Origin of the sequence: Xanthocytophaga flava, assembly GCF_030068545.1 — a bacterium.
GTDB lineage: Bacteria > Bacteroidota > Bacteroidia > Cytophagales > 172606-1 > Xanthocytophaga > Xanthocytophaga flava.
In genome coordinates, this window is sequence record NZ_JASJOR010000008.1 from 1 (window position 1) to 115,343 (window position 115,343).

General features: G+C 38.2%; 88 protein-coding genes and 1 tRNA gene (1 of these 89 running past the window's edge). 41 read left to right on the forward strand and 48 right to left on the reverse strand.

What is annotated here, in order from left to right; genetic code table 11:
- The first annotated feature begins 192 nt into the window (after positions 1 to 192).
- The 3 genes from QNI15_RS13345 to QNI15_RS13355 all read left to right on the forward strand — a co-directional run bounded on the left by QNI15_RS13345 (position 193) and on the right by QNI15_RS13355 (position 3,591).
- Complete coding sequence (locus QNI15_RS13345) at positions 193 to 663, forward strand: helix-turn-helix domain-containing protein (protein ID WP_314032120.1); 471 nt, start codon at positions 193 to 195, stop codon at positions 661 to 663.
- Between the two features lie 130 nt (positions 664 to 793).
- Complete coding sequence (locus tag QNI15_RS13350; protein WP_314003745.1) at positions 794 to 1,753, forward strand: aldo/keto reductase; 960 nt, start codon at positions 794 to 796, stop codon at positions 1,751 to 1,753.
- 581 nt (positions 1,754 to 2,334) lie between these two features.
- Positions 2,335 to 3,591 (forward strand): hypothetical protein, encoded by a 1,257-nt coding sequence (locus QNI15_RS13355; protein ID WP_314032121.1) that lies wholly within the window; start codon positions 2,335 to 2,337, stop codon positions 3,589 to 3,591.
- A gap of 130 nt (positions 3,592 to 3,721) precedes the next feature.
- Here the strand turns inward: QNI15_RS13355 and QNI15_RS13360 are convergent, their stop codons facing one another.
- The 3 genes from QNI15_RS13360 to QNI15_RS13370 all read right to left on the reverse strand — a co-directional run bounded on the left by QNI15_RS13360 (position 3,722) and on the right by QNI15_RS13370 (position 9,166).
- Positions 3,722 to 7,084: a T9SS type A sorting domain-containing protein gene (locus QNI15_RS13360; protein WP_314032122.1), complete on the reverse strand. Its 3,363-nt coding sequence runs from the start codon at positions 7,082 to 7,084 to the stop codon at positions 3,722 to 3,724.
- A gap of 358 nt (positions 7,085 to 7,442) precedes the next feature.
- On the reverse strand, positions 7,443 to 8,360 hold the full coding sequence (locus QNI15_RS13365; RefSeq protein WP_314003751.1) for a helix-turn-helix domain-containing protein: 918 nt from the start codon (positions 8,358 to 8,360) through the stop codon (positions 7,443 to 7,445).
- Between the two features lie 11 nt (positions 8,361 to 8,371).
- Positions 8,372 to 9,166: an SDR family NAD(P)-dependent oxidoreductase gene (locus tag QNI15_RS13370; protein ID WP_314032123.1), complete on the reverse strand. Its 795-nt coding sequence runs from the start codon at positions 9,164 to 9,166 to the stop codon at positions 8,372 to 8,374.
- 212 nt (positions 9,167 to 9,378) lie between these two features.
- Here QNI15_RS13370 and QNI15_RS13375 point away from each other — a divergent pair, with 212 nt between their 5' ends.
- From QNI15_RS13375 to QNI15_RS13390, 4 genes are all read left to right on the forward strand, one after another.
- Positions 9,379 to 9,561 carry a hypothetical protein gene (locus QNI15_RS13375; protein ID WP_314032124.1) on the forward strand — a complete coding sequence of 61 codons (183 nt, stop codon included), beginning with the start codon at positions 9,379 to 9,381 and terminating at the stop codon, positions 9,559 to 9,561.
- Between the two features lie 127 nt (positions 9,562 to 9,688).
- On the forward strand, positions 9,689 to 9,826 hold the full coding sequence (locus tag QNI15_RS13380) for a hypothetical protein (protein ID WP_314032126.1): 138 nt from the start codon (positions 9,689 to 9,691) through the stop codon (positions 9,824 to 9,826).
- A 283-nt stretch (positions 9,827 to 10,109) separates the two neighbouring features.
- The gene (locus QNI15_RS13385) at positions 10,110 to 11,171 is read left to right on the forward strand and encodes an acyltransferase family protein (RefSeq protein ID WP_314032127.1); all 1,062 of its coding nucleotides are present in this window, start codon (positions 10,110 to 10,112) and stop codon (positions 11,169 to 11,171) included.
- Positions 11,172 to 11,401: 230 nt separating this feature from the next.
- Positions 11,402 to 12,241: a hypothetical protein gene (locus tag QNI15_RS13390; protein ID WP_314032129.1), complete on the forward strand. Its 840-nt coding sequence runs from the start codon at positions 11,402 to 11,404 to the stop codon at positions 12,239 to 12,241.
- Positions 12,242 to 12,752: 511 nt separating this feature from the next.
- Here the strand turns inward: QNI15_RS13390 and QNI15_RS13395 are convergent.
- A complete protein-coding gene (locus tag QNI15_RS13395; RefSeq protein ID WP_313992414.1) occupies positions 12,753 to 13,121 on the reverse strand; it encodes a winged helix-turn-helix transcriptional regulator in 369 nt (122 codons plus the stop codon).
- Between the two features lie 208 nt (positions 13,122 to 13,329).
- Between QNI15_RS13395 and QNI15_RS13400 the strand changes: the two genes are divergently transcribed.
- Together QNI15_RS13400 and QNI15_RS13405 are read left to right on the forward strand one after the other, a co-directional pair.
- On the forward strand, positions 13,330 to 13,932 hold the full coding sequence (locus QNI15_RS13400) for an FMN-dependent NADH-azoreductase (protein ID WP_314032131.1): 603 nt from the start codon (positions 13,330 to 13,332) through the stop codon (positions 13,930 to 13,932).
- Positions 13,933 to 14,222: 290 nt separating this feature from the next.
- Positions 14,223 to 15,278: a GTP pyrophosphokinase gene (locus QNI15_RS13405; RefSeq protein WP_314032133.1), complete on the forward strand. Its 1,056-nt coding sequence runs from the start codon at positions 14,223 to 14,225 to the stop codon at positions 15,276 to 15,278.
- A 138-nt stretch (positions 15,279 to 15,416) separates the two neighbouring features.
- Here QNI15_RS13405 and QNI15_RS13410 read toward each other — a convergent pair whose 3' ends face one another.
- A complete protein-coding gene (locus QNI15_RS13410) occupies positions 15,417 to 17,456 on the reverse strand; it encodes a beta-L-arabinofuranosidase domain-containing protein (protein ID WP_314032135.1) in 2,040 nt (679 codons plus the stop codon).
- Between the two features lie 502 nt (positions 17,457 to 17,958).
- On the opposite strand from QNI15_RS13410, the gene QNI15_RS13415 reads away from it, so the two are divergent.
- Positions 17,959 to 18,846: a hypothetical protein gene (locus tag QNI15_RS13415; RefSeq protein ID WP_314032137.1), complete on the forward strand. Its 888-nt coding sequence runs from the start codon at positions 17,959 to 17,961 to the stop codon at positions 18,844 to 18,846.
- Positions 18,847 to 19,018: 172 nt separating this feature from the next.
- Here QNI15_RS13415 and QNI15_RS13420 read toward each other — a convergent pair whose 3' ends face one another.
- Entirely contained in the window at positions 19,019 to 19,990 is a 972-nt protein-coding gene (locus QNI15_RS13420) for an NmrA/HSCARG family protein (RefSeq protein ID WP_314032139.1), read from the reverse strand.
- A gap of 117 nt (positions 19,991 to 20,107) precedes the next feature.
- On the opposite strand from QNI15_RS13420, the gene QNI15_RS13425 reads away from it, so the two are divergent.
- Entirely contained in the window at positions 20,108 to 20,488 is a 381-nt protein-coding gene (locus tag QNI15_RS13425) for a winged helix-turn-helix transcriptional regulator (protein ID WP_313979907.1), read from the forward strand.
- 88 nt (positions 20,489 to 20,576) lie between these two features.
- On the opposite strand, the gene QNI15_RS13430 is transcribed toward QNI15_RS13425, so the two are convergent.
- Together QNI15_RS13430 and QNI15_RS13435 are read right to left on the reverse strand one after the other, a co-directional pair.
- Positions 20,577 to 21,266 carry a LytR/AlgR family response regulator transcription factor gene (locus QNI15_RS13430; RefSeq protein ID WP_314032140.1) on the reverse strand — a complete coding sequence of 230 codons (690 nt, stop codon included), beginning with the start codon at positions 21,264 to 21,266 and terminating at the stop codon, positions 20,577 to 20,579.
- Positions 21,263 to 22,312 carry a sensor histidine kinase gene (locus QNI15_RS13435; RefSeq protein ID WP_313992433.1) on the reverse strand — a complete coding sequence of 350 codons (1,050 nt, stop codon included), beginning with the start codon at positions 22,310 to 22,312 and terminating at the stop codon, positions 21,263 to 21,265. Before QNI15_RS13435 ends, QNI15_RS13430 begins: the two co-directional genes overlap by 4 nt.
- Positions 22,313 to 22,469: 157 nt before the next feature.
- Here QNI15_RS13435 and QNI15_RS13440 point away from each other — a divergent pair, with 157 nt between their 5' ends.
- From QNI15_RS13440 to QNI15_RS13450, 3 genes are all read left to right on the forward strand, one after another.
- Entirely contained in the window at positions 22,470 to 23,084 is a 615-nt protein-coding gene (locus QNI15_RS13440; RefSeq protein WP_313992436.1) for a hypothetical protein, read from the forward strand.
- 120 nt (positions 23,085 to 23,204) lie between these two features.
- Positions 23,205 to 23,735 (forward strand): hypothetical protein, encoded by a 531-nt coding sequence (locus QNI15_RS13445; protein ID WP_313992438.1) that lies wholly within the window; start codon positions 23,205 to 23,207, stop codon positions 23,733 to 23,735.
- A 576-nt stretch (positions 23,736 to 24,311) separates the two neighbouring features.
- Positions 24,312 to 24,761, forward strand: coding sequence for a PEP-utilizing enzyme (locus QNI15_RS13450; RefSeq protein WP_313992441.1), 450 nt, complete (start codon positions 24,312 to 24,314; stop codon positions 24,759 to 24,761).
- A gap of 347 nt (positions 24,762 to 25,108) precedes the next feature.
- Here QNI15_RS13450 and QNI15_RS13455 read toward each other — a convergent pair whose 3' ends face one another.
- Both QNI15_RS13455 and QNI15_RS13460 read right to left on the reverse strand, forming a co-directional pair.
- On the reverse strand, positions 25,109 to 25,912 hold the full coding sequence (locus tag QNI15_RS13455) for a helix-turn-helix domain-containing protein (RefSeq protein ID WP_313992444.1): 804 nt from the start codon (positions 25,910 to 25,912) through the stop codon (positions 25,109 to 25,111).
- A gap of 31 nt (positions 25,913 to 25,943) precedes the next feature.
- Positions 25,944 to 26,906, reverse strand: a complete 963-nt coding sequence (locus QNI15_RS13460; RefSeq protein WP_313992447.1) for an SDR family oxidoreductase — start codon at positions 26,904 to 26,906, stop codon at positions 25,944 to 25,946.
- An 833-nt stretch (positions 26,907 to 27,739) separates the two neighbouring features.
- On the opposite strand from QNI15_RS13460, the gene QNI15_RS13465 reads away from it, so the two are divergent.
- Positions 27,740 to 28,264: a hypothetical protein gene (locus QNI15_RS13465; RefSeq protein ID WP_313992451.1), complete on the forward strand. Its 525-nt coding sequence runs from the start codon at positions 27,740 to 27,742 to the stop codon at positions 28,262 to 28,264.
- 10 nt (positions 28,265 to 28,274) lie between these two features.
- Here the strand turns inward: QNI15_RS13465 and QNI15_RS13470 are convergent, their stop codons facing one another.
- The 4 genes from QNI15_RS13470 to QNI15_RS13485 all read right to left on the reverse strand — a co-directional run bounded on the left by QNI15_RS13470 (position 28,275) and on the right by QNI15_RS13485 (position 33,636).
- Entirely contained in the window at positions 28,275 to 29,225 is a 951-nt protein-coding gene (locus QNI15_RS13470) for a hypothetical protein (RefSeq protein ID WP_313992454.1), read from the reverse strand.
- Positions 29,226 to 29,695: 470 nt separating this feature from the next.
- Complete coding sequence (locus tag QNI15_RS13475; RefSeq protein ID WP_314032142.1) at positions 29,696 to 30,085, reverse strand: DUF1398 domain-containing protein; 390 nt, start codon at positions 30,083 to 30,085, stop codon at positions 29,696 to 29,698.
- Between the two features lie 78 nt (positions 30,086 to 30,163).
- Positions 30,164 to 30,928: a helix-turn-helix domain-containing protein gene (locus tag QNI15_RS13480; RefSeq protein ID WP_314032143.1), complete on the reverse strand. Its 765-nt coding sequence runs from the start codon at positions 30,926 to 30,928 to the stop codon at positions 30,164 to 30,166.
- 248 nt (positions 30,929 to 31,176) lie between these two features.
- Entirely contained in the window at positions 31,177 to 33,636 is a 2,460-nt protein-coding gene (locus QNI15_RS13485) for a TonB-dependent receptor plug domain-containing protein (RefSeq protein ID WP_314032144.1), read from the reverse strand.
- Positions 33,637 to 34,765: 1,129 nt separating this feature from the next.
- On the opposite strand from QNI15_RS13485, the gene QNI15_RS13490 reads away from it, so the two are divergent.
- Both QNI15_RS13490 and QNI15_RS13495 read left to right on the forward strand, forming a co-directional pair.
- Positions 34,766 to 35,287 carry a hypothetical protein gene (locus tag QNI15_RS13490; RefSeq protein ID WP_314032146.1) on the forward strand — a complete coding sequence of 174 codons (522 nt, stop codon included), beginning with the start codon at positions 34,766 to 34,768 and terminating at the stop codon, positions 35,285 to 35,287.
- Positions 35,288 to 35,451: 164 nt separating this feature from the next.
- A complete protein-coding gene (locus tag QNI15_RS13495) occupies positions 35,452 to 36,369 on the forward strand; it encodes an energy transducer TonB (protein WP_314032148.1) in 918 nt (305 codons plus the stop codon).
- A 275-nt stretch (positions 36,370 to 36,644) separates the two neighbouring features.
- On the opposite strand, the gene QNI15_RS13500 is transcribed toward QNI15_RS13495, so the two are convergent.
- Both QNI15_RS13500 and QNI15_RS13505 read right to left on the reverse strand, forming a co-directional pair.
- Positions 36,645 to 37,109 carry a DUF3805 domain-containing protein gene (locus tag QNI15_RS13500; RefSeq protein ID WP_314032150.1) on the reverse strand — a complete coding sequence of 155 codons (465 nt, stop codon included), beginning with the start codon at positions 37,107 to 37,109 and terminating at the stop codon, positions 36,645 to 36,647.
- Positions 37,110 to 37,670: 561 nt separating this feature from the next.
- Positions 37,671 to 38,516, reverse strand: a complete 846-nt coding sequence (locus QNI15_RS13505; protein ID WP_314032151.1) for a chromate resistance protein ChrB domain-containing protein — start codon at positions 38,514 to 38,516, stop codon at positions 37,671 to 37,673.
- Positions 38,517 to 38,846: 330 nt separating this feature from the next.
- Between QNI15_RS13505 and QNI15_RS13510 the strand changes: the two genes are divergently transcribed.
- The 5 genes from QNI15_RS13510 to QNI15_RS13530 all read left to right on the forward strand — a co-directional run bounded on the left by QNI15_RS13510 (position 38,847) and on the right by QNI15_RS13530 (position 47,188).
- Positions 38,847 to 39,098: a helix-turn-helix transcriptional regulator gene (locus QNI15_RS13510; protein ID WP_314032289.1), complete on the forward strand. Its 252-nt coding sequence runs from the start codon at positions 38,847 to 38,849 to the stop codon at positions 39,096 to 39,098.
- An 853-nt stretch (positions 39,099 to 39,951) separates the two neighbouring features.
- Positions 39,952 to 42,408, forward strand: coding sequence for a glycoside hydrolase family 95 protein (locus QNI15_RS13515; RefSeq protein WP_314032153.1), 2,457 nt, complete (start codon positions 39,952 to 39,954; stop codon positions 42,406 to 42,408).
- A 148-nt stretch (positions 42,409 to 42,556) separates the two neighbouring features.
- The gene (locus QNI15_RS13520; RefSeq protein WP_314032154.1) at positions 42,557 to 44,533 is read left to right on the forward strand and encodes an alpha-L-arabinofuranosidase C-terminal domain-containing protein; all 1,977 of its coding nucleotides are present in this window, start codon (positions 42,557 to 42,559) and stop codon (positions 44,531 to 44,533) included.
- A 16-nt stretch (positions 44,534 to 44,549) separates the two neighbouring features.
- The gene (locus QNI15_RS13525) at positions 44,550 to 46,115 is read left to right on the forward strand and encodes a glycoside hydrolase family 43 protein (RefSeq protein WP_390902192.1); all 1,566 of its coding nucleotides are present in this window, start codon (positions 44,550 to 44,552) and stop codon (positions 46,113 to 46,115) included.
- 197 nt (positions 46,116 to 46,312) lie between these two features.
- Positions 46,313 to 47,188 (forward strand): retropepsin-like aspartic protease, encoded by an 876-nt coding sequence (locus QNI15_RS13530; RefSeq protein ID WP_314032156.1) that lies wholly within the window; start codon positions 46,313 to 46,315, stop codon positions 47,186 to 47,188.
- Between the two features lie 86 nt (positions 47,189 to 47,274).
- Here QNI15_RS13530 and QNI15_RS13535 read toward each other — a convergent pair whose 3' ends face one another.
- Both QNI15_RS13535 and QNI15_RS13540 read right to left on the reverse strand, forming a co-directional pair.
- Entirely contained in the window at positions 47,275 to 47,796 is a 522-nt protein-coding gene (locus QNI15_RS13535) for a hypothetical protein (RefSeq protein WP_313992490.1), read from the reverse strand.
- Between the two features lie 24 nt (positions 47,797 to 47,820).
- Entirely contained in the window at positions 47,821 to 48,690 is an 870-nt protein-coding gene (locus QNI15_RS13540; RefSeq protein WP_313992493.1) for a tetratricopeptide repeat protein, read from the reverse strand.
- Positions 48,691 to 49,338: 648 nt separating this feature from the next.
- Here QNI15_RS13540 and QNI15_RS13545 point away from each other — a divergent pair.
- Positions 49,339 to 50,031: a hypothetical protein gene (locus QNI15_RS13545; RefSeq protein WP_314032157.1), complete on the forward strand. Its 693-nt coding sequence runs from the start codon at positions 49,339 to 49,341 to the stop codon at positions 50,029 to 50,031.
- A gap of 62 nt (positions 50,032 to 50,093) precedes the next feature.
- On the opposite strand, the gene QNI15_RS13550 is transcribed toward QNI15_RS13545, so the two are convergent.
- Positions 50,094 to 51,074, reverse strand: a complete 981-nt coding sequence (locus QNI15_RS13550) for a GlxA family transcriptional regulator (RefSeq protein WP_313992498.1) — start codon at positions 51,072 to 51,074, stop codon at positions 50,094 to 50,096.
- A gap of 185 nt (positions 51,075 to 51,259) precedes the next feature.
- On the opposite strand from QNI15_RS13550, the gene QNI15_RS13555 reads away from it, so the two are divergent.
- The 3 genes from QNI15_RS13555 to QNI15_RS13565 all read left to right on the forward strand — a co-directional run bounded on the left by QNI15_RS13555 (position 51,260) and on the right by QNI15_RS13565 (position 53,463).
- Positions 51,260 to 51,730 (forward strand): SRPBCC family protein, encoded by a 471-nt coding sequence (locus tag QNI15_RS13555; RefSeq protein ID WP_313992500.1) that lies wholly within the window; start codon positions 51,260 to 51,262, stop codon positions 51,728 to 51,730.
- Between the two features lie 47 nt (positions 51,731 to 51,777).
- Positions 51,778 to 52,155 (forward strand): SnoaL-like domain-containing protein, encoded by a 378-nt coding sequence (locus tag QNI15_RS13560; protein ID WP_314032159.1) that lies wholly within the window; start codon positions 51,778 to 51,780, stop codon positions 52,153 to 52,155.
- A 318-nt stretch (positions 52,156 to 52,473) separates the two neighbouring features.
- A complete protein-coding gene (locus tag QNI15_RS13565; RefSeq protein WP_314032161.1) occupies positions 52,474 to 53,463 on the forward strand; it encodes a HEAT repeat domain-containing protein in 990 nt (329 codons plus the stop codon).
- 413 nt (positions 53,464 to 53,876) lie between these two features.
- On the opposite strand, the gene QNI15_RS13570 is transcribed toward QNI15_RS13565, so the two are convergent.
- Both QNI15_RS13570 and QNI15_RS13575 read right to left on the reverse strand, forming a co-directional pair.
- Positions 53,877 to 54,251, reverse strand: coding sequence for an NTF2 fold immunity protein (locus tag QNI15_RS13570; protein WP_313992509.1), 375 nt, complete (start codon positions 54,249 to 54,251; stop codon positions 53,877 to 53,879).
- Between the two features lie 58 nt (positions 54,252 to 54,309).
- The gene (locus tag QNI15_RS13575; protein WP_314032163.1) at positions 54,310 to 54,765 is read right to left on the reverse strand and encodes a hypothetical protein; all 456 of its coding nucleotides are present in this window, start codon (positions 54,763 to 54,765) and stop codon (positions 54,310 to 54,312) included.
- Between the two features lie 536 nt (positions 54,766 to 55,301).
- Here QNI15_RS13575 and QNI15_RS13580 point away from each other — a divergent pair.
- A complete protein-coding gene (locus QNI15_RS13580) occupies positions 55,302 to 57,989 on the forward strand; it encodes a T9SS type A sorting domain-containing protein (RefSeq protein ID WP_314032164.1) in 2,688 nt (895 codons plus the stop codon).
- Between the two features lie 50 nt (positions 57,990 to 58,039).
- Here the strand turns inward: QNI15_RS13580 and QNI15_RS13585 are convergent, their stop codons facing one another.
- Positions 58,040 to 59,464 carry an FAD-binding oxidoreductase gene (locus QNI15_RS13585; protein WP_314032166.1) on the reverse strand — a complete coding sequence of 475 codons (1,425 nt, stop codon included), beginning with the start codon at positions 59,462 to 59,464 and terminating at the stop codon, positions 58,040 to 58,042.
- A 227-nt stretch (positions 59,465 to 59,691) separates the two neighbouring features.
- On the opposite strand from QNI15_RS13585, the gene QNI15_RS13590 reads away from it, so the two are divergent.
- Positions 59,692 to 60,039, forward strand: a complete 348-nt coding sequence (locus QNI15_RS13590) for a superinfection immunity protein (protein WP_313992520.1) — start codon at positions 59,692 to 59,694, stop codon at positions 60,037 to 60,039.
- A gap of 128 nt (positions 60,040 to 60,167) precedes the next feature.
- Positions 60,168 to 60,236, forward strand: a tRNA-OTHER gene (locus tag QNI15_RS13595).
- 186 nt (positions 60,237 to 60,422) lie between these two features.
- Here the strand turns inward: QNI15_RS13595 and QNI15_RS13600 are convergent.
- From QNI15_RS13600 to QNI15_RS13610, 3 genes are all read right to left on the reverse strand, one after another.
- Positions 60,423 to 61,277 (reverse strand): sigma-70 family RNA polymerase sigma factor, encoded by an 855-nt coding sequence (locus tag QNI15_RS13600; protein ID WP_313992523.1) that lies wholly within the window; start codon positions 61,275 to 61,277, stop codon positions 60,423 to 60,425.
- 95 nt (positions 61,278 to 61,372) lie between these two features.
- Positions 61,373 to 61,843 carry a carboxymuconolactone decarboxylase family protein gene (locus QNI15_RS13605; protein ID WP_313980060.1) on the reverse strand — a complete coding sequence of 157 codons (471 nt, stop codon included), beginning with the start codon at positions 61,841 to 61,843 and terminating at the stop codon, positions 61,373 to 61,375.
- 119 nt (positions 61,844 to 61,962) lie between these two features.
- Complete coding sequence (locus tag QNI15_RS13610) at positions 61,963 to 62,844, reverse strand: DUF3667 domain-containing protein (RefSeq protein WP_313992528.1); 882 nt, start codon at positions 62,842 to 62,844, stop codon at positions 61,963 to 61,965.
- A 152-nt stretch (positions 62,845 to 62,996) separates the two neighbouring features.
- Between QNI15_RS13610 and QNI15_RS13615 the strand changes: the two genes are divergently transcribed.
- The 4 genes from QNI15_RS13615 to QNI15_RS13630 all read left to right on the forward strand — a co-directional run bounded on the left by QNI15_RS13615 (position 62,997) and on the right by QNI15_RS13630 (position 66,323).
- Positions 62,997 to 63,338 (forward strand): hypothetical protein, encoded by a 342-nt coding sequence (locus QNI15_RS13615; protein WP_313992530.1) that lies wholly within the window; start codon positions 62,997 to 62,999, stop codon positions 63,336 to 63,338.
- A 268-nt stretch (positions 63,339 to 63,606) separates the two neighbouring features.
- Positions 63,607 to 64,305 carry a DUF2306 domain-containing protein gene (locus QNI15_RS13620; protein ID WP_313992533.1) on the forward strand — a complete coding sequence of 233 codons (699 nt, stop codon included), beginning with the start codon at positions 63,607 to 63,609 and terminating at the stop codon, positions 64,303 to 64,305.
- Positions 64,306 to 64,372: 67 nt separating this feature from the next.
- The gene (locus QNI15_RS13625; RefSeq protein WP_313992537.1) at positions 64,373 to 65,242 is read left to right on the forward strand and encodes a hypothetical protein; all 870 of its coding nucleotides are present in this window, start codon (positions 64,373 to 64,375) and stop codon (positions 65,240 to 65,242) included.
- A gap of 226 nt (positions 65,243 to 65,468) precedes the next feature.
- On the forward strand, positions 65,469 to 66,323 hold the full coding sequence (locus QNI15_RS13630; RefSeq protein ID WP_314032168.1) for a hypothetical protein: 855 nt from the start codon (positions 65,469 to 65,471) through the stop codon (positions 66,321 to 66,323).
- Positions 66,324 to 66,390: 67 nt separating this feature from the next.
- Here QNI15_RS13630 and QNI15_RS13635 read toward each other — a convergent pair whose 3' ends face one another.
- The 5 genes from QNI15_RS13635 to QNI15_RS13655 all read right to left on the reverse strand — a co-directional run bounded on the left by QNI15_RS13635 (position 66,391) and on the right by QNI15_RS13655 (position 77,123).
- Positions 66,391 to 69,327: a TonB-dependent receptor gene (locus QNI15_RS13635; RefSeq protein ID WP_314032170.1), complete on the reverse strand. Its 2,937-nt coding sequence runs from the start codon at positions 69,325 to 69,327 to the stop codon at positions 66,391 to 66,393.
- Positions 69,328 to 69,651: 324 nt separating this feature from the next.
- Positions 69,652 to 71,523, reverse strand: a complete 1,872-nt coding sequence (locus QNI15_RS13640) for an alpha-amylase family protein (protein WP_314032172.1) — start codon at positions 71,521 to 71,523, stop codon at positions 69,652 to 69,654.
- Between the two features lie 15 nt (positions 71,524 to 71,538).
- Complete coding sequence (locus tag QNI15_RS13645; RefSeq protein ID WP_314032173.1) at positions 71,539 to 73,482, reverse strand: ATP-binding protein; 1,944 nt, start codon at positions 73,480 to 73,482, stop codon at positions 71,539 to 71,541.
- 172 nt (positions 73,483 to 73,654) lie between these two features.
- Complete coding sequence (locus tag QNI15_RS13650; RefSeq protein ID WP_313992549.1) at positions 73,655 to 75,262, reverse strand: mucoidy inhibitor MuiA family protein; 1,608 nt, start codon at positions 75,260 to 75,262, stop codon at positions 73,655 to 73,657.
- A 310-nt stretch (positions 75,263 to 75,572) separates the two neighbouring features.
- A complete protein-coding gene (locus QNI15_RS13655) occupies positions 75,573 to 77,123 on the reverse strand; it encodes an acyl-CoA carboxylase subunit beta (protein ID WP_313980082.1) in 1,551 nt (516 codons plus the stop codon).
- A gap of 198 nt (positions 77,124 to 77,321) precedes the next feature.
- Between QNI15_RS13655 and QNI15_RS13660 the strand changes: the two genes are divergently transcribed.
- The gene (locus QNI15_RS13660; protein ID WP_313992552.1) at positions 77,322 to 78,254 is read left to right on the forward strand and encodes a Ppx/GppA phosphatase family protein; all 933 of its coding nucleotides are present in this window, start codon (positions 77,322 to 77,324) and stop codon (positions 78,252 to 78,254) included.
- Positions 78,255 to 78,305: 51 nt separating this feature from the next.
- Here QNI15_RS13660 and QNI15_RS13665 read toward each other — a convergent pair whose 3' ends face one another.
- The 4 genes from QNI15_RS13665 to QNI15_RS13680 form a co-directional block, all read right to left on the reverse strand.
- Positions 78,306 to 78,980: a DUF2071 domain-containing protein gene (locus tag QNI15_RS13665; protein WP_313992554.1), complete on the reverse strand. Its 675-nt coding sequence runs from the start codon at positions 78,978 to 78,980 to the stop codon at positions 78,306 to 78,308.
- Positions 78,981 to 79,001: 21 nt separating this feature from the next.
- Entirely contained in the window at positions 79,002 to 79,838 is an 837-nt protein-coding gene (locus QNI15_RS13670) for a DCC1-like thiol-disulfide oxidoreductase family protein (RefSeq protein WP_313992556.1), read from the reverse strand.
- Between the two features lie 59 nt (positions 79,839 to 79,897).
- A complete protein-coding gene (locus QNI15_RS13675; RefSeq protein ID WP_313992559.1) occupies positions 79,898 to 80,284 on the reverse strand; it encodes a hypothetical protein in 387 nt (128 codons plus the stop codon).
- Positions 80,285 to 80,359: 75 nt separating this feature from the next.
- On the reverse strand, positions 80,360 to 80,866 hold the full coding sequence (locus QNI15_RS13680; protein WP_313980094.1) for a GbsR/MarR family transcriptional regulator: 507 nt from the start codon (positions 80,864 to 80,866) through the stop codon (positions 80,360 to 80,362).
- A 202-nt stretch (positions 80,867 to 81,068) separates the two neighbouring features.
- Here QNI15_RS13680 and QNI15_RS13685 point away from each other — a divergent pair, with 202 nt between their 5' ends.
- The 5 genes from QNI15_RS13685 (at position 81,069) to ffh (ending at position 88,351) form a co-directional block, all read left to right on the forward strand.
- Entirely contained in the window at positions 81,069 to 82,160 is a 1,092-nt protein-coding gene (locus QNI15_RS13685) for a hypothetical protein (RefSeq protein ID WP_313992561.1), read from the forward strand.
- A gap of 78 nt (positions 82,161 to 82,238) precedes the next feature.
- On the forward strand, positions 82,239 to 83,501 hold the full coding sequence (locus QNI15_RS13690; RefSeq protein ID WP_313992563.1) for an NAD(P)/FAD-dependent oxidoreductase: 1,263 nt from the start codon (positions 82,239 to 82,241) through the stop codon (positions 83,499 to 83,501).
- A gap of 106 nt (positions 83,502 to 83,607) precedes the next feature.
- Positions 83,608 to 84,936 carry an amidohydrolase gene (locus QNI15_RS13695; RefSeq protein ID WP_314032174.1) on the forward strand — a complete coding sequence of 443 codons (1,329 nt, stop codon included), beginning with the start codon at positions 83,608 to 83,610 and terminating at the stop codon, positions 84,934 to 84,936.
- Positions 84,937 to 85,276: 340 nt separating this feature from the next.
- The gene (locus QNI15_RS13700) at positions 85,277 to 86,770 is read left to right on the forward strand and encodes a sensor histidine kinase (protein ID WP_313992569.1); all 1,494 of its coding nucleotides are present in this window, start codon (positions 85,277 to 85,279) and stop codon (positions 86,768 to 86,770) included.
- A 258-nt stretch (positions 86,771 to 87,028) separates the two neighbouring features.
- Positions 87,029 to 88,351 carry a signal recognition particle protein gene (gene ffh / locus QNI15_RS13705; RefSeq protein WP_313992571.1) on the forward strand — a complete coding sequence of 441 codons (1,323 nt, stop codon included), beginning with the start codon at positions 87,029 to 87,031 and terminating at the stop codon, positions 88,349 to 88,351.
- Between the two features lie 193 nt (positions 88,352 to 88,544).
- Here ffh and QNI15_RS13710 read toward each other — a convergent pair whose 3' ends face one another.
- The 4 genes from QNI15_RS13710 to porV form a co-directional block, all read right to left on the reverse strand.
- On the reverse strand, positions 88,545 to 88,958 hold the full coding sequence (locus tag QNI15_RS13710; protein WP_313980110.1) for a hypothetical protein: 414 nt from the start codon (positions 88,956 to 88,958) through the stop codon (positions 88,545 to 88,547).
- Positions 88,959 to 89,427: 469 nt separating this feature from the next.
- Positions 89,428 to 92,208: a tail fiber domain-containing protein gene (locus tag QNI15_RS13715; RefSeq protein WP_314032176.1), complete on the reverse strand. Its 2,781-nt coding sequence runs from the start codon at positions 92,206 to 92,208 to the stop codon at positions 89,428 to 89,430.
- Between the two features lie 126 nt (positions 92,209 to 92,334).
- Positions 92,335 to 92,796 (reverse strand): T9SS type A sorting domain-containing protein, encoded by a 462-nt coding sequence (locus QNI15_RS13720; RefSeq protein WP_313992576.1) that lies wholly within the window; start codon positions 92,794 to 92,796, stop codon positions 92,335 to 92,337.
- 42 nt (positions 92,797 to 92,838) lie between these two features.
- Positions 92,839 to 94,134: a type IX secretion system outer membrane channel protein PorV gene (porV, locus tag QNI15_RS13725; RefSeq protein WP_313992579.1), complete on the reverse strand. Its 1,296-nt coding sequence runs from the start codon at positions 94,132 to 94,134 to the stop codon at positions 92,839 to 92,841.
- A 519-nt stretch (positions 94,135 to 94,653) separates the two neighbouring features.
- Between porV and QNI15_RS13730 the strand changes: the two genes are divergently transcribed.
- On the forward strand, positions 94,654 to 94,980 hold the full coding sequence (locus QNI15_RS13730) for a hypothetical protein (RefSeq protein WP_313980121.1): 327 nt from the start codon (positions 94,654 to 94,656) through the stop codon (positions 94,978 to 94,980).
- A gap of 82 nt (positions 94,981 to 95,062) precedes the next feature.
- On the opposite strand, the gene QNI15_RS13735 is transcribed toward QNI15_RS13730, so the two are convergent.
- The 3 genes from QNI15_RS13735 to QNI15_RS13745 are packed head-to-tail and all read right to left on the reverse strand — an operon-like array spanning position 95,063 to position 99,055.
- Positions 95,063 to 96,640, reverse strand: a complete 1,578-nt coding sequence (locus QNI15_RS13735) for an MFS transporter (protein WP_313992581.1) — start codon at positions 96,638 to 96,640, stop codon at positions 95,063 to 95,065.
- 8 nt (positions 96,641 to 96,648) lie between these two features.
- Positions 96,649 to 97,707 (reverse strand): HlyD family secretion protein, encoded by a 1,059-nt coding sequence (locus QNI15_RS13740; RefSeq protein WP_313992583.1) that lies wholly within the window; start codon positions 97,705 to 97,707, stop codon positions 96,649 to 96,651.
- Between the two features lie 4 nt (positions 97,708 to 97,711).
- Positions 97,712 to 99,055 (reverse strand): TolC family protein, encoded by a 1,344-nt coding sequence (locus tag QNI15_RS13745; protein WP_313992586.1) that lies wholly within the window; start codon positions 99,053 to 99,055, stop codon positions 97,712 to 97,714.
- 238 nt (positions 99,056 to 99,293) lie between these two features.
- Here QNI15_RS13745 and QNI15_RS13750 point away from each other — a divergent pair, with 238 nt between their 5' ends.
- Positions 99,294 to 100,100 carry a helix-turn-helix transcriptional regulator gene (locus tag QNI15_RS13750; protein WP_313992588.1) on the forward strand — a complete coding sequence of 269 codons (807 nt, stop codon included), beginning with the start codon at positions 99,294 to 99,296 and terminating at the stop codon, positions 100,098 to 100,100.
- A gap of 1 nt (position 100,101) precedes the next feature.
- Here QNI15_RS13750 and QNI15_RS13755 read toward each other — a convergent pair whose 3' ends face one another.
- The 7 genes from QNI15_RS13755 to QNI15_RS13785 all read right to left on the reverse strand — a co-directional run.
- Positions 100,102 to 102,519, reverse strand: coding sequence for an ABC transporter permease (locus QNI15_RS13755; RefSeq protein WP_313992590.1), 2,418 nt, complete (start codon positions 102,517 to 102,519; stop codon positions 100,102 to 100,104).
- Positions 102,520 to 102,585: 66 nt separating this feature from the next.
- Positions 102,586 to 103,137, reverse strand: a complete 552-nt coding sequence (locus tag QNI15_RS13760) for a rhodanese-like domain-containing protein (protein ID WP_313992592.1) — start codon at positions 103,135 to 103,137, stop codon at positions 102,586 to 102,588.
- Positions 103,138 to 103,163: 26 nt separating this feature from the next.
- Positions 103,164 to 105,575, reverse strand: a complete 2,412-nt coding sequence (locus tag QNI15_RS13765) for an FtsX-like permease family protein (RefSeq protein WP_313992595.1) — start codon at positions 105,573 to 105,575, stop codon at positions 103,164 to 103,166.
- A gap of 74 nt (positions 105,576 to 105,649) precedes the next feature.
- Positions 105,650 to 108,136 (reverse strand): ABC transporter permease, encoded by a 2,487-nt coding sequence (locus tag QNI15_RS13770; protein WP_313992597.1) that lies wholly within the window; start codon positions 108,134 to 108,136, stop codon positions 105,650 to 105,652.
- 43 nt (positions 108,137 to 108,179) lie between these two features.
- The gene (locus QNI15_RS13775) at positions 108,180 to 110,570 is read right to left on the reverse strand and encodes an ABC transporter permease (protein WP_314032177.1); all 2,391 of its coding nucleotides are present in this window, start codon (positions 110,568 to 110,570) and stop codon (positions 108,180 to 108,182) included.
- Between the two features lie 51 nt (positions 110,571 to 110,621).
- Complete coding sequence (locus QNI15_RS13780; RefSeq protein ID WP_314032179.1) at positions 110,622 to 113,072, reverse strand: ABC transporter permease; 2,451 nt, start codon at positions 113,070 to 113,072, stop codon at positions 110,622 to 110,624.
- Between the two features lie 87 nt (positions 113,073 to 113,159).
- Positions 113,160 to 115,343, reverse strand: partial view of an ABC transporter permease gene (locus QNI15_RS13785; protein WP_314032180.1) — the 3' portion only. Its footprint extends 207 nt past the window's final position; only the last 2,184 of its 2,391 coding nucleotides appear in the window; its start codon lies off the right edge, out of view; its stop codon occupies positions 113,160 to 113,162.

A 115,343-nucleotide genomic window follows, 5' to 3' on the forward strand; every position in this document is an offset into this window, starting at 1 on the left:
CGGCAAAAAGAAGAGTTGTCTTACAACTCAGAGAACTTATAACCACTATCATGATCACACTGGCGGGTGGAGATCCCAACAAAGTCTTTAAAACGTAAGGGGTCGGAATTTCTTCCGACCACCACTGATGGAAACCCTGCCTTTCGGCTTACTGAACAACAGAGGGTAAAAATTACCGGAATCTTTGAAAGCATGATAGCCGAACAGGCTACCAATTATGTATACAAGGCTGATTTGCTACGTAATTATATCCAACTGATTGTGCATGAAGCTTTGCGTATGCAACCAGAGGATTTTTCTATCCACTATCGAAATGCTTCTACACGTATTACTAATCAGTTTCTGGATCTGCTGGAGCGACAGTTTCCTATAGAAAGTATAACTTCACCCTTAATGCTAAAGACTGCCCAGGACTATGCGAACCAGCTAGCTGTACATGTAAACTACCTGAATCGTGCTGTCAAGGAAGAAACCGGAAAATCAACCACTACCCATATAGCAGACCGTGTCACCACTGAGGCTACAGTCTTGCTGCAGCATACAGACTGGAGTGTAGCGGAGATTGCCTATGCGCTGGGATTTGAATATCCTAATTACTTCAGCAATTTCTTCAAGAAGATGACTGGTAATATCCCAAAAGCCTACCGCTCCCGTCAGTTTTGAAATTTATACTTTTCCGTTTGAATCGTTTACCTCGCCAAGAGAGGTTGTTTATACTTTTGTATCACTGGTTTTCATTGTAGAAGATGAGAATTCAGGACATATCAATAATGTAAAAACAACCGATCAGACAATGGAAAAACGTAAATTAGGTAATGCCGGACTGGAAGTGTCAGCTATAGGACTGGGCTGTATGGGTATGAGTTTTGGATATGGCAATGTTGTAGACAGAAACGAAATGATCAAGCTAATACACTATGCCATTGAAAAAGGAATCAACTTTTTTGATACCGCAGAAATGTATGGTCCTTATGTTAATGAAGAATTGGTAGGAGAAGCCCTGGCTCCCTTTCGAGACCAGGTAATCATTGCTACAAAGTTTGGATTCGAGTTCGATCCCCAAACCCACGAAAACAAAGGCATGAACAGTAGCCCGGAGCATATCCGCAAGGTAGTGGAAGGATCATTGAAACGCCTGAAAACGGATGTGATTGATCTGTATTACCAGCACCGTGTAGATCACAATGTACCCATAGAAGAGGTGGCAGGTGCAGTTAAAGAACTGATTCAGGAAGGTAAGGTAAAATACTTTGGTTTGTCCGAGGCAGATGCAGACAGCATTCGCAGAGCCCATGCTGTGCAACCCGTAACAGCATTACAAAGTGCCTATTCGCTTTGGGTACGTGGGGTAGAAAATGTAATTCTACCAACTTTAGAAGAGCTCGGTATTGGCTTTGTGCCTTATGGTCCGCTGGGTCATGGATATCTGACTGGTACTATTGATGCCAGTACCCAATTTAATAGCAACGATATCCGAAGCCGGCATCCGAACTTTTCAGAAGAAACCCGGAAAAACAACCAGCAACTTGTTACATTACTAACTGCATTTGCTGAAAAGAAAGAAATCACACCTGCTCAGTTGGCATTAGCTTGGGTATTACATCAGAAACCATCAATGGTTCCTATTCCTGGAACGACAAAACTACACCGTTTGGACGAAAACCTGGGAGCTGTGGATGTAAAATTGTCAGCTGAAGACTTAGCTGAAGTCAGGCGGATCCTAACCTCTGTTAATGTTGTAGTTCCATATTAAAGGGACAAAATCTCAAATTGACGAAGTGTCAGAAAAACCATTTTTAAAAAACACATCATATTGCTAAACAACTCGCGGCAATATGATGTGTTTTTGGTTTTTATATGGCAAAATGTGTATAGTAATATAACCGATTAGTATTTCATTATACAGACAGATTATCCCCTTGTGAAGTTGAAGTAATAGCAGATAATGAAGTTTTACCAATGACAGATTTCAGTTAGTAAGCCATAATCTGCAGTGTTTTTGTGTATTTCAGCGACTATCTTGTCTAAATATCCAATATATATGAAACCTTAAACTGATAAAATGCAATTAATTGATTATCTGGAAAAATTATACTGATGTATAAAATAATTACCTTTTTCTTAGGGGTAATTCTCTTTTAGCCTGTTATACACATGAAATTGTTTCATTCCTGACAAATACTTTTATCTGCTTTGTTAGAAACGATAAACAAATCACTGCGCAACAGAGATGAAGATCCTGGCTACAAATAAATAAAGTACAATTTTACTTGTTTGCAGTCAGTCCATACTTGTTTTAACGCTTAGACCAGCTTGTTAAATCTGAGAATCCTTATGCAATTCACTTTTCGTTTACGGAAATGCGTTTCCGTTTTGCTATTGTTTTGCCCATTCTTATCTGTCTATGCCCAATGCACCTATACTTCTGTGGCAGGTGGAGGGAACTGGAGTGATCCAGCTACCTGGACTATTACAGGAAGTGGATGCAGTACAACTCCTTCATCTACAAGTACAGTGATTATAGATTCACATGTCATCCTCGATCAGAATTTTGCAGTTTTATCTGCTGGTTCCAGGCATGGATCGATTACTATTAATACGGGTGCTTCGCTGCAAGAAAGCTCTACTGCTCAGACATTAATATTTGGAGACGGTACAGGCTCTCAGCGGCAGCGATTAGAAGCAAATGGTTTATTAAATGTCTCAAATGTGGTTTTTGATAAGTCGGATGCTTTATTTACTGTACATTCGACTATTAAGTGTAATCTTACTGTTAATAACCAATCTACTATTACCATAGCAGGCACTCAACTTACCGTTGAAGGAAATTATAACTTTATCAACGGTAATATAGCCTCGGCAGGCAATGGTAAACTTCTTATTGTCGGTTGTGTTACAGGTTCCAATGGATTTTTGAATAGTTCTATCATTGCACCGCTGATTGTATGTGTTTTGAATCAGCCTACTACCTGTGGTACAGGTACTTGTAATGGAGATGTTCCTCTTAACAATGATCAGAATTGTATGCTGATGATGCCCGTTGACTGGTTATCATTTACCACTACCTATAATGAAGAAAAGAAATATGTTGTCTTGCAATGGGAAACTGCCAGTGAAGAAAACAACGCCTATTTTATGATCGAGTATTCAGAAGACGGAATAAATTTTACCTCTATTGGGCAGGTAATGGGTGCTGGAAGCTCAACAGAGAAACACACCTACTCATACATGGATTCAAAGCCTTCTTATGGTACACACTATTATCGTATACGTCAGGTAGATGATACCAATATCTCCTCTTACTCGAAAGTAAATACTATCCGCATTTTTGCTGATAATGCCAGTCTGCATATAGTTTCTAATGGAAATGGCAGCTATGCATTACAAATTTATGGTGCTGGAAATATTAACCAGATACAAGTGTTTGATCTTTTAGGACGTATCATTTATTCCGATCAGAGCCAGGCACTGGCAGAATCGTCATATGTAGAGAGAAATATACCGCTGGCTTTCAGCAGTGCAGTGTATACAGTCAGTGTAGTGACAGATAAAGGGGCATTTTTCCGGAAAGTTGCTGTTTGGAATGAATAGCATAGTCTAACTATCTGAAAGGTTTGTATCTTGCTCTTATATTCTGTTTGTATGATTGCAACTATATGACTTTATATTCATCATACAAACAGAATACAGAGAAAGTGTTTTCCAATCCGGAAATGCTGATTTACAACTTCACAACTCTTTCAGTATACTGATATGTAGTATCTTGTATCTGAATCAAATATACTCCTGATGCAATATCTTTCATAGGAATTTGTGTAGTTGAAGAGCCTGATGTGAGTACAAAGTCCTGGCTTTTTAATACTATACCTTGTATAGTTTGAACTTTAATCCTTATTTTAGATTGAGTACTGAAATAGAATTGAATTTTTAGTTCATCCGTGCAAGGATTAGGAGATAAGATCACAAAAGGGGTTGTTCGATTTTGAACAACTACAATCCGGCTATACTCATATTGGTGATTGAAGTCTACTTGTTTAAGGCGGTAATAATTGACTTCAGTCAGAGGTAAGGAATCCAAAAAGTTATAATGATTTAGCTGCTGACTGGTTCCTGTGCCCTCAACCTTACCAATCGCTTGAAAGACCTTCCCATCCGGACTGCGTTCAATCTGAAAGTATTCATTGTTTTTTTCAGATGCAGTTATCCATTGCAACAGATTGCCCTGTGGTGTTTTTTGTGCTGTGAATTCAATCAAATCAACAGGCAAAGCTATATATACATTGGTACTTAGTCTGCTGCTACAATTGGTTGATTTAGTGGCGTCGGTTACATTTACAAACAAAGAGGCTGCACTTGACAATGCCCCCGTTGATAAGTTAACAGTTGATCCATTAACCGTTGAAGTCACCGGAGATCCGACATTGGCATTGGTACCATCATCTTTTTTTAACTGGTAAATAAAGCCATTGGTTGTATTACCAACAGATACAGTGGCAGAACTACCAGGCGTTACAGAAGGAGAGAAAGTTACAGTGTTATTGGTTGGAGGATTGGGATTAACGGTAATGGCCGTAGATGTTGACAAGGTATTTGTACACGATGTAATTGGAATTTTCAGGGCCTGTACCAGAATTGTCTGATTAGAGGTAAATGTAAAAGAGTTAAAGGTAATGGTACCTCCTGTGCCTAAAAGAGATGTGCTTAGATTGGCAGTGTTTGTGCCGTTTCGAAGTGTATAAATAACCCCTGATTCGGAGTTTGTTATTTGTATCTGGGCACTGGTACTGGAGCATATTTGATTGGTAATGGCTGTTACGGTTCTGTCAACAGGTGCTTGACAGTTTACTGTAACGCCAGTAGATACCGGGCCTTCGTTTTTTCCAAGTTCTGTAGCTGTAGCTGTCAGAATTCCACCTGCATATAAATCATAATTGGCTGCACTTAATCCAGCCAAAGTCCAGGTTCCGCCAGCTAATACCACAGTCGAGCCCAATAATACACCATCTATGTATACATTGATTATCGTTCCTGTTGGTGAACCAGAAGTGCCACTTACAGAAGTACCTCCTTCTGTGTAAGTGCCCGTAATCGTAGGAATCAAGGTGGTATTGGCCTGTACAGTCACTGTATTAGAAATTGGGCTTACTGTTTTGCCACTTGCCAGTGCTGTGGCGGTAAGCATGTTTGTTGCCACCAAGGCAGGAGATAATCCGGTTAAGGTCCATGTTCCCGTAGCTGACACAGTAGTTGTGCCCACACTTACTCCATTTTTATAAACTGTAATTACAGTTCCTGCTGCCTCAGTAGAGGTTCCTGATACAGAGGTAGCACCTGCGGCAATTGGACCTTTAACCACAGGAGCTACTGTGGCTGTACCAGTGGTAACAGTTACTGAGGAGGAGGATGCAGATATACATTGGTTTGTGGAAATTGCCTGTGCTGTAATAGATTGCCCTAATACAGGTGTTAAACCACTGATTGTCCAGGTTCCTGCTATTGTTGCAGTGGTTGATCCAATTTGATAGCCGTTGCTGTATAAATACACTTTAGCACTGGCCGCAGAAGTGCCACTCACAGAAGCAGTAGAGGGGGTAATTGGGGTAGTACTTATAGATGGGGTTGCTGTAGCCGTAGCTGAACCAACGCAAACAAAAACAGGAACAGATTCACATTTACCTGTTTCTTGTGCTGTAATCCAATAACCTTCAGAATTCATACAGTTGGGACCTCCACCTGTACAGTTTGAAGTTCCACCAGCACAATTGTAGAGGAAGGCATTTGAAGCATCTGTAGTAAGAGTCTGAAATAATCCGGAAGACTTATAAATACGAATAGTTGTGCCTGTAGGGGCTCCGACCGGGCCATTTCCGCCAATACCTTTGTTGCTTTGACAAGAGATAGTAGGAGGGCTGCTACAGGTTGAACCAACAATAACAGCGGATGATTGTAAAGATATAGATTTGCCGGGAGCTGTGGCTGCTGCTGTCACAGATGCATTGGAAGCTAGTGCACTTAAACCGGAAAGAGTCCAGCTGCCAGCTGTCACGGTTGTGGTTCCTACCGAGACTCCATTTACATAGACTGTGATAACAGTTCCATTGGCTTCTGTGGAAGTTCCTGACACAGCAGTTGCACCCGATGCAATGGGACCATTTACTACAGGTGCAACAGAGCGCTGAGGCGGAAACGAGCCCCCTGACCCAATAGAACTCAATGAAGTAGGTACTGCTCCTTGAATCACGGCAGACCATATAGACTCAGCATTTCCTCCATACGCATTATCATCCACACCTCCTATATCTGAGATAGGCCCTGCCAGCGCACTTTGTGTACTGATAACCGTGTTAGCAACCATCCGAACAGAGGTAGAAGGTGTGAAGCTGGGAATGTTGGTTGTAATAACTGAAAACGGAATATAAAAATCATAAAAATAATCCGGGTTAGAGCAATTTGTTGTGATCGCAATTGCTTTCTGAGCATATTGGGCATAAGGGAGCGTTGTTAGAAGAGTAGGAGTGGCAAGCCCATCTGCATTATACAGGCGGACACCAAAGTTGGTTACCAACTCAATCTCAACTTCAAATCCCGGATTTCCACTTACATAATTAGGGTCAGCATTGGGACCTGTGTTCCCAAACTTATTATCTGTATCAATCAGGATACTATATCCTTTGGAATTGGGTGCATATCCACCCAGGCGAAAGCGAAACATAAGATTGTTTGCCGCAGATAGATAAGTGCCAATTGGATCAATACCAGGCGTATCTACAAAATCTGTAAAACCACAGTTGGGTCCGTTAGCCAGATCGGAGGTTGGTTCAGTACCTGGAACAGCTAAGGGCTTAAATGGAATTTCACTTTCCCCAAGGTCATTAGCTGAAAATCCTGCATTGTTGGCCGAAATATATCCATCTCCATTGGGATCTAAGACGGCTTGTCCAGCTGCATTAGCGGCTTTAACAATTAATCCAGGCGTTTGTGCCTGTAAACAGGCTGGAAGCTGAATGATGTATAGAAAAAAAAAGAAAAAAATGAACTTCTTTGCAGATTTCTTTGCAAAGGTATTTTGTAGGAATTTTATCATAAAACAAATGGTACATTTTGTGTAATCAATTGATATATAATAGTTCTACATGGTTGTGTAAATATATAATAATATTATATATGTTCTATATTGGATATAAAATTATAATATATTGTATTTGTGGGTGTTGTCTTAGTTTCTTGCTTGTTTGGGGAGTTGTCTATGCATTTGTAAGCAGAAAAAGCACTTAACTACCTGATTAGAGGAAGTATTATCTTTTCAGTTAGTTAGGTATACAACGAATCAAGGCTGAAGTATCGTTAAAATCAGCTTTCTTAGAATTTGTTTGAAAAAATAGTGTTAAGTAAGGAGGGATAGCCTGGCTAGACCAGATAATCTATACTATAAGGAATATGTGTTACTGAAATGTCTGTCTAAATTCAGAAGGAGAGAGGTTTGTCTTGTTTTTAAATAGCTTGCTAAATGATTGTGGGTATTCAAAACCAAGTTCATAAGCAATCTCATTCACTGAGAAGTCTGTAGTTGAGAGAAGTTCTTTGGCTTTGTCAATCAATCGTTCGTGGATATGTTGCTGTACATTGTTTCCCGTTAGTTGACGGAGCATATCGCCCAGGTAGTTGGGAGAAATATTCATGGCATCTGCAAAATATTTGACTGAAGGCAGTCCTTTGTCTGTCATTTTATTGTCAAAGTACTCGTTCAGGAGCTTTTCAAACTTTCCCAGTAATGTGTGGTTGGTGGCCTTTCTGACAATAAACTGTCTGTTATAATAGCGATTGCAGTAGGTGAGTAGTAATTCGATGTTAGAAATCACTACATCCTGGCTAAAATTGTCTATAGGTAAGGTATATTCTCTTTCAATCTGATGAAAGATAGCTATAATAGATTTTTCTTCCTCTTCCGAAAGTATCAGTGCTTCATTAACTGCATATTCAAAAAAGCCATAATCCTTTATTTTCTGTGCCAGGGGATAGGTTCGTAAAAAATCCGGATGGATGTTGAGCAACCACCCAGATCTTGCCAGAACCTCTCCAGGTTCCAGGATATTTACCTGTTTTGGAGCAAAAAAGGACATTACACCTTCATCAAAGTCATACATGGTTTGTCCGTATTGCAATTTGCCAGGACAATTCCTTTTCAGGGTGATTTGGTAATAACCAAAAATCAGACGTAAGCGGGAATCCAATGCTTGCTGCTCTATATCTTCGAACCGGACAATGCTGAACAAGGGATGCTTCGGCTTGTCTATCCTCATTAATTGATGGCTTTGGGTTATACTGTCGATATGTATGGTTTCTATGGGCTCTTTTTTCATCACACACTACATTACAGGTTCATTTTCTTTCTTTTTGTATTGGCAAAGGTTCTGGCAATGGTAGCATTGGGTATCAGGCTTATTAGTTTTATAGTCAGTGCATTGATACGTCCTGAAACATGGAATGATTTCTTCTTTTCCCACGCCTGTATCATTTCGGTTGCTACCTGTTCTGCTGTTTGTGTGTATGCATTTTCAGTTAATGTTTTACCCCAACTATTGTTATTGGCTGGCGTATTCATAAAATTGGTTGTTGTAAAACCTGGACTAAACAGCATTACCTGTACATGATAGGGTTTGCATTCTTCAGTAAGAGCCTCGGTAAATGAGCGCACAAATGCCTTTGAGGCTGCATAGGCTGCCATGTAAGGGCTTGGAAAAAACGAAGCCAACGATCCTACATTAATAATTCCTCCGCTTTTGTTCGTCACCATATCTGGCAGAAACAAACGGCATAAAGCTACCAATGAGACATTGTTAAGTTCCAGCATATCCAGTTCGGATTGTAAGTTATTGTGTACAAACTCCCCACTGGAACCAATGCCTGCGTTATTGATTAGTAAATTTACGAATAAGTTTTTCTTTTTGCTTTCTGCATACACAAAGTTGGCCGCATCGGATTTACTCAGGTCTGCCACAATGTAATGAGCTGTAATGCCATTTTTAGCTGTTATTTCTTCACAAAGTTGTTTGAGTGCCTGTTCATTACGGGCTACTAACACCAAGTTGTGTTTCTTAGCTGCCAGTTGGTGTGCCAGAGCCTTTCCGATTCCGCTTGAGGCTCCTGTTAATAATGTTACTTGCATGAGACTGTTAGGTATTTGTACATGACAAAATTCCGAAAGTCTCTTATAAAAAATCTATCCGGATTACGGATACTTGTGTTTAAAATGGAGATATTGTTGTTTGAGTAAACTTTGCTGTATGGGTATGGATTTTTGATGAAGGAGGCCTAGAAAATATCTTTCTAAAAACAGATTTTTTTACTTCTCTAACTAGTAATCTATGGCTTTAGGTAATGAAGATCCATATCCTGACCCGTGAACTGATTGACATATACAATGATATTATTAATATACGAAGCTTGAATGAATTAGCTGACATCTTTTCTATACAAGCGCAATGGATAGCCGATGATCCTATGAAATTTACACTGGAATGGCCTGGCTCATATACAGGAAGCATTACCCAACAATGTTGAAAAAATGGAGGTTCTGATCCATAACCAGAATACCTCACGTATTGTTATAAACTTTACAAACAGACAGGAAGCTCATACCCGATCATTGATGTCAGAGTTTGGGTAGGAGAAAGAAACAGAACAAGATATGAATGCAACAGGTTTTTATGAGGATATCCTGACAAGAGAGGATGGAAAATGGAAGTTTCTGGAAAGAAAGTTTACCTTGATCTATTTTGCTAATGTACCTGTAAATGGTCAGGTTACCAGCTATAAGAAACCTTGAAAAAATCTTTCTTCAGTATTCCTAAAAGGTACCTATTCTTGTTTTCAGGATACATGTGATAATATCCAAAGCCTTTCTATTTAGTTGCTGGTTTCTACATGCTCTATAACAAAAATATTAATTCTTGCAAAGGTTTTGTGTTGTAGTTTTTTATTGCTGTTAGCAATAAATTCTAAATAGACAATACGTCAAAATTTACATATGGTGTATTTAGTATATAGATTTGTTTTATCAAAGTCGTTTCTTGTATCTTGCCACTTTTTAATAGATAAAATAAAGAGGTATGATCAAACGATATACAGAACTAGATTCTTTACGTGGTATTGCAGCTATATTGGTTGTTTTTTTTCATTTTACAAGAGATAGAGACGAAGCATTATTAGGTTTTAAACTTGGCGTGACAGGAGTAGATTTATTCTTTCTTATATCAGGCTTTGTTATTTTTATGAGTATTAATAACATTTCGACTGCCAAAGAATTTATTGTAAACAGGTTTTCGCGATTATATCCTACTTATTGGAGTTGTGTTAGTTTTACTGCTATTTTAGTTTCTTTATCTCCAAGTATATATGCAACAAAAGGGGTAGGAGCTTTCTCTATGGTGAGATATTTGGGTAACATGACTATGTTTCAATACTATTTGAGAATGCCAAATCTTGATGGTCCTTACTGGACAATGATCATAGAAATGGTATTTTACTTAACGATTCTTCTGTTATTTGTAACAAAACAGTTGAAGAATATTGAGATTTGGGGTGTAGTAGGAATTATATTAGCATGTGTATTAGATTATTGTGAGGATCATTATACCACTTTATATAAAATGGTGGTATTTGTATATCCGCTAATCCACTTCTGGCCTTTGTTTTTTTCAGGAATATTATTTTTTAAGATTATGACTGAGAGAACTGCATATGTTAGACGCTATGTGATGGTGTGTATCTGTTTTCTTCTACAAAGAAAATTATATGCGATAATAGGACATAGTGCTGTGTTTATTTCAAAGATAGAGTATATTGTTTGTTTATTGTGTTACTTTTTGCTTTTTATTCTCTTTGTTAATAAAAAACTTAACTTCATTGTTAATAAAGTAACATTGTATTTGGGGACAATTTCTTATGCTCTTTACTTATGTCACGAATACCTTTCTTATAATCTTTTAATTCCCTATCTAACAAAAAATATTGGCTTGAATTTTTGGATTGCGGCTTTCATATGTTTGACTGTGACTATTTTTGTAGCCAGTCTAATTACATTCTATATAGAAGAGCCCTTTAGAAAGAGAATAAAGAAATTATTCGCTTCTTCATCTTCGAAGAAAGTTCAAGCATATTTTATAGTATAGGAGAAGGACATTAATAAACAACATATTGGTATTTTTTTATTTGACGCTCCTCTGATTTTTGAATTTTTTAATGAATTTATTCTTTCTGTAATAGAAAGATAAAGACCATCTGATAACTTGGATGAATCAAATGTATAATAGCAATTAGATGCTACCATATATAGTAAAACAGGATCTTTCTTCCGAATCTTCCATATAGGTTACAACATTAGTAAATAACCACCCAACACATGAAATATAATCTGCATATAAGATACTTACAAGGTGAAACTGTTGAAGTATGGAATGAAATAATTGCTTTGAAAGAAAGAGTATTTACGCCGCCTTTTCAAGAAGACGTTTTGCAGGTAGTAAATACAATGGTAGACCGCATAGTATACAATCTGGAATTGATTTATACAGAGTTATTGGCAAAAGGCTATGTGTTTGATACACAAGGTGTATTTAACTATTATGAGAAATATCATGGAAAACCTGTGTTTTTTCGAAAGTCAAACACCGATAAAATAGATCTTATTGTCGATTTTCTTACTAAGCTGGAGCCGTTTGGTGCTCATCCTCTTATCTTAGCAGAACTTTATAAAAAGGTTGATATCATTGATTTTCGGGGACACTTTCCGGACTTGAAAAGCTATTTTTCATTAGACCCTTTATATCTATATCCCATAGAAGAAATAATCGAATGGGTGGTAAGGTATGATACCAACTTTGATTCTATAAAGGATACAAATTATATTGTTTTCTCTCCGGATGAAAGTATTAAAGCTGATGGGTATGGTGAAACAAACTATGGTATTACTATATCTGATAAGATGGTGGCAGATGGCGATTTGGTTGATTATGGGATAGACATAACATTTGTAGAATACTTGCGTCAGGCATTTCGGTGGGCAGGGTTTTCTAATTTAGAATATATTGCCAAACCGAAAAAAGAACCTTCCACACAAATATACTACTGGAGAGGCCAGCCTCCAGAAGATCCCAATAAATGGGATGTTAGCAAAGAAATAATTGATTACCAGATTATAGATATTGCAGTTGAAATCGCAGGCAAGACATTGCTTATTTAATAATACTTTTGCATCACTAGATTAGTAAATGAATATCTCAGAGTATGAATTATCCTGTTAAAGATCTGGTTGTTTTTTCTAAATTGGGGATAGGGTTAGTCATCTGACTAATTCTATTCTAATTGAGATAAATTAAAAATGTTGTATTGAATGAATAATCGTTATGGAAAAATCTTAACGAACTTTCCATTATCAACCCCAGTCAGTTTAGTAATTTAGTCCTTCAAATAAATGGGTTGTATTAAATTAACGTAAGTTCTGGATTACATGCAAGATAACTATTTGATTATCAGAGGTACGCCGATGAGAACGGGTAAAAAATGCTTTATACTTTGAAAATAATAGAGTCTGGGGCTAGAAAAGGCACAAAATAACTTCTTTTGATTCTATCCATGTAATAATACATCGAAAATAATGAAAGGATAATATGTTTATTACCAGTTACTTACCTATTAAATGAAATGGCTTTTCTAATCCAGAATTTACGTTAAATTAATAAAATACCCATTTATTATCGCATGCTTTGTTTGATCTTTTCCCGATGCTGGCCTCCCCAGTCGCTTAGTTCACGCAAGACATTTTTTAAGGTCTTGCTGTAATCGGTTGCTTCATAAACGATGGTAACTGGTGTGGTTGGATATACATTGCGTTTAATAAAATCATTCAGTTCCAGATCTTTCAGTTCATCGGCTAAGACCTTTGGAGATATACCCGTAACGGCATTCTGTATTTCGTTGAACCGCTTGGGGGATTGCACCAAGTTAAGGATAATAGCCAGCTTCCATTTGCCATTAAGGACATACAAAGCATCAAGTATATTATTGAGTGAACCGGCACATTCTTCTTTGCCAGGAATTGTATTTTGGATCATCGTTGCCATACCCAAAGATACGCACTTTCCTGAAAGTAAGCGCTTACCTTTGGGTAAGTACTATCCTTTGAATAGCTGTTCCCACTATTTTTGTCTGCACAACTGCAAAACAGATATGCTGCTTAGGTAACACGTGCTGATTTTAATTTACTGGTTGTACTATCAGAAATCAGTGCTTTTGTCTGGCAGAAGTAGGTAACATTTAATCAAAATTTTTATGAAACGTATCCTTCATTTAATTTCAAGTATTCAGGGCAATAAGTCTCACAGCTTGGAACTGGGCAATGCCATTATCGAAAAGGTCATTGAAAAGTATCCAGGTAGTACTGTAAAAGAAGTCAATCTGGTTGACCTGGATATTCCGCATTTAAGTCCAGCTACTTTGCAATCCTTATTTAGTCCAGGAGACAAGCTAACAGCAGAAGACAAAGAGTTAATCCAATTTTCCAATGAGGCAGTCAATCAGTTAATGGCATCTGACATTATTGTCATTGGTGCCCCACTCTATAACTTTACCATTCACACATCCCTAAAATCCTGGATTGACCATATCACACGGCCTGGAATTACTTTTGGGTATACCGAAAATGGCCCTGTTGGTATGGTCACTGGCAAAAAGGTATATGTTGCGATGTCTTCAGGTGGCATTTATTCCGAAGGGCCGGGTAAAAACAACGATTTTGTAGCACCATACCTGAAAGCCTTCTTCGGGTTTCTGGGCATGACAGACCTGACAGTTTTCCGGGCAGAAGGTCTCAAAGTTCCGGGTGTGATGGAACATGCCATGGAAAAAGGGATCGCAAGCATTCATATTGATTAATGCGGTCAATGGTTTTCATTTCTGGTTATAGTGATACAGACAATTGTCACATTGGCCATTTCCATATAGCAACACCTTCAGGTAATTAGCTTGAAGGTGTTGTTTGTGTTTTCTTACCTTGACAACCTTGACTGCTTTTGTAGTGATTTTTTTAATACAACATACGATGAATTTATGATGGGTTTTTGACAGGTTTTTAGTAAGATTGAGGCACTGCATCCAGACAATACAGAGTTAGATGCCCTAAAAGTACGTTTTGTCTGGAACAGCATACTTATGACATATATCTTATGGTAGAACATATAACCCAGCTTTTAGAAGACTACGACCAAAACAAAAGCATCTATGAATCGTTTGAATCCGATGTGAAGAGAATATTGGAGACTTTATTTATCTCAGAAGATTTCCAGCCTTGCCCTCATTTGATTACATCGCGTGTAAAAGCAAAAAACAGTCTGCATAATAAACTTAAACTCAAGGGTGAGAAATACAAACAGATCGGTGATATTAAGGATATTGTAGGAATGCGCATTATTACATATTTGCAGGACGATATTGACAAAATTGCCCAGAAGATTGAAGAGGAATTTGACATAGATAGAGAGAATTCTCCTGATAAATCGGCACAGGTAGAAGAAACACTGGATCGGTTTGGGTACAAAAGCAGGCATTTTGTGGCAAGTTTAAGTGCTAGCCGATTGCAGGAACCTCATCTGAGTAAGTACAAAGGCTTGCAGTTTGAACTACAGATCCGGACCATTCTGCAGCATTCCTGGGCGACTATGGAACATGATATCTATAAGGGAAGGCAAATTGCTCCTTCTGCCAAACGGACTTTTTATCGTATTGCTGCTTTGCTTGAACTCGCTGATATTGAATTTGTCAAGCTAAAAGAAGAAATCCAACAGTATCAGAACCATATTGCTACCAAATTAAAGTTGAATCAGACTACAGGAGATATCCCTGTCAATCTGGCTTCATTGGAGGTCTTTATCAAGGAAAACGATGCTATTGCTCAGATTATCGGATATGCCATGGAGCGAAATGGATTTCATTTGTTTGGTGAAGAAGCTACTGTAATTGACGATATGGATATTTTTAACCTAAAGGTACTGGGCTTTACTACACTGGCTCCTTTGGAGAAATTTATAGAAGAGAACGTGGACGAAATAAAGCAGCTATTTGCTGACTATACAGATCCCCAGCGTCCAACCACAATGCCTGTCGGGCCATGGCAGTATCGCCTGAGCAAGACAGGTAGGGAAGATGATCGGCATTTTTCGTTTAAGAGATGTTGGAGGCTATTACTCGAAATTATTCAGGTTCTAAAATTTAGAAAAAAATAACAGTCTCTCATTCGTGTCCTGTCAGGAGGATAGAGAGAGGTATTCCCAGAACCAAGAGGATAAGAACGCGTTTCACCATAATGCTTCCTTATCTTCTTGATAACATTGCGTATTTGCTGCTTTCACAATGACATGGAATTACTTAGCAGTAACCGGAAACTGCGAAATTCGCAAAACACTACATCCATATGGAATCAGGGTAATTTCCTCTTCCGGTCCTGTCTCCAGCCCGTAAATAACGCTAAAAGGAATTGGACCTGTCATGTCATTGTAGATTCCCCACGAAGGAATTTTCTTCCCTTTGGTACGGATCAAGACCGGAGCATTGTCCAGATTCCACGGATACACAGGCATTTGCTCTTTTAGTTCAACGCGAAATGCCTGTTCCAATTCTTTGTCGTCCATTGCCAGCAGAGCATAATTCCAGTCTGATTTGGGTCTCACTTCATAGTAAGTGTCCCCATACACCTCCGGATCTTTGGTATTGGTTACTATATTCCACTGCTCTTCAATCCGTAAGGCATACGTTAACGGTCCCCGCTCTACAGAGATTGAGTTTTCATGCCAGCGATTTCGGAATACATGCATTGGTAATGTTAATTCCAGTACATCACCTGATTTCCATTCCCGTGAGATCACCACAATCTGATTGCCATCCGCCTCCTGGAGAGGTTTTCCATTTACAAAAATAGTAGCACGTTTGCACCATTGTGGAATTCGCACATGGAAAGGAAAAGATACTGCCTTTGTTTTCTTGTCCAGTGTAAGTTTGAACTGAATGTTTTCACGAAATGGATACTGTGTCTGTTCCTGTATAGTTACCTGTGTACCTTCTCCGACATACGCCTTTACTTCACTGGGGGCATACACAAGCGCTGCCAGCCCTTTATCTGCTGTAGCATACCATAGGTTTTGGGTAAATTTAGGCCAGCCCTGGTGCATATTTGACGTACAACAGGCAAATCCTGTCAGCAGACCATAACATACATCGGTTCCCTGGTGATTGCCATCTTCCGCAAAGTTACGTATATGCCGGGTTACCATTACCTGGTTGGCCTGCTGGAAATACTGGCGGTTCATGTAGTCATCGGTAGCTTGAGTAGGTAAGGCATTAAAGGCGACTTTTTCCAACTGATCAGCATAGCTGACCTGTCCGGTAACAGGTAGTATACTTTCCAGCGAAAACATCATTTCAACTGCTGAACAAAGCTCTGAACCTTGTGTAGGGTTGTTACCATGCAGGGTTTCATCCCCGCCATAAAGTCCATGTGCCAGTCCATTGTATTTTCGAAGGTCGGCAAAACCTTTTGTTACAGACTCTGCATACTTTTGTTCGGGATGCTGCTGGTAATAAATGAGAGGTTCTTTCATGCCTTGTGCCAGATTAACACAATGGATACTGCTTTGCTGGCTTAACAGATTTCCTTCCAGAAAAGCAGTGGTATAGTCAAACGTTTGTTTGTGCATGAGATCTGCCAGTTCCAGCAGAAAGCTTTCGCCAGTAAGATTATACAGCCAGTAGACCACCATAAGATTATCACCAGCCCGATAGCGGGCCCAGAATGTCCAGCGATCCAGCGGCTGTGAAGGTAGTTGTTTCAACTGATACCTGAAATAACGGGTCAGCAAGTCAAGCACCCGTCTATCACTAGTTGCCGAATAGTATTGCTTTAAAATTTTTAGTACCACCATTCGGGGCCACCAGTCCAGGCTGTTGTCACGTTGGATACCTGGTTCGTAAGGATAGTCTTTGGCAGGTCCGAAATTGCCATCTTCACGTTGTGACTGTATGGCCCATTCCACCCAGGGTTTGGTTTTGCTGATTAGTTCTTTATCATTGAGAATATAGGCCAGAGGCAATAGCCCATCAATCCAGTAAGGACCTCTTTCCCATTGATCTCCATCACCACCAAGCCACCCATTACGATGACTCATCACCAGTGGATATAGTTTGTCCAATTGTCCTGTTGCTCCATTTTTCTGTCTGAGAAGCATCTCCTTCAGCCACCCTTCGGCATGGATGGCTCCCAATGGTAATTCCAGATAGGGGTTAGGACGTAAAGGAGATCGGTTTTGGATATAGGATTTGACTACAGTCACCTTTTGTTGTGCCATTAACTGGAGGTTTGTTAAAATCAACAAACTCGCAAAAAACAATACATAACGGATTGAATGCATGATTGTATAAATATGAAAAACAGAAACAAGGATTCATCACATAGGTGTTCTACTAGATAATAGTAGTTATGGAAATTTCACTATTGTATACAATGGTATCACCCTTTTGAAATATAGTGGTATTTGTATGAGCAAGTAGATCGTTCACTGAAGATTCATCCAAAGAAAAAATAGTTGCTAAAAGTAAGAAAATCAGTTATAAACCAATAGAAAACTTCTTTATGGAGATTATAAAGATAAATATGGGGTTTCATATCCAGGATACCTGGCAGAGATAAAAGAGTATGGACTTAAAAACAACTGATACAGATCAATAATGCTTTCTTTAAAATAAAGGGTATTTAAGATTATCCGATTAAGTCAGTCATCATCTTCTAAAAGCGAATTAGAGCTTTAATGGCTATACAATAACTAGTTTGAGCAAGGTATCAATGTGAAAAAACTTTTATCTTGGCAGTAATATCCTACTATAATTTGTACTCTGAAAGGATTGAACTTTCTTATGAACCTTAGTGATTATACGTTCTCCTTACCCCCTCGCAAAGTACCTCTTTCTCGTAGTGTTGTTACTCTAGTAGGATTTCCAGTCATACAACTATTTATATGGGGCTGGATATGTCTTTGTCTGGTTTCTATCCGGAATAGCCTTCCGGGTAACATAGTATATAACCCATCGGGAGCTGACCGGATTGACGGTAAAGATTTTTACAATTATAAATATGCCTATACCAATGGCGCACTAACCACTATTTCTAACAGTAATATAAAAAATAAGGATACAGCTTATGCACTTTATTACACCTTCCAAGCCAATAATCAGCACTTTACAGGGGTGTTCTTTACAGAAAGAGATAAACAACTACCACAAATAGGAGACAAATTGAAAATTTATTATAGGATGGACAATCCTGTTGTTTCTTATGTGGTTGGTATACAAACTAGCTCAGTCAATCAGGAAGGGATTTTCGTTAGTTTTCTTATGCTGCTTGTAGGCATTGGAGGACTTGCCATTTATACTTGGGTGAATAGTAAGGAAAATTACCTGATGAAATATGGGCATCTTACAGTAGGTAAGTTTAATCAGCAGACTGAAGACAAGAATAGCGATGGGGAAGTAAGTTATCGTGTGCAGTATAAGTTTATGGCCTTCGATAACCAATACTATTATTCTGAAGAAAATCGCTCTTTGCCTGCTTATGAAGAAGATGTAGTTATACTTTACAACGAAGGACACCCAAAAGATAATCTGATTCTTAAGGTCCATAAGCTATATGAACAATATGATGAGAACTTTCAGCCACTGCCTGCTTCCTGGGACGAAGTATTTTATCACAGTGTGATTCCTGCTGGTGTAATTATCAGTCAGCTATTTTTATTTATTTCCCATTGATATGAGGTTTAATTCATTTGGCTTATATGCTTTCTCTCAACTTCAAAATGAACCAAACTCATGATGGCTTTGATCATGAAGGTTATGATATAATTAAAAAAGAAAAGGTGAATTTTGAAATAAGATGAGAAGTTGTCTCTCAAAATACACCTTTCTGCATTCCAGAATTATATTATCCGAATGAAAGTTTTTGCCCTTGCCAGCCTGTAGTGTGCAGAAATTGTTCCCAACTTAGGGTATCGGGGTTTATCTGGCGACTCCATAACCAGTCGCGATCTTTGCCAAAATACCCATATTCGACTGCATACTCTGCCATTCCCAAAATCTCATTCACTAAGAGTTCATTTGAGCTAAATTCTGGGAAATAATAAAGGAAGTTCTCCCGTGTGAAAGCTGAGACATAGACAGCCTTCTTACCTATAACCCGAATAAATGTATCAACCATCTCCCGTGGCGAAATGCTTTCTCCAATTACCGGTAAAGATGCTCCCGCATAGCGATTAGGATTCGAAAAGATCTCCAGAACTGCAGGTCCTGTAGCCGTAAGGGGATCTACAAAGGGTGCGCTGAAATCCTCTGGTAAGTAAATTGGAAATACAAGGGTATCGCCCTTTATAACTGGAGTGTAAAATTCTGGTAAATTGGTGTAAAAGAAAGCCATGTAGATAAACGAGCTTGTGATGGGAAGCGTGCGGATATATTGCTCAATATTGGCCTTGTCTGTAAAATGAGGGGCAAACTTCTTTCCCGCTGTAATCTTATCTACATTTTCCAAGCTACTGAAGATAAGGTGTTGAACCCCTGCTTCAACGGCTGCATCTGCTAACTCTTTGCCTAACGCAAACTCATGAGTGGCTGGGGGCGCAATACCTGGTGTCATCATGAAAACGCCGTCTGAGCCTCGGAATGCTTCCACATACTCTTTTTTGTATCCCAGATCAAGAGGTAATCGCACAAGCTCAGCTCCTTGTTGGACCAGACTAAGCGCCACTGGTGAGTCAACCCGACGGGTAATGCCACGCACACGATAACGCCCGCTTTGTAACAAAGTACGTGCAGCGCTGAGGCCCTGCTTGCCCAAAACTCCCACAATAGTAATTAGTGGTTTATCTTTTGTTTCGTTGTTGGTTACTTTAAATGCCATTCTTTCGGTATGTCTTTAGATGAAAAATACGAACTATAAAAATTATAGTTGCAAAACTATTTTTAGTGATTTACATTCGCAATAACTATCCAAATGGATAGGTGTAACATTGGTAGTATGAAAACAGAATGTATTGGTGATTATGTAAAGCTGGAAGGAGAGATTTATCCTTGTACAATCAGTCTGGCGATGGATTTAATGGGTGGAAAATGGAAAGCTGTTATCTTGTACCATTTAAAAGACGAGGAAAAAAGATACAACGAACTCCGAAAAGAAATGCCCTCCGTTACTGAAATGACGTTGAGCCTGCAGTTAAAACAGCTGGAGAATGACGGATTGGTTTCACGAAAAGTATATGGAAAGAAACCACCCATTAAAGTCATTTACAGCTTAACCGATTTTGGCAAAACTGTTATTCCTGTTTTAGAAGCGATTACAGCCTGGGGCAATCAGGTTGTACGGGAGAAAGGCGAATTTGTCTCCGCCGGGCAGGTGTAAATTGGTGTAGCCTAACATGGACCATCTCACATTTTAAGAAAAAGGATCAGATTTTCTTAAGAGAACCTAGATAGACTCAGGCTTCATCTTATCGATTGGTAAGTAAACTCAGTAAGAGTTGTTTTCTTTCTCTGGCTATTGGTAGGGAAGTATTATTAACCATGGCTGTAAGTCCATTGATAGAAGCAATGTATTTACTCTGTACAAGGTAGGAGCGGTGAATCTGGATGAATTTTTCGGCGGGCAAGGTCTCCTGCAAACTTTTCAGGGTTTTGTGTACAATCATATGTCGGTTATCTCTGAAATATACCTGTACATAGTTCTGCAGGCTCTTCACATATGTAATCTCATCAATGTGTACCCTGTGGTCAACTCCATCTTCCCGGAAAAATATAAACTGAGAATCCTGGGGGTACATCAACTCATATAAGCGCTTTGCTTTATGAACAGCCTTTGTAAAATCTTCCAGAAAAATAGGCTTTAGCAGATACTCAATCGCATTTACTTTGTACCCTTTCAGGGCATATTCCGGATAGGCGGTTGTGAAAATAATCATAGTAGAATCATTGTTTACCAGTTCTGCGAATTGAATACCTTTGATTCTTGGCATTTCAATGTCCAGAAATATCAGGTCTACTTCTTTGTTTTTTATCAGATCCATAGCTTGAAAAGGATTGGCATAGTCACCTACACATTCCAGAAAATCAAATGCTTTGATAAATTCAAGTAATCCTTCTCTGGCAATCCGTTCGTCATCAATTACAATACATCGTATCATAGCTTTTCTTTACCGATTTGTTTTTCTAATGTAAGCTTTAGTCGTACTGAAAATAGTTCATTGTCCTCATTTATCATCAACTGGTATCGATCCGGATAGGCCAGTGTCAACCTTTCTTCTACATGCTTTAATCCTATACCTCGGGACTTTGCTTTTGCTACATTTTCATCAAAGGTATTGGTTATCTCAAAAGTCAGATTTCCCTGCAAATCTACCGTACAGTATTCTTTGATAAAATAGTCATTTGCCTGATTGGGCAATACATGCTTGAATGCATTTTCAACAAAGGTGGCTAATACAAAGGGTACTATATACAACTCATTTTCCGGAATGTGCCATTCACAGGATATTTGCAGTTCTTCTGCATGTCTGTTTTTTTCCAGATCAAAGTACTCTTTCAGAAATGTAATTTCCTGATCCAGTGGAATTAGCTTTTTTTGTGACTCGTACACGTAATAGCGTAGTATTTTACTGTATTGAGAGAGAAGGAGCAATGCTTCGTTTTGATCCTTTCGGATCAGAAACTGCAGGTTGTTCAGAATATTAAATGTAAAGTGTGGACTAAGCTGGTTGCGCAGCAGCTTTATTTCCATTTCCAATGATTTTCTTTGCAATACCTCCAGTTCTTTCTCCCGTTCGAGGTACTGCTTGTATTTTTCAAATGAGTAATTCAGTCCGGAAACCATCGCACTGAAGGTAAACAAACCAAAAATCACAGCCACCCGGTCATTAGTAACTTCTTTTAATGTGCTTTCGGGAGCGGTGAGTGTCAGAATGAGATAGCCTTCAACAGATAGAGCAATAGTGACTACCAGACAGGATATTCCCAAAACACCAAGGAATGGAAGCGTATTCAGGTTTGCTAAAAAATGTTGAGCCCATTTCCCTGAAATATAGCTCAGGTATACCCGTAATGTAAGAATTACACACGTTGAGTAACTAAATGCAGTAACGAATGATATTTCCTGATTGGCAAAAAGCTGGAGCAGGATGGCCAGAAAAAGGAACATCCAGAAAAAAACTGTTGCTTTATCTTTAAATTCCATAGGTGAATGAAGAAGGTATGGACTGATGCAAAGTAGCACATATCTTTTAAGATAGCCTCTACGGTTTGTCAACAAATACAGACTGTTGGTCAAAAGCCAAACCGTGCATCCAGGGTGATCCTATACCTTTGAGCCATTAACCAAAAAACAAAGCTTTATGAAAACTAATTATGTAATTGGATGGATTCTCCTGCTGACATCATTTGGACTAACTTCAACGGGAGCTTATGCACAAGAAAGTAAGCATGGTCTTGTGCTTAACATCGGACTTAGCAATGGATACAATCTGACATCCGGAAATAGTGCTGTAAAGAACTATTATAGTATTGGGGGCAGAATAAATCTGATCTTTAATGATAAGTGGTTTGTTGGCTATACTCAAAACGGAAGTATTGCTCCTGGAAATCTGGTAGAGAATGCTGATTTTAAAAAGTCAAGAATCCATGAGTATGCCTTATCCGGAGGGAGAAAGTGGAACCTGGGTTCTCAAACGTATCTGAGAAGTAATCTAAATGCCGGAATCAGTGAATTTAAAGTAAAAACGGGTTCGGGAAGTATATGGGATGATGATTTTTCTACCTCATCTGCTACTTCCTACCTGGCAGGAGCCGAAACTGCAATTGGCTTCCGGTTGAATAAATATCTGGCAATTGAGGCGGGTATGTATTACCGCAGGTATTTTAAAAATGATCAATCAAGCCTTGCTACCAGAGATTTAAACAGTCTGGGTGTAACACTATCATTGGCAGGTAGTCTCGGTCTAAGCAAATAAGTAGCTCCTATCATTGAAAGTAAGGCAAGGGGAATAGTAACACATACCTGTTGAAAATATCATATTTCATTAACCCCAAACATAGTGTCAATCTATTACCTTTGCCTGAAATCAAAACATATGATACGTCAAATCTCTTTATCACTACTGATTGTCGCCGCTCTATCTGCTGGCTGTCAGAATCAGAAATCAGACACTTCAACAACAGAGTCCTCAACATCTGACTCTTCAGCCACTGTAAGCCCGGAACCAACAAATTCTGGTAAGCTCGAAACACGTCTCGGAACGGCAGGAAAATCATTTACAAAAGATTCTGTTCTGTTATCCTTCACTGTAATCAATCATACAGATAGTGCACAGCGTTTTTGCAAATGGGAAACACCTTTTGAACCTCGTTTGGGTAAGTACCTTGAGGTAATACATGAAAATGGAACTGAGGCTATATTCAAAGGAGCGATGGCCAGACGAGTAATGCCACCGCCTGCTGAAACCTATATCGAAGTGGCACCACACGATAGTGTCCGTACCGTATTTAATCTGCCAGATAATTATGCAATCACAACCGGACAATACACAGTCAAATATAGCGGTGGGGGTGTAAGTGGCCTTGATGCAGGAAACGAAATTAAAATCAAGATAAGCAATCCCTAACGGATTCATGTAATATTAGGTCAGCCTGGATTTGGGAAGGAAGATTTAAGAATCAGCGTTTATACTTTTTGAAAAGAGTATAAACGCTGATTTTGTATTATTCAGATTAATTAGGAGAATCTCTGAAATTTGGGATGATTTTATCTTAAACAAGCACAGATAAGACACTTACCAACAGTAATATGCTTGTTATAAAATGAGGAAATATCAACTACCTAATAGTACTGGATGCAAAACAGATACCCTGATTTTTATCTGGAAAGCTTTTTCGGGGAATCAACTCCTGATTCTTTGCATAGATGAAACTAATGTCCCCAAATGCAGCTAGTAGGAGATCTGTTGCCTTATAGACTTTTGAAGAATAGTCTTCTATTACTTTGAGGAGAGGAACTTCTATTTCCTTTGCTTACCTAGATTGATACATACTGCATTCCTTAAACTGTAATTTTTCTCTAAACCTGAGCTACATCTGGAATCTATTTGGGTTACCTGGTGGCTAAGGTGCTGTATGTACTCAAAAAATCAATCTGATTATTTATCTGGGAGTTAGGATTAAAATTCAGATAACAGGTAAGAGTGATAGTATATTACCAGTTGATTAATCAGCGAAAAGCGGAATACAAAACCTATGAAAAGCTCACCCCGTCACGTGTGATGACTTTGGACGGGGAAATCATTACAGGTAAGTACAAGCGGGACAATCTGCTGGATAGAGCTCTTGTCGGTCTGGCGGTTTCTTCAGGTACAATAGAAGGGCGGGCACGTGTGGTCTCAGCGATAGAAGAGGCTAACCTGGAAGAGGGGGATATATTGGTAACCACTTTTACAGATCCCAGCTGGACACCGTTGTTCGTATCTATAAAAGGCCTCGTTACTGAGGTCGGCGGACTGATGACGCATGGCGCCGTCATAGCAAGAGAATATGGCCTACCCGCAGTAAGCGGAGTAGAGAATGCTACCAAACGTATGAAAGACGGTCAGCGCATTCGGGTGCATGGTACAGAAGGGTATATAGAACTTTTGTGAGAAAGAGAATGTAAATGGTAGTTCTGATTTTTTACTTCTCATAACCTAATAAGATTTGGTAAAAAGAAAAATAGTGTTTGTTTCCTGATTTAATGTTGGTTTAAATAACTATATCACCTATATTTTCTGATCTTTGCTTATATCTGTTGATCAACTTTATTCTTCCAAATAATTAAAGATGTAGCCGGAGATTATAGAGCATTAAGATGCTCAGGCAGGATTCGAACCTGCAGGTACTACCCGAATTTATATCCCGTTTGTATGGTAGTACAGTTTACGGCAACATTCTTAAGGATACCATTCCATTTCTGAACAGTTTAAATTGAGCAGTTTAAACATAAGTAGTTTTATCTAATAGAAGCAGAATGTTGAAGTAATTCTGTAGGTCTGATACCAAACTGTTTTCTGAAGGCAAAAGAGAAGTGTGAAAAGTCTTCGAAACCTAGGTCATAATAAATATCACTTGGCTTGGCACCTTCGGTCTTGATACGGAAATATGCTTCTTCCAAGCGTTTGCGGGTAAGCCAAGTGCCAGGAGTACTTCCAAAAATTTTCTGGAAATCTCTTTTAAACGTAGACAAGCTTCTGCCTGTCATATAAGCAAACCGGTCCAAGCTCACATTAAAACGAAAATTACGGTTCATAAACTCTTCCATATCAATCTTGTCAGGTATCGCAAAGTTAAAAAGGATGTCTTTCAGTTCTGGTGTGGTTTTTAATAAGATTAGAAGCAGTTCTTCCCGTTTTACATCTTCAAAGCCTTTTTCTATTTCCTCCTGTTGTGTGTAATAAGGCTCAAGAGACTTTATATAACTTTGAAGTAGGGTACTATCAGGTAAGAACAAGAGTGAATTGGTATTTTGAGTGGAATATACATCAATGGGATGCCGCTCAAGAAAATTCACCAGAAAAGGCTTGTCCAGGGTAATGACCACTTTTCTAAATACACCGTTGTTTTTGTGTTTGGTGTACCGAATGAGATGATTTTTCCGGGCGATTAGTGGATCGCCCGGCTGTATGGTATAGGTATTTTGTCCATCATAGGCAATCATCGATCCATCGAGTAGATACAAGAAGAAATGCTCGCTAATAAACTGCTCAGGAGAAATCTCCGGACCCAGATGACAGGAGTGTATTTTATTGGAATTCAAGGGTTTATATCATTATCTTTGGTAAAGGTACTCAATTCATCATACTGTCCACACTAGCCAGTATAGCTTCTTCCTTACTGCGAGGTTTCCAGTCTAGGATATCTTTGGCTTTCTGAGTGGAAAGTGTAATATAAAAATTCTGATCTGTATTGGGAAATGAAGCTATTTTTCCAGCATACTCCGGGCGTTCCTTACGGATTAGCTCGGCAACATCATAAAAGCTCATCACTCCCTCAGAAGCGGCCAGAAACCGTTGTCCTGCAGCTTGTGGATGTTCCATAGCCATGATATGGATATCTGCTACATCCCGAACATCTACCACACCAAAGGTAAAGGAAGGACTGGAAGTAACTAAACCTCCAATGATGCTTTTAATAACACCATCCAGCGAAGCAGAAGAGATGCCTCCGAGTATAGGTCCGAAAATACCGACAGGATTAATGACCGACAATTCCATTGCACCTCCTTCTCTCGCCATAAAATCCCATGCTGCTTTTTCGGCCACAGTTTTGGATTTGATATAAGCCATGAGCGGAACATTTGGATCTGTCCAGTCTTCTTCTGTAAAAACATGGCCTGGGGTATTCGTACTATAGCCAATAGCCGCAAAAGACGAAGTAAGCACTACACGCTTTACACCTGCATCTCGGGAAGCTCTTAGGACACGTAACGAACCTTCACGGGCAGGGATAATGAGTTCTTTTTCATCTTTAGGTTCTTGTGTTACAAACGGAGAAGCCACATGCAGTACATAATCACATCCCTTTGCTGCCTCACTCCATCCGATGTCATATAAAAGGTCTGCTTCATAAATGGATAAATTTTCAAAAGACTCGATACCGCTAGTCCTAAGAGCTTTTTCCAGTTCTTCTTTTTTATTGAGGCTACGTATGGTAGTTTTTACAGTGTACCCCTGTTGCAATAATTGTAACATTGTATGAATGGCTACAAATCCTGTTCCGCCAGTTACTAAAACTGTTTTGTTGGTTTTCATAAGGTAACGTTTGTTGTACACTACAAACTTCCTAATTCTAAACGAAAAAGATTGTGTTTAAAAGTTCAATTTTAGTGTGTTTAAAAGGTCATTGGTAATGTGTTGACTTTCCTTCATAGATCTTTGAAATGTTAAAGTCTGAGGATTATTATACCATTCGTTGAGTTCTGTTCAGATTATGACACTGTGCATTGTTCTATGCAAACGGCAATAGGAAAAAATTATCTTTAGTATCTGTGTAAAAATAATTTTTGTCCGAAATGCACCGCAAATTTATCGGTGCATTGAATAAACCGCAGAAAGGTTTTCGCATAGAATACATCGCAAGTTTTATGTTTGACCTGAATTAACTGCAAAAATTTTTGTGCGTATAATTTAAGTCAACAACTTATTTTGCTTAGAAGTATGCACATTATAAAATAATTTCAAAACATAACTTCTCAAAATTCTCTACTTTTATCCGCCTTTTCAGCTTAGTTGAACTAGTATTAAAAATAACTGCAAGCCCACAAAGTAATCTGATGACAAACAACACACCTGTTAAAAAAATAGAGCTGATAGATGGTTTTATTTGAGTTGTGGAAAAGCCAAAAAGCATATTTGATCCTAGGCCTGGTGAGATTTAAAATCCAGATAATGATGAATAATAAATAATATGCCTGCTTCTTTCAGTAAAAGGGAGGTGAAAGATACTGTTTCTAAGTTTATCTATTCAAACAAAGATTAGATCCAACCTTGATGATTGTTTTTGATATTACTTAACTGCGAATTTTGCTTTTGCCTTGCAACTCTTTTCTCCTATCTTGTGTCCTTGTGAAAAATTCATCTTCACTATGTATATTAAAGGACTTATACTATTGTTACTTGTACTTGCATTAGCCAACTGCCGAAGTGATTGTCCACCAGATGAAGAACCTGTGATGAAGGCAACGTTGCATTGGTATGATACTGCCACCCAGGAGTACAGAGGTATGGGTTACTACAAGCGGATTTATGGACTGGGAGGGAATGGGAATGTAGTAGTGAGTGATAACTATGCGTATTTGCCTTTATCACTTCATGCAGATAGTGTGATGTATATTTTTGAACCCATCGATGGACCAAACGATACTTTGATTCTGTGTTATAGACGCGATTTTGGCCCCTATGAAACAAATGAAGAACGCTGTGGCTATGGTGCTGACTTTTCCGGAGGATCGTATGTGTATGGCAGCAAAGAACTAAAAAGTGGTTTGACTGATAGTCGTTACAGTGGCATTAGCCGAACTACCTTTGAGTCTGGGGATGCCCAATATCGTGGACGAATCGGGACGCATTCAGAGGTTCGGAATATTTATGAAGTGGAATTGTATAGATAGAAAGGGAGAGTCATATCTTTCCCAACAGGGCTGCGACTATGCCACAGAGGGCTTTTACAAGCAATAATCCGTCAATAATAATCAGATAATATAAAATGGATCGGCGTTGGTGAAGGCCGTATACAGTCCAGAGAAGAGCCAGAAACGGAATCAGGTTTAATAACACCCGCATCCCTGGAAAGTGCCGTATATAGGCAACTATCAGAAAAGAAGCCAGTACCAGTACTGTTAAAGGAATCAGGATATAGAATAGGGTAGTTCGTAGTCCATATTGTACTACAAAAGTTTTCAACTGGTGGTTTGCATCGGATGCATAGTCTTTGATATCAAACATGATGCAGGTAAGAGAAATAAACAACCAGTTTTTGCAAAAAAGCCAAACCCACATACCATTGATAGGATAGAAGGTATTGTATTCAATCTGGTAAAATAATACAGGAGAAACTGTGACCAGGCCAGCCCATACCCATCCAATGATAAAGGGTTTGATCCAGCCTTGTTGTCGGATATGTGGCCGATGTCCAAATATGGGAAGCCATCCATAATATAATGCTGCCAGCAGAACGACTCCTGCTGCCAAACCCAGGGTGGAAAGGGATAACCGAAACAGGTTAGTCCAATGGCAAACCAACAGATAAATACCAATCCCAATCCCTAGTACGCTACACAGAAGTTGACTGAAACGAACCCACTGCTGATATTGGACATACCAGTTGGATCGGACGTTACGTATATAGGGAGGGGTGCTGGTTATACAAATAGCGTTTCCCTGATAGGCATAAGTATAGTAGACAAGGGTGATCAGAAAGATACATGAATAGTAGGCCAGAGGATTTAAGGGTAGCTCAAGTTGCATGTTGGCTTCTATGGAGAGGGCAACCGCATACAGTGCGTAATGGTAGTTGCCAAAAAAAATGAGGTGAATGATACTTTGTCCTATTGATCGCTGTGTTGTTAACATTTTTGGGAGTGGTGTAGCCACTTACTTCTGTTACTGTATACTCTATGGTGCCGAGGGATAATCCATTAGGCGTCTAATGTATATACATTTTTCGTTCTAAGCAGGTTTTGGACCATAAAACATTCTCATCCTATCGTATTTTTCTCATTTTCGGTATTAAAGAACTGAATGATTCATGTCTGAAATGGGACAGTTGACAGGTTTATATTTTGTAGTATGTATGTTAAATACTTTGCTTCCAAAGTTATGTGAATGTAGTTATTGAGACTTCCCAACGCTTTTACACACAGTATGTGGAACCTTCCAGCTAGTTTCTTTCCTGATTGCTTTCAACAAGCAAACCATAAAAGGAATAGTATGATTATATGTCATACTATTCCTTTTATAGGATTTAACCAGTAGTATGACTTTCTCTGAAAAAATGGTAAATACCTTGTTCTGATTGCTGAACTAACCTACCTTCACTTTCTTTATTCAGGGATTGTCTCTACCACTATTTCATTTTCTTTGGTATCATAATATGTACAAGTCATCGTATCAAGGCATACAAACCATTTCTCAATTCCTGTTTCTGCGCAAATTTTGCAGAATGTATAGTAATCTGAATGTCCCTGCTGATGTAGTTTCAGTTCATAGCTGAATTTCACTTTATCTGTTGTTGAGGAAATAGGTAGTTTATCATACATGGGATTGGATTGGGTTTGATACCCTTCTTTTCCAAAATAGGTGGTATGGCTATCTAATACCCAGGTTTCAAAAGCTGTTACACCTAATTGTTTGATTTCCCGAATATAGATAGGGAAGTCGGCTCCACTTTTTACTTTGGCATGTGCAGATTTAACTTGTTCGACTGTAAACATGGTCTCTTTGTTTTATTGATTGAACATGTTACAAAGGTCAGGCAAAGAAGAATCCTAAAATTGTAAAAAATCGTTTTTCTAGAGTGCTCTTCTGAAATTTTCAGGAGTAGTTCCGGTAAATTGCCGAAAGTCTTTGATAAAATGTGCCTGATCAAAGAATAGATGAAAATAGCCAATCTCTGTGAGCGACTTGGCATTGTTTAACGATTCAATAACCGCATTGAAGCGGACTATTGACGCAAACTTCTTAGGTGTGGTACCGACTTCTTTTCTAAAGCGTTTTTCAAACGGACTTTGGCTGATACAGAGTTGTGTGTTGAGATCTGAAATCTTTATGGCTCCTTGGTTTTGGTAAATAAGCTTTACTGCTTCCAGAACTAGTCTGTCAGGCTGAATGTCTTTAAGTTGTGATAACAGAAACTGTTCAACTATCTGTATACGTTGTGTATCTGTATGTGCTAATACCAGCTTTTCTTCTGTTTCTGTAATGGCATACCGATTGAATATAACATTAAGTGGCACACTTTGATGAAACAGTTCGTGGGCTGGACAATGAGTAAATGCACTAAGGCCAAGTTCTGTAAAATAGACAAGGATAGTACCAATATCAGAAGTGTTTCTGAATAGTTTGAAACTATTCATCAGCCCTGTAATACCTGATGGATTCAGATTAGTTTCGGTTTCGCTTTCTATAGAAAATAATTGTCCCTTGTACTGAAATCCGATAACCAGACTAGTAGAAGGAAAGATTTTGTAAGTACTTTCCAAGGTGTTTTCAGACACGACAAAGTGTTTTATGTAAGGTTTGAGTCTGTCTGTTGGTATGACCTTGTCAAATTTCATGAGTGTGCTAAAAGCTGATGGATGCAGATGCTAAAGATACAGGATTTTTATACGTCATGGTTTTTATCTGAAACAGAATGTTTACAGATCTGAGTATAGACTAGTGGAAAAATTTCGTTAGCGGGGTGTTGCTGAAATAGCAAGACTGCAAAGCAAGCAGTGTATTAGCAGCAAATAAAAACACCCTGAAACATGTTTGACTTTTATGTCAGATTTGTTTCAGGGTGCTACATTAGTACAGAGGAGACTTAAAATTCACAGGCAAGTTTTACGCCATAGAATCGTGGTTCCTGTGTGTATTTGATTTTGGAAGGATTGACATCTGTGTACCCTGAATCATAGAAATATCTGCGGGCATGATTGGTATATAGCAGATTGTTGGCAAACGCACTCAGTTGAATATTTTCAGTTAGTTTATATTCTACTGACAGATTCACTCTCAAATCCGTTTTATAGATATTATTTTTACGTACCTCTGCCACATAAGCTCTTACCTGATCTGCAAACTGTGCACTTACATTGCTAACAGCCGTCTGGTAAGCAGATAATCCGTCGTTTGAACCTGCAAAGTTCCACAATACACGAGTATCCAGATGCAGTACCAGTTTTTGGTTTAGTAGATTATACGTTACAAACAGCTTAGAGATATTCTGTGCGTAGTTATTTAAGTGCTTTTCTGTTCCTTTAATATAAATAGTATCTTTAGTATTATCATCTTTGGTATAGATAACACGTTGATTATAATCGGCATAGCTTATACCACTACTTGTCTGGCCTGGAGCTAGTTTCCAGTCAATAAGATTTACCAGGGCATGGTTAATACCTGCTGAGAGGTTTTTAGTTTTGTAGGTTACTGTAATCTCAGCACCTGCCGTTTTTGCTTTTCCTACCTTTACCACTCCAGCTGCGCTGCTTGACCATCCCAGTACTTCTGTTACATTGTAGTATGCGTTGGCTTCGGTAACTAAATTCGGGCTATGTACATAGGTATATAATACTTCGGCTGCCTGCAATTTTTCGGCTTCCGATACACGTCCGTGGCGATGTTCTACCAGCATCTGTGCAGCTGTATTCATACGGGTAGACTGCAATCCTACCAGTCGTAATGTATGTTTATCAAAGTCCATTAATAAGGCAACGCGAGGGGAAAGCAACCAGTCAGAGTATGTGTCTTTATCCGTTCTGGCTGACATAAGTAAGCTTATTTTTTTGCTGAATGCATAGCTTCCTTCTCCATAGAAGGATACCGTATTGGTAGTCCATCCCTTGCCTACATACACACCCTGAGATGCCAGAATCTGGTTGCCGGTTACGGAAGTTACGCCTGTATTGGCCACAGCTAATACGCTGGCATCACTCAGAATCTCTTTCTGATCACCCAGACGGATGTCAGACGCAGATTTTAACCAAGGAGCTGCCCATTTATTGTTGGTTACTTCTGTACCTACTGCTCCCTGAAATTTATTTTCCTTGTCTTTATAGGTAAGTACAACCTTGCCAGTCATTTGTCTTTCAGAATACTGATACAAGGCATGACGTAAGCTGGACAGATCAGTGATACTTGTAATATCACGTAGTTTCAGGCTATCCATATTGGCATTGGATAGGGCAGAGGAAGTCTGGTAACGGAAGCTGGCACTATTCTCATTGTCATAGATCAAGCTTGTATTCAGATCTAGCTGATCATTCAGTGTAAATTTCTTTTCAGCTACAGCCAGAAACTGCTGGTGTTTGTTGTACATACTAGGAACTACATCCCCTTTGTATACAGGTTTATTGCTGGTATTGAAAGATGAAAGCGCTTTATATCGGTCAAACGAGTGACCATACATTCCGGCCTGATTGTAACGCGTGAAAAACTTATATCCTTTACCAAAGTCAAAGTCGGCGATAAATTTCAGCTGAGGTATATTGCGGGCATCTCTCATGTAAGGGTTTACTGCTGTTGGGGCCTTCATTTGTGATGGTAAGCCATAATCTGTAAATGTCTTGGAGGTAAATACGTCAGGCTGGTTAATGCCATCCGTAGATTGTATGCTGCCATAGAACATACTTTTTACTCCTGTTGCAGATTTGCCTGAAGTATATAGATTTACACCACGTGACTCATAAGCTGATTTATAGTTCACAGATCCACCAGTTACACTTTCGCCATTCGCTCTTTTGGTAGTAATGCTGATTACACCTGCAATAGCACCAGGACCGTACGTTACTGAGCCAGGACCACGTACCACTTCAATTTTCTCAATATCATCCAAATCCCAGTTGGAGATTTCAGAAACCATTCCTTTGTGTGCACGGTTGTTTACCACTACTCCATTCACAAGCAACAAAAATTTGAGGTTTCTGTCAGAAACAATCCCTCTCATACCTGCTGCCATTCCTTCAGAAGTATGATCTAGCCAGAAGAATCCTGGTACATAGGTTTCCAGCAGATCCATCATGTTTCGGCTGGCACTGACTTTAATATCTTCTCTGGTAATAACTGTTACGGCTACAGGTTTTGAAGATTGTTTTATATTTACAAGTGTACCTGTAGGTATTTCTATAGAAAGTAATTCTTCCAGTGTCATTTCCAGCAGTTCTTTTTGAGTTCCTGCCTGGGTGGTATCACTTTGTGCCAACACATTCTGTAAAAACAGCAGTGTGATAACTGCTGTCAGCGATACTTTTTTAAAACTCATTAAAAACGAGTAAACCTGATTCATAGTTGTTGCTTTAGTATTGAAAATCAAAGAGAAGCAAGCAAACATAGATTGTTGCTTGTGTTTTGGTGAATAATCCGGATCTGTCTGTTGTGTTACTTGTAAAGTCTTCAAATGATTCTAAGTGGCATCACCTCGAATCATAAACGTCTATCTGCTGTGTATCTCATTCTTTGTCTACCAATCTCAGATACTATCTTGCTTTTATCTGATATATGGATGGAAATGACCTTTTTGTCCAAAACTCGTAGAAACGATTCTAATGTTTAACAAATGAAAACGGATGAGAATAATCTTCTTTGGATATAAAGAGAAAGAAAAGAAGTGCTTTCAGTAGTTCAGTTGTAATACTAATTGCTCATTACCAGTTTCACGACACATTCTTAAGCGGTTTTCTTGATTAGACTGACTTACACAGAGAAGCAGATAGCATGTAAGGACAATAGTTAGTATACAACAGATCAGTATATTCAAATGGGTTGTAGATTAAGTTTGTTTTGTGGAAGTTAGTGTATATAGCATCTATCTTACATAGCGTATATACATATAAGACGAACGTGCGCAGTAATCCATCTCACTAACCTGAGTGCAAGTTAGCTACAGATGTAAATCCAAAAAAAGGAAATAAGCAGATATTCTATGTTTATGTAATATTGTTACTCTATTTGGTAGTATCTGTTCTTAAACGAGTATGCTTTTTTATAATGCATTGTCTGCTTCTAGTGTTCTGTAACTATACATAGAAGTGATTGAGATAGTTTGTACGGATAAGCCTGGAAGTATATATTTAAATTATGGATAGAAATTCCAGTGTTAGAAATAAGTATATCTATGCAAAGTTGTGAAAGTATTTTACGGGGTTTTTAGTAAACATGCATATTGTAATGATACCTTATTATTGGTAGGGCATAGAATTCGTTACCAGGCTACTTAGTGTATGGAGTAAAGTTGATTTATTCGACAAAATGTGATTTTTTGAGCTAGATATCACAGTATTATTTTGTGAATTATAAATTTCTTCATTTTTACTGGAAATACTAATGCTGTAAAAATGTTGATTCTTTTTGCAAAATGTCAAGAAAAATAACCAGTTACGTTTTGCAGACATTACAAAAACTATAAATTAGATAAAATGAAAGACGAATACTTTAAGATCTTTCCTTCTATGAACCGAATGGATTTGGTCTTACGGGATACTGACTACAATCTGATAACAGAGCTAAAATATGAGTATGGTACCTCAATAGGTATTGTTAATTTGGATGGGCTGGAATATTCATTTGAAAAGAAATCAAGGAAAATTGTCAGTTTGTTGTGTAATCAATCAGTTCGTAGTGAGATACATTTTGTCGTTGACTATCCCTGGGAACGGTTTGCATATTTTCAGATAAATAATGAAAAATTTATTTTAAAACATACCTTTTCTGAAGCAGGAATACGACTACTGAAATCTGACTCTTCTCTTGTTTTAAGGATGAAATGGAAGCTATATGCAGAAGAAAAGGACAACTGGTTCATTCGTTTCTTTTTCAAAAATAAATATTATCTGGTTCAGATTGTAGATGAAATGATAGAGAGATCTCAAATACTTGCATTCGTACTGATCTGTGCATATTGTATGCAAGTATTCCTTTATGAAAATTCTGATGAGTAGAAGTGAGTTTGGACTTGGAATCAGACATTTTGCTTTGGGTGAATAGAACTGATTCTGATTTTAAAACACTATATTCTTCAGTAAGAATAACGATTTTATTATAATCAACTTTACAACTTTTTATACATATAAGCATCTATATTCTATACTCAATTCAAAAACATATGATATTCATCAAAGAGGCTTGGTTACTTTTATGGCTATTTTTTCTCTGGACAACCGCTTTTACACAATCATACCCTAAAAAACTGATAGCTCAGCTGGATACTATAATCCAGGCAGATCAGCAGTATCGTAGTGTGGCAGCAAGGCAGTCTGCCAAAACTCCAGAAGAAGAAGCAATTCAGATGCGAAAACAAAGTGCTATTGACATTACTAATATGGCTAAAATAGATAAGATCATTGCTGAGTATGGGTATCCGGGAAAATCACTTGTAGGAGAGAAGTACCAATCTGTAGCTTTGATGGTGATTCAGCACAATGATCCGGCAGCCAGGGAAAAATACCTGCCTTTATTGGTAGAGGCGGCAGGTAAAGGAGAGGTAAATGCATCATCCGTTGCGATAGTGATAGATCGAGCTAAAATAGATAAGGGCGAAAAACAAATTTATGGTTCGCAGTTGAATGAGACTAAACAAGGCGTCAAACTGATGCCTATCGAAGACGAGCCTAATGTAAATGTACGTCGGGCAAAAGTAGGTTTGCCACCATTGGAAGTATACCTCAAGCAATGGAATATGAATTACAAGCTTCCAACTACAACCAATCCTAATCCAACTGAATGGTATTATGTACCAGAAGCTCGTTCGGAGTCAGCCGTAGAACTCATAGGGGGTGATAAGGCTTTATATAGCAAACTCCTCTATCCGGCTAAGGCCAAGGAGAATAACATTTCTGGTTTTGTGACAATAGAGTTAACAATTGACAAAAATGGAATGCCTAAAAATCCAGTAGTAGTTAAATCATTGGGCTACGGTTGTGACGAAGAAGCTCTTCGGATAATCAAAGAAGCCCGGTTTACCAATACCTCAGGGGAGGAGGCAGAAATGCGTATTCAGTTACCCTTTCCTTATGTCAAATAAGAGTAATGTCGTGACTGACTTTTTAGTATTGGCTGAAAGCCAATACTATCAGGATAGTGCTTTTGTTCTGAGAGATTTTTGGGTAGAATTAATGTAATTCTACTTTTAAGCTAGATTTTCAAGAGCATTATTAATATCAGAGAGATAAATCTGATCTGGTATCTCAACCTACCCATCATTTAATTGAGAATGAAACACCCTACATTCAGTATCATGGTATGAATGTAAGGTGCTTATCTCAAAATAGTATTTCCAGTGAATAAAATCTCTGAATATTAAGCCGCACTCAGCTTTTCCACAGACTGTTTCATGCGAATACTTTGGAGGATATTTTGAACAGTTTCCAGATCTGTTGAGTGTTGTTCGCATTTTTCTTGTTTGTGATCGACTGTAAATGTGCAGATAAACAGATTGTTACCTATACCTGTAATCCAGTAATATACAAACAGATCTCCATCATCCTGCTGAATATTTTTTCGGAAATGAGCACAGTCAAAATCGCCTAGCTGGATACGATTGGCTCCCTCGTTTTTTAGTACCTCATCCTGAATAAAAATAGAGGCAATGTCTTTGCTGGGGTTTCTACGTCTGGCTAAACGGAAAGGAATAATACGCAGATTACCAGTCCAAGAATTAGTATCAAAGAAGGCATAGGCACCATCTTCACCACAATCGTATTCTTCCCAGGAAACAGGAAGTTCCATGCTAAACCATCCATTTTCTGATGTGTAGGTCTTCATTGTAATGTATGCTGAGTTTATAAGTGATACATATACTCCTTGTTCACAATGGATTAGATACTTTGAATTTCAAAAGTATGAGATAGCAGACAGGCTATTTTCTGAAAGAAAGTTAGGAAATATATATAAAATATAAAAGAAATTATTGAATTTTTTGTGGTGGTATTGATAAGAGTGATGCGGATAGTTGCTCTACAGACCATTGCTTTATACAAAAGATGGCTGGTAGAGGATTAGTTTTGTGGTTATAGGGTATATAACAGATGCTGAGAAGCTTACGGATGAAGTTCGATATAGTGGCTAATAGAATAATATAGGTTTTTGAGAACTTTCTATCTATCGCTCCATCTGTAGTAAAAAGCAGTCCATTTGAAGATGTGTAGTATGTTCTTACTTCCAGAATTTGGTACCTATAAGTAAGGCTAACAAACTTTTCTTTTATTTTTGTAATCAGAGCGGAGCAGATCTGATAAGTAGATATACCAAATTCTGTACTCCAAACCAACTTACTTCCTTCTATTCTGTAACAGTGGAGTAAAGTAGTAAACCTATAAAAAAATCTTACTTTTTATTGATTCTTTTCCGATATTCGGCTGGACTCTGATCTGTATATTTTCTGAAAATGCGTGTAAAATGGCTTTGATCCGAAAATCCAGTCAGATAAGCAATCTCAGCAAGAGAATGAGAGGAGCCTTGTAGCAAATCCATTGCCTTTTCAATCCGTAGTTTACGGATATACTCGCCAAAAGACAGATTGTTAAAATATTTAGAAAACTCACGCGATAAATAAGCCGGATGAATATTGAGTCCTTCGGAAATCTCTTTCAGGCTTAAACTCAAATTTGTATCAATCTGATCCTGTATAATTTCCTTTAGATCTTTTGCCCATCCTGGCATTTTACCTGGATGTGATTTTTTTTCGTTCAGATAAGTATTGAATACCTGTAAAAAAAGTCGCTCGGTAGGAGATTGCATATGTTTTTCTTTCTGTAAGTGTTTGGCCCAACTATAAAGTGAATCATAGATCAGCATTCCCTTTTCCAACAACTCATAGTCATCTGTAATATTAAACGCTAGTCCTGCCGAAATGGCCCATAAGCCTGATGCCTGAGCTGCGAGGGAATGATCATCTGTATCGGCTCCACGAATAATAGGCGCAATACTATGTAAAGCAGGATCGGTAAGCTTGTATTTACTCAGAAAGTAATCAAAGGTGCACTGATCTTGGTAATGGGTAAACTCTGCTTCGGGAATGTCAAATGGAATCGCATTCAGGTCTTGTGCCATTGCCTGAATTTGTTCATATGGAACAAAAATAAATTCAGCCTCCGGATCAATAAACCGCCTGATCAACCAGGGACAAGCTATACGATCTATTTTGGGGCGTTCACGGGTAATCCATTTCATATGTTTTACATCGGGTAGTAAGTGTCATTCTTCCAGAGGTCTTAAAAACTTTTTAAGTACTGGGATCAACTCCATAGCGTCCTAAGGTTTCAAAGGAAGCTTGTCTGGCAAAGGTAAAGTCTTTCCCTAAACCGTACCAATACACCAGGGTGAAAAAGCAGGTTATTCATTTTAATACTGCAACATATTTTAGTAATATTAATGCAGCAACTGGCTCAATATACTGCTACTGAATCGAATGACTGTACTAAGGTCATTTATATAATGTGTCAGAATAATGTGCTATCTGTCAATGGATTATGTGACGAGAATAAATCATACTGAAAAAAACTGGAAAGGAGTTTTCTGAAATATGTAGGCTATACCCCAAAACATTATTACCGTATTGTTCGCTTTAACAAAGCCCTGAGGCAGATGCAACTTAATCAGAAGTCTCTTACTGCTATTTCGCATGATTGCGATTATTATGATCAGTCGCACTTTATCAAAGACTTCCGGCAATTTACTGGAACTACTCCCCGCCAGTTTCAGTACGAAACTCATCACATTGCTAATTTTCTGATTAGCCAGCAACCTGTCTAAAATTTACAATTTTCTTTGTGTAAGACATATTAGTTTTGACGACAGATTAAACAATCTATCTTTTCTGTCTTGTTCTTTGTCAAACCACTTGTTACACGTTTATCTTTTAGCTTACCCGTGATGGTTCTGGGGACTCTTATTTCCGGACTATGCTGGTATGTATCCTGTGGATTGTCTGTTGAGTATGGGTGGCTTATCTGGATAGCGCCTGTACCAGTGTTGATTCTTTCATTTTAGACAAGTAGAGGAACTACTTTTCTGATAGCATTCACTGCCTATCTGATAGGAAGACTTAGCTGGTTTTCCTATCTGGAATCTGTGGCTACGTTGATACCTGCCATTATTTTTGCTCTTTATATATTTCCATTGGTTTTTGCTTGTATCATACTTATCCGCAGAACAAATGTTAAGAGCCTAGGAGTAAAGCTAAAAATAGGGTTCTAGATATCAAATAGTATATAAGCCATTTTTATTGGAATTAATTGTTTCTTATCAAAAGTCTCTTCTAAACACGAGAGATTTTTGATAATTTGAGTGTGGTTGAAATTATTGTGTAAACACTCTTCTAATACAGTGCTTTAGTTGTAGATAGTTGATTAATAGTGTTTTATGTACTATTATAAATAAGTAGGATTTCCAAAGCCGAACACTGTGTGTTCCTTTATTGATAAAGGTATAGAGTGTTAAATTTATTATTTAAATAGTATTGTTTAGGATAATTCGTAGTTTTATTCAGGTGAAATAGTATATTTGCGAATCGCGGTTTTATGTGTCATTTGTATATGTGAAATTGTGTAAAAATGACACATTTATAATTGTTTGCTTCATACTATATACCTATCAGATCCATTTTATGAAACAACTACTTATTGTTATTCTATTTTTTTCCATGACAGGTGGATTCTCCCAACAACCAGGCTTAGCTCTCTGGTATAAACAGCCTTCGGGTGATGTTTGGGAGAATGCACTACCAATTGGGAATGGAAGGCTGGGAGGGATGGTATATGGAAATGTTCCAAAGGAAATCATTCAACTCAATGAGCATACTGTATGGAGTGGCAGTCCTAATCGCAATGATAATCCAGATGCATTGGCTTCATTGCCTGAAGTAAGAAAGCTGATTTTTGAAGGACATTACAAAGAGGCGGAGAAACTTACCAATCAATCAATTTTAACCAAAAGGTCGCATGGACAAAAGTTTCAGCCTGTAGGTAATCTGGAGATAACCTTCAATGGTCATGACAACTATAGTAATTATTACCGGGAACTGGATATTAGCCGGGCAGTAACAAAAACTTCCTATACCGTAGGAGGAGTTACCTATACTCGTGAAACATTTGCTTCACTTCCGGATAAAGTGATTGTCATGCAGCTGACCGCCAGCAAACCAGGCAACTTGTCCTTTTCAGCAACCTATTCCTGTCCACATAAGAGTTCTTCTGTAGTTTCTACTGCATCCAACGATCTGGAACTTACCGGTGTTACCAGTGATCATGAAGGAGTAAAAGGGATGGTTAAGTTTAAAGGAATCACCCGGATTAAATTAAATGGCGGGACTCTTTCCAAAACAGATAGTTCTCTACTTATAAAAGGTGCCAATTCGGCTACTATTTTTATTTCTATTGGGACAAATTTCAATAATTATAAGGACTTAGGCGGGGATGAATCCAAACGCGCTGAAACGTATGTGAAGCAGGCTTCCTCCAAATCTTTTGCTTCATTGTTAAAAGGACATGTAGCAGCATATCAACACTTGTTTAATCGGGTAAAACTGGATTTAGGTTCCTCCAAGGATAGTCAGGTTCCAACAGATGAACAGCTTAAGAATTTTCGGAATACCAACGACCCAGCGTTGGTTGTATTGTACTACCAGTATGGACGCTATCTATTGATTTCTTCTTCACAACCAGGTGGACAACCTGCGAACCTTCAAGGGATTTGGAACAACAAAATGAGTCCCCCTTGGGATAGCAAATACACCATTAATATCAATACCGAGATGAACTACTGGCCAGCTGAGAAGACCAACCTGACTGAGCTACATGACCCTTTATTTCAACTGGTGAAAGAACTATCTGAAACAGGACAGGAAACTGCCCGTGTAATGTATGGTGCCAGAGGATGGATGGCCCATCATAATACCGATATCTGGCGAATCAACGGTCCGGTAGATGGTGCTTTCTGGGGCGTCTGGAATGCTGGAGGTGGCTGGTTGAGTCAACATCTCTGGGAGCATTATCTGTATACTGGGGATAAGGCGTTTCTGGAGTCCGTTTATCCTATTTTAAGAGGGGCATCTTTGTTTTATGTGGATTTTTTAGTGGAACACCCTAAATACCACTGGCTGGTGGTGGCTCCGGCTAATTCACCAGAAAATGCACCAAAAGCTCATGAAGGATCATCACTGGATGCAGGTACGACAATGGATAATCAGATTGTGTATGATGTGTTTAGTTCCACTATTCGTGCTGCTGAGATTCTAAATAAAGATGCCTCTTTTGTGGATACATTAAAACAGAAGCGCGGGCGTCTAGCACCTATGCATATTGGTCAACACAACCAGTTACAAGAGTGGCTGGATGATGTAGATGATCCCAACGATCATCATCGTCATATTTCTCATTTGTATGGCTTGTTTCCATCCAATCAGATCTCACCTTACCGGACACCTGAATTATTTGCTGCAGCCCGTAATACACTTACACAACGAGGCGATGTCTCTACAGGCTGGAGTATGGGATGGAAAATAAACTGGTGGGCTAAAATGCTGGATGGTAACCATGCCTACAAACTGATTCAAAATCAACTTACGCCACTGGGAGTTAATCCGGATGGTGGCGGAACATATACTAATCTGTTTGATGCTCATCCCCCTTTTCAGATTGATGGCAATTTTGGTTGTACCTCTGGTATTACCGAGATGCTGATGCAAAGTTCAGATGGAACTGTGCATCTATTGCCTGCTTTACCTGATGCCTGGCCAGGTGGTACTGTAAGTGGACTGAAAACCAGGGGTGGTTTTGAGATTGTAAACATGGAGTGGAAGGATACCAAATTAGTAAAACTGGTAGTAAAGTCAATTCTGGGAGGAAACCTTCGTTTGCGGGTGCCTAATAAATTAAAGTTGAATAATGGAACGGGTTTAAATCAGGCTACAGGTAAGAATCCCAATGTGTTTTATCAGACGGAAGACACTCCTGCACCGATTGTTTCACCTAAATCGACTATTGCAGCACTTGCCTTAAAAGAAACTGTGTTATATGATTTGCCTACACAGAAAGGAGGAATCTATACACTGGTGAGTAAGTAACCTGTATTCTCAAATACTAAATATAATGATCTTATAAATACATCTGTTTTATCTAATGAAAAGCCACTTCTTTACTTTTACAATGAGAATAATACCCGAATCCTGCAAAAGCAGAACAAGCAAAAAGAGTAGAAGACTTGTACTGAGTATGATTGTGTATTTGGCTGTTTCCCTGACTGTAGTAGCACAGTCTGCCAGACAACAAACCACATCTACAGGAAAGAAAATCAGTCCTACTTTATTCGGGTTGTTTTTTGAAGACATCAATTATGCTGCAGATGGCGGACTCTATGCCGAAATGATACAAAATCGTTCGTTTGAATACACTCCGGCAGACCGCAGAGAGTGGCATTCGCTTACCAGTTGGGAATATATTACGCCTGTGTTTTCCTATGGTTCACTGAATGTAGAAACCAATAAGCCTATTCACCCAAACAATCCTCATTATGCTGTACTGACTATCGAACATGTGGGACAGCCAGGTGTAGGGGAGAATAGCAAGATTCCGGAGAATAAAGGAGTACCAGGTGTTGGAGTTAAAAATCTTGGGTATGATTATATGGTTGTAAATGCTGGGGAAAAGTATGCATTCTCTCTGTTTGCCTGCCAGTTATCAGCAACTCCGGTTGCACTTACCGTAAGTCTGCAGGACCCCAGAGGAAAAATACTGTCGGAAAGTAAGCTGACTGTTAATTCAAAAGATTGGAATAAATATACTGCTACTCTTACAGCTTCTGAACGAAGCGATAGCACATCTCTTGTTATTTTGGGTACTACGCAAGGAAAAGTAGGGATAGATATAGTCTCTCTTTTTCCGGAAAATACCTTCAAAAATCGTCAGAATGGACTCCGGGCTGATCTTGCTCAACTGCTTGCCGATATGAAACCAGCCTTTATTCGTTTTCCGGGTGGGTGTCTGGCTCATGGAGATGGACTGGGAAATATGTATCGCTGGAAAAATACAATAGGACCTGTCGAACAACGGGTAGAACAACGAAATATCTGGGGGTATCATCAGACAGCTGGTTTGGGGTATTATGAATATTTTCAGTTTTGTGAAGACATTGGGGCAAAGCCACTCCCTGTATTGCCTGCTGCGGTTAGTTGTCAGAATTCGGGTGGTACCTGGCGTATTGGAGGTACAGGTCAGAAAGCAATACCTATGGATGAAATGAAGGATTACATTCAGGAAGTGCTGGATCTGATTGAGTGGGCGAATGGCTCTGTTTCCTCTACTTGGGGAGCTAAACGGGCCGCTGCAGGTCATCCCAAACCTTTCAATCTGGAATTTGTCGGTATTGGAAATGAAGACAAGATCACGCCTGAGTTTGAAGAACGATTTAAGTTGATTTATGATGCTGTGAAAGCCAAACATCCTGAAATCACTGTTATTGGAACTGTTGGACCATTTCCGGATGGAGAAGACTTTACCAAAGGCTGGAAATATGCCAATAACCTGACTGTACCTATGGTAGACGAGCATTATTACCAGCAACCTGACTGGTTTGTCAGGAATCAGTATCGTTATGATGCGTATGATAGAAAACAATCCCATGTATATCTGGGAGAATATGCTTCTTGGGGAAATAAGCTGAAAAATGCAATATCCGAAGCGATCTATATGACAGCTCTAGAACGAAACGGCGATGTAGTGGATATGGCCTCATACGCACCTTTGCTGGCTAAGAAAAATCATACTCAGTGGAAGACAGACATGATCTTCTTTGATAATGAAAAGGTTTGTTTGACTCCTAACTACTATGTGCAAAAACTTTTTACGGCTAACCAAGGCGACTACTATTATGATAAGATCGTTTCTAAAAACAGCAAAGATTCGACTTTGGCAGCTTCCTGTGTGAAAGATAGTAAAACAGGGGATATTATTCTCAAACTTGTAAATGGCGGAACTGCTTCTCAATCTATGAAGATAGACCTTTCAGCCTTTAAAAAGCTGGCTTCACAGGCAGAGCAGGTTGTGATCGCAGGTAGTGCAGAGGCTGAGAATACACTGGAAAATCCCCAGGCTATTGCTCCTGTACAATCTAAGATCAAGGTAAGCAAGTCTTTTCAATACAATGCACCTGCTATGTCACTAACTGTCATTCGAATCAAAACACAAAGCTGAGCCATACCGAAAAATGATGAACAAATTTTTAGTTGTACTCTTTTTGCTTGTTTCACTTGGAGTAGTTGCTCAAACGAAGCAGGCTCATAACCCTATCTTGTTTGCAGATGTTCCGGATATGGCTATTCTTCGTGTAGGGAATACCTATTACATGAGCAGTACTACCATGCATATGAGTCCGGGTGTGCCAATTATGAAATCCACCGATTTAGTCAACTGGCAACTGGTCAGTTATGCTTACCAGACCCTGGCTGATATGGATGAATTAAATCTTACGAATGGAAAAAGCACGTATGGTCGTGGTTCATGGGCAAGTAGTTTGCGATACCATAAAGGAACTTACTATGTTACGACATTTGCGCAAACTACTGGAAAGACCTATATCTTTACGACAAAAGATATAGAGAAAGGTCCCTGGAAAGTAGCTTCTTTTGCTCCTTCCTATCATGATCACTCTTTGTTCTTTGATGATGATGATCGTGTCTATCTGCTTTATGGAGGTGGCAAACTGCGACTGGTAGAACTCAATGCAGATGCTTCGGGTGTAAAGCCCGGAACAACAGAACAGGTTGTTATTGAAAATGCCAGTGTTCCCGCCGGAGAGACTATCGGCTTGCCTTCTGAAGGTTCACAGCTATTCAAGGTCAATGGGAAATATTATCTGTTTAATATCACCTGGCCCAAGGGAGGAATGAGAACCGTTGTTATTCATCGTGCAGATAAGATTACAGGTCCTTATGAAGGACGAGTAGGCTTACAGGATTTGGGAGTAGCTCAGGGAGGGTTGATTGATACACCAGATGGCAAATGGTATTCCTATCTCTTTCGTGATTTTGGTGCTGTGGGACGAATTCCTTATCTGGTTCCTGTCAAATGGGAAAATGGCTGGCCTGTGTTGGGAGATAATGGTAAAGTACCTGAGGTTCTTGACCTACCTGCCAATAAGAGCTTAATTCCAGGTATTGTAGCATCTGATGATTTTACCCGTAAAAAAGGTGAGCCTGCATTACCATTGGTATGGCAATGGAACCATAATCCGGATAATACACTGTGGTCTGTCACGGAACATAACGGCTATCTGCGACTTAAAACGGGACGTATTGATTCTTCTTTTCTCTTGGCCAGAAACACACTGACACAACGAACCATTGGACCAGAATGTGCTGGTTCTACGAAAGTGGATGTAACTCAAATGAGAGAAGGGGACTTTGCCGGATTGAGCCTGTTACAGAAGAACTATGGTTTGGTAGGAGTTAGGGTTAAAGATGGAAAGAAAGAGATTGTCATGATTAATGCAGAATCTGGAAAGCCTGTTGAACAACAAAGTATTCCACTTTTACAAAATACTATCTATCTGAAAGCTAATTGTAACTTTATCAACATGACTGATAGTGCACAATTTTATTATAGCCTGGATGGAAAGTTATGGAAGAAAATCGGACAACCACTAAAGATGAAATATACACTTCCTCATTTTATGGGATATAGGTTTGGCTTGTTTAATTACGCTACCCGGACTACAGGGGGATATGCTGATTTTGATTATTTCCATATTGAGAATCATATTGAAAAAAAGAATTAATACTTATATCTGACTACTTTCATTAAAATCTAAAGTAACAGATATAATAAGTGGTCTATCAGGTGGACAGATAAAAGAATATGTATTTTTACAGGAATACATTCTTTTATCTGTTTTTTATTTTGATATATTTGAGTGTGTAAAGCCTCGTTTTACACATTGCCTGTCTGATAATACTAGTGTTTTTACTTTATACTATGAGATCAACCCTACACCTTTTCATTTGTTTTTTTACATTTTTGAGTGTAACTTATTCATCTTCAGCACAAACGCCTGTTGAAGTACTACCTTCAGGGCATATTATCATCAAGGCTTCTGTCAATGGAGTAGAAGGAAAATTCTTTTTTGATACAGGTGGAGGAATTAACCTGCTCACCAAAAAGTTTGCAGACAAGGTGAAGAATATAAAAAAAGAAGACGGCTATTTTACAGGTTTCAGAGCTACCGGAGAACGTTTGGATGTACCATTATACAAGGCACAGACTATCTCAATCGGAAACTGGACATACAAGCAGCCTACCCTCACGATTCTGGATGTCGATCTGGCTTCCTATGATGGACTGATTTCCATGAATCTTTTCGAAAATCAACCTTTTACCCTAGATCTTAATCAAAATCTTTTTACACTGGAAACAGCTAAATCTCTGGATAAAAAACAGGGACAGAAGGTTGGTTTGCAGATTCAAAAGGAAAGAGGAGTTGCTGTTAGTCTTTTTACCTATGTTGTGCTCAATGAGACAGATACACTACAATTTAGTCTGGATTCAGGAGCAGGAAATAATACGTTTAGCATCCATTCACGATATGCACAAAGTACAGGTATTGATTTGTCAGATACTACAAAAGTAAAATCGTTCCTTCGAAAAAGTGAATTTAATCCCAATGTACAGACAGGGTACTATGTAACCTCTGTTAAAAAGCTGCAATTGAAAGATGCTGCACCTGTTAACATAGAAAACTTCACCACCCGATTTACTACGGATCTCATCTATGATGGAATCATGTCTATCAATTGGTTTGGTAAGGTCATCAGCATTGATATTAAAAATGCAACTATGATTGTAGGGAAGTAAGGAATAATCGAAAGGTGGAAGTTATTAACTTCCACCTTTCGATTATTATTTTATGTTGGTTTTTTGATTAAATGGACTACAATAGATCACATTAGAGGAAATAGTAGGGTTTGTTTACCATAGACTGGACTTAGGTATTCAATGCGATCTGGAAAATCCTGGCGTTGCCAAGGTGGATCGATGGGCACTGAGTTTATTTTTTGCCCGTCTAATGTCATCAGGTATGCTTCTAACTCATCCTCAATTAAAACAAAATGTCCAATTTGCTCAAGCCAGGGATGGCAGAATGCATGTTCATGTTGAATAGTCATTTTATTTAAAAGATTAAAAACCGCCCATTGGTTACCTGACCTAAAGAACAACGTTTTTGTCTCTGGGATAAATAAAAAAATTTCTTCTGTAATAACCTCAGAATGACCCCTCCAGTCAAATTGAATCCTAACCTTAACCGTATCAGATATATTACTATTAGAATATCCTTGAATATATACAAGAGAAGAGGCACATACTTTGTCATTACTATACACTTTTTCCAGACATAGTATGTCTTTATCTGCTATTTCTAATGGATATAATTCATTTTGTATAATAAGTGTTAGTCCACTCATGTTTTTTGTTTTGAAACAGTAAAACTATTCAGGGAAATGTTTACTCAAAAATTGGTTGACTTCCTCGTCATGATCCTGAGTATACCCTAGTTCCAGTGCCATTTGAAGATGTTCAAAAGCTTTCTCTCTTTGTCCTGTTGCCAATAATACAATACCCATGTTCTTATAGGCAAATGAGTTAGAACAATCATATTCTAGCGCTTGGTTTATTAATTCAAGGGCCCGCCCATTATTACCTCTAATATGTTCCAGATAACCATAATTACAGAGTAGATAAGATTCTTGTGGGGCAATACTGAGTACTTTTTCGAAATATTCTTCTGCCATAGAGAAGTCTCCTACTTTTGTAGCTTCAATTCCAATATTACTCATCAACATTACATTAGTATAATCAATTTGCAGTCCTTTTTTAAACCAAATGATTGCTTCATGTGAATTTTCCAGTTTCGCAAAAAGCCATCCTTTCATCCAAATCAGATCTATATTTTCCGGATTGGCTTTTAATAGATCATTTGTAATTAGAAGAGCTTTTTTGTATTTTTTAACAGCAGGAAAAACTTTAAGTCCCAAGTATTTGTAATCTGTATTATAATGATCCATTTCCAAGAGAACTTCAGCATCGGCAGCTGCTTTCTCTGTTTCCTCCATAGTTAGATAAATTGATGCCCGATTATGTAAAGCACCAATTAGTGTAGCATCCAGTGAAAGGGCGGATGTGAAGTTCTCTATGGCTTCTGGTAGCTGACATAAGTAATAATAAGCCATACCTCTTCTTTCATATGCCCATGCATAGGTAGGGTCTTCTTCAATTGCTTTGGTGAGATAGGTTATTGCTCTATGGAGTTTGTTTTCGTTTAGGAAGTTGAATCCAATCTGAAAATAATCTTTTTTCATAAATTGTATAAAAGTAAAACACACGGCTATTTATATGAATAGCATACAAAATGTGACTACCTGAGTAATAGAATAATGTGCAAAAAACTTTTTCAGTGAATTCCGATCAAGCATAAATGTTGCTGTTTGTTATAAGCAAAAACTTTTTTGCGGCGAATTCAACGCATAGGCAAATTTGCGGTGAACTCTAGGCAAAAATAGTTTTGATTCCAATGCATCGCAAATTGAGTCTTCATTCGTCAATACAGTGAACTCACCCCAACAGATAATATGCATTAAACTATGTTCAAGAAATGAAAATATCTTATTCTTCACTCAAGAAACAACTACATTAGAAAAAAATTAACCATCTTTTTTTGTGCAAGAGCATTGTTCATACATGTTATAAGGAGGGCTATATTCAATTTAGTGTTAACAAGGATTACAAATCCGGTTTTTAATTCTGGATAAATACTTTAGGCATGTTAGGATTTTCAAGAAACTACTTGATTGGAAAAATTATAAAGATGAAACTTGTATTTTGTTTTACTCAGTTATCATTGTATGGATTATTGGATCAATCTCTTTTTGCCTGAGGTAGTGTTTTTTGTACTATTTATAAACCTTTATCTTATTAGTTCGAGTTTATTGCAAGTAGTATTCCTGAAGATGGCACGCTGTAGGGTAAAAATGATTAATATAGGTTCGTTGGCTATAATCAAAAGAACTATTGGGACAATACCGATTAGTATAGGGTTTTTCTCTTTCAGTGCTGCTGTTGGAATTTACGGATATGATAATTCATCACCCAAAACAGAGACGGATATAGAAAAGTTGTTTTATACCAAACCAGCGTTTATGAGAGCTGTGCTTTTTGTACTTTCTCCTGTATTTTTTCTGATGCTCCTTCTTGTTTCATCATTATACCTACAGGAAGTGATGGTTTATGTGAAACAATTTTTTCGCTCTGTTTTTTTTATGGATTCTGCAAAATCATTTCTGGAATATTGGCATCTGATGGCAAGTCGAAACCCTGTATGGCTTATAGTAGGCTGGAACGTTTTATTAGTCAGTGTTATGTTGACTTTCCCATTTTCTATTGTTCAGGCATATGGAGAGTTAGTGAGAACTGATTTTAATGAAAATCAATCTTTACAGGGGACCTTAAAGGTAATGGTAATAGTGTTTTTTTTGGTAGCATTATTGTTGCCAATCTTTCTGGTACGAATCGTATGGCTTTCTGGAGGCTGGAGTACTCTAGGGCTTGTTGTTTTAAACTGGCTGATCTGTCAATTGACTGTTGTATTGGTTCTCTGGCTGATTTTATTGCCCTTGACAAAGAAACAGAAAGTACTTGCCTGATGCGGGGCAGGCAATAACAATCACGAACAGAAAGATTAAGCGCAAGAATCAGAAGATACCACCTAGACTATCGCTTCCTTATTGTACTTGTCTCTGTACTCCAGTGGGGACATGCCTGTGATTTTACGGAATACCTCCCGAAAAGCTTTTACATCTGAGTAGCCAACTTCATACATTACTTCATTAATAGTTTTGCGGGTAGTTTCAAAAGCCTTCTTGGCCGACTCAATTTTTACCCGTTGCAGATATTCAATAGGAGTATTGCCGGTAGCTTTGATAAATCTTCTGTCAAAGTTACGTCTGCTGACAGAAAATCGTGAGGAGAGCTCTTCTACAGATAGTTTCTCATGAAGTTTACTTTCGATGTATTCCTGGGCTTTTATGACCATTTCGTCACCATGTAGTTTCTGGCCTGTAAATATGACAAAGGCCGATTGGCTTTGCCTATCTATTTCAATCTGAAATACCTTGGAGCAGAAAATAGCAGTTTGGCGGTCATAGTATTTCTCTATCAGATAAATCATCAGATTCAGGAAAGAATAGGCTCCTCCATTGGTATAAATGCCATTTTCATCTGTAATCAACCTGTCAGGTTGCAGATGTACATTGGGAAACAGATTTCGGAAATGGTCAGCGGCGGACCAATGGGTAGAACAACTTTTCCCATCCAGCAACCCCGATGAGGCAAGCAGAAAAGCTCCTGTACATATACTGGCAATGGCTGCCCCATTTTTATACTGCTTCTCCATCCATTCAATCAGCAATTCATTTCCAGCAACTGCCAGTTGATAGTTGTGATTCAGGGAAGGAATAATGATAAGATTGGTTTTGTCAATGGATGCAATGTGTATATGTGGTCTGACTGCAAACAAGCCATCATAGTATTCTATTTCTTTAGATATACCTGCCAATTCGATAGTAAACAACGCCTGTCTGCCAGTTTCTTGCCAGTAGTCATTGGCTCTGGAGAATAACTTGTATGCCCCGACAATACTGCTCAGATTGCTTTGTCCTTCAGGAACCAGAATAGTAAGATGTTTCATATATGTATTTGTTCGAATTAGATGCAATACAGTAAGACAATAAACAGCCAATTATGAGAGGAAAGATAGATCTTTATTCTGTCCAGATCAACCCATTAGAAAGTCCATTTTACACCCTGTACAAGTCTTATTTAGACAATACTTTTGTTGTGAACAAATGTAAAACCCTTAAAGCCAGAAAGAAAATGAATGCATCTGATTTTACAGTTACCTTATGGGTAGACCATCCACCTGAAGAAGTATTTCAAGCCATCAATGCTGTTCGCGATTGGTGGTCAGAAGACTTTAGCGGAAGTTCCGAAAAGGTAAATGATGAGTTTGAGGTCCGTTTTGAAGATGTCCATTATTCCAGACAGAGGCTGGTAGAAGTTGTTCCAAACGAGAAAGTAGTTTGGCTTGTCACTGATAGTAACCTTACGTTCTTGGAGGACAAAAGTGAATGGACTGGCACCCTTGTGCATTTTGAAATTGCCAGACAAGGTTCTCAAACACAAATCCGCTTTACCCATGAAGGATTGGTTCCTGAAATCGAGTGTTTCAAGGCTTGTTCTGGTGGATGGAGCCAATATCTGCAATATAGCTTACGGGATCTGATTACAACAGGTAAGGGACAACCGGGTTTTCCTCCCAAACCCAAAGAGTATGCAAATTCTTAGTCTCTTCTGAAAGCAAATTCAAATCATCTATATCAACTGAAAATTCTATGAAAACAGAAACAGTAGCACTAACCACAACAGAAGTAGCGGCACGATTTAACGAACTAGCCCAACAGGAAAAATGGTTTGAGATTCAGGACGAGCTTTTTGCTGAGAATGTCCAAAGTATAGAACCGGCCACTGCCAGTTATTTGCAAAATGCAGAAGGAAAAGTGGCTGTACGTAAAAAAGGGGAAGATTGGATAAGTAGGGTAGAGGCAATGCATAGTGCCTCTACAACTGCTCCTCTTATAAGTAGCAAGCATTTTGCTGTAGGCCGGCTGATGGATATTACCGTGCGAGGTATAGGAAGAATACAGATCAATGAGATCATGCTATACGAAGTGGAAAATGGCCAGATTGTAAAAGAGCAATTCTTTTATTAGTAAGCAGTGTATATGTGGTAAGTTGCGATCCCATTTTCATTGGCTTCCTGAAAGGTACTTGTTATACGAATACTATCTGTTTTGTAAGAGTGAAAGACACTCCAATGCGAAAAAGTTGTTATATCTATCAAAATATCCTTTAAGGAAACAATTGAAAAGGTTGGATAGTAACTTACCTTTTTGCTTTTTTGAGGTATTCACTGAATATGAGTAATGTTTGCCAATATGACTGGCGATTGTTGAGAAGTAACTATGCCTACTTCACTCATATACACACAAATAAGATACCTAAAAAAAAACTCTATCATCAGTCTGACGATGACAAAAACAGAGTATGTTAATGATCTGATAGAAAGACTTGGGAATGAAAACCTGCGGCCGGGTCTATCTTTGCCTCCAGGGGTTATTTACCAATCAAGTTTAACCATTGCCAGTGAAGCACGGGATGAGGCTTATGAACTTGCAGACCCGGATCTTATTGAACCTTTGAAGATCCGACTTGAAAAGGAGAAGAATACGAGTACACGGATTGATATTATTCGACTACTTGTCCGTATAGCGGATAGAGTAAATGATCATCCTATAGCTGATTATATACTGGCAACTGTTCGTCTTGAAAAGGCCAGATGGATACAAGATGTTGCATTGGAGTCTCTGGCTGAAAGCAAACTGGAGATTTGGAATGAAAAAGAGTATCTTTTTGAACTGATACAACACAAACACTGGCGGATTAAAATGAACGCCTTAATTCTTCTCAAGACACTTGATTCAACCTATTCACCAAGAATTGAGGATTTTTGTCTGACAGCGCTAAAATCTAAATCCACAAAGCCAAATGAGCTATCCTGGTTTTGTAATGTATTATCCAGACATGGGTCTGACAAATCACTGGATGTACTCAAAGAGATTGCCAGAACAAGTGACAAATATTATACAGTGAATGCTGCGGCCAGTGCCATCGCAGCCATAAATGGTAAAGGGCAGCTTGCCTTTTTTGCGGAGATTCTGGATACAAATAAAAACAACTATGTAAAATCAAACCAAACCAGCATTTTATGTCAGTTTGGTGATGATACTGTAGTTGATTCATTAATTAAAAGAGCCAAAGCAATTCTTTCCAAAGCACGAAAAACTTCTGTCACATATGTGGGTAGAGCTAAGCCAGAACTTGTACATATATGTGAGTTCTTACTGCAACATAGAAATGCCAAGGTAGAAGAGTTTCTCTATCTTGTAAAAAATAAAAAATATAATATGATGGATGAAACAGAAAAGAAATGGTTTGATACACACATTACTTTTGTATGAGATAAAAAAATGACAGGGGACGAAAGAGCCTCCCCCTCCCTATTGGGATTACTGCCGTGCAATTACCTGCATAGGGTTGCCTATTCAAGCTACTTCAATGAATGAGTCAATTCTACCTATCCAACTATGGAATTGTATCAGATTCTGGATATTCTTTAAGTAGTTAAGATATATCAGGGTGCTGGTTAGACAAATTATATCGTGTTGTGTGATTAGGGTGACAACTTAGAGAGGAATGGATCACATTTCTGATTATTTTAAATAGATATCAGAACATTGATGTGATTTCGAAACTATCAGACTTCTGATAAAATGCTCTAAGTTTCCAGATTTCTGATAGTTTATGGATATAACCTACATTTATGTTCTCTTTATTGGTAATATAGATAGGATAAAAAATGGAAAATTAATTTCTACTTTCCATGAATTAAACCTACAATTCTGCCATCCTGTGCATCTATAGCAATTTCAAATACTCCACCCTTAGTATCTTCGGGTAACATGCCAAACAATACCCAATGGTTTTCTATCTGATAGACCTCATATGGTCTTTGTTTTATGATTTGATCCTTGCCATAGATTTTAAATAGTACTGCTTCCGCAATGGCAATAGCTGTTTCTTTATCGCGAACTATTGGAATAACTTGTGAGAGCAGAGATCCTTTTCCTTGTTGCACATCTGCCAAAAACTTTCTGGCATATTCCTCACCTAAATTAGTATGTTTTGATTGGCAATGCCAGTTAATTGAGACAAGCAAAAGAAATAGCAGGAGTTGTAATTTCTTCATGTTATGATGGTTTAAATTTACCCATTTATATCAAAATTGTAATGACACAGAACAATTGTTACTTAACCAATTGGCTAATCTTTTGTTCTGCCTCATCAAACTGACTTGGTAGATAAATAAAAATACCACCTAGGTTTCCAAAAGTAATAAAGAGTATGAACAAGATTCGAATATGAGGATCAATATCCTTACATACTAAAAGGAAAATAATCATAGCTAATCCAGCTAACAGCCAACCATAATAGGTAAAAATAGAAATTTTAATTTCAATATCTACATAACATGAGGCTCCTTTTGGATGAATAGTGCCTTCTATCATAGGAAAAGTTTCTTTGAAACTATGATTGGGATTTACATTAAGTTGAAAATATCCATCAGATTGAATTATACCACGAAAATCTTTCCCCTGTGTTTTAAAATTATCTGGATCACTTGTATGTTCTTTTAGGATAGTCAATAATTCAGAGAGTGAATACTCAGAATGGAGGGTAAACTGTCTTGTATGATTAAACATTTTACTTTTGGGAAATAGCAAGGTTTCTTAGCATAATTTAGCAAGTTGTAGAAGCTAATATTTTATAGAAAAGCAAATTCTATGTTAGTGAGCTAATACAATATATCTTCAAAGGATTTACCAATCCGTTAGATCGTACAAAAATAGTATATTTTTAAGGGGCTAATCTTGTTTAAAGTTATTATTTCAACTATTAGACCTTTACTTTTTGATAAATAAGTAGTTATACCTAAAAAAATATTTGTGTATCCGTTAGGTTTGTTTTAAAAATTTTTAAATTAACCTACTTTTTAAGCCTTACTTTTTTAAGCTATGCGTATGTATACGCTTTACTTCCCTTTACAATGTACGTTGTTCTATCAGATTTTATCAAAGGAAATAGCTACCTGTAGTATTAATTTTCTGTATTTTTTTTCCTATCTCAATTTCTGTACCTGTTATAGTTTTTGCTGCTTCAGCCATCAATGTAGGAAACTACCTGCCCACTTAGTTTATAATATAGTCAATCCTTCACTTTTTAAACCTATTTTTTTCGTATGCGTAATTCTCCTCTCCAATTTCGAGTGGTACTTTTGTGCTTACTCCAGTTAGCTTTTGTGCCTGCAATGGCACAGATTGTTTGGCCTTCAGGTCAATTGTTGCCTTCATTTCCTACCCCTGCACAAACACAGGATTTGATTCTTTTACGGGAAACATCTTCTACCTGGGAAGCAGAAGGCGGGTCGCTTGGTCACAATACGGGACGTTTGGAGACAGATGGCTGGCTTTGCCAAACCGGAATAGATTCTGTTAATCGGCATATGATTTACGGACCCTATGACACTAGTTTGCTGGCAGGCCCGAATGTTGCGGAATTTCGTATGAAGACTGACAACAACACTGCCAACAATGATCCTGTAGTGGATATAGATGTCCGAAATGCCACAACAGGTGCTACACTTGCTTTCCAGACTGTTACGCGTCAGCAATTTGCGATAGCAGGCGATTATGTCAATTTTACATTACCCTTTACCTTGCCTGCTGATCATCAGTCTATTGAATTGCGGGTATACTGGCGGGGTACAGCTTATACAAAAGTGGACTGGGTTCGAGTACAGCAAAATAGCTCATCTGCCGAAATGTATCTGTTTGCATCCCTGAAAGGAATTGTAAACAAGACACAACCCCGTATCTTTTCCTATGAAGGAGATGCATTTGCAGAAGGGCAATACACTTGGTTACAGTCTTTAGGGTTAAACTGGAATGAACCAGCCGATAAATGGAGCCTTATTACCAAATATCGTAGTGAACTGTCTGGTTTAATCGTTTATGATCCGGCGCAAACCCATACCATTAACCTGGCAACATTGCTGGCTAAAAATCAAAATGCACTTATTGCTTCTCCAGCTTTACTGTCAAAGTTGACAGCTGCACCCTATAATTTACCTATCTTACAGGATTTGCGTGGTCAGTTTACTAATAAGTTGCAGGTTTATCAGACTATTTACAATAATTACTGGCCAAATCTGGATCATCGTCTGCTGATTGGGCTTAATCCAGACATTCATAAAGCAGCTTTGCGTGAGTATGCAACAGCATTAGGTGCAGCGGTAATCTGGTTGGATCCGAATGTGGCCGCTGAAAGTACATTACTGAATAGCTTTTTGTCATCTATGCCAGCAGGTGCAAACTATATGGGATGGTGGCCTGAAGAGGCTCCTGGAGTGCAGAGAGCTTCACAGTATGGAATTGCAACAGTTGCCAGTGACTGGGCTACTAATCTGACATTGCATAGTGGTATGCCGAGAACAGTAAACAAAAAGCCTATACCAGCAAAGCCTGTATTGAGAAACAAGATTTATGTAGCCTTTATCTTAAGCGATGGTGACAACCTTCAGTATGTAGAACACCTGATGCGTAAACTTTGGAATAACCCAGACAGAGGATCTGTACCTATAGGATGGACATTGTCGCCTGCTATGCTGGATGCTATGCCTGGCGCTCTGAACTATTATTGGCAAACCTCTACCAACAATGATAACCTGATTTCAGGTCCATCGGGTTATGGGTATGCTTATCCCAATAGTTTTCCAAATCAAACTGCATTGGATCAGTTTGTATCTAAAACGGAAGACTACAATCGGCGGGCTGGTTTTCGGGTTGTGACTATATGGAATACCATTACAGGAGGCATCAATCAGAATGTAGGTGAAAGTTTTGCTACCTATGCTCCTTCGTTGCTTGGTCTAACCGCTCAGAATACAGGTGGTGGACTGACTATCTATAATCAGAGTCTTCCGGGAATGGCACTGTCCTGTAACTATTGTACCAATGAACAAGCCATGAAAGATCATATTGCGGCGGCGGCGTCTGGATGGAATGGTACGTCACCACACTTTGCCATCATTCAGGCACAACCCTGGACAGATGTCAAACCTACCAACTTTAAGAATGTAGCCAATTCGCTGGATACAAACTATGTAGTAGTGCGTCCGGATCATATTTTCCAGCTGATTCGTGAAGCAAATACTCTTCCGGTTGAACCGAACCCAACAGGTCAGGATATTACTAACCTCTCCGGAACGGTTAGTGCTCAATACCAGACTGGTTCTCCATCAGGAGAAGAATACACAAAGTTGATTGATAATAAAAGTAATACCAAGTATCTCACATTCCATGCTTCAGGTTGGATACAGTACCAGACAACAGCAAGTTATGTAGTGAAGGGGTATACCATTACTTCTGCTAATGATTTCCCTGAACGTGATCCGTTGAGTTGGACATTACAGGCTTCAAACAATGGCAGCACCTGGACTACTATTGATACCAGATCCAATCAGGATTTTCCCAATCGGTTCCAGACCAGGGCCTTTCGCTTCAATAATAGTACTGCCTATCGGTATTATCGGTTTAATCTAGCCAACAATACTGGTTCTATATTACAACTGGCAGAAATTGAATTATATGGGACAGCTTCCGCTGCACGTGTTGGAAAACAAGATGAGTTAGGGGTAATAAAGATGATTTCTCTCTATCCCAATCCTGCTTCAAGTGAGCTGATTCTTAAGGGAATAGATGAGGAGATGGAAGCCGGAGTTTACGACCTTTCCGGAAAATTGATCCTGAATAAAATAAAAATCTCCTCATCTCAACCTGTAATACCAATAAGATCACTGAAACCCGGAATGTATTTGCTTAAAACAGAAGGGAAAGAAAATAAGGTATTTAAGTTTGTGAAAGAATAATCTGATAGATAACTAAAAAAGACCTGGTTCAACTGCCAGGTCTTTTTTAGTTATCTAAGTGTGGTTGTAGAGTCAACAGTTGACTTGGTGTTCTTGTACTGTTGGTAGAACTTATTCTGAAAGATCTCTTGGGGATCATACTTTAGTTTATTTTGGAAGAACGTATCAATCATTGGATAGGTAGCCTTCAACTGGTTTTGTGTAGCATGTAATCGGTAGGGAAGGTAGTAAGTGCCATTTAGTTTATGTACTGCATCAATAAGTTCTTGTGTCAGATGAGTCATATCTTGTTCTGCTTCAGAGGTGAGGGGCTGATTAAAAAACATCACAAAGGCAAATACTTCTTCACGGGCATAGCGCAGATAGGTATCCTCATCTTTGTATACATTGCGTATTGTTACATTTAGCAGATCGGCTTGGTGCTGAGGAATAATCTGCTGAAGTTGTTTAATAAACTGTCTAAAATTTTTTCGGGGTATAAAATATTCATGCAGAATATCTGTGCGGGTAGCAGATTGATTCAGATATAGAGCTGGACTTTCGTTCATAATCTGATTGCGGGAATAAGTATTGCCTGTCAGTGTTTTGGTAAAAAGTTTTTCAGATTGCCAACGTAATTCTTTGCCATAGTCATCATTGCGAGATCCTTCAAAAATAGATTGTTTTAATTTAGTGAAAGAAGGATCTGTCAATGGATAATCTTTTGTAGCGGGAGCTTTGTATTCAAAATAGTTGAGCATGGCTTTCTGGAGAAAATCTTTCTTATTTACATTCAATCTTCCATACACCATTCGTGCTTTCGGATTTTGATCAATGTATTTTTGGTATGAATCCGGATAGTCAGTCGCTGGAACTGTGATTCGTTGATAGGTGTATAATTCATTGGGAACTGTTTGTAGCTGTACATCAATGATGATTCCGAAGAGTCCATATCCTCCCAGAACAAGAGAAAACAATTCCTCATTTTCAGTACGGCTACATGTCACTAACCTACCATCGACTTTTAGTAACCGAAAAGACTGTACTGTAGAGGCGATAGGAGGTTTGTTATGTTGCCAGCCATGACAGTTTACACTGATAGAACCTCCTACTGAAAAAGCATTGTCTGATTGCATGATCGAGACTGCTCTGTTATAGTGATTTAAATAAGGAATTACTTCTGACCATAATGCTCCTGATCCAACAGTGAGAATGTTTGTTGTGGTATCTAATGTGAGAGCACGAAAAGGCAGCATATCAACTTGTATGCCATTAGGTGCAATCGTATGACCTCCCATGCTATGTTTAGCTCCAGCTATAGATACCTGAAGATGATTAGTTCTGGCATAGGATAGTAATGAAATTAACTGCTGAATGGCAGAGTCAGCAGTAGAAGATACTAGGACAAGAGAATCTATAGGACTGCGATTTAGTCGGCTGACATCGTTGGTAAAGCCTTTCTCGGATGAAGAAAAACCTACATCTGTGAAATACATATGTTTTGTTAAATGCAGGATGGGGCGAACAAGAAAAATTATCGCAATGATACTGAGCAGAAGAAGACTGTAACGAATGATCTTTTTTCGGGTTAATGGCATTGATCAGTGAGTAGTATGGGTATTGATGAAAAAAAAGTATTGAAGTAAACATTAATCCAAATTCATAAGAAGAAAGTAAATTGATGAAATTGATGTATTTTTGTAGGATTATCAATTTCGAATACATGTCAGAGGCTATTTCCTATATTTTTATCATCTACCTGTTTATCTATTTTATACCATCAACTATTGGCTATAAAAAGCCGAATGCAAAGTGGATTATTGGTATAAATTTGTTGCTGGGGTGGACTGTGATTGGGTGGATCATTGCTATGATCTGGGCTGTTAGAAAGGAAAGCAAGCCTGACAGATCTATCGAGGTTAATCAGAAAAGAATAAATAATGCCTTACAAGTACTGGAAGACAGCCACAAAAGGGGAGAATTTTCAGATGCAGAATATCAGATAAAGCGTAGAGAGATCATCTTTGGGCCAAGAGAAGAAAAATCTGAAGTAGCTGAGAAAAAATACTGAGATGACTATTAGATGAGTTGTATACAGTATGAAGCCTGGCTTACCAAGTCGGGCTTTTTTATTTAAAAAAAATATTTATCTACGCGGATAGGCTGCGCAGTAAGGCGTTTGTTTTGTATCATCAAACGGTAAATGTAGCGGAAGCATAACAGTGTGTGAAGCTGTTGGGGTGGGTTCGAGGCCCATCATTTACCCCAATGATTTTGTGTCGTAGTATAGGATTTCTTCGTCTCCTAACACAACAGAGCCTATACGGTTGTTACCAAAATCAGACATTGAACGGTGTGTAATGCATCGGTTGATACCAAATAGTAGTTCAGATACCTCAGATGGTTTCCCTCTGAGGTATTTTTCTTTTCTATAGGGAATATATAACTTCGCTACTAGTCACTTTCCCCTATCCAGATATTTTTCAGCTTTTCGGGATCTATGATTATACTGATACGAAATATTTTTCCATTGTCAGGAGAAATACTCAAAACCTGACAAACTTTTAGTTGATCTCCTATATAATACAATATAGCAGGTTGGTGATTGATTTCTGTATACTGTGATGAAAAGTGAATATGGTATTTCTCATAGGTATACAGCAACAGATCGGACACAGCTGTATTACCCGTGCAGATTTTCTTATATACATTCAGATTTTTGCCTCCATCAGCTATAAAGACAATGTCTTCTGCCAGAAGGTTTTCAAGCATTTTCATATCTCTGGAGCGTATTGCTTCCACATATTTGTCAAGAATTCCATCTGGTACAGATTCCTTGTGTACCTTTTGTTGTGTAAGTAGGGTAGGGTTTATTTTGCTTTTGGCCCGACTGAGTAGTTTTCGCGAATTTTCAGCAGTACTGGAAAGCAAGTCTGCAATTTCTTCGTGTGAATAATTGAATCCTTCTTTGAGAATAAATACAGCCCTTTCTTTAGGATTGAGTTGTTCCAATAAAATGAGTAGCGAATATGAAACAATGTCGCTGAGGTTAATATTGGTATCAGCTCTTTCTGTGGCTATAGGTTCCGGAAGCGAATTGCTTTCACGAACCAGCTTCTTTTTCTTATTTTTTACATTAATAGCTGTGTTGATGACACTTCGGATCAGATATCCTTTTTCGTTGTGAATTCCTTCATGCGGTGTGGTCAGATAAGAAGATAACACATCCTGTACAATATCTTTTGCATCTTCCCAGGAACCCAGAATGTTATAAGCATAGGGGAACAATAAATTGCGATAGTCTTTCATGGTATTATTACTAATGTTTGATAGATAAGAAAGTTTGGATTTCTCTATCAATAGATTCAATAAAAAGTGGAGTACCAGAATGTACTCCATTGAAATTATACAGTGACTAGTGCCTGATTGGGTTGATAGAAGCCAGGTACTGTACCAAATGTCTTGTTAATACGGTTCCAGCTATTGGTAAGAGCTACTGCCAGAGCCAGGTCAGCAATTTCGGCTTTGGTAAAGAATACCAATAGCTTTTCAAATAAAGCATCTGACACTTCTTCCTGACTAATGTTGGTTAATACTTCTGCGAATTCCAATACGACTCGTTCCTGGTCTGAAAAATAAGGAGTTTCTCTCCATACTATCAGCGAATATAAACGTTGTTCGGATTCCCCTGCATGAATCGCATCTTTATGGTGCATATCTATACAAAAGGCACATCCGTTAATCTGAGATACGCGATAGGCAATCAGTTCGAACAAACGGGCATCCACAGTCGATCTTTTTAGATACATTCCTGATTTTAATAAACCTTCCATAAAACCTTTGGAAGCATCCTGAAATTCAATACGTGCAGTCATGGTCGTGATTGTTTAAGTGAATTTGTACTAATGACAAACCAGTTAGACAAAACGTGACAGACTTTTTTATTTTTTTCAGAACCAGGATTATATTTAATCAAAGTGGCTGGAAATAGTGTTTATCGGAAAGAATAATATCCAAACAGCGCAATGAGACAAAACAGAATAAATGTGATGGTATAACTAGCCAGGAGTAATCCAAATTTCAGACTTGTTTTAAAATAGTTTTGCCCATATACCCGCTTTAATGCAAAATACAAATAGAGCAGTATGCCTCCTGTAAAAGTGAGCATTAGAGTTCGGTTCAGAAAGGCCATACCTGCCAGCAGATACGAGCTGATAAGCATGTAGACAAGCAGTACTACAAAGACAAACGAATGAAAATGCAGGGAAAAAATAAGATGTTCCATGTAATATCGCCGCTGGCGCCAGTACAACATGGCCTGTATCAATCCATATAATGGCACCATTACGAAAAACAATTTGGGAAGTGTGGAATCAAAGAAGCTATCCCAGAACGCATCTTCCACTGTGATAATGTCATTTTCCTGATCTCTGGCTGCATAGTCTTCATCAATATCATCTTTTAGTTCTTCAAGTTCCGTAGAAGAGATTTCCTGCGAATCCGACTGGTATTGAAGGCGACTAGGTTTATTTACAGCAAGCATCAGAAAAGCCAGCAGACTTATGGTGAGATACATACGCAAAGGAGGTATATATCGTGCTCGTCGTCCCTGAATATATTCAATGCTAAGGAATCCAGGCCGGAATAGGAGTGGTAACAGACTTCGAAATACTTTAGAGTCAAAAGAGAAATAATCTTCCAGAAATTCTTTCACCACCATGCCAAAAGATTCTACTTTAGGCTCTGTTGACTGTCCACAATCCGGACAAAACGAAAAGGTTGGTTTTAGTTCTGATCCACAATTGGCACAGGTGAGAGGCAATGGTAGTGTTTGGACTGTTTCAGTTTGTGTTGATGTTAAATCGGTCGCAGACATGGGTTTACGAAAAGGATAACATTGCTAAGTTACATAGTTTGGAAAAAATGTGTTAAATTATGCTGAAAAATTATATTTTTTTTCAGAAATTGCCTCCTCAGCAAACAATCCCATCGTTAAATTTTCGGCATAGTAGTGCCTTGTATAACTGAATGTTCCGTATTGTAAACCTTTTTCGAGCCAGCTTTTTAGCCGTTGCTTTGACGTTTATAATCGTCTTTCAGTCAAAAGCACAGCAAACCGCGCCAGAAAAAAAAGATGACAAGCCTGCTACAGAGCAAAAGCAGGAGAGTTCTTTCGGAAATGTTATGTTAAAACTGGGAAAAGGTTTAATGAAAGAAGTTTCCCGTCGTTTGAATCTGGAAGAAACAGAGATTATCACTGTAAAGAAAGAAACCTCTGATGATGGTCGGGAAAAATACAGGGTAAATACAGGCAAATTCTCCTTCACCGTTCGGAAGAAAAACAAGCAGGATACTACAGGGCATAAATAACCTGCTTTCTTGTTCGTTGTATTTATATATTTCCTCCCTATTGAATCCTTTCTACTAATATACCGTAGAAAATCTATACAGTTAATTACTTTCTATTCGTTTTTCGAAAGGTTACTTTTTTGTATTGCAGGCATAAAGGAAACGAATGTATAATTAGTTACATGGAGTAATTTTATATCTTTCCTAAGGATGCTTACTATTGGGCTTCTAATGGAACTAACGATAGAGATATTCCAAAGCTCTTATGTCGCTCTAATAATTGCTTGTTTTGAAAACCTTACCTGATCAGAATAAATTATTTTCTTTCCAGAGTGTACTGGGTGCATTGCTATTGGCAGGTGTATTTGCCTTTTCAGTTCTTATGCTAACCAAAGTGTGGCCCTATATGTCTTATGAGAGAGGTGAGCACTTTCTCTCTACCAAAACAGATAGAGTGCTGGATAATCCCTGGTTTCTGGCTGGGTTTTATATACATATTACCAGTAGCCTATGGGTAATGGCAGGGGGGATACCTCAGTTTATTCCTGCGGTATTTAGAAGAAAGCCAGCGTTTCATCGCTGGACAGGAAAAATATATGTGTTTTCCATTTTGTTTCTGGCTGCACCGTCCGGAATGATACTAGCATTCTTTGCTAATGGAGGTCTGCCTGCTAAAGTTGGTTTTTCATTGCAATGCATTGTATGGTGGCTTACTACTTTTACTGGATGGCAGGAAATTATGCAAAACAAATGGACTTCACATGTAGAATGGATGATTCGCAGTTTTGCTGTGACACTGGCTGCTGTTAGTTTACGTTCCGAAAGCTATCTGATGTATTATTTCTTTGGCACAAAACCTATAGAGACGTATCTGACAGTTACCTGGTTGTCTTGGACCGGAAACTTACTGATTGCAGAAATACTAATTCGCACAGGTATTGCCAAAAGGTTAGTTAACTCTTTTATGAATTTTAGTGAATATGCCTAAGGATCCTGTTTTATAAACCAGCTCATCAATCAGAAAACAATCTAATAAAATTCAATACAATACACCTATGAAAAAATTGCCCTATGTTTTTTTAGTTCTGCTTCTGGCTGTTGCTGCTATTGTTGCCTGCAGTCGTACACAAAAGACTGATAAGACAACTTCAGCTCAGTTGCGTACACACAAAGAAGCTGTAGATACCTTGCGTGGTTCAGAAGAAGCACAGGCTGCACAACCTGCTCAACCACTGGAAATTATACCAGAGAATAATTCAGAGGTATTAGCGTCGAATGACTTGTCCGCATTGTTTCATCGTACGGAAGAGTATGATGAACCCGCTGTCTACAATGGTTTTTATGGTACAGATCATTACCGGATTGAGATGTACTTTGCTTCTGTGACAAAGGATGCTACTCATCCCAATGTTTATCATATAGAAGGAAAGAGTCGCTACAAAAGAAATATCACCCCTTTTCATGGAGAAATTGTATTAGAGGAGGCTGTGCAGTTTCGTGATCCCAATATTTCTGAAGCAAACATGAAGGAAATGGAGATCAAGAATACCTACATGACACACGGAACATTCAAACTGCAGGAAGATTCTACGTTTACAGGTTCTGGTGTCTTTAGTGGCAAAGTAGCTATTGATTTTGCTACCAAAACAAACAATGGTATTCGTCAGTGGTATTTTTCAGAAACGAAAGAAGGTGCTCAGGGAGCAGGTTTCATATTTGATGGCAAATGGGTAAGTTACAAAACAGGGAAAAGCAAACCTATTACATGGGCTCGGGATATCTTTATGATTGCAGATGGTATTTTGAAAGATTTTAGCATAGGGGAGAGAGATGTGGAAATTAATCCTAAATACCGTAAACTGGGTTGGGACAACTTTTGGGAAAACGACGAATGGTGGAATGAAAATCCTAGCGCCAAATTGTAATACTAATCTAAAAATAAAAAGCCTCATCTTTATTCGAAAAGATGAGGCTTTTTTGTTCTGCAAAAGGCTAATGGATATCATTAGGTGGTAATTTTGATTAAAACAGAAGTTCATGGTTACATTCATAACCTGGTGTTGTATATAAAGTATGCTATCAGTACAAATAGCCGAAACCTTTTATACAGTATAGTTTATGGAAGTGAGATCTAAAGCAGGAAGCTCATGTATGTTTTTAATCTTATTGCTGTTACAGGCAGGAATGATCGCTTGTAACAGAACGTCAAAAAATGAGAAAGCAGCTTCAGACACACTTAGTGCAAATCAAGTAGTGACGGATACTTTATCGGTGCAAACCAGCAAGATCGAAGAAGAAGATAGTAGGCCACCAGCTAAACTGTTACTAGAAGTTACTCCTCAAGAGTATCAGGACATCTTAGTGAAATATGATTTGTCGCCTTTATTTCTGAACGCTGAGTATAAACCACAATCTGCTGTATATAATGGTTTTTATGGTACAGATCATTATCGGATTGAAATGTACTTTGCCTCTGTGACGAAAGATAAAAACGATCCTACCCTATATCATATTACTGGAAAAAGTCGATATAAAAAGAATATTACTCCATTTGAAGGTGAAGTTATCATCGATACGGCTATGCGGTTTTCTACTTCGGATATCTCCTCTGAAAACAAGAATGTGAAAGGTATTTATAAAACTAATGGAACATTCAGGCTTCGAGAAGCTGCTAAACTGGCAGGTTCTGGTATATTTGAAGGAACCGTTTCTATAGAGTTTACTTTACTTACTGATAGTAATACTGAGTTTTGGTATTTGAATGAGATTGATGAGACACAAGGGGCTGACCTGGTATTTGATGGCGAATGGGTAAGTTATAAGACAGGTAAAAGTAAGCCTATCATCTGGGCAAAAGAAATATATAGCATTGGTGATTCAATTCTGGAGGATTTCACTATAGGTGATCGGGATGTGATGATTAACCCTAAATATCATAAGCTAGGGTGGGATAACTATTGGGAAAATGATGAATGGTGGAATGATAGTCCTAGTGCCATGCTATAATAGATTGGATTCTATAAAGAAAGACCCTCATCCGTTTCTGAAAATGAGGGTCTTTGGTGTTATGTATTTAGTTAAAAGGGCCTGATCCAGGGCCACCAGGTCCTGCACCAGGAGGCGGTCCCATGCCATCCATTTGTGGACCCATCCGTCTGTTTTGCACTCCAGGGAAGCTACGTAGATTGTAGGTAAAGGTGAGCATGAAGTAGCGTTGCAACACTTGGGTTTGCTTGTCCTGTATATAGGTCTCTGTTACTGTACGACTAATGCTTGTATTTTGTCCAAGTAGGTCAAATACTGAAAGCTTAAGTTCCCCTGCATTATTTTTCAAGAACTTGTATCCTATAGCTGCATTCCATAACAAAAAGCTTTGATTATATCCACTACTTAATCCAGAGTATAGAGAATGATTTACGTCTGTATTGAATACCAAACCTTTCCATGGAAGCCAGTTTAATTTTACAGAGGATACCTGGTAAAAATAATTACTGTTCTGTGTAGATTGAACGGTATTATTAACAATAGTATACGTCGCAGAATACGAAACCCGGAAGTCTACTTTCTGACTGATATTGCTGCTAAGTGTTACACTGGAGTTTAATCCATAGGTATTGGCATGGTTGATATATTGATTGTCATTACGGATAATAAGACCTGGAGTACTTTGGTAGGTTATTCCAGTATTGATATTGAAATTACTTTTTAATAGCTCTACAGGTAACCCATATACAAAGAAACTACGTACATTCCAGGAACTAGCCATATTGACTGGACGTGATAACTGCGCTCCCTGCGATAGGAGTATTCCCTCTGCCAACAATGTGTCTGTTGAGGCTGTGAAAGTAGAAGTTGCAATGTAATTGGTTGTATAAGTAGCATTGGCGAAAAAAAACATATTTTGCATAGTACCTGTATTTACCTTGCCATAATGAAGCATGATACTATGTACATATTCCTGTTTCAGGTTAGGATTACCTGTCGTGAGCAAAACGGTGTTGCTATTGTTGATTACATTTTGTAACTGCGAAATACTGGGTGTATTGGTAGATGTACGATAAAAGACCCTAAGGTTAGTGTTTTTAGTAAACCGATACTCAAGCATAGCTGTAGGCATCAGATTATTGAAGGTTTTATTTACTTTCAGATCTGTTGGAAATAGCTCCGAACTGTTCAGTGCTACACGCTGATAATTTGTACCTACAGAGAAATTATACTTGGCTCCCCGTAACCGATAATTCAAGCCTCCGCTTTGCGTCCATGTTGTGTTTTTAAAATTATTAGAAAGAGAGGTATCCAGTATACTATAGGTCTTTGTGATTTCATTGAATGCATTGGTTTCTTTAGTTGAATTGCTGCGTGTATAGGAGGGATTGTAGTTAAACTCAAGTATACTTTTCTTACCTATAGGTTCGGTATACGAAAATCTTGCTCCCAAAGTAGATCCATCTGAACGAGTGTCTGAGAGTTGATTGATAATCGCTGATGAGTCAGTGGTAAAGTATTGATTTTCTGAATATTGTTTATTCTGTCCGTTTTTGTCATTAAAATTGGTTGTGACAGCTACTGAAAATGTACGTCTTATCTTTTGGAATTTATGTCTGAACAGAATTTCGTTGGTAAAAGTATATCCGTTATTTTTTGAGTTATAGTCAGTATAAACTTGTGTCAGTTGACTTTCGGGTGAGGCTGTCAGAGCTGATAAGAGACTACCTGAGTTATAGTTCTGCAAATTGAGTCGAGGGGTAATCAACAATGAGTTAGCTGAATCAATAGTATATTCAAATCTCAGATTGAAGCGGTGGTTGTAGTTGATACTGTTAACCCGATTATTTTCGGTATAGGTATTGTTCGAAATAAAATATTGTTGTTCTGTTAAGCTATTGGTTGTATTGTTGGACTTGTTGAAAAAATAGCTACCTGTAATTTTTACTTTTTTACCCCATTCATCTGTATAATTCAGTCCAATAGAATTTGTCGTGTTCATACCACTTTGCTGACCAACCAGAAAGTTACTGGAACTATTTCCTCCACCTCCTCCACCAATGCCGCCACCTCCACCGGCTCCACCCTGACCACCTCCACCACCATTGCCAGTACTAACTCCAAGGAGGTCTTGTGACGAAAAATTTTGCTGATTGATGTTGTTGGAAAGTCCGATAAGAGAGAAACGCTGCTGATTCTGAAATCTGTGTATAGTTGCTCCTACAGAATAGCGTTCATTAGTGCCATATCCTGCATACATTTTACCAAAAGTTCCGTTTCGTTTATCTGATTTGGTCACAATGTTCAGCGTTTTCTGAGTTTGACCATCATTGAAGCCTGTAAACTGAGACTGATCACTTAACTGATTATACACCTGAATTTTGTCAATAACTTCAGCTGGGAGATTGCGTAGAGCTACAGTTGGGTCATCTCCAAAAAATTCCTTCCCATCTACCAGTACTTTTTTTACGTCTTCTCCATGAGCTTTTACTGTACCATTCTCAACTGAAATGCCGGGCATTTTTGTAACAAGGTCTTCAGCTGTTGCATCCGGATGTGTTTTAAAAGAACCTGCATTGTATTGCGTTGTATCTCCTTTTTGTTCTATAGGATTGGGTTTAGCTTCTACCAATACATCTTTTAGCTTGATAGTGGCTTGCTCCATCTTAATCTTGTCAAGATTAAGGCTTTTAGTAGTAACAGTAATATCTTGTTCAGTAGATTTATATCCAACAAAACTGGCTTTCAGATGAAAGGTACCTGCTTCAGTCAAATGCAGAGTAAAAGCTCCTTTCTCATTGGTAATAGTTCCCTGTTGTTGCGTATTGTTTTTGCCATTGATCAGAACAACATTGACTCCTTCTACAGGCTTCCCATCTGTTGCGTCCAGTATTACGCCAAATACTTCATAATACACAGGTCGATTTTGTGCGCCAGCAAATTGTGTCAGAAGAACAAAGAAAATACTCAACAATGGGAGGGTAATGCTTCTTTGTATTGCAGATTTTTTGAGTTGGGTGTTCATTTATGAAAAATGTAAAATGTTGTTATGGTTATTCCCTAATTGGGAGATTAGATAAGGGATTAGAATCTAAACATCTGAAGAAAATCTGAGGTCTATTTATAAAATGGACCAACTCAGGAAATGTCAAGACAAATAGAATAAATAGGTCTACATGCTGAGTTTAATTGGGTAGGATGAGCAAGAAAGGGTAGGGGAGTAAAAGAAAAGTTCCTATTTCCTGTGACCAGAGTAGATGGGATAATCAAATCGTTTGTGCCGCCAGATTATAATAAAAAAAGCCCCTGAATTTATATCCAGAGGCTTTTTAGGCAATCACTAATAAGGTTATTTTGACTCTTCTTTGATCTCAAAAATATATCCAGTCAAAGGTTCGAGCTCTAATGGAATACCTGCTTGTGCATTATTGGGATCTGTCACGTTTGCAGCATTGAATGAGACAGGTTTGTGGTCACCCAATACACATTTCAGATCATAGTTAGCTGTTGCTGACAACTCCATAGCTGCAAGGGCATTGGTTGGAATACGTACATTAATACGGCGTTTGAGACTTTCTTCAAAACTAACGATAATCAGTAATTTTTGATTTTCGGTAAAACGCAGATAACTATAGATTTTATGTTCTTCATAGCCAGCTGTCTTGCCACCATTGTTAGCAGCCTGTAAGTCATACAAGCCCCCTTTACGGATTGCTTCACTGGTAGCACAGAAGTTAAGTAACTTTACATATTTCTCTCTGAGTAGTTGCTGAGAAGGTTCCAGTGTTACACCATCATAACGGTCTACACTCATCCAGTTCTGAAACTGAGGCACTCCCCAATAGTCAAAAATGGTAGTTCTTCCATCATCACCACTAAATCCTTCCTCTCCCAAAGCTGGTTCGCCTACTTCCTGTCCAAAATAGACCATAATTGGGCCAGAGTTCAATGTTGCACTTACTACCATTGCAGGGATACCTTTTTCTGGCTTTCCTGCAAAGAATTCAGAGGCAATTCGTTGTTCGTCATGATTTTCCATGAACCTAAGCATATGGTTATTGATTCCCTGCAGGTTTTTCCAATTGGCAGAAATTAGATTGGCTGAGGTGCCATGTTGAATAACAGAACGTAGCGTATCATACAACCCTACTTTATCATACAGATAATCAAATTTTGCTTTATCAATATAGTTGTTGTATTCGTATGGATTATAGATTTCGGCAATAAATACAATATCTTTGTTCGCTTCTTTGATTTGAGGAATTACCCATCCCCAGAATTCTGCTGGAACCATTTCTGCCATATCACACCGGAAGCCATCTACACCTTTTTTTGTCCAGAAGAGCAGAATATCACGCATCTTTTCCCATGTATTAGGGATTGGTTCAAAGTGTCTTGCCCGGTTATTGACAATATCCACTCCATAATTGAGCTTAATCGTCTCAAACCAGTCATTTACATGTGGACCGGGAGTAAACTGGTCATTGCCGGTTGCCTTTGCAGGTGTTTCATCAAAATGTCCATCTTTGGTTGGATGAGGTAGATCTCCAAGTGCATGGTATTCATGTGGTACCCGAAAAGAAGTACCTGGTAGATAGTAGAAGTTGTTTTTTGTATCAAAGATTTTGGATTTGTCGTCTCCTTCCCCTAAATCTTGCACACCTGTTGGTTTGGCATCGGAATGATAGGTGCGGGCTACATGGTTTGGTACAAAGTCAATGATAACCTTCAACCCCACTTTGTGTGTACGAGATACCAATGCCTCAAATTCCTGCATACGTTTAGGTACATCCACTGCTAGATCAGGACTGACATCATAATAATCTTTTATCGCATAAGGAGAACCTGCACGACCTTTTACTACATCTGCATCATCCAGTGGTATTCCGTATTTAGTGTAATCAGTCATGGTAGCGTGCTCAATAACACCAGTGTACCAGATATGACTAAATCCCATTTTTTTTACCTCACCAAGGAGGCGTTCATTGATATCATTAAACTTCCCAACCCCATTTTCTTCCAGTGTGCCATATTTTTTGTTAACATGTTTGGTGTTAGTCAATAATCTGGTGAATACCTGATAAATCGTCAGTTTGTTGTCTGTTACTTCTTCTTTAAGCAAATTTTCGTCATTGGTATCCAGCATGGGTACGTCTTTTTTGGGTGAACAAGAAAGTAAGCCTGTAACTAATGCAGCAGTTAAAAATAATTTCTTTTTCATAACAGTGGACTGCTTTTAATATTGTGGCGCCAAATTAGGAATTTTTATGTGGAATGTACTGCCTGTCCTCAATTTAGATTCCAGGGTAATCGTACCACCTAACTTTGCAACCGCATCTTTTACGATATATAAACCCACGCCTGTGCTGTTGGGATGATTGCCAAGACGATAAAAAATATCAAATATTTTCTGATGATGTTCTTCTGCAATACCCAGACCATTGTCTGCAATTGTAATCAGCGCTTCTTTATCATCGGCTAGTACACTGAGTTTAATGTAAGGATTCTCTTTTGCTGGATCATGGTATTTGATGGCATTGGATATCAGGTTATTTAATATAATTTCCAGACGTTTGGCATCTGAATAAAAAACATGAGTTACCTGACATTCTGTTATTTTTTCGATGTGAGTAGCATGCTCCATGAAAAGATGATTTTCCAGTGTTTCCTGAAGTAACTTAGAAAAGTCAATGGGTTCATTTTCAATTTCCAGTCTTTTGTTTTTTGAAAAATCCAGAATATCATGAATGATTCGATCCAGTTTATATAATGTTTTTTCCTGTAACAGGAAATACTCCTGAAGTTTAGTAGGGTCAGTTTCTTTCTGTGCAATGTGAATAAGTCCCCTTACAGAGGCAATAGGTGCCCGAAGATCGTGTGAAGTACGACGAACAAAGTTGTCCAGTTCATCATTAAGACCTTTGAGTTCATCATTTTGGAGATTAATGATCGTATTTTGATTGGAAAGTTTGTTGTTGGCTATTTCAAGAGCTGTAAAGGCCTGAGAGTAGTACTGTAGCAGTAATAAAGCCTGACCCAACAAAAAAACAAATAAACCAACCGAAATCAGATCTCCTGTTGCTATATAGCCTTTTGTATACAAAACATCATTGAGATATGCTAGGAAAACGGCAATATACCCTATCAGAAAAAAGAGACTACCAAGTGCTTTGATTCGAACAGCCTGAATTACAATAACCAATCCATAGACCATCATCAGTGCACCAACGGGATAGAAGTAATCAATAAATCCAGTAAAGAATATCGTAGGTGTGACAAGTACAATGACGACACAGATACAAATGATTACACAGATAGATAAAAAGACCTTTTTTGGGAAAAGATCTGGGAAAATCGTTCGTATAAATAATGTAAAAACTAAGAATGGTAAGTAAAATACCAGATATTCAATACGTTTGAGTGCAAACCAGCTAATATGGGTAAAATAACGGATAGAATACTCGCCCGTTACCAGCACACGAATAACAATCAGGAAACAAAAAATGGAAAAATATAAAGCAGCATAGCTTTGTCTTCTGATGAGAAACAACCCCAGATGATAACAGGCCATCAATAAAATACCTCCTAACAACCAGAAGTCTGTTGCAATAGAGATATCTCTGAGATGCTCAATATCGGATATCAAGCCAATCTCGATCGGATATCGGAGTCCACCCTTGTCATGATAAAAGTTGTAGGCAACAATTGTGAGTTTAATAACTGTATCATTGGCAACAAAAGGAACAATGTCCGGTTTATATTCGGGTAAGGTTCGAGAACCAGCACTAAAGACATGTGCATTGTTGATGGTAATCTTGGTGGCAGTAGATATGATAGGTAGTCGCAAACCCAGAACACTGGATTTATAAGCTGGAGGAATACGGATTTGTAACCGGTAAATGCCTGTACCTTGACTTTTTATTTTTTGTCCTCCTACAGGTTGATTATTCCATGAACCAGGAACCTGTATGAAGGTATGAGTATCCGGATTTTTTTTTGATAATGCATCAAGCCAGATAAAATCCCATTCACCATTTAGTTTTACAGTACCATCGCTGGCAAAATTCCAGGTACGAAGATCTAATGTTCCATGATGTGATTGTGGTGTGTGGCTAGTTCGAGACAAACATCCTGTAAGAAGAATGCAGACAGGTAACACATATGAAAGAAATCGGATCATGGAGGGGCATGGCGATTTGTTATTTTCCTACTAAATATAGATAATTTTCTGATTGCCAGTAACCATCCGACAAGCGTTAATCACTTGTTGATCATATAAGAATAAAAAAATGGTACACTGGTATCAGAATCAACAGGATGTTTACAAAAACAACATCCTGTTGATTCATAAATTATTGTAACCCGGTAACCTGTACATCTTGCGGATATTCTACTGTGAATTTAAATGGAATCAGGATTTCTTCTCCTGCTTTTATCTTATAAAACCACTCCAGATATTCCAGTTCATTCTTTTTGAGTGCATCTGTGTTTTCCTTATAAGTGGGTTCGAGTAGCTGAACCTTTATTTGTTCATTACCTGAAATAGGCAACTGGTCCCATACAACAATTTCTTCCTGTGTTTTTTTGTGGCTCTTGATTTTAATCTGGTACTCATAGACTAATACTTTGCGATTTTTGGTAAACAACTGGGTTTCCTTTTTTTCATATTTCTTTAGAAACTTATGCTCAATTTTAAAGCTTTCATCCACTCCCAGATAGGTCCAGAATTCTTCTGTCGGAGCAATAGTTTGCAATCGTGTAGTAGCTACAAAATGATTATCCAAAAAAACATTGGCTTCACCTGCAAGGAATGGAAAATCTGTTTCGTTGGTTACTTTAGCCTTCAAATAGGCAAATTGTGAAAGTTTTGGTACTGTTGAGTATTGAAAATAAGCTGAAAAATCTTCGATCAGAATACTTACCTGATGGTCTGAGTTGTCGGCTTTTATGGTATGCTTACCCGCAATCGAAAATACTACAGCTGTACTACCTGTTTCTGCCACAGCATTTATTGCTTCTATAGCTGGTATACCTGCAAATGCCACTTCTTCCTGTTCATCATTATATCCACCTCCCCCATAAGCTACACTGGTTTCTTTGGTAGACAAATCCATCTTCTTGGCTCTTGGCATCGACATTACTGGTGGTGGATAAGGAGAATAGATATTTACCCGCCAGGGTGAAAGTTCAGGTTGATAGCCTGCTATTTGTGGACGGGCAGTAGAAAGTTTTAATTCTGAGTCCAGCCAGTCCTCACCTGTTGTCTGATTGATGCGGGCATTGTAGGAAATTCTCATTTGTTTATTTTCTGTCACTACCCGAAGATCATATACCGGAACCCAGGATACACCAAATGCAATATAGGTAAGATCTAGTACGACACTACCTGGTGCACTAACAGTTAGAGTTACCGCAACCTGATTTTTTATTTTGCGGTTTTTGACTCCTGATTGCTGCAGCTGCCAGTTCAACTTTGTAATCTGATCATTAATATCTCGTTTGCTACGTTCAATCTTTCGGATTTCTTTATCAATTCCTTCCAGTTTTTGACTATAAAAGGTCATAATCTTTAACCACTTATCAGAATCAAGTTCTGTTTTGTCACTTTCTTCGGTGGGGGTAGTAATTTTAGTACTTATATTTTCCAGAAAGTTTTTTTCTTTTCCCAATCGGGATATAGCATCTTCCATATCCTGTCTCTGATCTTCCAGCTTTTGTTTTTCATCAAGCACTGCTTGTTTATCTACTTCCGGAACGTCTTCATAGGCAGTCTGAAATTTAACATTCCCAAGGGTAGCTTTTCCAGCGCCATTTACCTGAATGCTGTTCTCGTCTATTCCCGGAAGATCATCAAAAATAAGTGTATGTTCACCTGCCTCCAGTTCTGCCTGGCCTGTACGAGTCACAGAGGCACGGTCCGTAAAAACAGTAACAGTGGTAATAGAAGACGTAAGTATCATAGATGGAAGAAATGGTGTGGATAGATTAGAACAGTAATCAGGTCAAGTACAGTTGTAATCGAAATCTTGATCAGACAATGATTGTTTTGGTATCGAACTTAGGATTATACAAACTGAAATTTGATCAAGATTTTGATTGCTTTTCAAAATGATCTAAATACCGATTAATAATTATTTTGATCGGTATTTAGATACAAGCTTTAATTAATCGTTATTTGACTCATTCTCTTCTTTAATCAGAATAGTAATCTAATGAACTATCTCTGCAATAGTCCTTGCTGAAAACAGAAATAGAGATCATAGGACTTGTTTATAATGGAATATTACCGTGTTTCTTTTTAGGGAGCTTAGCTACTTTGTTTTCCAGCATGGCAAAGGCCCGCAACAATTTAAAGCGTGTTTGTTCTGGTTTAATTACCTCATCAATATATCCACGTTGAGCTGCCAGATATGGATTGGCAAATTTTTCAGTGTATTCAGCTACCTTTTCCTGTAGAGTTCCTTCCGGATTTTCAGATTCAGCAATTTCTCGCTTAAAGATGATTTCTGCCGCTCCTTTTGCACCCATTACTGCAATTTCTGCTGTTGGCCAGGCATAGTTCATATCAGCCCCAATATGTTTGGAGTTCATTACATCGTAGGCTCCTCCATAGGCTTTGCGGGTAATAACTGTGATGCGAGGAACTGTTGCTTCACAAAAGGCATATAACAATTTTGCCCCATTGGTGATAATAGCATTCCATTCCTGGTCAGTTCCGGGCAAAAAGCCAGGTACATCTTCCAATACTAGCAATGGAATATTAAAACAGTCACAGAAACGGACAAAACGTGCTGCTTTGGTGCTGGCATGAATATCCAGTACACCAGCTAATACAGCAGGTTGGTTACCTACAATACCAATGCTTCGTCCTCCCAGTCGGGCAAAACCTACTACAATGTTTTCGGCAAAGTTCTTGTGCACTTCGAAAAAACTTCCTTCATCAATGATGCCATCAATGACTTCCCGGATATCATAGGGCTGATTGGGGTTTTCTGGGATTAGATCTCCCAAAGCTGGACGAAGTTCTCCATCTATGCTTTCATACGGCAAGCGTAAGGGATCATCTTCGCAGTTTTGAGGAATATAGCTTAGGAGTTTTTTTATGTGCTGAATGCATTCCAGTTCATTGGCACAGGCGAAATGTGTAACTCCACTTTTGGTACTGTGGGTACTGGCACCACCTAGCTCTTCAAAGGTTACTTCTTCATGTGTAACAGTCTTAACCACATTGGGACCTGTTACAAACATATACGAAGTGTTTTCTACCATTAGTGTAAAATCTGTAATGGCAGGAGAATAAACGGCTCCACCTGCACATGGGCCCATAATGGCTGATATTTGTGGAATCACACCAGAAGCAAGTGTGTTGCGGTAAAAAATATCAGCGTAGCCTGCCAGTGATAATACACCTTCCTGAATACGAGCTCCACCTGAATCATTGAGGCCAATCACAGGAGCTCCATTCTGCATGGCCAGATCCATGATTTTACAGATCTTTTCGGCATGTGTTTCAGAAAGTGCTCCTCCAAATACAGTAAAGTCCTGAGCAAATACATATACCAGCCGCCCTTCTATGGTGCCATAACCTGTTACTACTCCGTCTCCAGGATATTGCTCTTTATCCAGTCCAAAATCTGTACTGCGATGGGTTACAAACTTGCCTATCTCTTCAAATGATCCATCGTCAACTAATAATGTTATTCGTTCACGAGCTGTAAGTTTTCCCTTTTTATGTTGTGATTCAATTCTTTTTTCGCCACCACCCAGCAGGGCTTCCTGATTTTTTCTTTCAAGGGTTTGTAGTTTATCTTGATGAGTCATGAATAAAAAAATATGAGTTTACAAAGTATAAAACGAGGGCTGAGATAAGCCTTTGACTGTAAGTTCATTATTGCAATGTATTATCTCCGGTAATTTAGTTTGCATCAATGACTTTTTTACAATCTTTGGAGATACTATTTTTAATTCTGTATTTCCGCCCAAAATACAACTTTTCATTGGAAACAACCTAACAAAACTATGAATCGAGTAGCAGTTATTGATCTTGGCACTAATACATTTCATTTACTGGTTGCTGATATTTCTGAAGATAGGAAGATCATTCCGGTTCACGAAGAGAAACAACCTGCCCGTATTGGTAAAGGTGGGATCAGTCAGGGGATTATCGCACCTGAAGCATTCGATCGTGGATTGTCTATCATCACTACCTATGCTCATAAGATTGCTGATCTGAACGTATCCAAGGATAATATCTTTGCTACAGGGACCTCTGCAATAAGAAATGCTCGTAATGGGGAGGGGTTTGTGCAGAAAATCCGAGAAGCTACTGGTATACAAGTAGAAATTATATCAGGCGACCGTGAAGCTGAACTTATTTATCATGGGGTGAGAGCTGCTTTGGATATGGAAGACAAGCCATCTCTGATTATTGATATTGGAGGAGGAAGTGTTGAATTTATTATTGGTAATTCAGATAAAATATACTGGAAACAAAGTTTCGAGATAGGTGGACAACGTCTGATAGATAAATTCATGCAGACAGATCCCATTTCTCCACAAAGTGTACAACGAATGTATGATTTTCTGAATGAAAAACTATTACCTCTTACCAATGCTATTCATCAGTATCATCCCAAAACGTTGATTGGATCTTCTGGAACGTTTGATACTCTGGTAGAAATTCAGGCATTACGTGATGGTAAATCCTTTAATTTGTCAGATTATACCTCTTATGATTTGCCAATGGAGGTGTTTCAGTCTCTTTTTCAGGAATTTGTTTCTAAAAATCATGAGCAGCGACTGGTTATTCCCGGAATGATTTCTTTGCGGGTAGATATGATTGTAGTAGCTTGTTGTCTGGTAGATTTTGTATTAAAAAAATATGAGATCCATCAAATTAAGACTTCAACTTATGCTTTGAAAGAAGGTGTATTATTTGACCATCTAAAATAAGTGATTAAAGGCAGGAGAATTATCTTAAAAAATCCTCCTGCCTTTAATCACTTAACGGGCTTGTTCTGCTGCAAGCCATTTGTAATCAATCTTTTCTCTTACCTGAAATGCTCCTTCAAGGCGTGCTGTCTCGAAGAAATTGGTTTGGAAGTGTGAGCAGTGAATCCATTCGATTGGCCATTTTTCCCGCATTATCTGGGTTTTATATACTGTGTTATTTATCATTGAATATGCTCTGTCTATCTGAGAAACTTCTTCATGCAGATATGTATTTGTGATACAAGGTGTTTCTTCATCCAGAACATAGTTTAAAAACCTGTCATTCTGTTTTAGTGTAAGAAATTGTGGCGTTGCAATCAGTTCAGCCGTCTCCAGATTATAACTTGTAAACCATTTACCTCCCTGTGCAATCAAAGGGTTGTCTGTGAAAGAGCGAAGAAAATAAATCCCATGTTTTCTTCCTCCTGTATAGGTTGCATCATCAATCAGTACCCGAAAGGCTACATGTCGGTAACTGAATTGAATCACAGAAGGCAAAAAGGTAGGATGCATATGTTTGAGCTGCACATTGACCATAGAAATTAAAGCGCGGCCATTGTAATCTCTAAGATGTATTTTCCAGGGTATCTGCGATTCTATTTCTTTTTTCTCAACAGAAAAGTTAATCAGTTGCACATTATGCAGTTCACCTGTATAATGTATCGGAAGTTGCTTTAGAATATTCATAGTAGTAAGAGTATACTTGTATTATCTGATAAAGATCCAGAGTTCAGAAAGGGCTGTACTAAATAAAGCCACAGACCAGAGAAATAACCAATATATAGGGAGGTTGAGATAGCGAAGCCTTCGAAGATGTTCTGTATGCATTAGTAAACTACTGACCAGTACACTTCCTGCAAGCCAGATCACACTCGAATGATGAGTAAGGGTGTCAATCCATAAACCAGGAAGGAGGACCAATGTACCTATCAACATAAGAGTTGCTAATTGCCCCAGGTATTCTATTCTTTCCTGACCTTTTAAAATCATTATAGCAGTTATCATTTGTACCAGCCAACCTGATCCACAAATCAGTAACATACTATAGCCTGAGAGTGAGGAGGAATAAGCAGAGGTTGAGATACCTAATTTCCAGGTAATAAGACTTGCAATTAGAATTCCAAAAATGATAAAAAGCAATCGATAAGAGAGGTGAAAGTCTGGCTTACAGTCTATTCCTTTGTTTTCAGAAACAGTAGCCGTAATTACTCGACGATTATAGGAAATAAAACTATATAACTTTTGACAGAACCAACGAATGGGTTTACATGATAAAAATGTTTGAATAAACGGTAAACGTTGACTAAGAAGATAGGATAGAGCTTCTATTCCATATAGGGTTTTACCTCCTGATAGATCTACAAGCGGGATCTCATGCTTACTTCGGGTAAGGTCCATATATCTTTGGGCTTGGTCTGGCTCAAGTTCGCAGAAAGAGATACGATGTTCGGGAGCCAGAATACCCCACTTGACAAAACCCTTAGTATATGTTTGACACATAGGACAGCTGCTATCATATATGATAGCTTTTGAGACGGGTTTCATAGTTGTATGTATTTTATATGTTCAGAATAATTTGAAAGATATGGGTGAAAAATAATAGTTCAGGTTGAACTGGAAGAAGAGTCTTCTGAATACAATAGTTGATAGGTTATAAACAGATAATAAAGTGCTGTGATTGCAGATAGTCCAAATAGAATAGCAAAAGAGATATCCTGTGAAAGAATATGTTGTGAGTATAAAAATCCAAAGCTACTTAAGGAGATAATAACCAGGAGCCAATACCAGAATAGCCGTCGGATAAAGTGATGATTGTTCCAGAATCTGATCGTACAGACTATTGCACTAATCACTTGCCAGATTCCAATAAAGAAAGAAAAGATAAGTCCTAAGAAGATTCCTGCAGGCTGAAAAGTAAGAAACGAAATAATGGTTACTACAACCAGAAAAACTTGTATGTAAAAGCCTATAAAGCGAATAGGAGACGTCATAGTTACTAAATTTTCAGTAAGAAATGAAAGTTATGCTTTTAAATAAACCCCGTTAAGAAAACGGGGTCAGGAAACTTATTTTAATAGTTTCAGTAGCGTACTGAAAAACCAGTTTTCGTCGGCTTTAGTTAGGGTTTCCAGTGTACTATCTGCCCGTGATGCTATCTTCTGAATATCCTGAATTGGCTTGATAAATGCTTTGTATTCAGGATTATCTGGATTGCCTTCAACTTTTGATACATCTTCCAGAATCCCAAATACAGGTTCAAGTTCTCGGCGACGACGTTCTTTAACTACTTGTTTGAATACTTTCCATATATCTTTTTCAGCACTGAAAAACTCTTTGCGTTCACCTGGCTTCAGTACTTTGAAGACTAATCCCCAGTCAATCAAATCCCGCACATTCATATTTACATTTCCACGTGAGATCTGCAATTGTTCCATAATATCATCTGCACTGAGAGGCTCTGCACTTACGAGTAATAATGCATGTATTTGAGTCATCGTACGGTTAATACCCCATTGTGAACCCAAGGTACCCCATGCCTGGACAAACTTATCTTTTGCTTCTTGTAATTCCATGGAACAAAGGTATATTCTGTTTTTATACTTTCAAAATTTTTTGAAACATATTTGTTATCGATTTAGATTATGATACAAAAAGTGTTTGACTTTCCTATGAAAAGCCTACCATTATTATTTTTTATTCGTAACCTTGCCTGATATTCGTTCAAAATAGAGAAGAAAATAAACTATATACTATAAAATCAGAATTTTGATTATTATGAAATTTGTTCCTCAATTATTGTTTTTTACAAGTTTTTCCATTTTATGTAGTTGTGATAATTCGTCTAAAAAATCAGAGACCTCTATCCTTGCAGATACTATTGTAACTACTGATTTAATCAGTAAGAGTAAAGGCAATCTGGTAGATTATGATAAAGTTAAAGTGATAAAATCTGTATACGTGACAAACCGAAATGGAATTGAGCTTAGAGACAAACCTTCAATACAGTCTGAGACATTGGGACAGTTTGAATATGGGCAGAAGCTGGATGTGATCGAAGTAAAAGATACCTGGCTGGGTATTCTTAATCACCTGACTAGACGTTATGAAGAAAATGGAAAACAAGTTGAACGTACTGCCTGGGAGAAGGTATATGTACAAAAAGAGTCAACAGGGGAGCTGTCAATGCTCAGTTTGGAAACAAAAGATCTGAATGTCATTACAGCTATCACTTTAAATGACAAAACAGAATATCTAACAAAGCCTAAGCCCTTGACCCAATACGTGACATTGGAACTAGTTGATAAAGCAACTTTTTCTGAGAAAAAAGGGTCTGCTGTCAATTATTTTCTCTCAGATACTATTCAGATTCAAAAAAAGAATGGCGTGATAGAACTGCCTTGTGAACAAACTACAAAACTTTTTGTAGACAAACCGGATGCAGAAGAGGATAGAGAAGTATATAGCTATGCTGGGCAATATGAATCTTTAAATCAATATGTGATAGAAGGTACATACTATGAAAGCTGGGATTATAAGTTTGTTGATAAACGTACTGGAAAATTAACACAGGAGTTCGGAGGTTTTCCGTATATATCTGCAAACAAACAGTATGTTGCTTGCATCTATGCCAACCCTTATGAAAGTACTGGAGAATTTGAATTATACACTATTCGGGATGCTAACATTATGCCTATTGTAAAAGCATCATTTAAAAACTGGGCTCCTTCAGAGGATAGTAGTAAGGAGATTTTTTGGGGGGCTGATGGTGCCTTATATGTCCGTATCCTGCATGAGAAGGCATACTTTACTGGAGATGAAAACATAAATGAATCATCCTATCAATATCTGCGTGTAAAAACATTATAATCAGGAAGAAAGTCATGTGTTTTAAGAATTCAAAGATTAATTGTAGAAGCATATTCTGATTTCTGACTACTTTTGACTATGAAACAAACCCATGTTTGTATAATAGGTGCTGGTCCTGGAGGTAGCACAGCGGCTTTACAGCTGGCAAAAGCCGGTATTTCCTGTACACTTCTGGATAAAGCTGTTTTTCCACGAGACAAGATCTGTGGGGATGCTTTAAGTGGAAAAGTAGTGAGTGAATTAAGACGTATACAGGAAGATTTCCTTCCTGCAATTCATACACATACTGAATCTCTTCCTTCACAGGGTATTCATTTCATTGCACCTAATGAAAAATGGTTGAGCATTTCTTTTAAAAGTTCTGAGTCTTTCTTTACTAGTAGTACAACAAATTCAGTAGAATATTCAGGGTTCTCTCCAGGATACCTGATGCGGCGAATGGACTTTGATAATTTTTTAATTGAACAGGTAAAAAAGAACCCACTCATTGATTTTCAGGAAGGGGTAGAGGTAACTGACTATCAGAAAACAGAAGCTGGTTGGGTAATTACAGCTTCTAATCAACAATCTATAGAAACAAAACTATTGATTGTGGCGAATGGTGCACAATCCAATTTTACCCGTCACATTGCAGGGATTACTACTGAACCTAAGCATTTTTGTGCTGGATTACGTGCCTATTATGAAGGAGTCGAAGGGTTAGACCTGAATGGTTTTATAGAGCTACATTTTTTGAAACCTTTTTTACCTGGTTATTTCTGGATATTTCCGTTAGCAAATGGATATGCCAATGTGGGGGTAGGCATGTTAAGTGATACAATCAGTAGGCAGAAGATTAACCTGAAGAAAAGCATGCAGGAGTTAATACAGACACATCCTGCTTTGCAGAAACGATTTGCCAATGCAAAACTTCAGGGAGAAATCAAAGGGTATGGTTTGCCACTTGGATCTAAACGTAGAAAATTATCCGGAGATGGATATATGTTGGTGGGGGATGCTGCACACCTGATTGATCCGTTTACTGGAGAAGGTATTAGTAATGCTATGATTAGTGGTCGCTGGGCTGCGGATCAGGCGGTGAAAAGTATCCAAAATCAAGTGTATTCAGGTGATTTTCTGGCTGGGTATGATCAGGCTGTATATCGTCGCCTGGGGAATGAACTGCGAATTAGTACCCGTATGCAACGATTGCTGGCATATCCCTCTTTATTTAATATGGTTGTAAATCGCGCGAATCGTAACCCGGCCTTAAAACAGTTGCTTTCCTCTATGTTTAATGACATAGACCTTCGTTCGTCTCTGCGAAGTCCAACATTTTATGCTCGGTTATTGTTTCAATAACGATCTGCCGCTTTTAAATACAAATCATTTTCTATAGCTTGGACATTTTGTAAGTATATCCTTATAGAATGTCCTGTTTTATTTAGTGTAACAAACCATATTTTTTATGAAGAAAGTATTGCTTTTCCTTCTTTGTGCAGGCATGTTTCTGCCTGTATTTTCCCAAAAAATGGATGGAACAAATGCTAAAGTCAAAGCTTTTGTAGATAAGTCTTATGCCAGTTGGTATGAGTTGTATACCTATCTGCATGCTAATCCTGAGATTTCATTTCAGGAAAAAAAAACTATGGCAAAAATGGGAGCTTTGTTACGCGAAGCTGGATTTGAAGTAACTGAAAATTTTGGAGGATATGGAGTAGTTGGTGTATTACGTAATGGGAAGGGGCCTACTATCATGGTGCGTACTGACCTGGATGCACTGCCTGTAAAAGAAGAAACAGGCTTACCATATGCCAGTAAAGTAATTATGCAGGAAGATGGAAGAGATGTAAGCGCTATGCATGCGTGTGGACATGATTTGCATATGACTGTGTTTACAGGGACAGCACAGGCATTGGCTATGTTAAAACCAGAGTGGAAAGGAACATTGGTTTTTATTGGTCAACCAGCTGAAGAACGAAGTGGGGGAGCCATTGCTATGCTACGCCAGGGATTATATGAAAAATTTCCTCGTCCTGACTATGTTGTAGGACTGCATGATCATGCAGCTATTCCTGCTGGCAAAGTTGGATATACCGAAGGGCCTATGATGGCTAGTGTGGATGCTGTTGATATTACGGTAAGAGGTATTGGAGGACATGGCGCTATGCCTCATACCACAAAAGATCCTATTGTACTGGCATCACAGATTGTACTGGCTTTACAGACTATTGTAAGCCGTGAAACTTCTCCTTTTCAACCTTGTGTAGTAACAGTAGGCAGCATTCATGGAGGAAGTGCCTATAACATTATCGGGAATGAAGTAAAATTGCAACTCACACTTCGTTCGTTTGATGATAGTGTGCGTGTTCATACAATTGCTGCCATTAAGCGTATTTGCAATGGTACTGCCCAAGCTGCCGGCATTCCTGAAGAGTTATATCCTGTAATTAAAATAAGAGATCAATACACACCTTCAAATATTAATGACGTGGCTTTAACCAAACGGTTGGCAGGTGCTTTTCGGCAAGTATTAGGCACTGATAATGTTGTGAATACTCCTCCAAGTACAGTAGGAGAGGATTTTGCCCGATTTGCACGGGTTGAACCAAAAATTCCTACTTGTATGTTTTGGCTTGGTGCTGTAGACCCGAAGAAGTTTGAAGAAAGTATGAAAACTGGTAAACAGCTACCCAGTCTCCATTCATCTACCTTTGCTCCTTTACCTGAACCTGCTATAAAAACGGGAGTGCAAGCTATGTCTTCCGCAGTGCTTGATTTGCTAAAAAGTAAATAAAAATAAATTGTATTTATCTGGTATATTACTTGTCTATAGATGGATAATGAGTGGTTTCATTCAAAATCTATGTTTTTTTGAGTTTTTCTGATTTACCTTCTGGAGATGGAGCGTATAGATAATAAAGATATTTTCAAATATGCGTATATCGTTAAGCAACTGTAAGCTAAACTATCTTTTTGGAGTTTTCAGGAGTTATGTTTCTATAGACTTGTAAGAAACTGGCAGTTGTTAGTTTTATATATCAGATAACTATGTAACTATTTTTATTATACTTTTTAGAATGGGCCACCTCCTGGATTATTTGCACGAACGTCTTCAACCCCACAGGGCTAAAAACATGACTTTAATGCATTCTTCTGAGGATGTATTGAAGTTATACCAGAATATAGAATATTCTAAAGTTCATGAGGTTTCTCATCCGTCCTATATTCAAACACTGCGGAATGAAATAACAAATCTGGAACAAGAGCGACTATTAGTCATTATTGACCAGTTAAAGCAGGAAAATGAATACCTTAAATATCTTCAACACCAGCGTACAAATCAGTTGATTGCTTGTATGGAAGGTATAATTTTAGGAGAAAAATCTGCTTTTCAGCTTCAGGAGATTTCAGAAGAAGATCCTTTTTTTGTTTTATTTGAGGCAGTGAGATTGTTACAGGGGAATATTAAAACTATTTGGGATGAACAAAAATCACTTGCTGAGGAGCATCGGCGAATCAGAGAAAAATCACAAAGAGAAGTTGAGACTCAAAAAATACACCTGAATGCTATACTGGAGAATAGTGATACAGCGATCGGTGTAATTGACAAGGAGGGTATGGTAGTAGAGTATAATGAGCAGATGAATAAACTGTTCACTACCATGGATATACAACTCGAATATGGAGAATCTGTTTTGGCGTGTATTCCTGACCCGTTAAAACCCATATGGAGTACACGGATTTCCGATGCATTGCAGGGTAAGGCAACTACATATGAAGATCATTTTTCGTGTAGAAATCACAATCTGGTGTACGAAATAAAATTCTTCCCTATTTATAAAGATTCAGAAGTTTTGGGCTCTTCTATCTTTCTCCGCAACATTACTCAGACTGTAAAAGCTTCACAAAGGCTTCATATTCAGCAGGCAGAACTTCAAAAGGTAAAACAGGAACTAAACCGGTTTGTATACAGTTCATCTCACGATTTGCGATCACCTCTCACTTCCCTGTTGGGGTTGATTGCTGTTGCAAAAGATGAAAAAAGCAGAGATGAAGTGACACACTATCTGGAAATGATGGAAAAGAGTGTATTGAAACTGGATGGCTTTGTACGGGAGATTATTGATTACTCTAAAAATTCAAATCTGGAAATTGTCAGTGAGAAAATTCAGTTTGATACTCTTATCAGTGAGATATTTGATGGTGTTGAACATATGGATAATGCTGATAAAATCAGAAAAGACATAAATATATCTGAAGAAGAGTGTTTTTTTTCAGATAGACGACGCCTGAAAATGGTTTTTAATAACCTTGTGTCCAATGCAATAAGATATAGTTATCTGCGACGGAAAAATCCTTTCATTAAGATTAATATCAATGTTAGTAAAGAAAAAGCACGTATTGAGGTAACGGATAATGGACAAGGTATCTATCCTCAGCACCTGGATCGTATTTTTGACATGTTTTATCGGGCTACACAAACAAATGCAGGACCAGGATTAGGTCTTTATATAGTAAAAGAATCCATTCAGAAACTGGGAGGCAACATCAAAGTGGAGTCAGTAGTAGGAGAAGGGACAACCTTCTTCCTGGAAATTCCGAATCTTTGTCCCTGCTCTGAAAACTGAGAGAAATATCTAAAGCAAAATGCATATAAAAGGGAAAAGTCTGTAGCCTGCGAAACAGATTTTTCCCTTTTTTTATAATCCATGAAAATCAATTTGTCTTTTTATGTAAGTTTGCTGACTCTTTGCATGAGATATCTTTGATTATTGAGTATAGTATTTTATTTCTTTTGGAAAGGAAAAGGAAATCTATACCTTATTTTAACGTAATTTTGTAGTTCTAACTATTCATCGCTTACAGATCAATACATTTATTGACATATGTTTGAGAATTTATCCCAGAATATTAACCAGGCACTTCGGACGCTAAAAGGTAAAGGCCGGATCACAGACGTAAATGTTGCAGCTACACTGAAGGAAGTGCGTAAAGCCTTACTGGATGCCGACGTTAACTTTAAAGTTGCTAAGAGTGTAACCGATACCATTAAAGAAAAAGCACTTGGCCAAAAGATTCTAATTGCTGTTGAACCAGGCCAGATGTTGGTTAAGATTGTTTCTGATGAGCTGACCGAGTTAATGGGTGGGCAAAAAGTAGATATAAATACCAAAGGTGACCCTGCTGTAGTACTGATGTCTGGTTTGCAAGGTTCTGGTAAAACTACCTTCTCTGGAAAGCTAGCTTTGTATTTGAAAAAACAAGGCCGTAATGTATTGCTGACTGCTTGTGATGTGTATCGTCCAGCTGCGATAGATCAGTTAAAAGTGTTGGGGGAGCAGATTGGGGTAGATGTATATGCGGAGCCTGAAAATAAAAATCCTGTACAAATTGCTCAAAATGCTATCAAGCATGCCAAAGCTACAGGAAAGAAAATAGTGATTGTGGATACTGCCGGTCGTTTAGCAGTAGACGAAGAAATGATGCGTGAGATTGAGGCGGTAAAGAAAGCTATTCAGCCTACTGAGACTTTGTTTGTTGTTGACTCAATGACAGGACAAGATGCGGTAAATACAGCAAAAGCGTTCAATGACCGGATCAACTTTGATGGTGTAGTACTAACTAAATTAGATGGTGATACAAGAGGTGGAGCTGCCTTGTCTATCAAAGCTGTAGTAGATAAACCTATTAAGTTTATAGGTACCAGTGAAAAAATGGATGGAATCGATGTCTTCTATCCTGATCGGATGGCAAGCCGGATTTTGGGGATGGGTGACGTTATTTCATTGGTAGAACGTGCACAACAGGCCTATGATGAAGAAGAAGCACGCCGGATTAGCAAACAAATCCGTAAAAACCAGTTTAATTTTGATGATTTCCTGTCTCAGCTACAGCAGATCAAAAAGATGGGACCTGTTAAGGATTTGGTGGGTATGATTCCGGGTATGGGCAATATGCTGAAAGATGTTCAGATTGATGATGATGCCTTCAAACCTATTGAAGCTATCATTCAATCCATGACACCTAAAGAACGTGCGAACCCTGAACTTCTGGATGCTAGTCGTCGTAAACGAATTTCTACAGGTAGTGGCCGCAGTATTCAAGAAGTAAATAACCTGATGAAACAGTTTGATCAGATGAAGAAAATGATGAAGATGATGAACCAGATGGATATGCGGTCAATGGCTAAGCAGGTTCGGAAAAAATAATAGTTCAAAATAGAAATCATAAAAAATGCCCAACCCGGAAGTTGGGCATTTTTTATGGTAGAATAAACTAAACTATATCGAAGAGGATTTAACTCTTCACAATGTTGAATGTTGCATTATTCTGTGCAGAATAGATATAAAAACAGCGGCCATTTTTGAATGGCCGCTGTTGAATTGTAAGGGTTTGTTAAGATTAGTTTACTTTTACAAGTCGTTCGGTACTTGTTTCGATTTTGAATTTCTTGCTTTGGGTTTCTTTGCCATTAGAAATTTCAAAGGTATATTCACCATCTGCCATTGTACTGAAGTCAAATGTACGAATATAGCCATTATTGGTTTTTAAGGCTTCAGTATATACAGACTCATTTTTCTGATTCTTAATTGTAATAAACAGCTTATTGTTTTGTGAAGGTGCAATCACTGTTTTGAATTTCATTGACTCTGGTAATTGAAATACTACAGCTTGTAAGGATGCAGAAGCTGCTGGTTCTGGTCCTGTTGCACCAAATGTTACTTGAGTGGCTGCTACTGCAATGGCTGCTGCTACTGTGAAAACGGCTTTGCGGAATGCAGAACGGAAACGGTTGTTTTTTACTTGAGCGTTCATAGTTGTACTTGTTAAAGTGTTAGTTGTAGTTGAGATAATGTTAGAGAAATTGATGTTAGTTGCCATAGTTGTAAAGAATTCTTTCAAAAATTGTTTATAGTTTCTATAGTTGTTTGCGTTGATAAGTACTTTTCAATTGATGTGCCAATCTATGAAAAGTGTGTTTTTAGCGTAATTTAGAGGTTTTTATTTCTTTACTGTTTTTAAGCCTGTCCGTTTTGCGACATATAACGTTCATTTTCGGACAAAACCTCTGATTTTTGTGTTGCTTACCTTCTATATGTAAGTAACTTGTTTTGAAAGTTTATGGGAAGAATGTCCTTCTGTAACCTGTATGGCTTATTTTATATGGAGAAAGGAAATCTTAGGGGATGAGAGGACTTTAAAGCGGATGAGTGATAGTATATTCACTACAAAAAACGGAACAAGTTTATAGCTTGTCCCGTTTTACTATCTTATGGCTAAAAAATTACTTACTAGCTATCTTTTTATCACTCTTTTCTATTTTCTCAATCTTATCCATTAACAGATTTAATCCGGATTCCAGTTTTTCCAGCTGTGCCTTTTGCTGATCCAGTGTACTCTGCTTTTCTGCTAATTGTTTTTGAAGAGAATTGATTTGTTCCTGTTGTTCTTTTATGGCTTGTATAGCAATAGTTGTAAAGGCTGAATAGTTCAGAGATTTTTTACCATCGACTTCCTGTATCAGATCTGGAAATATCTTCTCAACTTCCTGTGCAATAAACCCATAAGATTTTGGGGATTCATCAGTGTTATGCAGATAATGATAACGGGTAGGTTGTAAACGCATGACATTAGGCAAAACATGATTCAGTCGTTCAATATTCTTTTTCAGAGTACGATCTGAAAAAGATTTGACAAGTCCGTCCGCACCATCCATATAGGATAGTAGTGTGTTGTTATGGTAAAAAGTCAGGTAATCCGTTTTTCCATTAGATGCAGCAGTAACTATTTCCCATTGCGATGTACCTGAAGAACTTTGAGCTTCCAGAATCAATCCTGCATTTCCAAAGCGGTTTCCCATTATATGAAGTTCACGTTCAGGATTGGATGTATTGATACCCAGACTCCCATATCCAGTGGAACCTGATCCATATCTATAGTTTATAGTGACTAAAGGATCTGTACTTTGTCCATTATTAAAATTAAAATTAAATAGTCCATCTGGTTCTGTAGTTCCGTCATTATTAATCGTTTGATTTCTTCCATCCAGTTGCCAATATGTTGGATAGCTTGTACTCTTAAATATGGCTGAAGAACTTATATTATCTCCACTCAATGTTAATTGGACTGGGGGTATTCTACCTGCTGTGGAGGCAAATACCTCTAAAGATGTAGCTGGATTATTTGTTCCAATACCCACATTTCCTTTTCCCAGATTTGAATTAAAGATGTTTGCTCCATTCTGTAACCATAATTCACTGGCATTTCCGGTATTATCAGGAGCTGATATCCAGTAACCACCCTGAGCATTATATTTCAACACCTGGCCATCAGTTGGAGCTACCTTATCATACACAGGAATACTGATAATCTTAGTAGCGTTCCAGATTTGTTTGTCATTAAAAGCACTGAATGTATTGTTGGTTGTATTCAGTGTTAATGTTGCCTCATCTGCTTTGTACACCAGACCTGGAGTACCTGGATCTCCCTTGTCTCCTTTGGGTCCGACAGGTCCCATTGGACCTTGTGGCCCAGTTGCGCCTGGTGCTCCTTGCTCCCCTCTATCACCCTTCGGGCCTGCTGGCCCGGCTTCACCTGGCGCACCTGGAGTTCCTGGATCGCCTTTTGCGCCAGGTGATCCGGCATCTCCTTTATCTCCTTTTGGTCCAACCGGCCCCTGAGGACCTGCTGCACCTTGTGCACCAGGATCTCCTTTTGTACCTGGTGTTCCAGGATCACCTTTGGGTCCAGCCGGTCCCATGGGTCCTGGATCTCCCTTATCACCCTTAGGTCCTGCTGGTCCTTGAGGTCCAGGTGTACCACTGGTACTGGTTGTTTCTACTATAAAGTTAGGGTAGGTTCCGGTAACTGTGGTTACACCTTTTCCAGTGATTGACACTACCTGATCAGGAGCAGTATTATTTATAGTAGTTCCTTCAATAGATATATATCTGCCAGCAGTATAGTTTGTGCCTCCACCACCAGTTCCGGGAGGGCCTTGCGGACCCTGAGGCCCGGCAGGACCAGTTGCCCCTGTATCACCTTTATCGCCCTTATCGCCTTTTCCTCCTGGTGCTCCGGCAGGACCCGCTGGACCTTGAGGTCCGGAAGGACCCGCAACAGGTTGAGTTTCTATGGTAAAGCTTGGATAAGTTCCTGTAACTGTAGTAACTCCTTTTCCTGTAAGCTGTACAATTTGATCAGGAGCCGTGTTATTAATTGTAGTGCCTTCAATAGAAATATAACGACCCGAAGTGTAAGTTGCCCCTGTTCCTGTTCCAGGAGGTCCTTGTGGACCCTGTGGGCCAACCGGACCCGGATCACCTTTGTCTCCCTTATCTCCTTTTACTCCTGGTGCTCCGGCTGGACCTTGCAATCCTGTATCTCCTTTGGGGCCAGCAGGGCCTGCGGGTCCCTGAAGCCCAGTCGGCCCTTGCGGTCCGACAGGGCCAGTTGCTCCTGTATCTCCTTTATCGCCCTTAGGGCCTGCAGGACCAGGTGTACCAGTAGTGCTAGTTGTTTCTACTATAAAGTTAGGATAAGTACCACTAACAGTGGTGACTCCTTTACCTGTAATGGTTACTACCTGATTGGGAGCCTCATTGATAATCGAATCATTTTTTATGGTAATCCCTTTTCCTGCTTTGTAAGAAATTGCATTGCCTGCTTTGTCTGCATACAAAGCATATGGAACAGATACTAACTGACTAATACCTGAGAGTGTATAATTTGTGCCTCCTTCCGGATCTACTTCTACCTTTAGAAATAAAGGATTTTTTTCCCAAGGTACAGTAGCAAGTGTACCTGTTGTTGGGGTACCTGTACCAATACCTAACGTAAATAACCCAAAATCATCTGTAACAGGCTGATGAGTCTCCACATATACTATAGCGCCATTGGTCGCTCCCTGCAAAATGCTAAGCTGTATTCCAACAGTTTTGTTAGGAATAGGATTTCCGGATGCGTCACGGGCTATTGCCTGATAGTTGACGCTTTTAGGGGCTTGTGCTAGTGAATAACCTGTTATAATCCAGAACAGTAATACTATGAAGCCTATTTTTTTCATTGTGTTTGTGTGTTTTCTGAAATAGTACATTTTACTTTTGAGGTCAGGTGAAATCCTTTTCATCCTGAGAGTATCTCCGAGATGGAAGGCTTAAATGGATGTGACCGGTTTCTGTATATTTCTGCTCTATTTTTTCATTACCTGAAATGAGTACAGACGTTTGCCTGTTTTATCAAATGCATTGATAATAAAGATTGCCTCTGCTAGTGTTTCAAGGTTAATTGTAATCTGACGTTGAGGTTGATCAAATCGATGTCCGAAAACCTCACGACCCAATACATCATATACTTTATAGGAAGCTATTTTATCAGCGTTCTCCAGATAAAGTTTATCTGTAACAGGATTGGGATAATAGTTGAAGTTGTCTCCGGATTTTGCTACATCCGGTTGGATAAATCCTTGAGTCAAAATGTCATTTTGTGTTTTTATAACTGTAATCAAGGGTTCACCTACAGAATAAGTAAGTTGGAACGATCCGTTCTGTAATTTTTGACCGCTTGCATTTATTACTTCAGGCTTAAGGTTTTGGCCGAATGTTGCCTGGTAAACCAATGCACTTAGGAATATATAGGTACATTTTTGATTCATATGCTATTTTAATTGAGAGTGTATACAGGTGTTGCGCTTCGATTATCTTCTTTTGATATGCTTGTTTTTGTATTGTGGAGGACGCTGTTTCTTTGTATTGGGATTTCGCTTATTTTTGTTTGTTCGTGTTTTATCCTCAGTTGGTTTGAATTCATCGCCGATATCCAGATGGAGTGAAAAACGGATTGTTTCGCCCAATGGATTGTTTTGCTGGAAAGGAACAAGGTAAGCCAGGTCAAGTCCTATACTTTTGAGTTGTGCCCCTGCTCCAAGAGATAAGTATTCTCTACCTCCCTTAGATGGTGATTCATAGAAATACCCCATCCGAAACATGAACATATCATTAAAAATATATTCGCCACCAGCTGAAAACATGATTTCGTGTATTTCTTCACTAATTCCACCTGGAGCATCTGTAAATGAACCAAATACAGAACTTAGATAGGAGCGGTTCGGATCTTTGCCATGTAGAATAATCGGTCTGCCATCTGCAGTTCGTTCTACTACACCATTTCTGGTTTTGTATACAGGAGGAGTTGGCACAAGCCATTTGTTAAGATCTACAGCCAGATTGATCTGATTGAAACCTAATGTGAAACCAACCTGTGTTCCTATCCGAAGATTGGCAGGCAAATAATTTTTTTGTCCAAATCCGTAGTTAATCTGTGTACCCAGGTTGGATACTACAGCACCAAATGCAAATTGTACAGGGGTGCTCACTTCTGGAGGAGAGGTTCGAAAATACATCCCAAGATCTCCTGCTATGGCATTTCCTGCCTGACTGGAGACCCCATTACCTGTTGTTAAATTGCCATAAATATCAGAGTAAATGTATCTCAGTGTAGCTGCCATCGACAACACTTCAGACAGTTTTCGTGAGTATGTAGTTGCTATAGCAAACTCTCGAGGTCTGAATTCACCAGCGCCTTGTCCGCTATTATCCTTTAATGATAAATTACCCAGATTAAAGTAGTTAAGTGCAATAGCAATAGCTTGTTTGTCATCAAGTTTGGTATAGGCTGATAAATAAGATACTGACATTCCGCTGAGTATACGACGAAGCCAGGGGGTATAAGATAAACTAATGCCTTTGTCTGTTTTGGTATATACAAGCTTTGCCGGATTCCAGTAGGTTGCATTTACATCTGCATTGGTTGCAGCTCCTACATCTCCCATTCCAGCAGCTCTGGCATCAGGAGCAATAGTAAGAAAAGGAACAGCTGTAGTGATAACCCGATAAGAGGTATCTTGTCCATTCAGGACCAGTTGAGCGTATGCCGAACTATTCACTATCAGGCAAAAAATGCTTATGACTACCTTGCTGTAACGCTGTTTCATGATCTTCAGTGATTATATACTTTGTTAGTAAGAAAACTGAAAAAAATGTAATCACTGGTTGCGTTTATTTGTGGCTCTGATTTTTAAGTTGTTGATAGTGAATATGGTTTTTTATTGAGTAAATAAGGATTTTGATGTAAGAAAATGGCTATAAATAGTAATATTTATTTTTTGCCTGAAATTAAAATATGAAAAATTTTAAACCTTTTTTAAGGGTTTATATGTAAGGTTTATTCATAAAATGTCATAAAAACGCCATTTCTGTAGCCAAATAAAGTGTGTGAGGAAATTATAAAGGAAAAATTTTATTTTATAAATGTATAAAGGGTAATAGTAAATTTCTGTTTAAAAAACAATGCAAAATATTATTCTGATTTTTTGACTGTTGGTTTTGTGTGTTTAGAATAAAATTTGCATAAATAAAATTGTAGCAGAATATTTGTTTACTAATCGTAGGTTTGCGGTATCAATTCTCGAAAACCAATTAATAGAAACAAAGTTCAAAACAATAAAATAACTATGAAAAAAGTATTATTCACTCTGGCTGCATCTGTATTATTTACAACTATCGTTAGTGCAAACAACAATCCTAAATCTCCTGTATCAATGGCTGCTTACAAAACAGCTGATGCTGAAGGTGTAAAATTAGTTGTTGTAAATTCAACTGCTGAAAATGTAACTGTAAAAATCAAAGATGCTAATGGCAGAGTGATTTTCACCGATGTAATTCGTAATGAAGAGAAATTTACTCGTAAATATGTATTTGCTCCTGAATTACACAACAGTGATTACACAATTGAAGTGACAAACAGCCAAGGTGCTGCCAGCCAATCTGTAACATTGTAAGAAATATATTTTGTTGGTAATAAAAACACCCTTATCTGTGAATGATAAGGGTGTTTTACTTTTGAAGGTAGACAGATAGTAGTTAAAAGGGGACTGGTTTTATTCGAAAGCTAATGGTAGTACTTCGTATATAAGGGAACAAAGCAATCACAAGCAGGATACCTAGTATTACCCAACTAATCATTGCATAATAATCCATTGAATACCGAAGTTGAATCTGGTTGTTTATGGTAGAAAAAAGCAACTTATTGGCAAACAGACCTGCCTGATCCTGAGCCATACCTGTTGATTGGCCAATTTTCTGGTAGTGTAACAACCGTTCACTACTTAGGGGATTAAGTGAAGTGACTTGTTCCTGAAGTAGAGTATAATGGATTTGTTTTTCATACAATTGAAAGAAGTGAATCAGTGCCATGCTAAAGGTAAATCCAAAGAATCTGAATCCGATACCCATAGCTGAGGCTGAGTTACTAATATTGACTGGTACAGAAGAAACTGTAAATAATATCAATGGCACCATTAATATACCTGTTCCCAACCCTTGTATAAACAATGGAATAATAAATGTCCCAGCATCTGCATCTGTTGTAAACAGGAAATACATCCATGTGTAAAATACAAACAGAAATGAAAAGCCCCAGAACCAGATTTTACGCATGCTTGTGTTTAGAAGTACATAATGTACAACTACATATACGCCCACTACAACACCTGCCAGATTGGCAAGCATTAAAAGAGACACATGAATGGGGTCCATACCCAATACATTGCTAAAATAGGTGGATGATATGCCCAGCCCTCCCCGGCATATATAAAATAAAAATACCAGAAGAGTACCCAGGCAGTAGTTGCGATAGTGAAATATCCGAAGATTAATAAATGGTCGTTTAATGATATTCTGACGAAGTACAAAGAGACAAATGAGTACAACTATAATTCCTGCGAACAAACAGATATGAAAATCTTCCAGCCATAGATACTGCTGGCCATATATGAGTACATACCCTGTAAGTCCTAAAATAAGTGCATACATCACAAAACTTGGCCAGTCCAGTTGATATAACGGAATTGGTTTTTTTGTGCGGTCTTTGTTCATGACATACAATAACATGAGTGTGCCTGGTATCTGAAGATAAATGATGGATTTATACAGGGCATTGAACTCAAAATAATGTACAACCAATGAGGATAGAATCATACCCACAGGTGCGGACACCAGTAGAATACCATAGTAGATGGAGTAACCAATGGCTTTTGCTCTCTCAGTATGCAAACGTGAAAAAATGATAGATAAACAGGAGCCTGCTACACCACTTGAGAATATTCCTTCCAGAAAACGTAAGCCAATAAAAGCAAAGGCATTATGTGTGATATAGAAAATAATATTTGCCCCAGTCAGTAAAAACACTCCCAAAAGAAAGTAGTGCCGTGTGGTAAAGAAATTTAGAAATCGTTGCTCAAAAGGAAAAAAGCTAGCCATTGCAGCATAATAAATAATAACAGAAAACTGCACATCTGTTGGCTCAATGCCATAATAACCAGCTGTTTCTGTTATATTTCCTGCATAGAGACCCAAAATAATCAGACAAGGCAGTAGTACCATACCAATGGTCAGCCAGATAAACCAGTTCGGAATGGTATGTTTAATGGAAGAACTCATGGCTTGACTTATTTAGTAATTAATACAATTGCATTCATTCCTGCTCGCAGATTCTGAATCTTGTTGGGAGTATCTGTAAGTTTGATTCGAACTGGAATCCTCTGTACTATCTTCACAAAGTTTCCTGTAGCATTGTCAGGAGGTAAAAGCGAAAAGCGGGAGCCGGTAGCGGGAGACAAAGACTCTATTTTCCCATGAAATTTTTCTCCGGGAAAAGCATCCGTTTCAATTTCTACTTCCTGACCAATGTGCATATTTTTAATCTGGGTCTCCTTAAAGTTGGCAACTACCCATTTGCCTTCTTCCTGATCCACCAGGAATGCCAGTGTCTGTCCTGTCTGAATTAACTGCCCTTTTTGAATGGTTCTTCTTCCTATTTTACCATCATAAGGGGCTACAATAGCTGTATAGGACATATCCAGCAGACTCTTGTCCAGAGTAGCTTTTCTGCGTTGTATTTCTGTCAATGCTACAGCCTTTTGTGCTTTGATATCATTTACCTTAGCTAAAGAAGCTTTATACGAATTTTGCAGTGTTTGATAGTCTGCACGTGCTACATCCAGATTGGTTTGGATGGCTTCGAATTGTTGTTGTGTTACTGATTCTGCATCCAGTAGTTTTTTGTATCGGGTAAACTCTTGTTCTGATTTCCATAAACGGGCCTGCGCCGCAGTAATCTGAGACTGATTTACCTGTGCATTGGTTGCTGCGGTCTCTATTGAACGATCTAATACGTCTATCTGCGCTTCTGCATTTGCCAATGCTGCCTCTGCTTCTTCTTTGTGAATTTTGTATTCATTATCTTCGATAATTACCAGAGTGTCACCTTCTTTCACATCCTGATTTTCCTCATAACGGATTTCTTTTACATACCCTGTAACCCGACTATTAATTGGATTAACATATTCTTCAATTTGTGCATCATTGGTTTCTTCATAATGCCATAACTGCCAGAAGGTAATAATTCCCCAGATGAGGAGAGCAATGATAATGATGACTGATATCCAGGTAGTGATTTTAGTGATGATCACATCAGTGCGTGTATAACTTATTTTCTGGTTTTTCATAGTTTTATAGTTTTCCAAGTGTAAATAAAAGCTGATAGTAGTGTAAATGTGCTGTAGTCTGGGCAGTGGTCAGATCAAATTTGGATTGAAGTACTTGTGTATCCGCATCCAGCAAATCCGTTAGAAGTGCCAGCTGATTAAAAAAGGTATTGCTGACGATCCGATAGTTTTCTGAGGATTGCCGGATATTTAATTCTGCAACCTGTATTCTTTTCAATGCTTCTGCATATCTGACATAAGATTCTTTTACTATCTGACGTATATTATCTTCTGTGTCTGCTTTTACTAGTTGCTGCTTTTTATATTCGAGGATAGCCGCTTCTTCTTTATGCCGGTTGTGATAAAGAGAAGAAAGCGAATAAGATAATCGGATTCCCGCTTTGCCTATGCTATATGCCGCATCCATATAAGGATAAAGGAATATCTGGGGATAGGAATATGTATAGTTGGCAAACAGACCTACTTTGGGTAGATGGCCAGCCCGAACTTCTTTTATATGTAATTCACGAATGGCGGTTTCTTTATCTGCCAGATGTATAGGATAAGCCTGTTCCAGTGCTTCTGTCAGGTAGGCTTCATAACCAGCCTGTATTGGTTGACTGGTAGTCAGATCTTCACTTGGAATAATTTTAGTGGTATCCGGTAAACCAATCATAAGGTCCAGCTTTTGATTGGCAAGCAGAATACTGTTTTCTATCTCTGTCAATGTCATTTGCTGACGGGATAACTGGAGTTCGGCCCGTAACAAATCACTTTTGAGTACTACTCCATTTTTTTGAAGCTCCTGTATATGCTGAAGACGTCTTTGGGCTTCATGTATGTGCTGATTGATCAGATCTCGGAATACTAGACTTCGTTGAAGATCCAGATAGATTGCTGCTAACTTTAATCGTGTTTCAGATGCAATTTGATTTCTTTTTTCAATTGCCAGTTTGTGTGCCATTTCTTCTGTCTCAATGGCTGTATTAATTTTGTTGCCATGATAGAGTGCCAGATAAGATTCAGCTGTAATCTGATAAAAGTTATGTAGTACAGGAAAATGTTCTGGAGTATTAAATGGCCCATTGGTATAGATGGGCATATTGCTGATACGAGCATATTCTGCATGTGCTCTAATCTCCGGAAGACGTTCCGCTTTGCTATCTTTAACATGTTGTTCACTGATTTCGAGTTGAACCTGTTGAATCTGAAGGGATTTATTTTGAGATTCTGCTTTTTGCCAGATTTCTTGTAGTGATAGCTGTAGCCCTTGATAAGTTGGGCTTTTTTCCTGTACCTGGGCTGGTGCGTTACAATAGATACTCAGTCCAACTAACAGGCTGAGTTCTATACTTTTTCTGAGTGTCATTTTGCATTTGGTTATGACACAAAAGTAAGAATGGGTTTTTTCTCTAATTTGCCATTTATTTGCTTATTCTGGCCAATTTTGAAATGTTGACCATCGGATTAAAGATATAGTACAAATATATGTTTTGTATATGTTGGAATAATTATACTTTGATGGACTATGAAAGCTACTTTAGATATGTAAGTTTTTGTGGAATTGGATTTTATTTATAAGTTGAATGCTTCTTTTTACTTGAGATATGAATCAGGAAGAGACTTATTATCAACGATTATTTCAGGCTGTAGAGCAACATCCTGAATCGATCTATGTATTACATGAGAAGCTTGAATATAATTTCCCTATACACAAACATGACAAAGGGCAATTAAGCTACGTAGAAGGAGGGATGGCTTATCTTTATACTAAAGAGGCAACCTATTTCCTGCCTGCCCGACATTATGCCTGGATACCAGCAGGAGTTGAACATCGTTTGTTTCATTCCAGCCCGTCTCAGATAGATCGGAATATCTATTTTGTCAATCAAAATGATTTGGAGCACCCATTTTTTGGAAAGCTGGGCATCTATCCAGTGACAAATCTTTTACTGGAAATGATTTTATTTACAGAAGCATGGACAGGGAATCTGATTCCTGAAGGTTTTCCTTATCAGTTTCTGATTACATTGAAGCTTGTTTTACCCGAAGTAAGTCGTCATCCTTTGCCATTATCGTTGCCTACTACAGAAAGTAAGCGATTGGACCCTATCATTCAGTACATACATAAAAATCTTTCTGAGTCTCTTACATTATCACTTGTGGCAGACCAATTTGGATATAGTGTACGAAGCTTATCCCGATTATTTCAACAGAATCTGTCAGTTTCGTTTTTGCAGTATCTGAAACTGTGTCGGATGATAAAAGCCATGGTGTATTTACTGGAAACCGACAAGCGAATCAGTGAAATTGCCTATCAGACAGGCTACAATAGCCTGTCTGCATTCAGTAATACCTTTTACGAATTAGTACACATGAGACCTATGGATTTCAGAAGTTCTGTCAAAAGATAATCTATTCGGCTTTTAATGATTCTGTTGGATTTTTTAATGCAGCTCGAATAGCTTGATATCCTACCGTAAGAAAGGCAATAAGACTGATGAAACTACCTGTCAATAAAAACATCCAGCCTCGAATGGAGATGTGATAAGCAAAATCCCGAAGCCATTGATGCATTACAAACCAGGCTATCGGTGTTGCAATAACAAATCCTAGCAGTACCAGTTGTAAGAAAGAGGACGAAACCAGGAATACAATATGAGATATACTTGCTCCTAACACTTTACGTATACCTATCTCTTTTATCCGCTGGTGTGCTGACAAGTGTGCTAACCCAAACAAGCCTGAGCAACAAATCAGGATGGATAGGATGGTCGCAATCCCTATAATTTGTTGCCAGCGTTGTTCCTGTATATATTCCTTAGCATTCAATTCGCTCAAAAAATGATATTCATATGATGCATCAGGCATGGCTTGCTTATAGATTTTCTCAAATGCCTGAAGTGCTTCCTGTTGTTTAAGTTTATCTATTTTTAACCAAATACCGCCAGTATATTCATTGCTCATAAATAATACCATGGGCTGGAGCTTTTCACGTAAAGAACCAGAGTGATAATTTTGTACTACTCCCACAATTACTAAGCTGCCTTGTCTGCGTTCAAAGTTTTGTAAAATTGTTCCAATAGGCTGTTTGAGCCTGGCTGCCTTTACAAACGCTTCATTCACAATTATATTTTGTGTTTTATCAGTCAGGAAAGAATTGGTAAAGTTTCTTCCTTCTTTAATTTTGATACCAAGCATAGGAATATATGCCTCATCAATGGACTGATAATGGCTTTTTATTATTTCAGAACCCACCCGAATATCGGTAGTCAGGCTACTAAATTCTTCACCAAATGAGATTTGTTGAATAGCAGGGACTTTAGCAATTTCATTCCTCAGGATAGTTTGTACAGTCTGGTATTCTCGATTGCCATTGATATGAGTACGTATAATCTGGTGAGGATTGTAGCCAAGGTCTTTGGTTTGGATGTACTCCATCTGATTGTAAAAGATGATGGAGGCAATCAGCAGAAATATTGCTAATGCAAACTGAAAGACAATGAGTGTTCTTCCTAACAATGAATTGCCTGTTATTTTTACTTTTCTATATAATACCTCAACAGGTTTAAACCCTGATAAGACAAAGGCAGGATAGAAGCCTGTCAGAAGAGTATTAATCAGAAAAAGCAGGCCAATATAGATATACAGTTGACTATCCAGTGTATCTGATAAAACAAGATGTTTTTCAGCTAGCTGATTAAACGAAGGAAGGGTTAGTTGTATCCATAAGGCAGAGAGTACAAAGGCTACTAGAGACAATAACATGGATTCACCCAGAAACTGGAAAATAATCTGATATTGACTTCCTCCGGTTACTTTGCGAATGCCTACTTCTTTAGCTCGCTTCAGAGAGTTGGCAATACTGATATTGACAAAATTACTGCTCGCCATCAGTAAAATGAGAGCAGAGATTCCTAAGAAAAGATAGGAGTAAATGGGTTTGCTACCATATAGAATACCGCCTTCCACATTACCTGTGCCGTTGTTTAGAGGGTTGAGGTGGATATCCAGTATGTTTTGTAGTCCATACTGTATTTTGGGATATTGGGTATGGTTTGTGGCAAGTTCAGATTGGGAGAGACGTGCATGAATCTGGTTGAATTTTTGACTGACTGTAGATAGATCTGCATTGGGGTGAAGCACAACGAAGGTACTGAGATAGGCATTTAACCAGGATGTGTCTTCAAATGAAACCTGCATATATTGAAATGGATGCAACAGGTCAAACTGAAAGGATGAGTTATAGGGAGGATTTTGTATTACACCTGTAATAAGTAAGGGTTTGCCTATCTTCTGAAAAGACGGATCGGCATCCAGATACAAAGTTTGGCCAATGACATCAGTAGTATTAAAAAATCGAAGAGCAGTTTCTTCTGTAATAACAACAGAGTTAGCATTTTGAAGAACTGTTTGAGGATTTCCCTGAAGGAGTTTAAATGTAAAAACATCAAGGAAATTGGCGTCTACATATAAAGGGTGTAGTTTCAGTACTTTATTATTGGCTCGAACATCGGCCGATATGTCTCCTCCCATAACACGTACATAGGAATTTACTTCGGGTACTTGAGTTTTGAATGCAGGGCCTTGCACTTGTCCTGAGCCTCCGGTTATCTGTGTCTGATCGCCTTTCTCCTGAATAATAGATGTGGTTATTCTATATAATTGAGATTTTTTGGTATGGAAGTTGTCAAAATGACGTTCATCCTGAATATAAAGCACTGCCAGTAATACACAAGTAATCCCAATGGAAAGTCCCAGAACAGTAATTATCGCGTATAACTTGTTTCTCCAGATATTTCTGAAGGCAATTTTTAGATAATTCGTTAGCATGATACAGCGTGATCAAAATAGTGGCATACTGATAAAGCTGGATTTTATCGTACAAGGTTGTTGGATTTATTTTACAAGCAAACTTGTCCAACAAGGAGTTCTTTTTACAGATTCATTCCAAACAGACATTCCACCTGACATGTTTTTTACATTTTTAAAACCATTTTGAGTAAGCAAATAGCTTGCTCTTGGACTGCGATGACTATGTGAACAGTATACTATAATTTCGCTGTTTTTGTATTTATTCAGTTCTCCTATTCGTTTATCCAACTCTTGTATTGGGATATTAATGGCTCCTTTGAGACGACCGAAATTCTCCTTTGCTTTGCCTGAGAATTCTTCCGGAGTACGCACATCCAATAAAATTACCTTGGTATTATTGGTCGTAATGTCACACAATTGATCTGGTGTAACATTTTGAAAATTGACAGATGATTTCAGTACCAAATCCATTCCGCAATGAGAACATTTTCCGGATTTAGTATATTCTTCTTTATCACAATCATACCCACAAGGAGAACATACGTAGCTGGTTTCATTGGGTTGTATACTTGTCATACCAACGGATAGTGCTAAGAGAACTACCAGAACAAATAGTGATAGAAGTTGTAGTTTCATAACTGAAAAGTTAGTGTGATTTTAAATCATTCATTCCGAAGTGACTTAACTGGATTATCCAGAGCTGCCTTTATCGATTGATAGCTGATTGTAAGCATAGCAATAAGTACCGATGTAATTCCTGCCAAAATAAATACCCACCCCGAAATACTTACCCGATAGGCAAAGTCCTGCAACCATAGATTCATGACATAGAAAGCAAGTGGAGTTGCCACAACCAATGCGATAAGTACTAATAGTAAAAAGTCTTTGGAGAGTAATGAAACAAGATCTGTGACGGAGGCTCCTAAGACCTTTCGTATACCAATTTCTTTTGTACGGGTATCTACTGCATAAGTCGCTAATCCAAACAAACCCAGGCAGGCTATCACAATTGCCAGTATAGCAGCTATGCTAAATGACTGGATAAGTTTTTCTTCTTTCTGGTATTGTTGTTGAAAGTCATCATCCAGAAATTTATAATCAAGTGAGTACGCTGGAAATATTTTTTGCCAGGTTTTTTTGAGATGAGTTACTACCAACTCTGGATCATTTCCAGAATAACGTATAGCAAATACATTGATGGATGGGGTGATATTCATAATTACCGGACGAATAGCCTCTTGTAAGCCATGTTGGTGATAATCTTTTATCACTCCAATTACCTTTCCATTCATTCCTGATGCACTTAGTTTTTTATCTAGTGCATTTTGGGGTGTATTCCATCCAAAAGCTTTCATGGCTGTCTCATTAATTAAATAACTCTCAACTGAATCTGCTTTGCTGTCTTGAATAAAATCACGTCCTGCAATGAGTTTTAAGCCAATTGTTTTTAAATAATGGTAATCAACCGGAATGTGCTCTACTAAAATGCCTTGTCCTTGAGCCAAACCCTCACCATAGGCAAACTGCCCATCCCATCCTGATCGGCCAGGTATGGCACGACATCCTGTTACTGAAGTAATACTACTTAGCTGGCTCAATTCTTTCTTGAAAGTTTTTGCTTGTTGATGACGTGCTGTCCATTGAACTTCTTTCATATCTACCACTACTATTTTGTCTTTATCAAAACCGAGTGATTGAGTCTTCATAAAGGATAGCTGTTGCCAGATAATCAAAGTACCAATAATAAGGCAAATTGACACGGTAAATTGGGTTACTACCAGACTTTTGCGAAGGAAGTTGCCTTTACTGGAATGAGTAAAGCTACCTTTCAGGATGGTAACAGGCTGATAATTGGATAAAATCCATGCTGGATAAAACCCTGTAAGAGGAATAAGTACAATCAGAATGGATACCAGTAAAATCAGATTGTCAGGAGCTAGCAGGGTACTAATTGTGAAATTTTTGTTTGTGAAGTAATTGAATGGTGATAAAGTCAGATAGGCAACAATAAGACTACAAAGTGTAGCTATGGTACACAACAAACCTGCTTCAATCAGAAATTGCACTATTAATTGTTTTTTATCTGTTCCCAATACTTTTTTGATCCCTACTTCTTTTGCTCTTTCTATGGCTCTCGCAGTTGAGAGGTTGATAAAGTTAAGGCAAGCTATCAGAAGAATAAATATACCTATTGTGATAAATACATATACAGTTTGGATATTTCCTACTGTTCCTGCGGCCGAAGCTTTGCCGGAATAAAGGTAAATATCTTGTACTGGACGAAGGTAAAGAACTGTGTTAAATCCTGTACTCTTGATAGCTTCCTTACCATAAGTCCCTACCAGATTTTTAATTTTATTCTCAAATTGTTTGCTGGTTACATTTGGTTTGAGCCGTACATAGGTGTTTACATTAATATCAAACCAGCCAGATGCATACTCATACTTGCAATCTTCCGGAAACATAGCACACGTAGTTGAAAAAGATCCTACCAAATCAATTTTGAGGTGAGAGTGGCTAGGTAATTCCTTGAAGACACCTGTTACCCGATGAGGAATGGTATCATTGACCATCAGTAATTTCCCAAATCCATTGCCTTTTCCAAAGTATTTTTCTTCTATTGCCTGACTGATAACTACAGTATAAGGTTCTTTGAGTGCCGTTTGTGGATTACCCACTTTCAAGTCATAACCGAATACATCAAAGAAATTTTCATCTGCAAATAGAGATGGTTCTCTTACATAGACATCCTTAAGTTTGATCACAGGGTTCCATGAACGCATGTAACAGACTTTTTCGACTTCCTCATATTTTTCCTGAAGTGTTCTTCCTATAGGCCATCCTGTCTCAGCTAACTCCATGCTGGTACCGTCAGGGGATAGAGTCGTACTTTCAATCCGGAAAGTCCTATCGGCATGAGGTATAAAGCGATCATAACTAAATTCATCCTTTACCCAGAGAGCAATCAGGAAGAATAAAGTAATGCCAATCACTAATCCCGTAAGGTTAATTAGTGTATATGTTTTCTTCTTGCGAAATAGTCGTAAGGCTATAGTTATATATCTTGTAAGCATGTGAAAGCAAGAAACAATAGATAGGTTGTAAATTCTTTTATGTACAAAGAGGATGATATCATCCTCTTTGTACTCTATTCATCTCTCAGGCTATGAACAGGATTGGCTAGTGCTGCTTTTATAGATTGATAGCTAATTGTTATAAGTGTTATACCAATAGCTGAAATCCCTGCCACAACAAAGATCCACCAGGAAATATCAATATGATACGCAAAGTCAGCGAGCCACTTATTCATTGCATACCAGGCAATAGGTATTGCAATAAGTAATGCTGAACAAACCAAGAGTAAAAAGTCTTTTGATAAAAGAGCTATAATTTGTTGTACAGATGCTCCCAGAATTTTACGTATGCCAATTTCTTTGGCACGCTGCTGTGTAGTAAAGGCAATCAGACCAAACAAACCCATACAAGCGATGAAAATGGCTAACCCTGTTGCAGTATTTACAAGAGTAGCAGTTTGTTGTTCTCGTTGATAAAATCCATCAATAGCATCATCCATAAATTTGTAATTAAACTTTTCATATGGATAGACATCTTTCCATGCTGCTTCAACCTTTTTCAGAAAGTTTTGTATTGTCTCTGTGTGTTTTCCTTTTGTGTTCAGTTTTATATTTATTGTGGAAGCACCTTCAATTTCACTTTTAAGAAAAACTGGTTTAAGAGAATGATACAAAGAGGTTGTATTGAAATTGGCTACAACTCCAGTAATAGGTACAAGAGTTTTTTCTCCATAAATTATGAATTGTCCAACTGCATCTCTAGGATTATTAAATCCTAATATTTTTGCATATTCTTCATTAATTAGGATTTCTTTCACTGAATCGCTTGTTTGAATATTGCGCCCTGCCAACAGTTTTATTCCATATAACTCCAGAAAGTTTGAATCGATATTATGTCTGCTCACATTCATCTCAATTTCTTTTTTTCCTTTTCGGAATAATAATCCTGTGGTATTATCACCTGAGGTTGCCGCTGGACGTTCGCTCCAACTGAGCATTTGAACTTCTGGAAATTGTTTGATTTTCTCAAAAAATATTTTTTTCTTATTGTTACCTTCAGACCATGGAGTTTGTACATATAGGATTTCGTCCTTATTAAAGCCCATATCCTTTGAACGCATGAAATGAATCTGACTTTCGATTATAATGGTCCCAATGATGAATATTTGTGAAAAGGCAAACTGAAAGATAATAAGGCTTTTACGTAAAATTGCTTTACGTGTAGTTTTGCCTGATGTGTGATTTTTTAATGATAGTACAGGAAGGTAAGAAGACAATACCACTGCGGGATAAAATCCTGCGAGCAGGGTTGTTACTACCAAAATACCAACTGAGAATAAAATAATGAAAGGATTCAGAAGATCTAATGTTACACCCGATGGAATAAAAGAATTGTAAATAGACAATAATGTTGGTGTAAATAGAAAGGCTAAAAGTATTGCTCCAAATGTAATAAGGAATGTTTCACTCAAAAACTGAACGATCAAGCTCCATCGTGTGCTTCCTAAGACTTTGCGAATTCCGATTTCTTTGGAACGCTGTACAGATTGGGCTGTAGATAGATTGACAAAATTAATACAGGCCATTATCAATAAAAAGATTGCAACTCCGAGTAAACTATACAGGGTCGGTAAATGTACTAATCGTATATACACCCCATTATAATCCTGATTGAAGTGAATATCAGACAAGGGTTGGAGGATAAATTCATCCTTTGGATCCCTATTCTGAAATCTGTTAGGTGAGTTGCTGGCATATTTTTTCATTAAGGAACTAAATTGGCTCTCAATTTGAGATGGAGTAGTACCTTTTGTCAATTTGACTAATACCTGAGAGGTGGAGTTGGTATTGGTCCACTGAGTAAGTCCTGCATCTTCTTTCCAATTAGTACTTTCTATAGTAGAAAAAGATATAAAGTCTGTAAAATGAAAATCAGTATTGTCTTTCCAGTCTGAAATAATACCAGATACCGTAACTGTTACAGTATCTGAATAATCTGCATAGGAAATGGTTCGACCCATTATTGTGGCAGGATCTGTAGTTCCAAAATATATTTGTGCTTGTTTTTGTGAAAGAACTACATGAAATGGGTCACTCAGTGCTGTATTGGGATCACCTGCCAGCCATTGATAGTGAAGTATCTTAAAGTATTCATTATCTGTTAAAATATATTTTAAAGAACCAGGATTTTTCCATTCAATGTTCGTTTCGATAGTTTTTACTTTATTATTCTTTTGAGAAATGAAAATTCTGTCAGGAAGCGTAAGATGAAAGGGTGCTACCACTTCTAAACCACTAAACTCACGTCTCATGGCCCATGGGATAGGAGCAGAGATACCACTATTTTTATGGAGGCTATTAGCAATATTTATGTGAGAAACAACCCGAAAAATTCTGTCCTGATCTTTGTGAAAGGTATCGAAGCTAAGCTCAAAACTTACCATCAGGTAAATGATCAAACAAGCACTAAGCCCAATCGCCAGCCCTGTTATATTGACAAGGGTATAGGTTTTTTGCTTGATTAGACTGCGAAAGGCTATTTTAAAGTAGTTAGAGAACATGGTGTATGGTTTTAAATACTTTAGTTTAGTGAGTAGACGTTTCTTATTCAGATCGGAGTGATTTAACCGGATTCTCTCTTGCAGCCTTAATTGCCAGAATGCTTACTGTTAGTAAGGCAATGGATATGACGACAAATCCTGAGATAAGGAAAAGCCAGCCTGATACAGCAAAGTGATAGGCAAAATTTTGCAACCATTGTTGAATTGCATACCAGGCAATGGGTGTAGCAATTACAATGGCAATGACAACCAACTTTAGGAAATCAGTAGATAATAATGTTACAATACTTAAAACAGACGCTCCAAGTACTTTCCGTATACCGATCTCTTTGATTCGTTGTTCGGCCGTAAAGGCTGCTAATCCTAACAGACCCAGACAGGCTATCAGGATAGAGAGTATCGTAAAGACAAATAATACCTCTCCTTGTTTTTGTTCAGTCTGATATTGTTTGGAAAAGTTATCATCCAGAAAATGAAAGTTCAAACGGGCTGATGGATCAAAGGCATGAAAGGTCTTCTCTATAAATGCCAGCGCTTGCTGCGTTTTGTCTGGCTGAATGCGCAGATAAATATTGTCTCTTTCTGATGGAGGAGGCATTTGAAGTACCAAAGGCTCAATTTTATGCTGGAGAGAGTAAATGTGAAAATCTTTGACAACTCCGATTACTTTTGCATCCTGTGTGTTCCCTTTATTATCTATAAAGTATTTCACTCGTTTACCTATAGGCTCCTGCCATCCCATTTTTTTGACCAGTGCCTCATTGACCAGAACGGCTTCCATCCGGTCGCTGATAATGTCTGGTGAAAAGTTTCTTCCTTTCAGGAGTTTGATTTCTAAGGTAGTAAGAAAGTCACTATCTACCAGAAATTTTTGTACAACTTGAGTGCTTGTAGGCATCTCTCCGTTTTGTTCGAAAAATATTCCATTGGTTCCAATGTTATTATTGCCAATAGGGTTACTGGCAGAAGCTACGGATTCTATTAGAGGGCTTTGTAGTAGTTGTTGTTTCAGTGCACTAACCTGTGTGCGAACTTCTTCATTATCAATATGAAACGTAGTTACCTGATCCTTATTAAATCCAAGGTTTTTTGTAGAGGTATACTGCAATTGCAGGTAAATTACCAAGGAGCCTACAATCATGATAACAGTAGTTGTAAACTGAAACACTACCAGTGTTTTTCTGAGACTGCTTCCTTTGCCTATTTTTGAAACCTGGTTTTTTAGTGCTGAAACCGGATGAAAGTTAGAAAGTAGCAAGGCCGGATAAATACCACTTACTATACCGATCAACAGTGAAAATACAATAAAAATACCAATAGTAGTTGCTATTCCAAATTGAGAGAGAATGAGTGTTTTATTGGCTAGCTGATTAAAATAGGGAAGAGCGATGTTTGCCAGTACAAAACCAATGATAGCAGCAATACCTGTAAACAGATTAGATTCTAATAAAAACTGTTGTACCAACTGAGCACGGGGAGAGCCTATTGCTTTCCGTACACCAACTTCCCGAACTCTTGTGGAAGATCTGGCTGTATATAAGTTGATATAATTAATACAGGCAATTACAAGGATTAGTACTGTCACCAGAATAAAGATGTAGATAGTTGTTATATCTCCATTGGGACCAGCTTCATAGTCCAGATGGGAGTGAAGATGAATGGATGTAAGCGGCTGTAGTTCCATTCGGTAATCTAATTTTCCCATTTCGCCTTTCAGATACTTTGGATAAAAGCTCGATAACTTAGATTCCAGTGTTTGTGCTTTCGCATTAGGTTTCAGCAAAATATAGGTATATAGACTGAAGTTTTGCCAGCCATCTGTCCAGTCAGCTGGTAGTGAACGAAGTGCACTGAATTGAAGATGTGAATTGGTCGGGATGTCTTCTATTACACCAGTGACCAAATTCTCAAAGTTGTTGGAGAATTGTATGGGGTGGTTTAATGCTTTGGATGCATCACCAAACAGTTTTTCTGCCAGGCTTCTGGTAATGACAATGGATTTATCATGTGTCAGAGCTGTTTTCGGATTTCCATAAAGAAATGAAATACTAAAAATGTCAAAAACCGAAGGATCTGCAAAATAAATATCATTTACTTCCAGTTGTTTGTCGCCCAGATGTATGATTCCTCCTCCCTCTGGCACAATACGAACAGTTTGTTCAATTTCCGGATACTCCCGTTTCAATGCTTCTGCAAAGGGTGCAGAAGTAGGAGCCAATTTAAGATTTCCTCCTGGCCATTGTGCATAATGCACTACACGATAAATCCTATCAGCTTTGGTATGGTACTGATCAAAACTAAATTCATCTGCCACAAATAATACCATTAACCATACTGCTGCAAATCCGATCCCTAAGCCTGCTATGTTGATGGTTGAAAATAGCTTATGGCGAATCAGGTTTCGCCAGGTTGTTTTAAGATAGTTCTTTAACATAATGGTAAATGGTAAAACTTGAAAAATGAACAATTTATACCTGGTCTGGAATTATTCAGACCGCAATGCTTTTACTGGATTTTGCAGTGCTGCTTTGATGGACTGAAAACTGATTGTCAGAATCGCAATGGAAAAAGCAATACTGCCTGCCAATCCAAAAATCCACCAGGATACCTGGATACGATAGGCAAAATTTTGTAGCCAATCATTGGCAATATACCAGATAATAGGTGTGGTAATAACAAATGCTATGAGTAGCAATCTGACAAAGTCTTTTGATAAAAGAGTCAGGATTTGTTGAATGGATGCTCCTAATACTTTTCGAATGCCTATTTCTTTGGTGCGTTGTTCTGAAGTAAAGGTTGCTAGTCCAAATAAGCCCAGACAGGCTATGAAAATAGCCAGAAAAGATGCCAGGGTGAATAACTGTGTGTATTGCTGTTCAGTCTGGTATTGTTTGTTATAATTTTCATCCACAAAGAAGTATTCGAATGGATTACCCTGGAAGTTATTCTTATAGATTTTTTCCAGTTCAGCTACTTTGGACTGTATTTGGGGTGTAGTAAGACAAACTACAAAATATTTTCCATTGTGTCGGGGATAGAAGATAACCGGATCAATTGGAGTTTGTAACGATTTGTGGTGATAGTCTTTAATCAGGCCAATAATTTCGTATTGTTTGTTTTCTCCCCATTTTATTTTTTTGCCTACGGCCTCTGAGGCAGATAAAAATCCCAATTCAAGGGCTGCTTTCTCATTAACTATAATTTTATCTACATCATCCCATTTCTTTTCACATTGTTCTGCAGTGAAATTTTCGCCTTTCACTAACTGTATACCAAATGTTTCGATGAAGTGCTCATCTACAATAGCGATAGAGTAGGACTTTTTTTCATCAAGTGGCCGGGGATTGAGTCGCGTAATACCATTTGCATTATAGTTGTACCAGTTACCAGGCATACAGCCAGGATTACTGTAGCTTTTTACATAAGGTAGTTGGGCTAATTGGTTTAAAAAAACGGATGTAGTTTGTTTGAATGTTCCATCCCTCTCTACATCTTCTACCTTGAAAGCAAGTAATTGCTCCAGATTCATACCTAGTTGAGTATTCTGCATGTATTGTAGTTGCCCAAACAAAATGATAGTAGAAGCAATCAGACCAATCGAGATACTAAACTGAAACACTACCAGCGACTTACGTATAAGTAATCCTTTGCCTGACTTACTAAATATACCTTTTAGAGTTTGTAAAGGTTGAAAAGATGATAGTACAAAAGCTGTGTAAGCTCCTGAAAAAAGAGAACCAGTAACAAGTAACACAATTCCTAGTATCCAGAGCCATCCTTCCTGAATCGTATGTAGCGATAAAGGCTTTCCTATAATTGTATTAAACACATCCTGCAATATTACTACCAGCAGCAGAGCTAAAAGAAATCCGCTTATATTCAGTAAGATAGATTCTCCTAAAAATTGCTGTATGAGTTGAGAGCGGCTAGCCCCCATTACTTTTCGTACTCCTACTTCTTTAGCTCGTTTCAGAGATCCTGCTGTGGAGAGGTTTATATAATTGAACCAGGCTATAAATAGAATAAGTATAGCAATACCTCCCAAAAGATAGATAAAGCCCAGATTACCTGTAGTAATATAATAGTCATTAAGTGATTGTGCCAGATGGATATTTTCTGCTGGTTGCAGGCGAAGTATTTCTTGATCTGTAGGTCTTAATTGTTTATTCAGGCCATTTAATTTTTGTTCAACTTTTTTATAATCTGCATCTTCCTGCAATAGATAGAATATACTCATACATTGACTACTCAATCCATCTGGTTTTGCCCAATCATTGCCGTTCAGATTGGCAGGATTGACCAGTGTCTGCAACGATAATACTATATTGGATTGTAGATCCGAATTGGCCGGAATATCTTTAAAGACAATACTTACTGTATAGTTGTGTTTGCCAAACTGATTATTCAGTGTCAATATTTTTCCAATTGCAGATTCTTTTCCAAAGTATTTAAGGGAATAGGATTCTGAAATAGCTACTGTATTTGGTTGATTTAATGATTTTGAAGTACCTTGTACTATCGGAAAAGTAAATAGCTCAAAATAATTGCCATCTGCATACAATACATCTTCTTCTCTGAATGATTTCGGAGAAGTGCTTTTGTCTGCTGAATAAGAGACAATACCATTTCCCATGCCATTATTAGCGATCCTGCAATAAGCCTGTATACCACTGATTCGGTCTTTTGAAATAGGAGCAAGACCAGGTGGCAAAAAATCCCATGTTTCTGTCTTTCCTGTGCTACTTGCTTCATACAATGCTCTGAACAATCGAGGTAGCTTAGTATGGAATGCATTGAAGCTCTGCTCAAAGCTTATGTATTCGAGAATCAATAAAAAAGTAGCTATACCCAGTGATAAACCTGAAATATTGATCAGAGAAAATACTTTGTTTTTCCAAAGACTTCGAAATGCAATGGTAAAGTAGCTGTGTAACATAAGGAAAAGTAGTTGAAGGGTTGTTGATAAGAACCTAACCTCTTTCCATTGTTAGCAATTGATAGAGGATGTTTTTCACAAAACAGGTTATTCAGATTGCAATGAATTAACTGGGTTGTCAAATGCGGCTTTCATTGACCGATAGCCAACAGTAATAAGAGCAATGAATAGAGTACAAACAATGGCGATTACAAATATTCCTGGTCCAATAGTGATTTTATATTTGAAGTCTTGCAACCAGTTATTCATTATCCACCAGGCAATGGGTGCTGAAATTACAAAAGCTATCACTACCAGTCTGACAAATTCTTTCCCGAAAAGTCCCAGTATCTGTTGACTGCTGGCTCCCAATACTTTTCGAATACCAATTTCTTTTGTTTTCTGAACTGCCATAAACGAAACCAAGCCGTATAATCCTAACCCACTGATAAAAATAGCAATACCTGCAAATACCTGAATCAGATTAAACAAGGTGTCTTCCTGTTTGTAAAAATTGCCGATACGTTCATCCAGAAACTCGTATTGATAGAGAAAGTCGGGATAGGTTTCATTCCATATTTTTTCAATTTCAGGTAATAAGGTTTTAGTTTGAGCAACATTTATTTTAACTGCGCAATTATTATATCTATCTGCTTGAGACATAATGCAGATTGGCTTAATATCTTCGTGAAAGGAGAGATTGTGAAAATCTTTGACTACACCTACAATACGTGCTGTCTTTCCCCATAATTCCAGATTTTTCCCGATGGCTACCTGCGGTGATTTAAGATTTAGCCTTTTTATAAAGGTCTCATTGACCAGATATTCACGGATAGTATCACTTGGATAAATATTGCGTCCTGCTACCAACTTTATGTCGAATGTAGACAAATACTGGCTATCTGCAGGTCTTGTATATACACTTACATGCTCTGCTTCAGGACGATTGTCGTAGTTAAAATCTGTTTCGTTATTGTTTTCAGAGGCAGGTGCTTCAAAACATAAAGAGGCATTTTGAATACCTGCTATCTGGCTTAGCCGATTTCGCAACGAATTCATCTTTACCACATCTTCTGAGGGAATCGGAAGCATAACTATGGCATCTTTGCTAAAACCCAGATTGGTTTGTTTGAAATAAAGCATTTGACTGGCAACTACAATCGTTCCGATGATGAGCATTTGGGAAATCGTAAATTGAGCTACCACCAATGTGCGCCTCAATGAAAATCCACCAATCTGTTGTTGTGTTAATTTTCCTTTCAGAGCTAGAATTGGTTGGAAACCAGATAGAATAAGTCCAGGATATGAACCTGCTAAAAATACGACAGTAATTGCAAGTAATGGGATGAATATAAGTAGTTGCGGATTTTCAACAAAATTTAGAGTAAGCTGAGTGCCAAACCAGTCGTTGACAGAAGGTAGGGCAAGCAGTGCCATTAGGTAAGCAACCAAAAATGCAAGAACAGTAACAAACCCTGTCTCTGCAATAAACTGCCAGAAGAGTTGAGTTCGTACACTTCCCAGTACTTTACGGATTCCGATTTCTTTAGAACGTTTTAGCGCCTGAGCCGTTGCCAGATTTACAAAATTGAAACAAGCCGTGATGATCAGAAATACACCAATACAACCAATTGCCCATAAGTATTTCTTTTCAACTTTACCATCATACTTGCCATCAAAGTGAATATCTGCCAGTGGTTGCAGGTGATACTGAACAGTCTTTGCGTCTTTCTTGCTATGGTACTTTTGAATAAACGCTGGAAATACCTTGGAAACTGCGTTTGGGGATGTATTGGGATTTAATCGTATAAAACATTGCATACCACTATACGTAGACCCCCACCGATCTTCTCTTTTTGTCATCCCATCAAAGTGTTTTTTCACAGTTTCATAGGAGATATAAATCTCAGTCTTACGATCTGTGTTTTTGGGTAGATCTTTTAATATACCTGTGATTTTACATTCTGTCCGATTATCCAAACGAATCGTTTTTCCAATGGGATTATCCTCTGAAAAATATTTCTTAGCTAGTCGCTCAGTCAATAAAACACTGTACAAATTTTGTAATGCTTGTTTGGCATTACCCTGAACCAGAGGGAAATTCATGATGTCAAAATATTCCGGTTCTACAAATGAAATACCTTCAGACTCTGTAAATTTTTTGATTTGATTGTTGTCGCGTAAGGTAATCAGTTGTTCATCAAATGTAAGTACCCGGGCAACTTTATCTGCAAGGGCAACATCATTCCGAAATGCTTTCCCCAGTGGATTAGGAACACCTGGCGTAAAGTC

Bases quoted from the DNA above. Each gene is read 5' to 3' on its own strand.
- QNI15_RS13345 (WP_314032120.1), top strand. From the start codon at position 193: ATGATAGCCGAACAGGCTACCAATTATGTATACAAGGCTGATTTGCTA.
- QNI15_RS13350 (WP_314003745.1), top strand. From the start codon at position 794: ATGGAAAAACGTAAATTAGGTAATGCCGGACTGGAAGTGTCAGCTATA.
- QNI15_RS13355 (WP_314032121.1), top strand. From the start codon at position 2,335: ATGCAATTCACTTTTCGTTTACGGAAATGCGTTTCCGTTTTGCTATTG.
- QNI15_RS13360 (WP_314032122.1), bottom strand. From the start codon at position 7,084: ATGATAAAATTCCTACAAAATACCTTTGCAAAGAAATCTGCAAAGAAG.
- QNI15_RS13365 (WP_314003751.1), bottom strand. From the start codon at position 8,360: ATGAAAAAAGAGCCCATAGAAACCATACATATCGACAGTATAACCCAA.
- QNI15_RS13370 (WP_314032123.1), bottom strand. From the start codon at position 9,166: ATGCAAGTAACATTATTAACAGGAGCCTCAAGCGGAATCGGAAAGGCT.
- QNI15_RS13375 (WP_314032124.1), top strand. From the start codon at position 9,379: ATGAAGATCCATATCCTGACCCGTGAACTGATTGACATATACAATGAT.
- QNI15_RS13380 (WP_314032126.1), top strand. From the start codon at position 9,689: ATGAATGCAACAGGTTTTTATGAGGATATCCTGACAAGAGAGGATGGA.
- QNI15_RS13385 (WP_314032127.1), top strand. From the start codon at position 10,110: ATGATCAAACGATATACAGAACTAGATTCTTTACGTGGTATTGCAGCT.
- QNI15_RS13390 (WP_314032129.1), top strand. From the start codon at position 11,402: ATGAAATATAATCTGCATATAAGATACTTACAAGGTGAAACTGTTGAA.
- QNI15_RS13395 (WP_313992414.1), bottom strand. From the start codon at position 13,121: ATGGCAACGATGATCCAAAATACAATTCCTGGCAAAGAAGAATGTGCC.
- QNI15_RS13400 (WP_314032131.1), top strand. From the start codon at position 13,330: ATGAAACGTATCCTTCATTTAATTTCAAGTATTCAGGGCAATAAGTCT.
- QNI15_RS13405 (WP_314032133.1), top strand. From the start codon at position 14,223: ATGGTAGAACATATAACCCAGCTTTTAGAAGACTACGACCAAAACAAA.
- QNI15_RS13410 (WP_314032135.1), bottom strand. From the start codon at position 17,456: ATGCATTCAATCCGTTATGTATTGTTTTTTGCGAGTTTGTTGATTTTA.
- QNI15_RS13415 (WP_314032137.1), top strand. From the start codon at position 17,959: ATGAACCTTAGTGATTATACGTTCTCCTTACCCCCTCGCAAAGTACCT.
- QNI15_RS13420 (WP_314032139.1), bottom strand. From the start codon at position 19,990: ATGGCATTTAAAGTAACCAACAACGAAACAAAAGATAAACCACTAATT.
- QNI15_RS13425 (WP_313979907.1), top strand. From the start codon at position 20,108: ATGAAAACAGAATGTATTGGTGATTATGTAAAGCTGGAAGGAGAGATT.
- QNI15_RS13430 (WP_314032140.1), bottom strand. From the start codon at position 21,266: ATGATACGATGTATTGTAATTGATGACGAACGGATTGCCAGAGAAGGA.
- QNI15_RS13435 (WP_313992433.1), bottom strand. From the start codon at position 22,312: ATGGAATTTAAAGATAAAGCAACAGTTTTTTTCTGGATGTTCCTTTTT.
- QNI15_RS13440 (WP_313992436.1), top strand. From the start codon at position 22,470: ATGAAAACTAATTATGTAATTGGATGGATTCTCCTGCTGACATCATTT.
- QNI15_RS13445 (WP_313992438.1), top strand. From the start codon at position 23,205: ATGATACGTCAAATCTCTTTATCACTACTGATTGTCGCCGCTCTATCT.
- QNI15_RS13460 (WP_313992447.1), bottom strand. From the start codon at position 26,906: ATGAAAACCAACAAAACAGTTTTAGTAACTGGCGGAACAGGATTTGTA.
- QNI15_RS13465 (WP_313992451.1), top strand. From the start codon at position 27,740: ATGTATATTAAAGGACTTATACTATTGTTACTTGTACTTGCATTAGCC.
- QNI15_RS13470 (WP_313992454.1), bottom strand. From the start codon at position 29,225: ATGTTAACAACACAGCGATCAATAGGACAAAGTATCATTCACCTCATT.
- QNI15_RS13475 (WP_314032142.1), bottom strand. From the start codon at position 30,085: ATGTTTACAGTCGAACAAGTTAAATCTGCACATGCCAAAGTAAAAAGT.
- QNI15_RS13480 (WP_314032143.1), bottom strand. From the start codon at position 30,928: ATGAAATTTGACAAGGTCATACCAACAGACAGACTCAAACCTTACATA.
- QNI15_RS13485 (WP_314032144.1), bottom strand. From the start codon at position 33,636: ATGAATCAGGTTTACTCGTTTTTAATGAGTTTTAAAAAAGTATCGCTG.
- QNI15_RS13490 (WP_314032146.1), top strand. From the start codon at position 34,766: ATGAAAGACGAATACTTTAAGATCTTTCCTTCTATGAACCGAATGGAT.
- QNI15_RS13495 (WP_314032148.1), top strand. From the start codon at position 35,452: ATGATATTCATCAAAGAGGCTTGGTTACTTTTATGGCTATTTTTTCTC.
- QNI15_RS13500 (WP_314032150.1), bottom strand. From the start codon at position 37,109: ATGAAGACCTACACATCAGAAAATGGATGGTTTAGCATGGAACTTCCT.
- QNI15_RS13505 (WP_314032151.1), bottom strand. From the start codon at position 38,516: ATGAAATGGATTACCCGTGAACGCCCCAAAATAGATCGTATAGCTTGT.
- QNI15_RS13515 (WP_314032153.1), top strand. From the start codon at position 39,952: ATGAAACAACTACTTATTGTTATTCTATTTTTTTCCATGACAGGTGGA.
- QNI15_RS13520 (WP_314032154.1), top strand. From the start codon at position 42,557: ATGATTGTGTATTTGGCTGTTTCCCTGACTGTAGTAGCACAGTCTGCC.
- QNI15_RS13525 (WP_390902192.1), top strand. From the start codon at position 44,550: ATGAACAAATTTTTAGTTGTACTCTTTTTGCTTGTTTCACTTGGAGTA.
- QNI15_RS13530 (WP_314032156.1), top strand. From the start codon at position 46,313: ATGAGATCAACCCTACACCTTTTCATTTGTTTTTTTACATTTTTGAGT.
- QNI15_RS13535 (WP_313992490.1), bottom strand. From the start codon at position 47,796: ATGAGTGGACTAACACTTATTATACAAAATGAATTATATCCATTAGAA.
- QNI15_RS13540 (WP_313992493.1), bottom strand. From the start codon at position 48,690: ATGAAAAAAGATTATTTTCAGATTGGATTCAACTTCCTAAACGAAAAC.
- QNI15_RS13545 (WP_314032157.1), top strand. From the start codon at position 49,339: ATGGCACGCTGTAGGGTAAAAATGATTAATATAGGTTCGTTGGCTATA.
- QNI15_RS13550 (WP_313992498.1), bottom strand. From the start codon at position 51,074: ATGAAACATCTTACTATTCTGGTTCCTGAAGGACAAAGCAATCTGAGC.
- QNI15_RS13555 (WP_313992500.1), top strand. From the start codon at position 51,260: ATGAATGCATCTGATTTTACAGTTACCTTATGGGTAGACCATCCACCT.
- QNI15_RS13560 (WP_314032159.1), top strand. From the start codon at position 51,778: ATGAAAACAGAAACAGTAGCACTAACCACAACAGAAGTAGCGGCACGA.
- QNI15_RS13565 (WP_314032161.1), top strand. From the start codon at position 52,474: ATGACAAAAACAGAGTATGTTAATGATCTGATAGAAAGACTTGGGAAT.
- QNI15_RS13570 (WP_313992509.1), bottom strand. From the start codon at position 54,251: ATGAAGAAATTACAACTCCTGCTATTTCTTTTGCTTGTCTCAATTAAC.
- QNI15_RS13575 (WP_314032163.1), bottom strand. From the start codon at position 54,765: ATGTTTAATCATACAAGACAGTTTACCCTCCATTCTGAGTATTCACTC.
- QNI15_RS13580 (WP_314032164.1), top strand. From the start codon at position 55,302: ATGCGTAATTCTCCTCTCCAATTTCGAGTGGTACTTTTGTGCTTACTC.
- QNI15_RS13585 (WP_314032166.1), bottom strand. From the start codon at position 59,464: ATGTATTTCACAGATGTAGGTTTTTCTTCATCCGAGAAAGGCTTTACC.
- QNI15_RS13590 (WP_313992520.1), top strand. From the start codon at position 59,692: ATGTCAGAGGCTATTTCCTATATTTTTATCATCTACCTGTTTATCTAT.
- QNI15_RS13600 (WP_313992523.1), bottom strand. From the start codon at position 61,277: ATGAAAGACTATCGCAATTTATTGTTCCCCTATGCTTATAACATTCTG.
- QNI15_RS13605 (WP_313980060.1), bottom strand. From the start codon at position 61,843: ATGACTGCACGTATTGAATTTCAGGATGCTTCCAAAGGTTTTATGGAA.
- QNI15_RS13610 (WP_313992528.1), bottom strand. From the start codon at position 62,844: ATGTCTGCGACCGATTTAACATCAACACAAACTGAAACAGTCCAAACA.
- QNI15_RS13615 (WP_313992530.1), top strand. From the start codon at position 62,997: ATGTTCCGTATTGTAAACCTTTTTCGAGCCAGCTTTTTAGCCGTTGCT.
- QNI15_RS13625 (WP_313992537.1), top strand. From the start codon at position 64,373: ATGAAAAAATTGCCCTATGTTTTTTTAGTTCTGCTTCTGGCTGTTGCT.
- QNI15_RS13630 (WP_314032168.1), top strand. From the start codon at position 65,469: ATGTTTTTAATCTTATTGCTGTTACAGGCAGGAATGATCGCTTGTAAC.
- QNI15_RS13635 (WP_314032170.1), bottom strand. From the start codon at position 69,327: ATGAACACCCAACTCAAAAAATCTGCAATACAAAGAAGCATTACCCTC.
- QNI15_RS13640 (WP_314032172.1), bottom strand. From the start codon at position 71,523: ATGAAAAAGAAATTATTTTTAACTGCTGCATTAGTTACAGGCTTACTT.
- QNI15_RS13645 (WP_314032173.1), bottom strand. From the start codon at position 73,482: ATGATCCGATTTCTTTCATATGTGTTACCTGTCTGCATTCTTCTTACA.
- QNI15_RS13650 (WP_313992549.1), bottom strand. From the start codon at position 75,262: ATGATACTTACGTCTTCTATTACCACTGTTACTGTTTTTACGGACCGT.
- QNI15_RS13655 (WP_313980082.1), bottom strand. From the start codon at position 77,123: ATGACTCATCAAGATAAACTACAAACCCTTGAAAGAAAAAATCAGGAA.
- QNI15_RS13660 (WP_313992552.1), top strand. From the start codon at position 77,322: ATGAATCGAGTAGCAGTTATTGATCTTGGCACTAATACATTTCATTTA.
- QNI15_RS13665 (WP_313992554.1), bottom strand. From the start codon at position 78,980: ATGAATATTCTAAAGCAACTTCCGATACATTATACAGGTGAACTGCAT.
- QNI15_RS13670 (WP_313992556.1), bottom strand. From the start codon at position 79,838: ATGAAACCCGTCTCAAAAGCTATCATATATGATAGCAGCTGTCCTATG.
- QNI15_RS13675 (WP_313992559.1), bottom strand. From the start codon at position 80,284: ATGACGTCTCCTATTCGCTTTATAGGCTTTTACATACAAGTTTTTCTG.
- QNI15_RS13680 (WP_313980094.1), bottom strand. From the start codon at position 80,866: ATGGAATTACAAGAAGCAAAAGATAAGTTTGTCCAGGCATGGGGTACC.
- QNI15_RS13685 (WP_313992561.1), top strand. From the start codon at position 81,069: ATGAAATTTGTTCCTCAATTATTGTTTTTTACAAGTTTTTCCATTTTA.
- QNI15_RS13690 (WP_313992563.1), top strand. From the start codon at position 82,239: ATGAAACAAACCCATGTTTGTATAATAGGTGCTGGTCCTGGAGGTAGC.
- QNI15_RS13695 (WP_314032174.1), top strand. From the start codon at position 83,608: ATGAAGAAAGTATTGCTTTTCCTTCTTTGTGCAGGCATGTTTCTGCCT.
- QNI15_RS13700 (WP_313992569.1), top strand. From the start codon at position 85,277: ATGACTTTAATGCATTCTTCTGAGGATGTATTGAAGTTATACCAGAAT.
- ffh (WP_313992571.1), top strand. From the start codon at position 87,029: ATGTTTGAGAATTTATCCCAGAATATTAACCAGGCACTTCGGACGCTA.
- QNI15_RS13710 (WP_313980110.1), bottom strand. From the start codon at position 88,958: ATGAACGCTCAAGTAAAAAACAACCGTTTCCGTTCTGCATTCCGCAAA.
- QNI15_RS13715 (WP_314032176.1), bottom strand. From the start codon at position 92,208: ATGAAAAAAATAGGCTTCATAGTATTACTGTTCTGGATTATAACAGGT.
- QNI15_RS13720 (WP_313992576.1), bottom strand. From the start codon at position 92,796: ATGAATCAAAAATGTACCTATATATTCCTAAGTGCATTGGTTTACCAG.
- porV (WP_313992579.1), bottom strand. From the start codon at position 94,134: ATGAAACAGCGTTACAGCAAGGTAGTCATAAGCATTTTTTGCCTGATA.
- QNI15_RS13730 (WP_313980121.1), top strand. From the start codon at position 94,654: ATGAAAAAAGTATTATTCACTCTGGCTGCATCTGTATTATTTACAACT.
- QNI15_RS13735 (WP_313992581.1), bottom strand. From the start codon at position 96,640: ATGAGTTCTTCCATTAAACATACCATTCCGAACTGGTTTATCTGGCTG.
- QNI15_RS13740 (WP_313992583.1), bottom strand. From the start codon at position 97,707: ATGAAAAACCAGAAAATAAGTTATACACGCACTGATGTGATCATCACT.
- QNI15_RS13745 (WP_313992586.1), bottom strand. From the start codon at position 99,055: ATGACACTCAGAAAAAGTATAGAACTCAGCCTGTTAGTTGGACTGAGT.
- QNI15_RS13750 (WP_313992588.1), top strand. From the start codon at position 99,294: ATGAATCAGGAAGAGACTTATTATCAACGATTATTTCAGGCTGTAGAG.
- QNI15_RS13755 (WP_313992590.1), bottom strand. From the start codon at position 102,519: ATGCTAACGAATTATCTAAAAATTGCCTTCAGAAATATCTGGAGAAAC.
- QNI15_RS13760 (WP_313992592.1), bottom strand. From the start codon at position 103,137: ATGAAACTACAACTTCTATCACTATTTGTTCTGGTAGTTCTCTTAGCA.
- QNI15_RS13765 (WP_313992595.1), bottom strand. From the start codon at position 105,575: ATGCTTACAAGATATATAACTATAGCCTTACGACTATTTCGCAAGAAG.
- QNI15_RS13770 (WP_313992597.1), bottom strand. From the start codon at position 108,136: ATGTTCTCTAACTACTTTAAAATAGCCTTTCGCAGTCTAATCAAGCAA.
- QNI15_RS13775 (WP_314032177.1), bottom strand. From the start codon at position 110,570: ATGTTAAAGAACTATCTTAAAACAACCTGGCGAAACCTGATTCGCCAT.
- QNI15_RS13780 (WP_314032179.1), bottom strand. From the start codon at position 113,072: ATGTTACACAGCTACTTTACCATTGCATTTCGAAGTCTTTGGAAAAAC.